General features: G+C 58.3%; 97 protein-coding genes, 3 tRNA genes, 1 other RNA gene and 2 pseudogenes (2 of these 103 running past the window's edge). 64 read left to right on the forward strand and 39 right to left on the reverse strand.

What is annotated here, in order from left to right; genetic code table 11:
- Positions 1-1856 carry the 3' end of a hypothetical protein gene (locus ACP7AJ_RS09465; protein WP_426059955.1) on the forward strand. Its footprint begins 1891 nt before the window's first position, so 1856 of the gene's 3747 nt are visible here — the last part of the coding sequence; its start codon lies beyond the left edge, outside the window; it ends in the stop codon at positions 1854-1856.
- 292 nt (positions 1857-2148) lie between these two features.
- Complete coding sequence (locus ACP7AJ_RS09470) at positions 2149-3144, forward strand: Ppx/GppA phosphatase family protein (protein WP_426059956.1); 996 nt, start codon at positions 2149-2151, stop codon at positions 3142-3144.
- 43 nt (positions 3145-3187) lie between these two features.
- On the opposite strand, the gene ppk1 is transcribed toward ACP7AJ_RS09470, so the two are convergent.
- The 3 genes from ppk1 to ACP7AJ_RS09485 form a co-directional block, all read right to left on the reverse strand.
- On the reverse strand, positions 3188-5542 hold the full coding sequence (gene ppk1 / locus ACP7AJ_RS09475; protein WP_426059957.1) for a polyphosphate kinase 1: 2355 nt from the start codon (positions 5540-5542) through the stop codon (positions 3188-3190).
- Between the two features lie 383 nt (positions 5543-5925).
- The gene (gene gyrB, locus ACP7AJ_RS09480; protein WP_426059958.1) at positions 5926-7920 is read right to left on the reverse strand and encodes a DNA topoisomerase (ATP-hydrolyzing) subunit B; all 1995 of its coding nucleotides are present in this window, start codon (positions 7918-7920) and stop codon (positions 5926-5928) included.
- 237 nt (positions 7921-8157) lie between these two features.
- Positions 8158-9600 (reverse strand): T9SS type A sorting domain-containing protein, encoded by a 1443-nt coding sequence (locus ACP7AJ_RS09485; RefSeq protein WP_426059959.1) that lies wholly within the window; start codon positions 9598-9600, stop codon positions 8158-8160.
- Between the two features lie 472 nt (positions 9601-10072).
- Between ACP7AJ_RS09485 and ACP7AJ_RS09490 the strand changes: the two genes are divergently transcribed.
- The 5 genes from ACP7AJ_RS09490 (at position 10073) to ACP7AJ_RS09510 (ending at position 15501) form a co-directional block, all read left to right on the forward strand.
- Positions 10073-11329: a tyrosine-type recombinase/integrase gene (locus ACP7AJ_RS09490; protein ID WP_426059960.1), complete on the forward strand. Its 1257-nt coding sequence runs from the start codon at positions 10073-10075 to the stop codon at positions 11327-11329.
- Positions 11326-12180 (forward strand): hypothetical protein, encoded by an 855-nt coding sequence (locus ACP7AJ_RS09495; protein WP_426059961.1) that lies wholly within the window; start codon positions 11326-11328, stop codon positions 12178-12180. Before ACP7AJ_RS09490 ends, ACP7AJ_RS09495 begins: the two co-directional genes overlap by 4 nt.
- Positions 12181-12317: 137 nt before the next feature.
- Positions 12318-12614, forward strand: a complete 297-nt coding sequence (locus tag ACP7AJ_RS09500; protein ID WP_426059962.1) for a helix-turn-helix domain-containing protein — start codon at positions 12318-12320, stop codon at positions 12612-12614.
- A gap of 155 nt (positions 12615-12769) precedes the next feature.
- Positions 12770-13666, forward strand: coding sequence for a BT4734/BF3469 family protein (locus ACP7AJ_RS09505; RefSeq protein WP_426059963.1), 897 nt, complete (start codon positions 12770-12772; stop codon positions 13664-13666).
- On the forward strand, positions 13663-15501 hold the full coding sequence (locus ACP7AJ_RS09510) for a VapE domain-containing protein (RefSeq protein ID WP_426059964.1): 1839 nt from the start codon (positions 13663-13665) through the stop codon (positions 15499-15501). Before ACP7AJ_RS09505 ends, ACP7AJ_RS09510 begins: the two co-directional genes overlap by 4 nt.
- Positions 15502-16210: 709 nt before the next feature.
- Here the strand turns inward: ACP7AJ_RS09510 and ACP7AJ_RS09515 are convergent.
- From ACP7AJ_RS09515 to ACP7AJ_RS09550, 8 genes are all read right to left on the reverse strand, one after another.
- Positions 16211-19429, reverse strand: a complete 3219-nt coding sequence (locus tag ACP7AJ_RS09515; RefSeq protein ID WP_426059965.1) for a type I restriction endonuclease subunit R — start codon at positions 19427-19429, stop codon at positions 16211-16213.
- 1 nt (position 19430) lies between these two features.
- Positions 19431-20696 (reverse strand): hypothetical protein, encoded by a 1266-nt coding sequence (locus ACP7AJ_RS09520; protein WP_426059966.1) that lies wholly within the window; start codon positions 20694-20696, stop codon positions 19431-19433.
- Positions 20697-20712: 16 nt separating this feature from the next.
- Positions 20713-22281 carry an N-6 DNA methylase gene (locus tag ACP7AJ_RS09525; RefSeq protein ID WP_426059967.1) on the reverse strand — a complete coding sequence of 523 codons (1569 nt, stop codon included), beginning with the start codon at positions 22279-22281 and terminating at the stop codon, positions 20713-20715.
- Between the two features lie 325 nt (positions 22282-22606).
- On the reverse strand, positions 22607-22777 hold the full coding sequence (locus ACP7AJ_RS09530; protein ID WP_426059968.1) for a hypothetical protein: 171 nt from the start codon (positions 22775-22777) through the stop codon (positions 22607-22609).
- A 20-nt stretch (positions 22778-22797) separates the two neighbouring features.
- Positions 22798-23337, reverse strand: a complete 540-nt coding sequence (locus tag ACP7AJ_RS09535; RefSeq protein WP_426059969.1) for a DUF6934 family protein — start codon at positions 23335-23337, stop codon at positions 22798-22800.
- 109 nt (positions 23338-23446) lie between these two features.
- A tRNA-Arg gene (locus ACP7AJ_RS09540) sits at positions 23447-23520 on the reverse strand.
- Positions 23521-23539: 19 nt separating this feature from the next.
- Positions 23540-23613, reverse strand: a tRNA-Pro gene (locus ACP7AJ_RS09545).
- A 78-nt stretch (positions 23614-23691) separates the two neighbouring features.
- Positions 23692-23779: transfer RNA gene (locus ACP7AJ_RS09550), tRNA-Ser, on the reverse strand.
- Positions 23780-23934: 155 nt separating this feature from the next.
- Between ACP7AJ_RS09550 and ACP7AJ_RS09555 the strand changes: the two genes are divergently transcribed.
- From ACP7AJ_RS09555 to ACP7AJ_RS09615, 13 genes are all read left to right on the forward strand, one after another.
- On the forward strand, positions 23935-24933 hold the full coding sequence (locus ACP7AJ_RS09555) for a VWA domain-containing protein (RefSeq protein ID WP_426059970.1): 999 nt from the start codon (positions 23935-23937) through the stop codon (positions 24931-24933).
- A 26-nt stretch (positions 24934-24959) separates the two neighbouring features.
- Positions 24960-25946: a tetratricopeptide repeat protein gene (locus tag ACP7AJ_RS09560; RefSeq protein WP_426059971.1), complete on the forward strand. Its 987-nt coding sequence runs from the start codon at positions 24960-24962 to the stop codon at positions 25944-25946.
- A gap of 141 nt (positions 25947-26087) precedes the next feature.
- Positions 26088-27272: an acetyl-CoA C-acyltransferase gene (locus tag ACP7AJ_RS09565; protein WP_426059972.1), complete on the forward strand. Its 1185-nt coding sequence runs from the start codon at positions 26088-26090 to the stop codon at positions 27270-27272.
- Positions 27273-27397: 125 nt separating this feature from the next.
- The gene (locus tag ACP7AJ_RS09570; RefSeq protein WP_426059973.1) at positions 27398-28846 is read left to right on the forward strand and encodes a toxin-antitoxin system YwqK family antitoxin; all 1449 of its coding nucleotides are present in this window, start codon (positions 27398-27400) and stop codon (positions 28844-28846) included.
- A 493-nt stretch (positions 28847-29339) separates the two neighbouring features.
- Complete coding sequence (locus ACP7AJ_RS09575) at positions 29340-31886, forward strand: TonB-dependent receptor domain-containing protein (RefSeq protein ID WP_426059974.1); 2547 nt, start codon at positions 29340-29342, stop codon at positions 31884-31886.
- A 390-nt stretch (positions 31887-32276) separates the two neighbouring features.
- Positions 32277-33578, forward strand: coding sequence for a M28 family peptidase (locus ACP7AJ_RS09580; RefSeq protein ID WP_426059975.1), 1302 nt, complete (start codon positions 32277-32279; stop codon positions 33576-33578).
- A gap of 1 nt (position 33579) precedes the next feature.
- On the forward strand, positions 33580-34227 hold the full coding sequence (locus tag ACP7AJ_RS09585; RefSeq protein ID WP_426059976.1) for a M28 family peptidase: 648 nt from the start codon (positions 33580-33582) through the stop codon (positions 34225-34227).
- A gap of 180 nt (positions 34228-34407) precedes the next feature.
- Positions 34408-35832 carry a histidine--tRNA ligase gene (hisS, locus tag ACP7AJ_RS09590; RefSeq protein WP_426059977.1) on the forward strand — a complete coding sequence of 475 codons (1425 nt, stop codon included), beginning with the start codon at positions 34408-34410 and terminating at the stop codon, positions 35830-35832.
- Between the two features lie 84 nt (positions 35833-35916).
- Complete coding sequence (hutH, locus tag ACP7AJ_RS09595; RefSeq protein ID WP_426059978.1) at positions 35917-37410, forward strand: histidine ammonia-lyase; 1494 nt, start codon at positions 35917-35919, stop codon at positions 37408-37410.
- A 184-nt stretch (positions 37411-37594) separates the two neighbouring features.
- On the forward strand, positions 37595-39592 hold the full coding sequence (locus ACP7AJ_RS09600; protein ID WP_426059979.1) for a gliding motility-associated C-terminal domain-containing protein: 1998 nt from the start codon (positions 37595-37597) through the stop codon (positions 39590-39592).
- A 259-nt stretch (positions 39593-39851) separates the two neighbouring features.
- Positions 39852-40190: a YbaB/EbfC family nucleoid-associated protein gene (locus ACP7AJ_RS09605; RefSeq protein ID WP_426059980.1), complete on the forward strand. Its 339-nt coding sequence runs from the start codon at positions 39852-39854 to the stop codon at positions 40188-40190.
- Positions 40180-41229, forward strand: a complete 1050-nt coding sequence (locus ACP7AJ_RS09610) for a glycosyltransferase family 2 protein (protein WP_426059981.1) — start codon at positions 40180-40182, stop codon at positions 41227-41229. The genes ACP7AJ_RS09605 and ACP7AJ_RS09610 overlap by 11 nt, the downstream gene beginning before the upstream one ends.
- A gap of 138 nt (positions 41230-41367) precedes the next feature.
- Positions 41368-41838, forward strand: a complete 471-nt coding sequence (locus tag ACP7AJ_RS09615; RefSeq protein WP_426059982.1) for a DUF1348 family protein — start codon at positions 41368-41370, stop codon at positions 41836-41838.
- A gap of 76 nt (positions 41839-41914) precedes the next feature.
- On the opposite strand, the gene ACP7AJ_RS09620 is transcribed toward ACP7AJ_RS09615, so the two are convergent.
- On the reverse strand, positions 41915-42133 hold the full coding sequence (locus ACP7AJ_RS09620; RefSeq protein ID WP_092668307.1) for a PspC domain-containing protein: 219 nt from the start codon (positions 42131-42133) through the stop codon (positions 41915-41917).
- Between the two features lie 161 nt (positions 42134-42294).
- On the opposite strand from ACP7AJ_RS09620, the gene ACP7AJ_RS09625 reads away from it, so the two are divergent.
- Both ACP7AJ_RS09625 and ACP7AJ_RS09630 read left to right on the forward strand, forming a co-directional pair.
- Positions 42295-44103, forward strand: coding sequence for a tetratricopeptide repeat protein (locus ACP7AJ_RS09625; protein ID WP_426059983.1), 1809 nt, complete (start codon positions 42295-42297; stop codon positions 44101-44103).
- A 54-nt stretch (positions 44104-44157) separates the two neighbouring features.
- Positions 44158-45159: a pyruvate dehydrogenase complex E1 component subunit beta gene (locus ACP7AJ_RS09630; RefSeq protein WP_426060287.1), complete on the forward strand. Its 1002-nt coding sequence runs from the start codon at positions 44158-44160 to the stop codon at positions 45157-45159.
- Between the two features lie 169 nt (positions 45160-45328).
- Here the strand turns inward: ACP7AJ_RS09630 and ACP7AJ_RS09635 are convergent, their stop codons facing one another.
- The gene (locus tag ACP7AJ_RS09635) at positions 45329-46723 is read right to left on the reverse strand and encodes a hypothetical protein (protein WP_426059984.1); all 1395 of its coding nucleotides are present in this window, start codon (positions 46721-46723) and stop codon (positions 45329-45331) included.
- A gap of 154 nt (positions 46724-46877) precedes the next feature.
- Between ACP7AJ_RS09635 and ACP7AJ_RS09640 the strand changes: the two genes are divergently transcribed.
- On the forward strand, positions 46878-47444 hold the full coding sequence (locus tag ACP7AJ_RS09640; RefSeq protein ID WP_426059985.1) for a DinB family protein: 567 nt from the start codon (positions 46878-46880) through the stop codon (positions 47442-47444).
- 1 nt (position 47445) lies between these two features.
- Here ACP7AJ_RS09640 and ACP7AJ_RS09645 read toward each other — a convergent pair whose 3' ends face one another.
- Both ACP7AJ_RS09645 and ACP7AJ_RS09650 read right to left on the reverse strand, forming a co-directional pair.
- On the reverse strand, positions 47446-47874 hold the full coding sequence (locus tag ACP7AJ_RS09645; protein ID WP_426059986.1) for a thioesterase family protein: 429 nt from the start codon (positions 47872-47874) through the stop codon (positions 47446-47448).
- A gap of 78 nt (positions 47875-47952) precedes the next feature.
- Complete coding sequence (locus ACP7AJ_RS09650; protein ID WP_426059987.1) at positions 47953-48687, reverse strand: class I SAM-dependent methyltransferase; 735 nt, start codon at positions 48685-48687, stop codon at positions 47953-47955.
- A gap of 145 nt (positions 48688-48832) precedes the next feature.
- Here ACP7AJ_RS09650 and ACP7AJ_RS09655 point away from each other — a divergent pair, with 145 nt between their 5' ends.
- Positions 48833-49006 (forward strand): DUF2256 domain-containing protein, encoded by a 174-nt coding sequence (locus ACP7AJ_RS09655; RefSeq protein WP_426059988.1) that lies wholly within the window; start codon positions 48833-48835, stop codon positions 49004-49006.
- Between the two features lie 119 nt (positions 49007-49125).
- Entirely contained in the window at positions 49126-49518 is a 393-nt protein-coding gene (locus tag ACP7AJ_RS09660) for a hypothetical protein (protein WP_426059989.1), read from the forward strand.
- A gap of 96 nt (positions 49519-49614) precedes the next feature.
- Here ACP7AJ_RS09660 and ACP7AJ_RS09665 read toward each other — a convergent pair whose 3' ends face one another.
- The 3 genes from ACP7AJ_RS09665 to ffh form a co-directional block, all read right to left on the reverse strand.
- Positions 49615-50427: a molybdopterin-dependent oxidoreductase gene (locus ACP7AJ_RS09665; protein ID WP_426059990.1), complete on the reverse strand. Its 813-nt coding sequence runs from the start codon at positions 50425-50427 to the stop codon at positions 49615-49617.
- Between the two features lie 11 nt (positions 50428-50438).
- Entirely contained in the window at positions 50439-51164 is a 726-nt protein-coding gene (locus ACP7AJ_RS09670; protein ID WP_426059991.1) for a cytochrome b/b6 domain-containing protein, read from the reverse strand.
- 522 nt (positions 51165-51686) lie between these two features.
- Positions 51687-53051: a signal recognition particle protein gene (gene ffh, locus ACP7AJ_RS09675; protein ID WP_426059992.1), complete on the reverse strand. Its 1365-nt coding sequence runs from the start codon at positions 53049-53051 to the stop codon at positions 51687-51689.
- 156 nt (positions 53052-53207) lie between these two features.
- On the opposite strand from ffh, the gene ACP7AJ_RS09680 reads away from it, so the two are divergent.
- Entirely contained in the window at positions 53208-54518 is a 1311-nt protein-coding gene (locus tag ACP7AJ_RS09680) for a glycosyltransferase family 4 protein (RefSeq protein ID WP_426059993.1), read from the forward strand.
- A gap of 158 nt (positions 54519-54676) precedes the next feature.
- On the opposite strand, the gene ACP7AJ_RS09685 is transcribed toward ACP7AJ_RS09680, so the two are convergent.
- On the reverse strand, positions 54677-55603 hold the full coding sequence (locus tag ACP7AJ_RS09685) for a hypothetical protein (protein ID WP_426059994.1): 927 nt from the start codon (positions 55601-55603) through the stop codon (positions 54677-54679).
- Positions 55603-57078 (reverse strand): MBOAT family O-acyltransferase, encoded by a 1476-nt coding sequence (locus ACP7AJ_RS09690; RefSeq protein WP_426059995.1) that lies wholly within the window; start codon positions 57076-57078, stop codon positions 55603-55605. Before ACP7AJ_RS09690 ends, ACP7AJ_RS09685 begins: the two co-directional genes overlap by 1 nt.
- A 180-nt stretch (positions 57079-57258) precedes the next feature.
- On the opposite strand from ACP7AJ_RS09690, the gene pseB reads away from it, so the two are divergent.
- The 9 genes from pseB to ACP7AJ_RS09735 all read left to right on the forward strand — a co-directional run bounded on the left by pseB (position 57259) and on the right by ACP7AJ_RS09735 (position 66324).
- Positions 57259-58278 (forward strand): UDP-N-acetylglucosamine 4,6-dehydratase (inverting), encoded by a 1020-nt coding sequence (gene pseB / locus ACP7AJ_RS09695; protein WP_426059996.1) that lies wholly within the window; start codon positions 57259-57261, stop codon positions 58276-58278.
- A gap of 158 nt (positions 58279-58436) precedes the next feature.
- Positions 58437-59630: a UDP-4-amino-4,6-dideoxy-N-acetyl-beta-L-altrosamine transaminase gene (gene pseC / locus ACP7AJ_RS09700; RefSeq protein ID WP_426059997.1), complete on the forward strand. Its 1194-nt coding sequence runs from the start codon at positions 58437-58439 to the stop codon at positions 59628-59630.
- Positions 59620-60537: an aldo/keto reductase gene (locus ACP7AJ_RS09705; protein WP_426059998.1), complete on the forward strand. Its 918-nt coding sequence runs from the start codon at positions 59620-59622 to the stop codon at positions 60535-60537. Before pseC ends, ACP7AJ_RS09705 begins: the two co-directional genes overlap by 11 nt.
- Positions 60519-61325, forward strand: a complete 807-nt coding sequence (locus tag ACP7AJ_RS09710; RefSeq protein WP_426059999.1) for an SDR family oxidoreductase — start codon at positions 60519-60521, stop codon at positions 61323-61325. The genes ACP7AJ_RS09705 and ACP7AJ_RS09710 overlap by 19 nt, the downstream gene beginning before the upstream one ends.
- A 5-nt stretch (positions 61326-61330) precedes the next feature.
- Positions 61331-62080 (forward strand): cytidylyltransferase domain-containing protein, encoded by a 750-nt coding sequence (locus ACP7AJ_RS09715; protein WP_426060000.1) that lies wholly within the window; start codon positions 61331-61333, stop codon positions 62078-62080.
- Between the two features lie 39 nt (positions 62081-62119).
- Positions 62120-62866: a class I SAM-dependent methyltransferase gene (locus ACP7AJ_RS09720; RefSeq protein ID WP_426060001.1), complete on the forward strand. Its 747-nt coding sequence runs from the start codon at positions 62120-62122 to the stop codon at positions 62864-62866.
- A 180-nt stretch (positions 62867-63046) separates the two neighbouring features.
- Positions 63047-63640: a GNAT family N-acetyltransferase gene (locus ACP7AJ_RS09725; protein ID WP_426060002.1), complete on the forward strand. Its 594-nt coding sequence runs from the start codon at positions 63047-63049 to the stop codon at positions 63638-63640.
- Entirely contained in the window at positions 63624-65588 is a 1965-nt protein-coding gene (locus ACP7AJ_RS09730; protein ID WP_426060003.1) for an NAD-dependent epimerase/dehydratase family protein, read from the forward strand. Before ACP7AJ_RS09725 ends, ACP7AJ_RS09730 begins: the two co-directional genes overlap by 17 nt.
- Before the next feature lie 40 nt (positions 65589-65628).
- Positions 65629-66324, forward strand: coding sequence for an HAD family hydrolase (locus ACP7AJ_RS09735; protein WP_426060004.1), 696 nt, complete (start codon positions 65629-65631; stop codon positions 66322-66324).
- A gap of 320 nt (positions 66325-66644) precedes the next feature.
- On the opposite strand, the gene ACP7AJ_RS09740 is transcribed toward ACP7AJ_RS09735, so the two are convergent.
- Positions 66645-67076: a hypothetical protein gene (locus tag ACP7AJ_RS09740; RefSeq protein WP_426060005.1), complete on the reverse strand. Its 432-nt coding sequence runs from the start codon at positions 67074-67076 to the stop codon at positions 66645-66647.
- 98 nt (positions 67077-67174) lie between these two features.
- Here ACP7AJ_RS09740 and ACP7AJ_RS09745 point away from each other — a divergent pair, with 98 nt between their 5' ends.
- Positions 67175-67393 carry a hypothetical protein gene (locus ACP7AJ_RS09745; protein ID WP_426060006.1) on the forward strand — a complete coding sequence of 73 codons (219 nt, stop codon included), beginning with the start codon at positions 67175-67177 and terminating at the stop codon, positions 67391-67393.
- 87 nt (positions 67394-67480) lie between these two features.
- Here the strand turns inward: ACP7AJ_RS09745 and ACP7AJ_RS09750 are convergent, their stop codons facing one another.
- Positions 67481-68002 carry a hypothetical protein gene (locus tag ACP7AJ_RS09750; RefSeq protein ID WP_426060007.1) on the reverse strand — a complete coding sequence of 174 codons (522 nt, stop codon included), beginning with the start codon at positions 68000-68002 and terminating at the stop codon, positions 67481-67483.
- Between the two features lie 360 nt (positions 68003-68362).
- Here ACP7AJ_RS09750 and pseI point away from each other — a divergent pair, with 360 nt between their 5' ends.
- The 4 genes from pseI (at position 68363) to ACP7AJ_RS09770 (ending at position 73919) form a co-directional block, all read left to right on the forward strand.
- Positions 68363-69406, forward strand: coding sequence for a pseudaminic acid synthase (gene pseI / locus ACP7AJ_RS09755; protein ID WP_426060008.1), 1044 nt, complete (start codon positions 68363-68365; stop codon positions 69404-69406).
- A complete protein-coding gene (locus ACP7AJ_RS09760; RefSeq protein ID WP_426060009.1) occupies positions 69391-70707 on the forward strand; it encodes a hypothetical protein in 1317 nt (438 codons plus the stop codon). The genes pseI and ACP7AJ_RS09760 overlap by 16 nt, the downstream gene beginning before the upstream one ends.
- Positions 70708-71000: 293 nt before the next feature.
- Positions 71001-72383 carry a DUF7033 domain-containing protein gene (locus ACP7AJ_RS09765; protein ID WP_426060010.1) on the forward strand — a complete coding sequence of 461 codons (1383 nt, stop codon included), beginning with the start codon at positions 71001-71003 and terminating at the stop codon, positions 72381-72383.
- A 45-nt stretch (positions 72384-72428) separates the two neighbouring features.
- On the forward strand, positions 72429-73919 hold the full coding sequence (locus ACP7AJ_RS09770) for a lipopolysaccharide biosynthesis protein (RefSeq protein WP_426060011.1): 1491 nt from the start codon (positions 72429-72431) through the stop codon (positions 73917-73919).
- A 42-nt stretch (positions 73920-73961) separates the two neighbouring features.
- On the opposite strand, the gene ACP7AJ_RS09775 is transcribed toward ACP7AJ_RS09770, so the two are convergent.
- The 4 genes and pseudogenes from ACP7AJ_RS09775 to ACP7AJ_RS09790 form a co-directional block, all read right to left on the reverse strand.
- Positions 73962-75014: a methyltransferase domain-containing protein gene (locus tag ACP7AJ_RS09775; protein ID WP_426060012.1), complete on the reverse strand. Its 1053-nt coding sequence runs from the start codon at positions 75012-75014 to the stop codon at positions 73962-73964.
- A gap of 59 nt (positions 75015-75073) precedes the next feature.
- A pseudogene (locus ACP7AJ_RS09780) lies at positions 75074-75532 on the reverse strand (efflux RND transporter permease subunit); the annotation flags it as partial.
- Between the two features lie 218 nt (positions 75533-75750).
- Positions 75751-76434, reverse strand: a pseudogene (locus ACP7AJ_RS09785) (response regulator transcription factor).
- Between the two features lie 25 nt (positions 76435-76459).
- Complete coding sequence (locus tag ACP7AJ_RS09790; protein WP_426060013.1) at positions 76460-76798, reverse strand: tetratricopeptide repeat protein; 339 nt, start codon at positions 76796-76798, stop codon at positions 76460-76462.
- A gap of 154 nt (positions 76799-76952) precedes the next feature.
- Here ACP7AJ_RS09790 and ACP7AJ_RS09795 point away from each other — a divergent pair, with 154 nt between their 5' ends.
- From ACP7AJ_RS09795 to ACP7AJ_RS09810, 4 genes are all read left to right on the forward strand, one after another.
- Positions 76953-77690 carry an electron transfer flavoprotein subunit beta/FixA family protein gene (locus tag ACP7AJ_RS09795; protein WP_426060014.1) on the forward strand — a complete coding sequence of 246 codons (738 nt, stop codon included), beginning with the start codon at positions 76953-76955 and terminating at the stop codon, positions 77688-77690.
- A 145-nt stretch (positions 77691-77835) separates the two neighbouring features.
- Entirely contained in the window at positions 77836-78813 is a 978-nt protein-coding gene (locus ACP7AJ_RS09800; protein WP_426060015.1) for an electron transfer flavoprotein subunit alpha/FixB family protein, read from the forward strand.
- Between the two features lie 209 nt (positions 78814-79022).
- The gene (locus tag ACP7AJ_RS09805; RefSeq protein ID WP_426060016.1) at positions 79023-79652 is read left to right on the forward strand and encodes a bifunctional nuclease domain-containing protein; all 630 of its coding nucleotides are present in this window, start codon (positions 79023-79025) and stop codon (positions 79650-79652) included.
- 126 nt (positions 79653-79778) lie between these two features.
- A complete protein-coding gene (locus ACP7AJ_RS09810) occupies positions 79779-80321 on the forward strand; it encodes a YfiT family bacillithiol transferase (RefSeq protein WP_426060017.1) in 543 nt (180 codons plus the stop codon).
- 158 nt (positions 80322-80479) lie between these two features.
- Here the strand turns inward: ACP7AJ_RS09810 and ACP7AJ_RS09815 are convergent, their stop codons facing one another.
- Positions 80480-81295 (reverse strand): ABC transporter ATP-binding protein, encoded by an 816-nt coding sequence (locus ACP7AJ_RS09815; RefSeq protein ID WP_426060018.1) that lies wholly within the window; start codon positions 81293-81295, stop codon positions 80480-80482.
- 91 nt (positions 81296-81386) lie between these two features.
- Entirely contained in the window at positions 81387-82118 is a 732-nt protein-coding gene (locus tag ACP7AJ_RS09820) for an MlaE family ABC transporter permease (RefSeq protein WP_426060019.1), read from the reverse strand.
- 100 nt (positions 82119-82218) lie between these two features.
- On the opposite strand from ACP7AJ_RS09820, the gene ACP7AJ_RS09825 reads away from it, so the two are divergent.
- Positions 82219-82944 (forward strand): SDR family oxidoreductase, encoded by a 726-nt coding sequence (locus ACP7AJ_RS09825; protein ID WP_426060020.1) that lies wholly within the window; start codon positions 82219-82221, stop codon positions 82942-82944.
- Positions 82945-83010: 66 nt separating this feature from the next.
- Here ACP7AJ_RS09825 and ACP7AJ_RS09830 read toward each other — a convergent pair whose 3' ends face one another.
- Entirely contained in the window at positions 83011-83802 is a 792-nt protein-coding gene (locus ACP7AJ_RS09830) for a GIN domain-containing protein (RefSeq protein ID WP_426060021.1), read from the reverse strand.
- A gap of 27 nt (positions 83803-83829) precedes the next feature.
- On the opposite strand from ACP7AJ_RS09830, the gene ACP7AJ_RS09835 reads away from it, so the two are divergent.
- The 4 genes from ACP7AJ_RS09835 to gldG all read left to right on the forward strand — a co-directional run bounded on the left by ACP7AJ_RS09835 (position 83830) and on the right by gldG (position 88083).
- A complete protein-coding gene (locus tag ACP7AJ_RS09835; protein ID WP_426060022.1) occupies positions 83830-84525 on the forward strand; it encodes an SDR family oxidoreductase in 696 nt (231 codons plus the stop codon).
- Between the two features lie 64 nt (positions 84526-84589).
- Entirely contained in the window at positions 84590-85498 is a 909-nt protein-coding gene (gldA, locus tag ACP7AJ_RS09840) for a gliding motility-associated ABC transporter ATP-binding subunit GldA (protein ID WP_426060023.1), read from the forward strand.
- A gap of 129 nt (positions 85499-85627) precedes the next feature.
- Positions 85628-86353, forward strand: coding sequence for a gliding motility-associated ABC transporter permease subunit GldF (gldF, locus tag ACP7AJ_RS09845; RefSeq protein WP_426060024.1), 726 nt, complete (start codon positions 85628-85630; stop codon positions 86351-86353).
- Entirely contained in the window at positions 86353-88083 is a 1731-nt protein-coding gene (gldG, locus tag ACP7AJ_RS09850) for a gliding motility-associated ABC transporter substrate-binding protein GldG (protein WP_426060025.1), read from the forward strand. Before gldF ends, gldG begins: the two co-directional genes overlap by 1 nt.
- 8 nt (positions 88084-88091) lie before the next feature.
- Here gldG and ACP7AJ_RS09855 read toward each other — a convergent pair whose 3' ends face one another.
- Complete coding sequence (locus tag ACP7AJ_RS09855; RefSeq protein WP_426060026.1) at positions 88092-88958, reverse strand: DUF7003 family protein; 867 nt, start codon at positions 88956-88958, stop codon at positions 88092-88094.
- Positions 88959-89110: 152 nt separating this feature from the next.
- Between ACP7AJ_RS09855 and dnaN the strand changes: the two genes are divergently transcribed.
- Both dnaN and gldC read left to right on the forward strand, forming a co-directional pair.
- Positions 89111-90235 (forward strand): DNA polymerase III subunit beta, encoded by a 1125-nt coding sequence (gene dnaN, locus ACP7AJ_RS09860; protein WP_426060027.1) that lies wholly within the window; start codon positions 89111-89113, stop codon positions 90233-90235.
- 151 nt (positions 90236-90386) lie between these two features.
- Positions 90387-90722: a gliding motility protein GldC gene (gldC, locus tag ACP7AJ_RS09865; protein WP_426060028.1), complete on the forward strand. Its 336-nt coding sequence runs from the start codon at positions 90387-90389 to the stop codon at positions 90720-90722.
- Positions 90723-90799: 77 nt separating this feature from the next.
- Here gldC and ACP7AJ_RS09870 read toward each other — a convergent pair whose 3' ends face one another.
- The 5 genes from ACP7AJ_RS09870 to ACP7AJ_RS09890 form a co-directional block, all read right to left on the reverse strand.
- Positions 90800-91342, reverse strand: a complete 543-nt coding sequence (locus ACP7AJ_RS09870; protein WP_426060029.1) for a hypothetical protein — start codon at positions 91340-91342, stop codon at positions 90800-90802.
- Positions 91343-91479: 137 nt separating this feature from the next.
- Positions 91480-92019, reverse strand: coding sequence for a dCTP deaminase (dcd, locus tag ACP7AJ_RS09875; protein ID WP_426060030.1), 540 nt, complete (start codon positions 92017-92019; stop codon positions 91480-91482).
- A 147-nt stretch (positions 92020-92166) separates the two neighbouring features.
- A complete protein-coding gene (locus tag ACP7AJ_RS09880; RefSeq protein ID WP_426060031.1) occupies positions 92167-93054 on the reverse strand; it encodes a hypothetical protein in 888 nt (295 codons plus the stop codon).
- Between the two features lie 130 nt (positions 93055-93184).
- Positions 93185-94480: a glutamate-1-semialdehyde 2,1-aminomutase gene (gene hemL, locus ACP7AJ_RS09885; RefSeq protein WP_426060032.1), complete on the reverse strand. Its 1296-nt coding sequence runs from the start codon at positions 94478-94480 to the stop codon at positions 93185-93187.
- Between the two features lie 88 nt (positions 94481-94568).
- Complete coding sequence (locus ACP7AJ_RS09890) at positions 94569-96314, reverse strand: tetratricopeptide repeat protein (protein ID WP_426060033.1); 1746 nt, start codon at positions 96312-96314, stop codon at positions 94569-94571.
- 224 nt (positions 96315-96538) lie between these two features.
- On the opposite strand from ACP7AJ_RS09890, the gene ACP7AJ_RS09895 reads away from it, so the two are divergent.
- The 5 genes from ACP7AJ_RS09895 to ACP7AJ_RS09915 all read left to right on the forward strand — a co-directional run bounded on the left by ACP7AJ_RS09895 (position 96539) and on the right by ACP7AJ_RS09915 (position 102788).
- Positions 96539-97207: a TetR/AcrR family transcriptional regulator gene (locus ACP7AJ_RS09895; protein ID WP_426060034.1), complete on the forward strand. Its 669-nt coding sequence runs from the start codon at positions 96539-96541 to the stop codon at positions 97205-97207.
- 48 nt (positions 97208-97255) lie between these two features.
- Positions 97256-98962, forward strand: coding sequence for a peptidase domain-containing ABC transporter (locus ACP7AJ_RS09900; protein ID WP_426060035.1), 1707 nt, complete (start codon positions 97256-97258; stop codon positions 98960-98962).
- 131 nt (positions 98963-99093) lie between these two features.
- Positions 99094-100491 carry an HlyD family secretion protein gene (locus ACP7AJ_RS09905; protein ID WP_426060036.1) on the forward strand — a complete coding sequence of 466 codons (1398 nt, stop codon included), beginning with the start codon at positions 99094-99096 and terminating at the stop codon, positions 100489-100491.
- A 108-nt stretch (positions 100492-100599) separates the two neighbouring features.
- A complete protein-coding gene (locus ACP7AJ_RS09910; protein WP_426060037.1) occupies positions 100600-102069 on the forward strand; it encodes a TolC family protein in 1470 nt (489 codons plus the stop codon).
- A 41-nt stretch (positions 102070-102110) separates the two neighbouring features.
- Positions 102111-102788 (forward strand): DUF1361 domain-containing protein, encoded by a 678-nt coding sequence (locus ACP7AJ_RS09915; protein WP_426060038.1) that lies wholly within the window; start codon positions 102111-102113, stop codon positions 102786-102788.
- Positions 102789-102816: 28 nt separating this feature from the next.
- Here ACP7AJ_RS09915 and ACP7AJ_RS09920 read toward each other — a convergent pair whose 3' ends face one another.
- Positions 102817-103311 carry a GNAT family N-acetyltransferase gene (locus ACP7AJ_RS09920; protein ID WP_426060039.1) on the reverse strand — a complete coding sequence of 165 codons (495 nt, stop codon included), beginning with the start codon at positions 103309-103311 and terminating at the stop codon, positions 102817-102819.
- 153 nt (positions 103312-103464) lie between these two features.
- On the opposite strand from ACP7AJ_RS09920, the gene ACP7AJ_RS09925 reads away from it, so the two are divergent.
- A complete protein-coding gene (locus ACP7AJ_RS09925) occupies positions 103465-106491 on the forward strand; it encodes a M1 family metallopeptidase (protein ID WP_426060040.1) in 3027 nt (1008 codons plus the stop codon).
- Positions 106492-106572: 81 nt separating this feature from the next.
- The gene (dgt, locus tag ACP7AJ_RS09930; protein ID WP_426060041.1) at positions 106573-107955 is read left to right on the forward strand and encodes a dGTP triphosphohydrolase; all 1383 of its coding nucleotides are present in this window, start codon (positions 106573-106575) and stop codon (positions 107953-107955) included.
- A gap of 43 nt (positions 107956-107998) precedes the next feature.
- On the opposite strand, the gene ACP7AJ_RS09935 is transcribed toward dgt, so the two are convergent.
- Positions 107999-108718 (reverse strand): type 1 glutamine amidotransferase, encoded by a 720-nt coding sequence (locus tag ACP7AJ_RS09935; RefSeq protein WP_426060042.1) that lies wholly within the window; start codon positions 108716-108718, stop codon positions 107999-108001.
- A gap of 144 nt (positions 108719-108862) precedes the next feature.
- Entirely contained in the window at positions 108863-110398 is a 1536-nt protein-coding gene (guaA, locus tag ACP7AJ_RS09940) for a glutamine-hydrolyzing GMP synthase (RefSeq protein WP_426060043.1), read from the reverse strand.
- A 266-nt stretch (positions 110399-110664) separates the two neighbouring features.
- Here guaA and ffs point away from each other — a divergent pair.
- The 5 genes from ffs (at position 110665) to ACP7AJ_RS09965 (ending at position 113549) form a co-directional block, all read left to right on the forward strand.
- Positions 110665-110762, forward strand: an RNA gene (ffs, locus tag ACP7AJ_RS09945) — signal recognition particle sRNA small type.
- 183 nt (positions 110763-110945) lie between these two features.
- The gene (gene fsa, locus ACP7AJ_RS09950) at positions 110946-111602 is read left to right on the forward strand and encodes a fructose-6-phosphate aldolase (RefSeq protein WP_426060044.1); all 657 of its coding nucleotides are present in this window, start codon (positions 110946-110948) and stop codon (positions 111600-111602) included.
- A gap of 94 nt (positions 111603-111696) precedes the next feature.
- A complete protein-coding gene (locus tag ACP7AJ_RS09955; RefSeq protein WP_092668187.1) occupies positions 111697-111900 on the forward strand; it encodes a fructose-6-phosphate aldolase in 204 nt (67 codons plus the stop codon).
- 52 nt (positions 111901-111952) lie between these two features.
- Complete coding sequence (locus tag ACP7AJ_RS09960; RefSeq protein ID WP_426060288.1) at positions 111953-112594, forward strand: cell division ATP-binding protein FtsE; 642 nt, start codon at positions 111953-111955, stop codon at positions 112592-112594.
- A gap of 61 nt (positions 112595-112655) precedes the next feature.
- On the forward strand, positions 112656-113549 hold the full coding sequence (locus tag ACP7AJ_RS09965) for a glycosyltransferase family 2 protein (protein WP_426060045.1): 894 nt from the start codon (positions 112656-112658) through the stop codon (positions 113547-113549).
- 116 nt (positions 113550-113665) lie between these two features.
- On the opposite strand, the gene ACP7AJ_RS09970 is transcribed toward ACP7AJ_RS09965, so the two are convergent.
- Positions 113666-114505 carry a hypothetical protein gene (locus ACP7AJ_RS09970; protein WP_426060046.1) on the reverse strand — a complete coding sequence of 280 codons (840 nt, stop codon included), beginning with the start codon at positions 114503-114505 and terminating at the stop codon, positions 113666-113668.
- A gap of 218 nt (positions 114506-114723) precedes the next feature.
- On the opposite strand from ACP7AJ_RS09970, the gene ACP7AJ_RS09975 reads away from it, so the two are divergent.
- On the forward strand, positions 114724-115343 hold the 5' portion of the coding sequence (locus tag ACP7AJ_RS09975; RefSeq protein WP_426060047.1) for a DegT/DnrJ/EryC1/StrS family aminotransferase. It continues 535 nt past the right edge of the window; 620 of the gene's 1155 nt are visible here — the first part of the coding sequence; its start codon is at positions 114724-114726; its stop codon lies beyond the right edge, outside the window.

Raw genomic sequence — 115343 nt, forward strand, 5'->3', positions numbered from 1 at the left:
GCCCCATTCCTCGCGACCGCGACCAAGCCTTTACCCTATGGAATGGCCTGCTAACCTACATCGCTAACCGCGAATGGGCCGTGCCCAGCATTGAAGATTTCCAGGCCGACTTCAAAGACATGAAGAGCCTGAACTGGCCGGCCCGCCACCTCGACCGGCTCCTACTTCAGGGTCTCACCCGCGAGCAATGGCAGGAAGCTGGCCAATACCTGCAAGCCCGCCTAACGCCGACCGTTATCGATGAGGCTACCCGAACACTTCCTGTTGAAGTTCAGGATATTTCTGGCGACGACCTCAATCGCAAGTTGAAGTCTCGTATCAAAGCCCTGCCCAAGGCTTTGGACAAATACTACCTCCTATTGGCCAAGCGAGTCGACGTGGTGGGCAGCAACAAAAGCGAGGTATTTCTGGTGAACCGACTCCCCGATGGCCAGGTACGGGTGCAGATGTTTGACAAGGCCAAAGAAGGCGACCGCCCCAATGGCCCCGCGCTGTTCGACCGAACTTTCAAGCCCAAGGAAACCAGGGAAGTTGTTCTTTATGGCCTCGATGGCAAGGACGTGTTTACCGTAACCGGCGAAGGCGGCCGCCGCAGCATACTAGTGCGCATAGTGGGTGGAGCAGGCAAAGACCGCATTGCCGATGACTCCCGGGTCAGCGGCCTGCGCACCCTCACCAAGGTCTACGACGTGCCGGATACTGACCTGCAGCTGGGCCCCGAATCGGACAACCGCACCAGCACTAGGTTTGGCGTGAATGCCTATGACCGCGAACAATTCGAATACGACTCCTACCGACCCTCCATCGGGCTGGGCTACAACCGCAACGACGGCTTCACGGCCAGTGCGGGCGCCACGTTCCAGACGCAGGGCTTTCGAAAGCCGGGCTTTAAAAACCAGTACTCCGTCCTGGGCGAAGTGAGCACGGGTGGCCAGCGCCAGCTCACGCTCAGCACCCGCCACCGCTATGCCATTGGCAGAGTCGATGCCGGTGGGGCAGTTAGCTACGGCAACTTCTTCCCGTTTTATAACTTCTTCGGCCTGGGCAACAACACCGAGCTGAACCAGGACCAGTACGACAACAATTTCTACCGCGCCCGCTACCGTGGCGTCACCCTCAACGGATTTCTTGAGCGCGTGTTCCTGCAGCGCAGCGTGCTGCGAGTGGGCCCCACTTACGAGTACTACGTTACTGATTTTGCTCCCGACAGCTACATAGGGGTTCTCAACCAAACGCCCGGCACCGACCAGATTCGCCCCAACACCAGCACCCAACGCCTGCTGGGCCTAAACGCTATTTTTGACCTCGACCTGCGCGACCGGCAGGCCTTTGCCCGACGGGGCGTGCGCCTGCGGGCCCAGCACGATACTTATCGTCAACTCTCCGGCTCGGAGAGCACCTTTGGCCTCACTCAGGGCTTTGCTGAGTACTACGGCACGGCCCGGCTGGGCATTCCCATCACGCTAGTGGTGAAGGGGGGCGGCGCCAAAAACTACGGCCCCACCAGTGAAATTCCGTTCTACAAATTCACTTCCCTTGGCTTGCGTGAAGGGCTGCGCGGCTACTACCGCAACCGCTTCAGCGGCGATGCCAGCCTGTACTACAATACTGAGTTGCGCTTGGCGCTGGGCCAGGTTAGAAATGGCTTCCTGCCCTTTTATTACGGCTTATTTGGCTTTTATGACCAAGGCCGAGTCTACTACCAGGGCAGTTCGCCCGGGGGTTGGAACTCAGGTTATGGCGCCGGCTTCTACATTGCGCCGGTGGTCGAAACCCTGGCCCTGTCGCTATCCTATCAAAAATCAGCAGAAAGCACCCTCATTCAGTTTGGGGTTGGTTTCCGAATCGATAAATAAGCAGCAGGCAAAAGCCGGGCTTACTGACAAGGCACTTAGTGTCTTCACCTCACTTACGCACAAGGTCCAACCAAGTCTGCTACCAGCGCCGCATCTAAGCAAACCCTAGCAGCCCGTTGGAGCACTCAACAGCATCGCCTTATAAACGTATTGGTTATGAGCTACGCGCCCTTCACACCGAAAATGGCGTGTTTCAAAATCCCAGTGTTGCGATTAGGCAAATGCGAGGATGCATTACAAGCTTTGATGCTCCATGTGCTGCCCGCAGCTATTGCACCGTAATTTTGTGCCTATGAATTATCCGCTTCGCAAACTTGCCGCCATTGATATTGGGTCTAACGCTGTTCGGTGCCAGATATCGGCGGTTCTTTACTACGAAGGCCGTTACCGACTTAAGCGCGTAGAATACGTTCGATTTCCCATGCGCCTGGGCGAAGACGTGTTTGCTTCGGGGGAAATTTCCCCAGCCAAGGAAGAGAAATTTGTCAAATTTCTGCACTCCCTGAAGCTGCTGATGGAGGTGCATGAGGTATGTCATTACTTGGTTTGTGCTACGTCGGCCATGCGCTCGGCTAGCAATGGAGCCGCCATTGCGGCCCGGGTGCAGGCCGAACTGGGTATGGAAATCAAGGTGATTGACGGCCAGGACGAGGCTTTCTACATCAACCGTGTTATTGAGCACTTGTTGGAAGACAATAAGCACTACCTGCACATCGACGTAGGCGGCGGCAGCACCGAGTTCAACATCTACCACGACCGCCGTAAGGTGGCCGCGCAGTCGTTTGAAATTGGCTCCATCCGCCGCATGCAGCAGGAAGAGAGCGGCGACGCCAACACCGATGCCCAGGCCGAGCTCTGGGCCCGCATGGAAGCCTGGGTGCGTGAGCATGCGCGCAAGCACCACGTCACCCGCGCCATTGGCACGGGCGGCAACATCAACAAAATCTACAGCCTCTCGCCTGCCGCGCCCAACAAGCCCATCACCAAGCGCAGCATCGACAGCATCCTCAAGCGCCTCTCGGGCCTAAGCATGGAAGAGCGTGTGAACGTGGCCATGCTCAACCCCGACCGGGCCGATGTCATCGTGCCTGCTGGCCACATCTATCTCTCGGCCATGGAGTGGGCTGGCGTCAACAACATGCTGGTGCCGGACATTGGCCTGAAAGACGGCATGATGCAATCCTTGTTCGAAGACTTCTTCGACGAGCTGAACTCAAATCCGGCGGCTGGGCACCCCGCGCACTTGCCCGTGCCCGACCTGCAAAACCAGCCGGCGGAAATGGAGTAAATCCCAGGTCATGGCCCGTGCCCCTCTTGGGCACGGGCCAAGGCTACACCCGGGCTGCATCGGCGCTTAAGCTCTCCTCGTCGATGTGGCCCACCGGCGTCGCATCGTCTTCGCAGGTTTCCTCCGGCTCCCCTTCGCCAAAGGCGTCGTCGGCAGCTATCTCGCTGGCCTGGCGTGCGGCTAAGGCAGCCATTTCATCGGCTACCCCCAACGCGGCCGCCACATCTATGCGGCGCTGCGCCTGCACATCGAGCAGGGCCAGTAAGCCTTCAGGCGAAGCCGTAGCCAGCTGCGCTTCGTCGCGTTTGAAGAAGGCTTTGTGGACATTCACCACGGGCTCGCCCGGAGCAGGGTGCTGGCGAATATAGGCGCCGTCTTCCCGCATCACATAGCTATTCTGGTTGTCCATCATATTCATCATCAGAATATTGATGGCCTCTCGCTTAAGCTGCGGATTAACAATCAAAAACAGTGCTTCGATGCGGCGGTCAAACGAACGCACCATTATATCGGCTGAGCCGGCATAGACCTTGGCTTCGCCGCCGTTATGGAAATAGAACAGCCGGGTGTGCTCCAGATACTCGCCCACAATGCTGCGTACTTCGATGTTTTCGCTCAGGCCCGGCCGGCCCGGCCGCAGGCAGCAAATGCCCCGCACAATAAACCGAATGGGCACGCCCGCCTTGGCGGCCTTGTAAAACTCGTCGATAATCTCCTTGTCCTCGAGCGAATTCATCTTCATCACGATGCCGCTCGCTAGGCCTTTTTTGGCGTGCTTCACCTCCTCCCGAATGAGGTGAATGAGCTGCTGGCGCATGTCTTTGGGCGCCGTGATGAGGTACTCGTAGTCGTCGGGCTGCGAGTGCCCGGTGATAACGTTGAAGAATTCCGACACGTCGTGCCCGTACACGTCGTTGGTCGTGAGCAGGCTCACGTCGGTGTAGAGGCGCGAGGTCTGCTCGTTGTAGTTGCCCGAGCCGATGTGCACGTAGCGGGTCACCTTCTCCCCTTCCTTCCGGATAATCATGAGGAGCTTGGTGTGCGTCTTGTACTTGCTCACGCCGTAAATCACGAAGCAGCCCGCCTTCTCCAGCCGGGCACCCTCGCGAATGTTCTTCTCCTCATCAAACCGCGCCTTCACCTCAAACAGCACCGATACGTGCTTGCCATTCTCAGCCGCCTTTAGCAGCGCGGCCGACACGCGGGAGTCGTCGGCCAGCCGGTAGATGGTTTGCTTGATGCCCAGCACGTGCGGGTCCACGGCGGCCTGCTCCAGTAGCCGCACCATGGGCTCGATGCTGTTGTACGGGTGGTGCAGTAGCACGTCGTGGTGCTTGAGGTACTCAAACATGTTTTCCTCGGCCCCTTCGGGCAGGCTGAGGGGTGCCACGGGCGAAGGGAGTTTAGGCGTTTTGCCCCGGAAAGCCGGGTGCTTCACAATCTGCCACAGACCTTTCAGGTCAATCAGCGAATTGATGACGAAGACGTTGCCATTGTCGATATTCCACCTCTCGCGGAGTACGTTCATTAGCACCGGCGAGGCGTTCGGCTCCACTTCCACGCGCACCACGCGGCCCCGCTTACGGGTCTTTAAACCCACTTGAATTTCCTTGATGAAGTCGTTGTCGATGTCATCAGATTCTTCCAGCGTGAAGTCGCCGTTGCGGGTGATGCGGAACAGGTTAGCCGCCACAATCTCCACGTTGCGAAACAGCCGCGGCAAAAACTCGCGCACCACTTCTTCAATGGGCACAAAAATCACCTTGTCTTTGCGCACGAGCTCAAAGAAGCGGGTCAGGTTCTGCGGAATCTGCACGAAGGTGAGCCGCTCCTGTCCTTTTTCAGCTTCGCCATCCAACCCCACCGACAGGCCATTTCCAATACGGGTAACCACGCCAAAAATGAGCATCTGGTTCATCATCAGCGGGAACCCATGGTAGGCGTCGTACACCATGGGCGTGAGCAGCGGAAACACGGTATTCTTGAAGTAGCCGTCGGCCTTTTTCACTTCCAGCTCCGTGAGGTCCGACATCTTCAGGATGTTGAAGCCGTTCTTTTCAAAGTTGGGTTTCAGCTCATTAATGTAGGTCAGGCTCTGGTCGTTGACGAAGCGGTGCGCGAAGTCCAGCAGCTTGCGCCGAAACGGCAGCTCCCGCAGGCCCGAATAGTCAATCCGCTCTTTGCCATAGTCCAGGTAGTTATACAGTGACCCCACACGAATCATGAAAAATTCGTCGAGGTTAGAACTAGTGATGGCCAGGAACTTGAGCTTATCAAATAAGGCCCGGCTGGGGTCCTGCACCTGGTCGAGCACGCGGTAGTTAAAGCGCAGCCAACTTAGGTCGCGGCTGATGTACTTGCTTTTGCGAATAAGGTCGGCAGATTTGAAGAGCTTCATATTGGATAGAAAAGACAGGGCAAAATACGGCCAAAGCCCCCTGATTAGGCTTTTTTACGTGGAAATAATGGCCATGGCTTCAATTTCAACCAGCAACCTTAGGGCTATCAGCACCTTAACTTAAACCATGCAGGCTGCCGGGCGGCTACTCCCGAAGACCCTTCCAGGTGCCCACCCCATGGTTTCTCATTTGAAAATATTCGGTCACGAACATGCGCGTGCGCGCCTCCTTTTCATAATACGTCTCGGCCAGGAATGGAGCCATTCCAACCTTCTCTCAGCATGACAGACAGAGCACGCAACATGTATCGAAACGCTTTGCCTGACACTTACCAGAAAAAGAAAAGGCCCGCTTTGCAGCGGGCCTTTCCAAGTGATGCTGGCTAAACGTCCAGCTTGGCGTATTTCGCGTTCCGCTCGATAAAGTCGCGGCGGGGGGCTACTTCGTCGCCCATTAGCATAGAGAACAGGTGGTCAGCTTCGGCGGCTGACTCTACCGTTACCTGCTTCAGGGTGCGGGTCATGGGCTGCATGGTGGTGGTCCAGAGCTGCTCGGCGTTCATTTCGCCAAGCCCTTTGTAGCGCTGCACGTTCACTGTTTCGGGCTTGCCGCGGCCGAGGTCTTCCTGCGCTTGCATGCGCTCATCCTCGGTCCAGCAGTAGCGCTCCTCCTTACCGCGCTTCACGAGGTAGAGCGGCGGCAGGGCGATGTAGATAAAGCCCCGGTCAACCAGCTCGCGCATGTAGCGGAAGAAGAAGGTCAAAATCAACGTCCGGATGTGCGAGCCGTCAATGTCGGCGTCGGTCATGATGATGACCTTGTGGTAGCGCAGCTTGCTGAAGTTAAGCGGGCCCGACTCGGTACCGTCGTCCTCCGTAGTGAAGGCCAGCGACTTGCGCTCGTTAAAGCTCACGCCCAACGCGGTAATCATGTTCTTGATTTCCTCGTTCTCCAGAATGCGGTGCTCCTGGGCTTTCTCCACGTTCAGGATTTTACCCCGCAGCGGCAGAATGGCCTGGAACGCCCGGTTGCGGCCCTGCTTGGCGGTGCCACCGGCCGAGTCGCCTTCGACGAGGTATAGCTCACAGATTTCAGGGTCCGACTCCGAGCAGTCGGCCAGCTTGCCCGGCAGGCTGTTCGACGACAGCACGCCCTTGCGCTGCACCATGTCTTTGGCCTTGCGGGCGGCGATGCGGGCCTTGGCGGCCAGAATCACCTTCTCCATGATTCTGTTGGCCTGGTTGGGGTTCTCGTCCAGGTACTGCGTCAGAATTTCGCCTACCACCGAGTTCACGGCGCCGCTCACTTCGGAGTTGCCGAGCTTGGTTTTGGTCTGGCCTTCAAACTGGGGCTCCATCACTTTCACCGAGATAACGGCCGTTAGGCCCTCGCGGAAGTCGTCGCCGGTAATCTCAACCTTGGCTTTCTCGAACAGCTTGTTCTTGTCGCCATACGTTTTCAGCACCCGTGTCACCGCTGAGCGGAAACCGGCCACGTGCGTGCCTCCTTCGATGGTGTTGATGTTATTGACGTAGGAGTAGACGTTTTCCTGGTACGAGGTATTGTACTGCAGGGCCACCTCGACCGGCGTGCCGCCTTTCTCGCTTTCTACGTAGATGGGCTCCGACAGCAGCGAAGGGCGCTGCTCGCCGTCGAGGTACTGCACGAAGTCGCGCAGGCCGCCCGTCGAGTAGAACTCCTCGGAACGGAACTCGCCGCTGTCCAGCTTCTCGCGGCGGTCGGTGAGGGTAATGCGGATGCCTTTGTTCAGGTAAGACAAGTCCCGCAGGCGGCCGGCCACCGTGTCGTAGCGGTACTCGGTTTCGGTGAAGATGCTGGCATCGGGCAAGAACTGCACCTCCGTGCCGTGCTCGTCGGTGTCGCCAACCTGCTTGACGTCGTACTGCGGGAAGCCAATTTTGTATTCCTGTTCGTACATATGGCCGTTGCGGCGCACGGTTACTTTCAGGTCGGTGCTGAGCGCATTCACGCAGCTCACGCCCACGCCGTGCAAGCCACCGGATACTTTGTAGGAGCCCTTGTCGAACTTACCACCAGCGTGCAGCACGGTGAGCACCACTTCCAGGGCCGACTTGCCTTCCTTGGCGTGCCAGTCGACGGGAATGCCGCGGCCGTTGTCGCGGACAGTGATGGAGTTGTTTTCGTTGATGGTGACGTTAATCAGGTCGCAATGCCCGGCGAGGGCTTCATCAATCGAGTTATCGACTACTTCCCACACCAGGTGGTGCAGGCCTTTCATGCCGGTGTCGCCGATGTACATGCTGGGCCGCTTGCGCACGGCCTCCAACCCTTCGAGTACTTGAATGCTGTCAGCGGAATAGTCCGACTGGGGAATCTTCTCTTTCGTTTCGCTCATGTGGGCGGGATTAAATCAGGTCGTAAAACAGCCCTTCGGGTTGCTAGGTACTGAACAATCAAAAGTACTTATTTAATCCCATTTTTGTGAATTTCTGCAGTTTTTATCCTGGGATTTTTTCATTCCCTCCCTCCTTTTCAAAGCGTCCAAAGGCCTGGCATCTACGAGCAAAATTGTTCCATAAAAAAAGGCCTCTCCCAGCAGGGAAAGGCCTTAGCGTAAAACTTTGAACAAGGATTAGTTTATCACCAGCTTTTGCGTGGCGATGCCAGCATCCGTCCGGATTTGCAGGGTGTAAACTCCGGTTTTCTGCCCGCTTAGGTCTAGGTGAAGCTCCCGAGAGCCAATGGCAGTGGCGCTCAGAGCCTGCGAACGCACCTGGCGGCCAAGGGCGTCCAGTACTGTGAGTTGCGCGTGGCCCCTGAGGGTAGTACCGAGGGCTACTTTGAACACGCCCGAATGACTGGGGTTTGGGTAGGCGCTCAGTGCCCCCTGTAGCGCGGCGTCGCGGGTGGCTGTAGCCGTCAGATTATTCAGTCTGAAGATGCCGCCCCCGCCGGTTGCATCGGTAAGAGTACCGGCATAGCCCGTAGCAGAACCGGGCGTGGCACCCGGAATCAGGTCAAATGCAAAGAATCCTTGCCCGGTATTCATGTTTGTCCAGTTGATGCCGTCTGTGCTGTAAGAGCTGCCGAAGTCCTCGTCCACGCCAGTGGCCGGGAAACGCTGGCCCACGCTGTAGTAGCGCCCGTCCACGGCATCAATGTCGTACCAGAAAAAGCTGCCGGTGGCCGTATTGACTGGCGTAATGGGCGACCAGGTAGCTCCTCCGTCGCTGGTGCGGATGACATTGACTTCAGTGACGGCGCTGCCGTTGTCTTTCACATTATAGGCGATGCCATTTAAATCGTCTTTGAAAACAACTTTCCTGATAGTTTCGGTGAGCGTGGTAGGTTGGCTAACGGTCCAGGTCTGACCCCGGTCGGTTGTTTTGAATACCCGCTCCCGGTCGCTGGTTCCCAGCGAAGCACCGCCAAACCAGAGGGTGTTGCCGCGGGCAAAAACCGAATGCACCAGCCCGGCTTCGCCAGCAAACGGCGCGGGGATGTTGGCCGCGGGGATGCGGTTCCAGGTGAGGCCACCGTCCGTGGTTCTCAAAATTTCAAAGTAGGCATTCGGGGTGCCGGTGGGGTCGCCCATGGCCATGCCTTCTTGGGCATTGAACATGTGAACCATGTTTAGGAAGCCCCCTTGATTCTGAACAAACTGGGCGGTGGTGCTCACTTTGGTCCAGCTTAGGCCGCCGTTGGTGGTTCGCAGAATTTCGCCTCCACCGTTTGGCCCGTGGGTCGCAGCTAGTGCCACTGTCGAGCTAAGACCGAATACGTTGGCAGTTTGAAAGTTCTGCGAGCCGGCACTCACAGCTTCCAGGCCGAACTGAGTGCCGGTCGCGTTGTTGGTCACAAAAACGTACTGCGGCACGCTGCCGGCATTGTTTTCCTGGGCTACCAGCCACGCAACAGTGGGCGACACTGTGTGCACGTAGCTAATCCGGTAGCTGAGGGCCGTTCCTATCGAAGGACGATTGACCTCAACCCAGGGGCCGAGGTTGGGGCCAGTTTGCGCATACGCGCTGCTGCCAAACGCAAGCAGACCCAGAAAGAGTAATATTTTTTTCATAGCTACAAAGAGACGTTGAGCGGATGAAGCAGATAACTGGCGGATAGAGACAATGTCCCACATGAGGCCTACTACCATGCACAAATCACCTGCTTTTCAAACCTAAGATAAGAGGGGCAAATGATTATAGCCAAAATCATTCGCTTTTACTTACTAAAAATTCAGCAACGCCGTAATCAGCAAGCTTCGCATAACCGCTACCTTTTCATCATTGCATCATCTGGGCCTGTACGCTCCTCGAGCTTGACCAAAAACAAAAAAAGACCCTTCCCGGACGGGGAAGGGTCTTAGTAGAATGGCCCCGTTTGGATTCGAACCATCTATCCACTCCCATATGCACTCCGATACAAACATACGCCTAATGGCTTAAAAACGGCTATTCATTCGTAGTTAGCCGGCATAGCTACGGAATTAATCGGTATTAATCGGGGTTTTTGTCCTAGATTGCGTCCTACATAGGACACTCCCCGCAATGGCTAAAATCTCGTTTTTGCTATCGGCCCCGGCTGCTGATAAGCCCACCCCCATCTTCGCCTTTCTCAGCTTTGCCGGCAAGCGCGTGAAGGTTTACGCCGGCCGTTCCATTCAACCCCGGCAATGGGACAAGAAAGAACAGCGAGCACTAACGCGGGGCTACCCGCGCAACGGGGCAATAAACGACTGGCTGGACCTGCTGGCGAAGCGGCTGGAAAAATGCTATGACACGCACGCCGCAGCCGGCACCTTGCCCTCGGCCGACGACCTACGGGCACTGGCAGTGCCGGAAACCGTACCCGAGCCGGCCCCCTCATTGGCCCCCACGTTCTGGGACCGCTACGCCGAATGGGTTGCCTACGTCAAGGCTTCGGGAGTTCTCGCCACGGCCCGCGCCCACGCCACGGCTGGCCGGCACCTGCGGGATTTTGCCAACGCCAACGGATACACGATTGACTTCGACACCCTGACGCCCACCGTAGGGGACCGCTGGACCGCTTACCTGCTTGACGTGGTGGGGCTGACCGATAACACCATCAATAAGAACCTGGCCCGGCTCAAATCCTTTATGAAGTGGGCCACCAAGCGCGGCTACACTACCAACACGGCTTTGGGACAGGTATCGTGGAAACAACGCCCGCCCGACGTACTGACCCTGAGCGAGGCCGAATTGCTTGCCTTGGAATCGTTACCCCTACCGGTGGGCTCCCGTCTGGAAAAGGCCCGCGCCTGGTTCCTGCTGGCGTGCTACACAGGGCTGCGGTACTCCGACTTGACCAGCATCAACCCCCAGCATTTGCGCCCCGCTACGGCCAAGATTCCGGCCCACCTGCGCCTGACTGCTAAGAAAACCCGCGACGTAGTGAACGTCCCCCTGAACGCCGCCGCCCTGGACTTAGTAAAACGGGTGCTGGCCGGGGAGCTGTCCAGCATTAAGGGGCAGCCGATTACCAATCCGGTCCTGAACCGCTTCCTGAAAGAGTTGGGGCAACTGGCCGGGATTGATAGCCCCGTCGAAGTGATACGCTACCGGGGCGGCATTGCCGACGTAACCACGGCCCCCAAATACGAGCGCCTGAGCGTGCATACCGCCCGCCGCACGTTCGTTACCCTGAGTTTGAGCCGGGGAATGAGCGAACGCTTTGTGATGATGATTACCGGCCACCGCACGGCCCAATCCTTTCAGCGGTACGTGAACCTGTCTGCCGAGCGGGTAGCGGAAGAGTTTGCCAAGTTTAACACCATGCCTGTATGAACAACCAGAACGACCAGTACCGGGAATTGGCAGGTTTGGATATCTACGTAACCCCCCTAAAAGAGAAGCTTGATGCCCAAAAATGGGACCGCCTTATGCAACAGGTTGCTGATAAGGCCGGGCAATCGTTCCGGCCATCTGTCCCCGTTTATTCGGTTGTTAAACGCCCCAATCGGCTTATAGTGCGACGAGAAACCCCAGCCGAGCAGTCTCTGCGGCAAGTGGCTTATTTTCGGGGATTGGCATACCACTGGTACGCTAAACAGGATTCGCGGGCAGAACCTAAAGCCCTTGACCCAAGGGAGTACGAAGCACAGCGGCTTTGCCGCATTAGCCGGCTACTGGCTACTTCTGAACAAGAAGGCGAGAAAACGAAGTGCGTTCCCATTGGAAAACTGCGGGAGGTACTAAACGACGGGGACCGTACCCCCGCCACCGTGGGCACGGTGCTGGGAATGATTGACTGGTTCCGGCATTGCTTGGCGGCGTTTGAGGGCCGTACAGTGGCCCCGGACGTGAAGCCTATCAAGATAACCCCCCTGAGCCCATTGGAGCAGATTTTGGGAGATAAGTTTACCGTTGAGCACCTCGAAGCCTGTGCTCACGCGGCGGGTTTGGTGGACAAGAACGGCAAGTTCTGCGCAGGAGACAAGGGTGCGTTTGCGGGCTTCTGCCGAGCGTTACAGGACAAAAAGGCAGGCAAATTGAAGGGAGCGTTGGGGACTGTTGTGCCCATAGTCGCCCGCCATTTCGGAGTAGACACGAAGGTTCGCAAAACGAGTACAGAAATAGCCGAGCGGTTCTACATGCTCACCAACCGCGCCCTGAAAAACGGTATCCCGACTGATTAGGGCATCAGTTACGGCCCAATAGCATCAGTTACAGCCCCGCGCCATCAATGGGCTGTACCCTCGCGTTCGTTGGCCAAGATGCTGAACATGAGACCGGAACGCACCGAGCCTCTTAGGTTTGGCACCTTACGCAAACGATGGATAGCACCATAATTTCGGTTGGGGTCGCGTACGCCCAACTGTTGGAAGATGTACGGGCCGTAATCCGGCACGAGCTGTTAAACGCCCCCACCCCCGCCGCCGCGCCCCCGGCCAATGATCCCCTAAGCATTCAGGAAGCTGCCTCCATGTTGGGGGTAACCGTGCAGACGGTACACGAATGGAAGCGTCTGGGGCTGCTCAAATACCACAAGCTGGGGGGCCGCTCCTACGTAAAGCGGTCCGACGTGATGACCGCCTTACAGGGGTTTCAGCGCACAAAAAAAAGCCGCTAGCCTGATGCGAACAGACCAACGGCCCCACGCTTTGCGTGTAGCTGGACGCTACGCCAAAGATAGCTACCGCCGCCTGTGTGCTTGGTGGAAAGGCCCCACGCAGGAAGAAAAAGACGCCTGGCTGCGGGAACACCATCCCTGGGTCTTTCCCATGGTTGAACAAGTTATTGCGGAGCTACGTGCCCGACAAGGAAAGGGAAACGGCCGTGAATAGCCCCTTTGGACCCCGCGACGTGAGCCGGCTGGTGATGCTGCTAGGGGAAGCTGCCCCGCCGCGCACAGCCTTTGCCAAGGCGTTAAAGCACTACTATCCCAGCGCCCCCCCAGTGGAAGTTATCATCGTGGCCGGCTGGCTGGTACCGGCTGATGGAGACCGGCTGCGCGAACCCGTGCTGACCAATGACGAGCTAGCGGCCCGGTGCTACTCGATGGAAGACCCATTCGAGGGGATAACGATGCTGCCGCTTCCGCAAGCCGGCCCCCGCTTCAGCTACTTCGACGGGCCTATTAAGAACATCACGCCCCGCCCGGCCCCGATAACTTTAGCCAACCTGCACCGCATCATTACGGACCCGCCGCCGCGCCTGAAAGCCCTGTCCGCCCTCGTGCGAACGGAATACGAAACGCACGGCAAGAGCCGCCGCTACAGCGAGCAAAAGAAACGCCTGGACTACTTCTCCGTTGGCGGCATCTTCGCCACCCGCGCCGATGATAAAGTGCTGCTGAAATCCGGCCTACTGGTAGTGGACCTGGACGAAATGAAAGGCGGGGCTGCACAAGCGAAAGACCAGCTCTTAACCGATGTGGCCCTGAGCCCCGCCCTTGGCCTGCTATTCGTGAGCCCTTCCGGCGACGGGCTGAAAGGGGTGCTGGCGGCTGACCCACGAATCGACCGCGCCACCAACTACCAACGCATTGCCCGGCACTTGCGCCGCCGCTACGCCTGGGGGTACACCCTGGACGAGAGAACGGCCGACCTGAGCCGCGCCTGCTTTGTGTGCCACGACCCCGACGCCTACTTAAATCCGGCCTTCGCCGCTAAACCGATATGATAACGCTAGATTCAACACAACTGGATGCCGGCCCCGATGTGCCCGCGCCGGCCCCTACGCCGCGCCCTGCCGCAACCCCCTACAATGGTCCCGCTACCGACGACCGCGCCGACCCGACCGGAGCCGCGGCCTGGTGCTACGCCCAACACACCGGCAAGCACGGCCCGCCCCCCGCCCCCGGCGAAGGGCACAATAGTTGGCTGGCCGCCTACACCAAGTTTTGCAACGAGAGCGGGGCGCCCTTTGATGATGCGCTGGCCCTGGCCCTCGCCACGGCCCCGGCCGGGCACGACACGGCAAAAATAACGGCCACCGTTACCGGCATTTACCACCGGGACGCGGCTGACTACGGGCGCAAGCCCTACACCAAGAGAAAGCCCGGCCGACCACCCGGCAGGAAGGCAGTAAACGATGGATTAAAAGCCATACAGGCGAAGCTAGCGGCCAAGGGGCATAACCTGTCGCCCGAGATGCTGGCCGAGGCTGTCAAGGCCGCAATGCATGCCAAGAAGGACGGAAGGACCGACGGTGGACTAAGCGTTTTAGCCGGCACCAACGGCGGGCTGGGAATGGACCAAGACGCGGCAAAGACGGTTATAGGCGGGGTTCAGTCCAATGACGCCCTGTCGATACAGCCCCAGCGGGCGGTTACCTACGCGGATATTCGCGACGCCGTGACAGCGGAATGGGGTATCTTCTACGACCCCGGCACCCACATCTATTATTACCGGAAGGCCGGTAGCGATAACCCGAACGACCTTATCCCCTTTGACGACCGCAGCCCGTTTCTGAACGACCTGCTGAACGACCTGGAAGAGAACGGCACCAAGACAAGTAAACGCACCCTGCAAGAAACCCTTTTCAGTTCGCGCACCTACCGGGAAATCAACTACCTGGCCGCCCACCTGGACTACCTGGCAGCCCACTACGACGGGGAAGACCACTATGCCCGCCTGCTCGCACTCCTGAAAACGGACGATGACCCCCTCCTTGCCACCGTACTCAAAAAGTACCTGCTCAATACCGTAGCACAAGGCTATTGCAGTTCTTCAACCTGTCGCAATGAACAAGTGTTGGTGCTGGTGTCGACCGGGCAGGGGTTTGGTAAGTCGATTTTCTTCCAAAACCTGCTGTGGGACGACCAGTTCTTTGCCTCACCTTCGGCCTTTGACGCCAAAAACAAAGAACACCTGCTGCTGATGACAAACCACCTGCTGATATGCTGGGATGAAATGGGGCAGCAGCGGAAAGCGGAAGCCGACGAATTAAAGAACGTCCTGAGCCAGCATGTGATTACGGCCGATAAAAAATTTCAGTACACGGCCAAATACCCCCGCACGGCGTCTTTTTGTGGCACCACGAACAATGATGCCTTCTTGAAGGACGCCACCGGAAGCCGCCGCTTTTTGCCGTTCACCGTGCTGGGAAAGCTAGACATTCCGGCATACCTGGCCTTGGACAAAGCCCAGCTCTGGGGCCAAATCGTTGCCGAGTACAAAGCCGGCACCCCCTACCGGCTCACCGACGAAGAGAACGCCGCCATAAGCGCCCGCAACGAAGGGCGGTTCACGGCCGACACCCCCGAAGATGCGTTCATAGCAGAGTGCGTGAACGTAACAGGCAATCCAGCCGACTTTGTGCCCTCTTCCATAATATCCGCACGGCTGGACGAATACAAAGACCACCGCAAGGGGCAGGGACTTTATCGCGCAGATGAGGTCCGAAAAAAGCTCCTGCAAATGCCAGGGGTTGACAAGAGACGGGACCGTTACGATAATAGCAAAAACCCGCTAAACGGGCTAACGGGTATAAAACTGATTTTTAATGGGAGGTAGCCCGACACGGGGAGGGGGGTAGCTTGGCACGCTGCCCCCCTCGCTTTGTGCCGCATTGCGTCGGACCTGAAACAGATTTTGGGGGGCTGACACAGCAAAAAGTCCGATTCCAGCACCTGGGTTGGGTTTTACCCACTTTTGTGTCAGTGTGTCGTGTGTCGGGCCCTTCCCCAGCATTATAGGATAAATAAATAAAATACCCCCCTTATTTAATTTATTTCTTCTCTATACATATTAACTCTATTCTCTTTAACACAGTAACACAAATGGATAAAAAAGGGCTTCAATGATAAAAGAAGGCCATTTTTTGCTGTGTCAACAGTGTGTCAACGCCCCCACATGCTGACACACACCCAGTGCCGGCCGGGGCTCCCGCCCACACCCCACCTGCCGGCTTATGCCAGCCAATCCCGTAGGATAACGGCAAAAAATGCCAGCTACGACCCAGGTAGCACCCCGCTGGCATTGCACCTGCCCGCATCCTCTAGCGTCGCGCCTACATCCTTAAAATGCTTCATCCCCCCGGCCACGCCTGATAACTGTTGCGCTCTAATAGGTCAAGATAAACCCAAAAAATGCTGTGTTTAGCCATCACGTAAAATACAGTGAAGCGCAAAAAATGCCACGCCGGGGCCAGCGGCAGAAGTGCCGGTCCCCTTGTTTTGTCCAAAAACCGTCCCACACAAACCAAAAATCCGTTGGGATATATCTATACTAAGACGGTCCGGTTCTTCTTAAAATTCTCGGCTTGACCGAAGATTTCGCCATACACCTCGTCGCGCTCCACGGGCGGGTAACCGAACTCATCCAACAGCAGAATCAGGCCCACTTTCAACGCCGATTTAATGTCTTCGCGCTTATTCCAGTCGGGGAAGCGGGCCTGCTCATCTACTAAGGCTTTAATGGCTTTGGCCAGCGCGACCAGTTGCTCGGCTGGGTAGCGGAAATCGTACTTCGCACACAGGGCCATCAGGATGTCGTAGAAGGCTTTTTCTTCGAAGTCGATGCCTAGGATGTCGCCGGCCGAAAATTCGTTTTGAACCTCCCAAATCAGGTTGGTGAGCTGCTCAGCTATTTCCTCGTAGACTTCGCTACGCAGGATGTCGTTTTCGTCGCGCTCGTTGTAGCGGGCTACCAGCGCCTGCATCTTCTTGGTGAAGTCAATGCCTTTTACCTGGTTCACCTTGCGCATCTGGTCGATGACGCGAGCTAGGAGCTGCTGAAGCAGTTTTATCTTGGTATTGGGCAGCTTGATTTTGTCGATTTTAGCCAAGTAGTCAGCGTCGAAGATGTCCTGCTCGGTGTCGCCATCGGTGCCGAGCTTAATGATTTCCTCCACGCCGTCGCTGGCCAGGGCGTCCTGTATCATCTTGCGCACTTGGGCGCTCATCTGGGCCGTGTCGGGAGCATCCCCTTTAGTGAGCTTGAACACAATGGAGCGGACGGCCAGGTAGAAGTGCGTCTGGTCGCGCTGGGGCTGGGTAAGTTTCTCGCTGCCGGCGCAAATGTCGTAGGCGGCTTTCAGACGCTTCACCAAGCCCATGAAGCGGGTTTCCTGCTCCTTGGTCAGCTGCACGAATTCGGCGGCCATGTTCAGCGTGTGCAGCTGTTGCAGAGCGGTGCCGGTGAAATACTTGCTGCTATCGAAGGTGTGGAATAAGCGGGCCAATAGGTCCAGATGGTCTCGAACCACCACCAGCGACTGGTCAATTTCTTCAAAATTCCGCTCGTCTCCCTTGCTGTACTTAGCCAGCGCCAGACCCATCTGGTTTTTGAAGCCGATATAATCGACCACCAAGCCCTTGCTCTTGCCCTCGTAGGTACGGTTCACCCGCGAAATGGCTTGAATCAGGCTGTGCTGCTGAATGGGCTTGTCGATGTAGAGGGTATCGAGGAAAGGCACGTCGAAGCCGGTAAGCCACATGTCCACGATGATGGCAATCTTGAAGTTGGACTTCGCGTTTTTGAACTGCCGGTCCAGCTCCTTGCGGTACTCTTTGGTGCCCAGCAGGTCGTACATGTCCTTCGGGTCATCCTTGCCGCGAGTCATTATCATCTTCACCCGCGCCATAGGTTTCAGTTCGCGCTTTTCCTTTTCGGTCAGCTCGGCCCCTTCTTCGGCCGCCAGCACGTCGGCCCAGGCTGGGCGTAGCTCGATGATGTTCTGGTATAGGGCGTAGGCGATTTCGCGGGAGCTGCACACAAACATGGCTTTGCCTTTCACGGTCGCGCCTTCGCTCACACGCTTTTCGTAGTGTTGCACAAAGTCGGCAGCCAGCACGCGCAGACGCTTGGGGTCGCCGAGGATGGCCCGCATTTGAGCGGTTTCTTCCTTGCTTTGCTCGATTTGGTAGGCGTTAGCTCCGTCCTCAGCAGCCTGCGCATAGTAGCGCTCTATCTTTTCCAGTTCGCCGTTGTGTAGCACTACTTTGGCGGCGCGACCTTCGTACACGATGCGAACGGTTATCTCATCCTTCACCGATTCGGTCATGGTATACTCGTCCACCACCGGGCCGAACACGTCCAGTGTGGCATCTATCGGGGTACCGGTGAAGCCGACGTAGGTGGCCTGGGGCAACGAATCGTGCAGGTATTTGGCGAAGCCATAGGTTTTGGTGACGCCGCTGGCCGTCACGCGCACTTTCTGCTCCAGGTTTACCTGGCTACGGTGGGCTTCGTCGGAGATGCACACGATGTTGGCGCGGCAGCTCAGCAGCTCGGTGCCCTCGGTAAATTTGTGGATGGTGGTGAGGAACACGCCGCCGCTCTGGCGGCCGGCCAGCAGCTCGCGCAGGTGCTCGCGGCTTTCCACGCTCACCACGTTCTGGTCGCCGATGTAGTGCTTGGCGTTGGTGAACTGCCCGGCCAGTTGGTCGTCGAGGTCGGTGCGGTCGGTGATGAGCACCACGGTGGGGCTGGCAAAGTCCTCGCTGCGCATGAGCAGCCGCGTGAGGAAGAGCATAGTGTAGCTCTTGCCGCAGCCAGTGGCCCCGAAGTAGGTGCCGCCTTTGCCGTCGCCGGTGGGCTTACGGGCCGACCAAATCTGGTTGTAAAGCTTGTGGGCCGCGTAGTACTGCGGGTAGCGGCACACCACTTTCTCGTCTTTCTTCGAGCTGTCGGGTAGGTAAATGAAGTTGCGGATGATGTCGCGTAGGCGGGTGCGGTCGAGCATCCCCTCCACCAGGGTGTAAAGGGTATTGATGCCATCCACGTCCTGGGCTAACCCGGCTACGCGCCGCCAAGCATAGTAAAACTCGTAGGGAGCGAAGAAGGAGCCGGCCTTGTTATTCACGCCGTCGCTGATGACGCAAAAGGCGTTGTACTTAAACAGCTCCGGGATGTCGCGCTCGTAGCGCACAGTGAGCTGCACGTACGCGTCGTGAATGGTGCAGTCGGGCTGAATGGCCGTTTTGAACTCGAACACCACCAGCGGCAGACCATTGATATACAGGATGCCGTCGGGGATGCGCTTCTCGCTGCCCACGATTTCGAGCTGCGTCACAAAGCGGTAAATGTTGTGGTCGGCAGCAGCAGCGTAGGCTGGGGCAGCTTCGGCGGCCAGGTTCTCGGCGGCGGGCTGCTGGCGGGTCAGGCTGGTATAGTCGAGCAGTTGCACCCAGATGTCTTTCTGGCTGGGGTCTTCGCGCTTGAGAATGAAGCCATCGGCCAGCAGCCGCATCACGGCCTTGTTGCTTTCGTAAAGGTCGGACGCGGGCAGGGCGTGCAACCGCCGCACCACGGCATCGGCTTCGGCCGGGGTAAGACCATCTTCCTCGTAGTGCTTCAACAAAAAGGCCCGTAGGTCGGCTTCGAGCAGCACTTCCTCAGGGGCGCGGGCCAGGGTGTTGCCCAGCTGGTGCGGGTAGCCCTGCTCATGCAGCAACTCACAAAAAACCTCCTCCAACTTGGCTTCAGTGAACTTCTGCATATCAGGTGAAGGAGAGGGTTAACTGTGCCGGTTTGGTTACGGCGAGCTTGGGCGCGGCAGGCACCGATTCGATGGTGGCGAGCTTGGAGAGGAGAAGACTTTTAATCTTTTGCAAGGCAATTATTTCCCTCTTTAGAATATCAGCCTGTGCCGAAGTTTTGTCTAGCACAGTAGCAAGCATTTTCTGCTCGCGAGCTGCGGCAATCAGAAAAGGCTTCTTTACAATATCTTCTCTTTTAGCTATATTGACTTGTGCGCTTCCTCCTGATTCTGCAATCAGTAAATTGTTGCCATTTTTAGACCTGAGAAAAAGCTCGAAGATGGACAAAGCGCATTTAGTAGGGTCAACACGTAATATCAATAGAGCTTGGTTGATAATGCCGACTTTATCAGTCTCACTGATTCGTGTTATTCTGCCAAGAGTCCCAGAGCAGCTAATAACTAAGTCATTAGGCTTGACAGCAAATCGTTTAAGCTGAGCAAATTTGTCTGAGTCCACATAATATCTGAAGTTTCTATGCCCGTCAATAGCATGCTGTTGTTCATAAACAGGAGTACCTGAGGACCTCATATCCTCAACCTTCAACGCAGAGCCAAAGGGGCCTCGGATGTATCCCTTTGTGTCTAAAACTGTCCCAATATTGCCAAGCTTCCATCCCTTGGGGATTTCCCCAAGCTCACTCTCCACCATTTCGCCGCCGCTGCTTTTATAGGGCTGGCCAGCTTCATTGGGAAACTCAAACTCCACAAACCACTGCTTGTAAATGGCCTGAGATGTGGTTTCGAGGTTTTGGATGAGCTGGTTGTTGAGGGCAATGCGGTTTTGAATGGTGTGGTATTCGGCCACGATTTCCCGCTGCTTTTCGATGGACGGTACTGGAATCAGCGTTTCGCATAGCGCCTGCCAGTCGTATCCGCCCCGAATAGCCGCGTCACATTTAAACGTGGCGTATCTGTCAAACTCCGACCGCCGAAACCACATCATCAGATACTCTGGGTCAAGCTTGTTCGAGTCTTTCACCTTAAACACCGGGTAAGCCGGCGAAACCAGGTTCGGCTCGTCGTCCAGCTTCAAAACCACCGGCAGCTTATTCACCCGAATCGGCGACATGAAATCGCACGCAAACTCATGTTTGTGCATCACGCGGTAAACCGACATATCGGTTCCCACGATGTTAGAAGTTGTGGCCCGAAACTCTTTGGTCAAACTCAGGCCCAACAGTCTAGTGACTTTCAAGTCGGTGTTGCGTCTTTCGACACGCTGCACGTAGTCGCCGATTGGCCTATAATTCGATTGCATAGCCCAGTTCCTTAAACACGTTCAGCAATTCCTTTTTCGACTGGTCTTCGGCCCGCAACAGCTCTGCGAATTCTAGTTGCAGACCGGCCATTTTCTGGTCGAAGTCAATGTTTTCGTCGCGATTCACGAACTCAATGTATTTGCTTGGCACCAGCGAAAAGTCTTTGTCTTTGGATGAGACTTCCTCCAGGTGCGCGGTGTAACAGAACTCTGGTATGTTGGCTGCGCCGGTGGTTTGCCAGTCGTGATAGGTGCGCGCCACCAGCTTGATGTCAGCTTCCGAGAACTGCGTAAACTTCTTCTCGAACGGCTCACCCAACTGCCGCAGGTCCATGAACAGGATTTCGCCGGTGCGGGTACGGTAGTGGCGGGTCTCGTCGCCCACGCTCTTGCTGTGCGCCTGCTTGTTCTTGTTCAGAATCCAGAGCGTCACGCTGATGTCGGTGGTGTAAAACAGATTGCGCGGCAGCACCACAATAGCTTCCACCAAGTCGTTTTCAATCAGCTTACGGCGGATTTTGTATTCCTCGCTGCCACCGCTCAGTGCGCCGTTAGCCAGGATGAAGCCGGCCACGCCGTTGTCGGAGAGCTTGGCGGCGATGTTCAGAATCCAGCCATAGTTGGCGTTGGAGCGGGGCGGTACGTCGTAGCCGAGCCAGCGGGCATCGTCGGTCAGCTCCTTTTCGCCGCGCCAGTCCTTCTGGTTGAAGGGCGGGTTGGCCATGATGTAGTCGGCCTTGAGGTCGGGGTGTTGGTCTTGGCCGAAGGTATCTGCCGCCTTCTCGCCCAAGTTGGCCGAAATGCCGCGGATGGCCAGGTTCATCTTGGCCAACTTGTAGGTGGTGTTGGTGTACTCCTGCCCGTAGATGGACACCTTCTTCTTGCTGCCGTGGTGACTCTCGATGAACTTGATGCTCTGCACAAACATGCCGCCCGAGCCGCACGCCGGGTCGTAGATGATGCCCTCGTAGGGCTCAATCATCTCGGCAATCAGGTTCACGATGCTAGCCGGGGTGTAGAACTCGCCTTTACCCTTGCCCTCAGCCAGCGCAAACTTGCTCAGGAAGTACTGGTACACCTTGCCCACCACGTCCTGCTTCTTGTCCTTGAGCGTATCGATGTTGCTGATTTCATCAACCAGCGCCGCCAGCTTGGTGGGGTCGAGCCCGAGGCGCGAAAAGTAGTTGTCGGGCAGCGCACCCTTCAGCGCCTTGTTATCCTTCTCGATGGTATGCAGCGCCGTGTCAATGATAAGCGCCAAATCGGGCTGTTTGGCTCTATCTTGAATGTAGTTCCAGCGCGACTTCTCTTCTAGGAAAAACACGTTTTTCATGTTGTAGAAGTCGGGCATCTCCAGGTACTTATCCTTGCCCTCTGCCACCAGTTCTTGCCGCCGCTCGGCAAACTTGTCGCTGGCAAACTTGAGGAATACCAGTCCGAGCACGACGTGCTTGTACTCGGCCGGCTCCACGCTGCCGCGCAGCTTGTTGGCCGATTCCCAGAGGGATACCTCGATTGCTTTTTCTTTAACCGGTTTTTTCTGCTTAGCCATTATAACGGGCCTAAAATATAATTCCTGTAATCAGGTGAGAACAGGGGTAATGTGTCAAAGGTAGAATGATAAATGACCGTGCCTCAAACACCATAGAAAAAGGTTTCTCAGTTGAGGGGCTTTTTTGATAGATTCTACTCGATGGGCTTAATTATCAGCACCGACGCCCCGAAGCATAATTGGTTTCGCAAACCTCTCCGGTACAGGCATCGACCAACCAATTCGGCTTAGTGATAGCACATAAAACGAAGGCTGCATACAGAATCTCACGCACGAAAAAAGCCCCACCGTTGCGGGTGGGGCTTTTAATATAAATGGGTTGGCTTTATGCAGGAAATGCCTGTAAGCCTTTAAACATCTGCTTGGCGCGCTCTAATTTCCCAGGGAACATTTCCTTCCCTTTAAAGAATTCAGCAACTGAGTCCAATTCCTTTTTTGTTGCATTGGACATTGCATTAGGCTCCTTTGTCTGGTTCAGGGATTTGCTAGTCTTCATGGTGATGCAAATGTATGTTGTTACTTCTTAGAAACAAACACAGCGTCATACTTGACATCTGGGCGATAAGGAAATTTCTGACTTAGGGCTCGAATGTACCCAGAAAACACATACGTCTCCTTTAGTTCGTCGTAATTTTTGTTAAGAAAGTAGCGGTATGAGTTGATTCGGCGGTCTGCGTTTCTACAAGTAGCGTCACACCGTTTGTTTAAGCAGGTGATTCGGCATTGTATTTCAAATTCCGCGCCACTGTCGCTCCCTTGTACGGCAATAGTGGCATACGGGTATTCATCAAAGAACAGCGGGATTGTGCTAAGCACCGTGTTCATTACTGGCCGAATGTCGTCGTTGTTGCTATTGGTATCGTCAATGATGCTACGAGTGGCCTTATCGTAATCCCCGAATGCGAGGTTGTAGAGCCCACCAAGACCATACGGTTGAACGTACATGTATTCAACCACCTTCACAATGGTCAGTTTGCCAATGCTTTTAAAGAAAAACTTTCGATTTTTTGGCTCATCATCTGCTTCTCTTAGAGGGTAAGTAGAAATGTTCTTCATTAGTTGCTAGTGGAGCACTTGTTTTAGGGCTGACAAGGTAGAATTGTCCCAAAAACTGTCCTACAGTAAAAATAAAAAGCCGTTTCCAGTGGGGAAACGGCTTTTTAAGTGGCCCCGTTTGGATTCGAACCAAAGACCGACTACTTAGAAGGTAGTTGCTCTATCCAGCTGAGCTACGGGGTCGAAACGGGGTAAACAAATGTCGGGGTGGCAGGATTCGAACCTACGACCTCCTGCTCCCAAAGCAGGCGCGATACCGGGCTACGCTACACCCCGAAAAAAATAATGTTGAGTTTAGAAAACTACCTAGTGGGTGGAGCCCCAACGGGAAGCTTTCGCAACCCAACATTATAGTGGAGAGGGGGGGATTCGAACCCCCGGTAACCTTTAGAGCTACGGCAGTTTAGCAAACTACTGGTTTCAGCCACTCACCCACCTCTCCAGGTCGGTTCCGCTTCCGTCCGAAGCGGGTGCAAATATACGGGCGGAACTCAGAAACCCACCCTTTGGCCAAAAAAATTATCTTTGAGAGTCCGGAATTGATGAAACCAACGGCCGGGTGAGTTCTTTGTGCTTTGCTATTTACTTGTTCTTCTATTGTTAACCTGGGCATATCCTAATTTCATAGCCGTCGGGCTGGCCCTACTAATTGGCCTGTTGTTGCTGGCGAGCTACTGGCGGCGCATGACGCGCCTGGGCCGGGCCTTGGGTAGCCGGCCCCGCCACCGTGGCTGGAAGCTGGTGCTACGGGTACTGGCAGCGGCTTTGCTGCTAGCAGCCGCGCTGGGGCCTGCGTTGGGCGTGAGCCAGCAACCCGTGCGCACCGCCGGCAAAGATGTGTGGCTGTTGGTAGACGTATCGCGCTCCATGGATGCAGCCGACGTAGCTCCTAGCCGCTTGCTGCGCGCCCAGGCCGAGCTACAGCAGCTGGTGGCTCAGTTCCCGGCCGACCGGCTGGGGCTGGTGGTGTTTGGAGCGGAAGCGGTGGTGCAATGCCCTCTCACCTATGACCAAGAAGCAGTGCAGGTGTTTATCAGTACGCTGCGAACCAGTCTGCTGCCAAGTGGTCCCACTACCCTGCGAGCCCCGCTTGAGCTGGTACTAAGCCGCCTAGCGCCAGCTCCTCCCCCTCCAACTCCAAATGGAGCGGCAATCGGGCCGGTACCGCGCGCCACGGCCCTGGTGGTGGTGAGCGATGGCGAAGATTTTGGTGAAAACCTGGACCCGGTGCTGCAGGGGCTGGCACGCCTGGGAGCGCGGGTCTACACCGTGGGGGTGGGTACTGCCGAGGGCGCTGCCATTCCAAAAGCAGGGGGCGGCTTTGTGAAAGATGGCCAAGGGCAAGTGGTGCAAAGTCAATTGCAGGAAGCGCTTTTGCTGCAGCTTTCGGCCCAAACCGGTGGGCAATACGTGGAGCTGAACAACATACAAAACGGGTTTGGGCTCCTGCTGCAATCGTTGCAAACCATGCAGGGCGCGGCCGGGCAGGTGCGCACCGTGGCCGTGGCCGACAACCGCTACCGCTACCCTTTGGCGGCGGCACTGCTGTTGCTGGCGCTCGACATTGCCCTCACTGTCACCATTATTCGGCCATGAAGTACCTCGTGCTTTTATTAGTAGCTATGAGTGCGCCTTCGTGGCAGCTGCTCACTTGGGTGCACGACCGTAATTCGGCCGTGGCAAGTGGCACAACTGCTTATCAGCAGGGCGATGCTACCCGTGCTGCTGCTGCTTTTGATGCAGCTTTGCGGGCGAAGGCGCGCCCCACCGCCGACCCACGCCTGGTGTTGAATCTGGCGCATTCCCAAACCCGGGCGGGGCAGCTTGCACCAGCTCAGGCCACTTACGGGCGGCTGCTGACCGAGGTCCCCGCGCCGCTGAGCAGTATAGCACACCAGCAGTTGGCCGTGCTGGCTGCCCAGCAGGGTGAAATAGCGGAGGCGCTTACGCTGCTGCGGCGGGCCTTGCTGCTCGACCCCAAAAACAGCGGAGCCCGCTACGACTATGAAGTGCTGAGTGACTATCTGGCCCGAAAACCCAACAGCCCCAAGATTCCGGCCCCCGCTCCCCCACCCACAGCTGCGCCCGACGTCTCTAAACCGGCGGAACCCGAAAAAAATGGAACCGCGCAGAACCAGCCCGCTGAACAACCTGGCACCAACCGTCAGGGTGAAATCAACGACCTCAAATCGACCCCGCCCGCACCTACCACGCCGCCCGAGCGCCGACCCGATGCGGGTGGCCAACCCGACAACCGGCAGGCCACTGGAGCGCCTGGTACGGCCGCGCGGGGTGGCCGGGCACCGGGCGCCGGCACGCCGCAGCCCATGGCCAGCGGTGAAGCGCCCGGCAATCAGCAGGGCCTCGACCGCAGCAGTGCTGCTGCTGGAGCGGGGGCCAATGGCCGAAGCAACCGCGCTGGCACCGAAACCGCCACCCCGGACGACGCCAGCCTGCAGACCCAGCGCGAGCGACTGGAGGCCATGAACCTTACCCAAGCCCAGGCCCGCCAATTGCTGGAAACGCTGCGGGCGCAGGAGCAACAATACCTGCAACAGCTAACGCGCCCCGCCGTGCAAAAACCCGACCCCAGCAAACCAACTTGGTAGCTTGACTCTGGTAATAAGGAAGTTGCGCAGTCAACTAAACTTCCCGAACGACTGTTAGGCAAAGAACCGTTTTGGAGGTTGTAAATCCGTACTTTTGCGGCCTAGTTCAACCTCCCACTCAACACCCTTACCATACCTCGTATGCAAATCAAAGAAGTTGTCATTATATCTGCCGTCCGCACGCCGATTGGCTCATTTGGCGGGGCGCTGTCTTCACTGTCGGCCACGGAGCTGGGCGCCATTGCCTTGAAAGGAGCCCTCGAAAGGGGCGGTGTGGACCCCTCGGAAGTAGAGCAGGTGATTATGGGCAACGTTATTTCGGCCAACCTGGGCCAGGCTCCGGCCCGCCAGGCCGCCAAGAAAGCCGGCCTGCCCGATACTGTGGAGTGCACCACCGTGAATAAAGTTTGTGCTTCGGGCACCAAGGCCATCATGTTTGCTGCTCAGGCCATTATGCTGGGGCAGTCGGACGTGGTGCTGGCCGGCGGCATGGAGAGCATGAGCAACGTGCCCTATTACCTCGATAAAGCCCGTTTTGGCGCGAAGTACGGCCACGGCCAAATGATAGATGGCCTCGTGCGCGACGGCCTCTGGGACCCGTACCATGACTACGCCATGGGCAACGCCGCCGAGAACACAGCCAAAGAAATGGGCTTCACCCGCGAGCAGCAGGACGCTTTCGCCATCGAGAGCTATACCCGCAGCGCAGCGGCCGCCAAGGCTGGCAAGAAGAAAGATGAAATCATTCCCGTAACCATCGAAAGCCGCGGCAAAACCACGGTGATTGACGACGACGAGGAATACCTGAAAGTTGACTTCACCAAAGTGCCCGGCCTGAAGCCGGCCTTCATCAAAGAAGGTGGCACGGTAACCGCTGCTAACGCTTCGACCCTGAACGATGGCGCTGCCGCTATTCTGCTCATGAGCCGCGAGAAAGCCGACGCACTGGGCCTTACGCCCATTGGCCGTATCCTAGGCTTCGCCGATGCTGAGCAGGCACCGGAGTGGTTTACCACTTCGCCCGCCCTAGCCATTCCAAAGGCATTGAAAAATGCCGGCAAAACGGCCGCCGACGTGGATTTCTACGAAATCAACGAGGCTTTCTCAGTGGTGAGCTTGGCCAATAACCAGCTGCTGAAGCTGGAAGGCACTAAGGTGAACCTGTACGGCGGTGCCGTGAGCTTGGGCCACCCGCTGGGCGCTTCCGGCGCGCGCATTGTGACCACCCTGATGAACGTGCTGAAGAACGAAGGCGGCAAAATCGGTGTGAGCGGCATTTGCAACGGCGGCGGCGGTGCCAGCGCCATTGTAGTAGAGCGCCTGTAAACGACCTCTTGACCGACCATTAGCTAAGGAAGCCCCATCGATAAACGGTGGGGCTTTTTTTTGGCTTGAATTTTCGCACCTCCTTCCCATCGCACGGAAAACCCATTTTCTGCGTTCTTGCGCCTATGAAATACCTAGTGCCTTTCTTTCTGTTGATGGTCGCTTTGCCTTCGCATGGCCAAAAGCTGCGTCGGCTTGTGACGTTTTACGATTCTACTAAAGTGAACAAGCGCGAGGTATACACCGCGCTGGTGGCGGCCGATACGGTGCCGCAGGGCACCTATCGCCGGTTCTACCGCTCGGGTAAGCTGGAGCAGCAAACCAGCTTCCGGCAAGGCAAGCGCGATTCGGCTTACGTTGAGTTTCATCCTACTGGCACCCGGCGGCTGGAAACGACTTACCGCGATGGCATTCGTCAGGGCCCGTTCAAAACCTATTATGCAGATGGCAAGGTGGCCCAGGAAGGCATGTTCGAAGACGACGAGCCCAATGGCGAGCTGACGTTTTACCATCCCAGCGGTGAAGTGAAGCTGCGCACCACCCTGGCAAAGGGCCAGCCCAACGGCGCGCTCAAAGCCCTGTACCCCGACGGCAAGACCCAAGCCGAGGTGAACTACGTGGACGGGCAGCCCAATGGTGCCGTGAAGTTCTACTACCCCAATGGCGTGGTGCAAAGCGAAGGCAGCTTCACCCGCGGGCTGCTGTCGGGGCCATACAAAACGTATTATCCCAACAGCCAGATAGAAGTGGAAGTGCTGGCCGATAAAAATGGCCGCGGGCGCTACCGCAGCTACTACCAAAGCGGCAAGCTGCAAACCGAGAGCACCTACGTGCCCGCCCCGCTGGTGCAGCGCCCAGTGAAAAACACCCTCGGCGATGACCTTACCAAGCGTGTGGCTCCGCCCACTGGCACCAACAACCTCGACGGCCCCGCCACCAGCTACTACGAAAGTGGCCAGATTAAAACCAAGATGACCTACCGCAACGGCGTGCCCACCGGCCATGCGCTCGAATACTTCGAGAACGGCAACCTGCACGAGGACATTGAGTACAGCAACAGCGGCCGCGACCGCAAAATCACGCGTTACTTCGACACCCCCGGGCAGTTGGCCCAGGCCGAAGAAATGTATAAGAACAACCGGCCGGCCGGCACTTGGCGCGAGTTTTATCCCGACGGCAAGACTCCGCGCAAGACCGAGGTGTATGGCCCCAGTGGCCGCCTGTTGGGCGACCGGATTACTTACTATGAAAATGGCCAGGTTCACAGCCGGCAGCCTTACCTAAACGGATTTGCGGCGGGCATTGCGCAGGAATACTTTCCGTCGGGCAAGCTTCAGAAGGAAACGACCTACGTGCGAAACGTACTATTGGGCCCTTTCCGCGAGTTTCGCGAAGATGGCACTGTGGCCGTGAGCGGGCAGTATCGCAACGGCAAGCAAAGCGGTGTCTGGACTTACTTTAAGGAAGATGGCAAAACCGAGGCCCGGTCTGTGACCTACCGCAACGGTCTGGCAGTAGAAGCTGGCGGTGATAAGCCCAAAGCAAAGCCCCGCCCGCCCCTCAAACGCAAGTAGCAACAGGCCAAAGGTGGTGGCTGCGTGGCCATTTGTCTGTTTAAGAATGTAACCAAGCCCCAGCCTACACGCTGGGGCTTTTTCTTTTCCTGGATAAAATCTTGGTGGCCTCAGGCAACTGGCTTGTTAGTCGGTGCATCTGAATATCCGAACTCCAACGCTAAAAAAGACTAGCTCAGACTGACGCAACAATAGTCAAAATATTTTTTTAGCTGCTTTGTTTTTCACAATCAGGGCTTTGTAGAAAGCATTGTTTAGGCAAGCAAGAAAATTTTGTAACAGTACCTTGCTTTACAAAGTACCTGCTTTACTTTTGTTCTGTACTTCACCCAGTAGCTGAGCTTAGCGTGTACCAGAGATGGCCCGCTACCCAGCCACTTAAAAACTTCACTCACCGGAGTTAGAGCGATGGCAAGCTTACCACCCCAGCGGAACCGCGGCCACTGGACTACTTAAGCCACCCTTCGCCCACCCCACACCTTACCTCTGCACCATGAAAACCTTGTTCATCTCATCAATCCTCAACCGCTTTGGTCGCGCCCTGCGTGGATGGGCCATTGCCTCGCTGCTTCTACCCCTGGGCGCCGCAGCCCAGACCACAGGCCCCGGCAGCGTGCGTGGTAGCCTGGTAGAAGAAGGCACGGGCCAGCCTGTTCCCTTCTCCGATGTGCTGCTGCTCCGCGCGGCCGATTCGAGCTTTGTGGCCGTGGCCCAGACCACCGAGCAGGGCACTTTCAAAGCTGTTTCGCTCCCAGTGGGCACCTACCTGATGCGGGTGCAGGATTTGAACTACAAGCCCTTGCGCCGCCGCTTCACCCTAACCGAGGCCGCGCCCTCGGCGGAGCTCATTGGGCTGAAGATGACGGCGGCCTCGGCTACTAAGCTCAGCGAAGTGGTGGTGACGGGCGAGAAAGCCACGGTAGTGGAAGAGCTCGGCAAGCGGGTCATCAACGTGGAGAAAGACTTGGGCAGCGTGGGTGGCACAGCCGCCAACGTGCTGCAAAACGTGCCCTCGGTGAGCGTAGACGTGAACGGCGCCGTGAGCATGCGCGGCTCGTCGAACATCACCATCCTGATAGATGGGAAGCCCGCCGGCGTAGGCAACGGCGGGGCGGGCGGCCCCCGGCTCGACCAGATTCCGGCTTCGCGCATTGCCCAGATTGAGGTTATCACCAATCCCTCGGCCAAGTACGATGCTTCCGGCGGCGGCGGGGTTATCAACCTCATCACCAAGAAGGAAACCAAAAACGGCACCAACGGCACCGCCGCCCTCAGCATTGGCACCCGCGGCAAGTACAGCGGCAACCTGAACGTGAGCCGCAAGCAGGGCAAGGCTACCTGGACAGCGGGCTATAACGGCCGCGACGTAACGTTCTGGAGCAACAGCCGCTCGGAGCAAACGGCCCTGCTGGACGTCGGTGCAAACCGCGAAACCGTGCGCACCACCCAAGCCGGCACTGGCAGCGAGGTGCACCGCAACCACTCGCTGCGGGTGGGTGTGGCCCTGGACTTGCCCAAGGAGCAGAGCCTCAACTTCAACGTATCGCCTGGCATAGAGCAGCACCTGGAAAGCGAAGGCCAACTCCTGACCCAGCAGACGGGAAACGACGCAGTGCAGCGGGCCCGGGGCCGCCAGGACCTCGACGTGAACGTGAGAATCCTTAACTACGATGGCAACTACCGCCGCACGTTTGCTGAGCACAAGGGCCGCGAGCTGACCGCCAACTTTGGCGGGGTGGTGATTGATGCTACCGTGCCAGTGGTGCAGCGGCAATTTGCGGAAGCAGGCTCGGCTCAGCCCGCTCAGCCCAGCACCCGGCAGCAGCTCAATGTGCTAGGCAACATTCAATTTGGCCAGGTAGATTACACCCACCCCTTCGCCGCCGGCAAAGGCCGCATGGAAATGGGCATAAAAGTGGAGCGGCAGGACAACCGGGGCTCTAATAAATTTAGTTACGCCACCAGCGAAGCCCGCCCCGACGACTTCCATGACAGCCCCGACCGCTCGCTCGACTACACCTTCGAGCAGGTAGTACCCGCCGCTTACGTGACCGTGCAACGCCCGCTCACTGAAAAATGGAGTGTGCAAGCTGGCCTCCGCACCGAGTACACCATTGTGAATGGCACCATACAGGGTGGGGCAGGCATTAAGCAGAGCGGCAGCCTGGCCCAAGACTATCTCAACTTCTTCCCCTCGGCTACCGTGAACCGGGAGTTTGGCAAGGAGCCCGGCCAGAACCGCCTGCAACTGAGCTACGCCCGGCGCCTGAATCGGCCCAACTTCATGCAGCAGATGCCCTTGCCCATTTACCAGGACCCCCGCAGCTACCGTCTCGGCAACTCCCGTCTGCGGGCCGAGTTCAGCCACAACATGGAGCTGGGCCACCAGCTAAACCTGGGGCAGGGTACCCTGACCAGCACGGTGTTTGCCCGCATCACCACCGACGCCATTCAGCGCCTGCGCAACGTTGACACCCTGGCTACCCGCCTGGCTGGCCCCAACGCCGGCCTGGTTACGGCCGAGACCTACGAAAACCTGGGCCGCACCACCAACTTGGGCGTCGAGTTCAGCCTCAACCAACCCATTGCCAAATGGTGGCGCCTGAACGCGAGCACCTCGCTCTACCGCGCTGAAATCGCGAACAACAGCTTTGGTAACAACCGCCAAGCATTGGTTGGCAACGTGCGCCTGACAAACAACTTCACTATCCGCCCCACGCTGGATGTGCAGGTGAGCGGCAACCTCCGCTCGGCCCAGCTCACGGTGCAGGGCCGGCAGCTAGCCCAGGGGCAGATGGACATCGCCCTGCGTCAGCGCCTGTTCTCTGACCGGGCTGCCCTCACTCTGCGCGTGTCTGACCTACTTAACACCCAACGCTACGCCGGCGAAGTCGAAACCGACGTGCTGCGCAGCTACCGCTACAACAAAGACGAGACCCGCGTGGGTTGGTTGGGCTTCACCTGGTACATCGGCGCCAGCAAGGCCAAGCCGGGCCGCATTGAGGCCGCTCCCCAGGGCGGGGGCGGATTTGGCGGCTGATTCTGAACTAGTTATTAATAAAACAACGCTTCGCTTTTCTCATCTCCTTTCTGCAAACTACAAAGCCCCTCTTCTCTCTCCTTTTTTCTGCGAAAAGCCCTGCCACCTACTTACAGGTGGCAGGGTTTATTTTTGCCATTACTATTTGACTATTAGCATACTTACGAATGAAGCCGCCTCTACTATTTCCCTTAGCATACCTGCCTCTTAGTTGATAGGAGCAGTCTAGCATTTAGTATACATTGTATAATTTTAATTTATTGAATAAAAATACCTTTAATCTATAGCTTAAATCTCTGCTATTAGAGCTTAATAACTATTGAGCTTCTGTGGTGCAGAAGATTTCCAAAACGATTTTTTCTCACTCACTATCATTAAAACGCCTTTTGAATGAATAAACTCTCCTCCTTTACTGCTGTGCTTTTGCTGGCGGCGGGGACAGTGGCCGCCCAAGCGCCCACTCCCAGTAAAGTAAAAATTAAAACGAAGAAAGGCCGGCAGACGGAAGCTGCGCCGGTTCTAGTTCCTGCCGTAGCCACCGATTGGTCGTTGCCCTACGCGGCTACCATCACGGTCGAGGGGTTGAAAAAAGACCTCGACATCCTTGCTTCGGATGAGTACGAGGGCCGCGAGACTGGCAAGAAAGGCCAAAAGATGGCAGCCGATTATCTTGCTAAAGCCTTTGCAGAATACGGCCTGACCGGGCCGGTACCCAGTTCCGACAATGCTTACCTGCAGCATTTCGACATGAACCGGAGTTTGCTGGATGCGGGGGCCTCCACGGTTAAAGTGGGCGGCAAAACCTACCAGGCCAACAAAGATTTTTACCCCTTTCTCGCCGACGACACCTTTGCCGCGCCCACTGCGGTGAAGCCCGTTTTCATTGGCTACGGCATCAAGGATGACAAGTATTCGGACTTTACCAGCGCTGCTGACTACAGAGGTAAGGACGTGGTGCTGCTGCTGGGCGAGCCGCTGGATGCTAAAGGGAAAGCGATGCTCGGCGCCGATGGCAAGCCCAGCCGCTACGCCAGCATGGATATAGGAGCCCTGACAGCGCGCCAAGCCTCTATTATCCCAATGGGGGCTCGTTCGGTGACCATGATATTGCCCACGGCCGAGGCGTTTGCCAAAGTGCCGACCGGCTTTGCAGCCGTCCTTAACGGAGAACAATTGACTTTTGTAGGCAAGAAAAAACGGCCAGGTCTCAACTTCGTGCTGGCCTCGCCGGAATACGGCGCTAAGCTCTTGGGCACCACTCCGGCCGGGCTGGAGCAGTACCGGAAAGCCGTGGCCAAAGCTGGCAAAGCCATTCCTTTTACTTTCAAGCCCGCTGCGGCCACGGTGCAGATGGTGATGAAAGACGAAGTATTCACCACCGAAAACGTGCTGGGCTACCTCGAAGGGACCGACAAGAAGGACGAGGTGCTGGTGGTATCGGCCCACTACGACCACCTGGGCGTGAAAAACGGTGTGGTGTTCAACGGCGCCGACGACGACGGCTCGGGCACGGTGAGCGTGCTGGCCATGGCCCGTGCTTTCGCCCAGGCCAAGAAAGACGGCCACGGCCCACGCCGCAGCATTCTGTTTCTGGCCAACACCGGGGAGGAGGAAGGCTTGCTGGGCTCGCAGTACTACACCGAAAACCCCATTTTCCCGATTGCCAACACCGTGACCAATATCAAAATTTGACATGGTGGGCCGCGTGGACAGCCTGCACATGGGCAAGGGCGACTACGTGTACGTAGTGGGCGACGACAGACTCTCGCAGGAACTGCACACCCTGAGCGAAGCCACCAACCAGCAGTACAATCCCATTGCGCTGGACTATAAATACAACGACCCCAAAGACCCCGAGCGCATCTACTACCGCTCCGACCACTACAACTTCGCCCGGCGCAACGTGCCCATCATTTTCTACACGAGCGGCCAACACCCAGAATACCACAAAGAGACGGACGATGTCGGGAAAATTGATTTTCCGGCCATGGTGCGCCGCGACCAGCTTATTTTTCACACGGCTTGGGCCCTGGCCAACCGCGACACTCGCGTGGCCCTGAAACCCGCAACCCAGTCCACCGGCTACACACCCGCCGCCGCCGACCTGGACCGCTACGTAGGCAACTACTCTAGCCCCCAAATCTCACTCAAAATTGCCCTAACTAAAGAGGGCACGACTCTAGTGAGCCAGGGCAGCGGCCAGTCGGCCTTCCCGCTGGAAGCGGTAAGCAAAGACGTATTTAGGCACATCCAGTACGATATCCGCATGGAGTTTGACCCAGCCAAGCCCATTTTCACGATGAAGCAGCGTGGCACCACCTTCACGTTTACCAAGGAGTAAGCGCTGGCCCTCCGACCGGGGTTGCCAGTTAAAATGGGACCGAACAATTGAAAAAGGCCAAGCAGCAGTACGCTGCCTGGCCTTTTTTCGGTTTCATCCCGGAATCACTTGTTTGGAATGCAATTCCGCTCGTGTAGAGCGCAAGGTTCCTGTCGAATGCAAAACTACCTTTGCCCCGTCATGCAAAAACCTAGTATTCCGAAAGGCACCCGCGACTTTGGGCCGGCCCAGGTGGCGCGCCGCCAGCACATTTTCAACGTTATCCGCCGCACGTTTGAGTCGTTTGGCTTTGCCCCGCTCGAAACGCCGACGCTCGAGAACCTATCGGTGCTCACTGGCAAGTACGGCGACGAAGGCGACCAGCTGCTGTTCAAAGTTCTGAACTCGGGCGACTTCGCCAAGGACGTTACCGCCGCCGACCTCGAAGTTGGCAGCAAGGCCCTGCTGCCCAAAGTAGCCGAAAAAGGCCTGCGCTACGACCTCACCGTGCCCTTTGCCCGCTACGTGGCCATGAACCGCGGCACGCTCACCTTCCCCTTCAAGCGCTACCAGATGCAGCCCGTGTGGCGCGCCGACCGCCCCCAGCGCGGCCGCTACCGCGAGTTTTACCAGTGCGACGCCGACGTGGTAGGCACCGACTCACTGCTCTGCGAAGCCGAGATTGTGCTGATGATGGCGCAGGTGCTCAACGGCCTGGGGCTGGATGATTTTACCATCAAAATCAACCACCGTGGGGTGCTGCGCAACATTTACCAGGCGCTGGGCGGCGATGGCCGCGAATCGGACCTGTTCGTGGCCATCGACAAGCTAGATAAAATCGGGCGCGAGGGCGTGACCAATGAGCTGTTGGGCCGGGGCTTTTCCCAGCCCACCATCGACACCCTGTTTGAGCTGCTGACCGTGGACGGCGACTACGAGGAGAAGCTGGTGCGCCTGTTGGCGGGCTTCGTCACGGCGGGCGTGGAGCCCGACGGCCCCCGCCCCAGCGGTGCCGACGATGGCAATGAGCCTGTAAGCACCTACCGCGGCCTAACGGAGCTGGCCACGGTGCGCGACCTGCTCACGGCCTCTGGCTTCAAGCAGTTCGACCGCCTGGAGTTCGACCCAACTCTGGCGCGGGGCCTCTCCTATTACACGGGCTGCATTTTCGAAGTAAAAATCAACAACGTGCTGATGGGCAGCGTGAGCGGCGGCGGGCGCTACGACAACCTCACCGGTAGCTTCGGCCTGCCGGGGGTATCGGGCGTGGGATTCTCCTTTGGAGTCGACCGGCTTTATGATTGCCTGGAAACGCTTGACCTGTTTACCGACACGGCCGAAACGCCTACCCGCTGCCTCCTCACGCATTTCGACCTGGCCAGCGGCCGGGCGGCGCTGCCGCTACTCGCCCAGCTGCGAGCCGCTGGCATTCCCAGCGAGCTGTATCCGGATGTGTGCAAGCTGCAAAAGCAATTTAAGTACGCCGATGCCAAGGGCATTCCGCTGGTTATTGTGTTGGGCCCCGAAGAGCTGGCTGCGGGCGTGGCTAAAATTAAAATCATGAAAACCGGCGAGGAAAAGACCATGCGTCTCGGCGATGTAGTGGCCGCCCTGACCTTGGAGTAGTTCAGCAACGAGAACGACCAACTCCCTTCCTTGGTAAGGAGGGGAGTTTTTTTCGTTCTTTGTAGCCCCCCACCCGCCCCCTCAATGCCAACCCATACTATTTCGCCCACTCAGCCCCTCACCCTGGCCGAGCTGGCAACCTTGCTCGCCGATGGCCGGCCTGTCAGCCTCAGCCACGATGCCAAAGCCCGCATCGCTGCCTGCCACGATTATCTGCACCAGCGCCTGGCCCACGACAATTCGCCAGTGTATGGCATTAACACTGGTTTTGGTTCGCTTTATAATATGAGCATAGCTCCCGAAGCCCGTGCCCAGCTGCAGGTGAACCTGATGATGTCGCACGCCTGCGGCACCGGTGCCGAGGTGCCCGGCAACCTGGTGCGACTCATGCTATTTCTAAAGGCCCAAAGCCTAAGCTACGGGCACAGCGGTGTGCAGGTGGCTACGGCCCAGCGCCTGCTCGATATGTATAACCGCGAGATGCTGCCCGTGGTGTACGAGCAAGGCTCCTTGGGCGCCAGCGGCGACCTTGCGCCCCTGGCGCACTTGTGCTTGCCGCTGTTGGGCCTGGGCGAAGTAAACTACCAGGGCTATCGCCTCAGCGCAGCCGATGCCATGAGTTTGTTTAGCTGGGCGCCGCTCACGCTGCAGGCTAAAGAGGGCCTGGCCCTGCTAAACGGCACTCAGTTTATGCTAGCCTACGCCGTAGATGGCGTGCTGCGGGCCCAGCGCCTGGCGGCCGCGGCCGATGTAATTGGTGCCTTATCAACCGAAGCCTTTGGCGGTGGCACCGACCCGTTTCATGAAAACCTGCACCGCATTCGGCCGCACGCCGGGCAGGTGCTGGTGGCCCGGCGGCTGCGCGAGCTGCTGGCCGGCTCGGAGCTGCAAGCCAAGCCCCGCCAGGCCGTGCAGGACCCGTACTCGTTCCGTTGCCAGCCCCAAGTGCACGGCGCCAGCCGCGATGCCCTGGCCTATGTGGCCCAGGTGGTGGAAACCGAGTGCAACTCAGTGACTGATAACCCCAACATCTTCCCCGACGACGACCAGATTCTCAGCGGCGGCAACTTCCACGGCCAGCCCCTGGCCCTGGCCCTCGACCACCTAGCCGTGGCCGTGGCCGAGCTGGGCAGCATTTCGGAGCGCCGTACCTACCAACTGATTTCGGGCCAGCGCGGCCTACCCACCTACCTGGTGGCCGAGCCGGGTCTCAACTCCGGCCTGATGATTCCGCAGTACACCGCGGCCGGCATTGTGAGCCAGAACAAGCAGCTGTGCACGCCCGCTTCGGTCGACAGCATCGTGAGCAGCAACGGCCAGGAAGACCATGTCAGCATGGGCGCCAACGCCGCCACCAAGGCCCGCCGCGTCATCGAAAACGTGGAGCAGGTGCTAGCCATTGAGCTGGTTACGGCCGTGCAGGCGCTGGCCTTCCGCCGGCCGGCCCGTTCCTCCGAAGCATTGGAGCGGGTGGTAGCTGCCTTCCGCGAAGAGGTGAAATTTGTGGGCCAGGACCGGGTGCTGTACCCTGACTTGCACCGGGCTGCGGCTTTCGTCCGTAAGTTTGACTGGCAATAAAAACGTTTTGGTGGACAGGGGCATGTTGCCTTTTCTCGGCAACCACGCTATTGGCAAGGTGGCGCAAGCTGGTATTAGGTGGGTTCACGGCCGAAAATAAAAAGCCGGCTCGCCAGAAAACCTTCCCTGAATTTTGCGCTTGGTAGATGCGATGGTGTCCTTGCCTGCGTTAGGAGCGTTGCTTATGAAGTTAGTTAACTACTGCTTTTTATTGTTGGCCTTTTGGCTGGTCCTTGGCACCGCACAGGCGCAGACTACGTGCGCCTCCCCCAACCCACCCGCCTGCACGTTTACTGCCATCGACGTGGCTACCGGCCAAGCCGTTGACGCCTTCTGCGTAGGCCGGCGCGTACGCTTTGAGCAGTGCGCGGGGCGCAACATTCCAACCTCTCTCTTATTTTACGGAGTGCTGCCGGGTACCGGCGCCACTTTCCTTCCTTCCTGCAGCCCACCCAATCCCTTTAACTATGAGTACACGCCCACTGCTGCGGATGTGGGCATGGTCACAGTATCGGAGCTGGCCAACGCGCAGGGGGCCGGTGGCCCTCCTTCTACGTACTACATCCGCATCTTTCGGGTGTTTAACCCCGCCCCACCGGCTTTCACGGTGGCAACCTGTCCCAGTGCCTCGGCGCTCGTTACGGTTACGGATGCGGCCTACGACACCTACACGGTGCAGGTGGGTGCCGGCCCGGCCCAAAGCATCGTTCGCAACCAGCCTACTGTGGTGAATGTGCCCGCTGGTGCCACGGCCGTCACGGTTACGGGGCGCTATGCCGCTACCAATGTGTGCAGCGGTTCGGCCACGCAACCCATTGCCCCGCTGGCGCCAGCTCAGGTCCCCGCTCTCACCCGCCTCACGCTGCAAGCGCCCCTGCCCGGCGGTGCCGCCACCTTTGACATCGGCCAGCTTCCCGCAGGCTACATCTATGCCCTGCAGCGGGCCGATGCCAGCCTGCCCGGTGGCTACCGCACCGTGGCCAGCATTCCCGCCGCCAGCACCAGCTTCAGCCTGCCCAACGCGGTGGCGGGCTGCTACCGCCTGCGCCGCACCGACCCTTGCCGCCTCGACTCGGCCTTCTCGCCGCTCGCCTGCACCCTGAGCCTGACGGGTGCCTCTGCTCAAAATCGCAACCAGCTTTTGCTGAGTGATGCAGGTAGTGGCAGCACTTACACCCTAACCCGCAACGGGGCTCCGCTTACAGGTTTCACTACCATTAATGGCGGCCTGGAGGACTCCAACGTGGAGTGCGGCACTACCTACACTTACCGCGTAACCGCCTCCCGGCCCGGAGGAGCCGTGTCGGTTTCAAACCCGGTTTCCATCACCACGCAATCGGCTTTACCGCCCGCGCAGCCGCGCTTGATAGCCAGCTTTAATTTACGCAATGTGGTAGAGCTGACCCCCCTCTTAGCCAATGGCCCGGACCTGACCACGGGCAGCACCCTACGCTACCGTCGCACGGTCGGCAGTGGCACTCCAGAAGATTTCCGGACCGCAACCAGCTCCCGCTCGCAGCGGGATTCCACCAATATTGCCGAGCTTCTGGCGCAGCGCCCTTGCTACTCGGTGCGCCTGGCCGACGTGTGCGGCAATGTGTCGTCCGAGAGTTCAGCGGCCTGCCCGGCCCTGCTCACCGCCAGCGCCGCCGACCCCAGCGGTACCACTGCAGCCCTCGCCTGGACGCCCTTTACCGGCCCCGCCCCCAGCGCGCCAGCCACATATGCCCTACAGCGCCTCGGCCCCGATGGCGCCGTGCTGAGCACCGTTTCCGTTAGCGGCAGCAGTTATACCGATATCACACCACCCGCTGATTTCCAAACCCTTCGCTATCGCCTCCAGATTAGTGGCGCCGGCCTGCCCGCCGGAAGCTTCAGCTACTCCAACGTGGCTACCGTAACGCGGCAGCTGTTTGTCAACATCCCTACCGCTTTTACTCCCAACGGCGACGGACTCAACGACGTACTGGAAGTGAAGGGTCGCTACCTGCAGAAATACACCTTTGTAGTAATCGACCGCAATGGACAGGAAGTGTTTCGTGGCACAGAGCTCAGCCAAGGCTGGGACGGCACTATCAAAGGACGTCCTCCGGTGCTAGGGGCATACGTGTGGCGGTTTCAGCAAGCTAGTGAAGATGGCAAGCCCTTTGTTGCTACCGGTTCGGTTACTATTTTAAAATGAAGGAGCAACATCGCTGGGAGCTTAAAGAAGGAGTTTGGCGAAATACAAGCGTCTTCAGGTTCGCTTTAATTATTGTCATGCTAAGCAGTGCGGACCAATGTTTGGTGTAGCTCAGCATCACCAATGGCCTGTAAAGACCTTTCACCCAACTAGAGGGTCTCACCATCCCTCGTTTATTAGCGTAAATGAGCACTTTCCGCCTATTCCCTTGTTCATAGCACACTGAACATCTAAAATTGATAACCGACAATTAACTATTATGGCATTCGACCTAACTGGTATGATGGGCAAAGTGAAAGAGCTGCAAGACAAAATGCAGCAAGCCCAGCAAGAGATTCAACACATTACCGCTACTGGCGAAGCAGGTGGCGGCCTTGTGCGTGCCACGGCCAACGGCCACCGCAAAATCCTTAAGCTTGAAATAGACGAAACCCTGCTCACGCCCCAGGACCGCGACATGCTGGCCGACTTGGTAGTAGCCGCCGTGAACAAAGCCCTGGACGAAGCCGCCGAGTTGGCCCGCTTGGAGCTGCAGCGTAAAACCAGTGGCCTGATGCCCAACGTGCCGGGCCTCGACCTGAGTGGTTTTGGAGCCTAGCGCCGCCAAGGTCGGTGCTTGCGCCGATGTCGCCATCGTCATTCTAAACTGGAACGGGGCCGGCTTCCTGCGCCGTTTTCTGCCCGGGGTGCTCGCCCACGCCGACGGCGCCCGCGTAATCGTGGCCGACAACGCCTCTACCGATGACTCCGTGGAGTTGATGGCCCGCGATTTCCCGCTGGTAGAGCTGCTGTTGCTCGACCGCAACCTTGGGTTTTGCGAAGGCTACAACCAAGCGCTGGCGCAGGTCGACAGCGATTTTTTCGTGCTGCTCAACTCCGATGTGGAGGTGACTCTCGGCTGGCTCCGCCCCTTGCGCGGCCTGCTGGAAGCCAGCCCCCGTATCGCCGCCGTGCAGCCCAAAATCCTCGCCCATGCCGACCCTTCCTACTTCGAGTACGCCGGAGCCGGTGGCGGCTACCTCGACCGGCTGGCTTATCCGTTTTGCCGCGGGCGCCTTTTCGATACCTTGGAAAAAGACCAGGGCCAGTACAACGACCCCCGCCCCGTGGCTTGGGCCAGCGGCGCCTGCCTGCTTGTGCGCCGGTCCGCCTGGCAAGCCCTCGGCGGACTTGAACCAGCCTTCTTTGCCCACATGGAGGAAATTGACCTTTGCTGGCGCTTCTGGAATGCCGGCCACGAGGTGTGGTACCACGGCGGCAGCGCGGTCAACCACGTGGGCGGTGGCACCCTGCCGAAATCCAGCCCACGCAAAACCTACCTTAACTTCCGAAATGGCTTGGCTTTACTCTACAAAAACGCAGCTCCCAGCGAATTATTCAGCACCATGCTGCAGCGCCTGCTTCTCGACGGCGTGGCTGGGCTCAAATTTCTGGTGGCTGGTCAGTTCCGCAATTTCCAGGCGGTTATTCGCGCCCACTTTAATTTCTACGGGAAGCTAAGCTACTGGCGCAAGCAGCGCCAGGCGGCGCGCCCCCATCTACGGTTGGGTGAGCGGCCGGGTGTCTACAATGGCAGCGTGGTGTGGGCCTACTTTGCGAAAGGCAAGCGCAGGTTCAGCGAGCTGGGCATGAAATAAAATGGCCAAACAACCGATTGCGGCAGCAAGACAGGCTCAGGGTTGTGCTGCGGTTCTATTTACTTTAGCGGCTTACTTTAGCGGCGGCCCAGGCTTCGCTTTGCCCCGGCCTGCTCCTCTTTCTTAATGCCGCCAGCCATGAGTGAATCGCGCCCCCCACTACCTCCCTACACCCTCGAAACGGCCATCCAGAAAGCGCGCATGGCCGAAGATGCCTGGAACTCCCGCGACCCCGAGCGGGTGGCCCTGGCTTATACTTCTGAGAGCAAATGGCGCAACCGCAGCGAGATCTTTGCGGGCCGGGAGACCATTCAGGCTTTCCTCGCCCGCAAATGGCAGCAGGAACACGAGTATCGCCTGATTAAGGAAGTTTGGGGCTTTCATGAAAACCGCATAGCCGTGCGCTTTCAATACGAATACCACAACGAGACCGGGCAATGGTACCGTGCCTACGGCAACGAGCAGTGGGAATTCAACGACCAAGGGCTGATGCAACGCCGCGAGGCCAGCATCAACGATGTAGCAATCGACGAAACCGACCGCAAATTTCGTTGGCCCCTGGGCCCTCGGCCTGCCGACCACCCCGGGCTGACGGAGTTAGGCTTGTAAACAGTTCGGCTGGGAAACCTGCATTTTGCTAGCAACCTGTTAGCTATCGGCTGAATGCTAGCCCCTGTTGTATTTCCTACAAATCCCAGACAGTGCTACGCTGCTGGCGCATGGCTCGGCGCACGTTCATCCAGAAGGCCCCGGCGAAGTACAGCACTACGGGCGAGCCAAACGTGAAGAAAGACGCGTACACGAACGAAAGGCGGACGCTACGCGTGCTAAAGCCCCACTTCTGCGCCAGCGCCGAGCACAAACCAAAAGACTGCGTTTCCAGGTAGTCGGTGAAGCGTTTCATGGGCGTTAGCGGCTGGGAAAAACAGATTGTCTGGTCTAAGATAAGACTTTGAAAAAGTTGCGGCAAGCGCGGCAACGTAATTTTGCTGCTCCAGGCCCGACTAATTTAGGGACTTTTACGTTTGTAAGGATGGTTTTCGTTTTCCTGCGTTACGCTTTTTGATGATTAATTTTTTGCGGCCATTGGCCCACGGGCTCCTGGCAGCCACCTTGTCTCTAACGGCCTGTACCCTGCCGCGCGTCCTGAAACAGGCCGAAACCGGGCGCACGGTAGTAGCGCGGCCTACTCCACTTATGGCCTCGGGCGAGTCCGTCCCGTTTGAGGTAATTGCCAAGGTCCCTGCCAAACACCTGCGCAAGGGAGTCGCTTATGAGGTGCTGCTGAGCTACCGTTACGAGCACGGCCTGCGCGAAGACACCGTCGGACGGCTCACCTTCCTGTCGGGCAACTATGTCTACGACGACGAGCAAAAGGGCTTCTTGGTTGCTACGCAGAAGTTCAGCCTGCCCAACACCCCCGGCCGCAACCCCGGCGAACTGCTGGCCCACCCCCAGGTGCGCGAGGTAAAAAAGAACGGCCGCATCCTGCGCGGCCCCGCCGATGTATACGTCGCCCGCGGCATCGCCGACCCGGCCCGCCTCGTCACCCGCGAAGACACCGTGCTGAACTTGCTGCCCGAACGCGCCAGCAACAATATGAGCGGCACCCGCGTGCTGCCCTTTTATTTCGATGAGGGGCAGTGGTTTATCCGGGGCTACCTGGGCACCAACGTGGCTGCCCTCGAAGACCTGATTGATGCCAACCAACAAACCAAGCAGGTGCTCATCGTTGCCGGCCACTCACCCGACTCCGTCGATGCCCACAATCGGGCGCTGGCCAGCAAGCGCGTGCGCATGCTGCTCTACCACTACAAGCAACGCGTCAAAAATTTTTCCTACCTGAACAAGGTCCAGAACATTCGTTTTGATACCCTGGCCTACACCCGCCGCTGGGATACCTTCCTGAGCAAAGTCACTTCGTCGGCCCTTAAGGCCGAGCAGATAGACTCCATTGTGTCCATCATCAACGACTCCAAAGGCTCATTTGAGCAAAAAGAGAAGGCGTTGCACGGCCTGTCGTCTTACGACTACATCGAGCAGTACATCTACCCCGTGCTGCGTTTCGGCACGGTGGCCGTGACCTATACTGCCCCCAAGCGCTACGACTCGGAAGTATATCTGCTGTCCAAAAAAATAGTCGAGAAACAGATTGAGACCGATGCCCTCACGCCCGAAGAGTTGCGCTACTCGGCCACCCTGACCCCGCTGCTGGCCGAAAAACAGCGCATTTATGAGGTAGCCGCGGCCAATACCAACAGTTGGGAAGCCTTCCACAACCTGGGCGTGGTGCTGTTGCAGCGCGCCGAAAAAGAACCTACCGATAAAATTCGCAGGGCTTACTACCACCGCGCTGCCGTCAATTTCACCCTGGCCGCCCACCGCAACCCCACTGCAGAGTTCTTCTACCACGCTGGTACGGCCTACCACCGCGCCGGCGACCGCCTTGAAGCCTTGCAGAACTATGACTACGCCATCAAACTAGGTGGCCCTCGCCCGCTGTTGCGCAAGGTGTTTTCGGACCGTGCCGCGCTGGAAATTGAAATCGGCCAGCCCGATGAGGCACTGCGCAGCCTCGAATACGCCGGCCCCTCTTACCAGAACGCCTTGAACAAAGGTCTGATTTTGATAGGCCGCGAAGGTTACGAATCGGCGCTGGCGCAGTATCGCCTGGCTCAGGAACTACGCCCTACGGCCGCTGCTCCTCTTTACGGCATGGCCGTGGTAGCAGCCCGCCAGAAGGACGAAGCCACGGCCGGGACCTTCCTCAAGCAAGCCGTGGCCCTCGACCGCAGCTACGCGCAACGCGCCGTAGAAGACCTCGAATTTCAAGATTACGCCCAAGGCAAGGTATTTCGGGAGGCGCTGCGGTAATCGTTGCCCATCCGCCCGGCTCATCGTAGCTTTGCCCAACGGCTTAAAACCGCTATTTACCTAAAGAATATCATGCGTCAAATTCAATTTCGTGAGGCCTTGCGCGAGGCCCTGTCCGAGGAAATGCGCCGCGACCCGCGGGTGTTCCTGATGGGCGAAGAGGTAGCCCAGTACAACGGCGCCTATAAAGTGAGCCAAGGCATGCTCGACGAATTCGGTCCGGAGCGAGTGATTGACACTCCTATTGCTGAGCTCGGCTTCGCCGGCATCGGCGTAGGGGCGGCGGCCAACGGGCTGATTCCGATAATCGAATTCATGACCTTCAACTTCTCGTTGGTGGCTATCGACCAGGTGATTAACTCGGCTGCTAAGATATACTCCATGTCGGGCGGTCAGTATTCCTGCCCCATCGTGTTCCGCGGCCCTACCGGCAACGCCGGCATGCTTTCGAGCCAGCACTCCCAGAACTTTGAGAACTGGTTCGCTAACTGCCCCGGCCTGAAAGTAGTGGTGCCCAGCAACCCGTACGACGCCAAAGGCTTGCTAAAAGCCGCCATCCGCGACCCAGACCCTGTTATTTTCATGGAGTCAGAGTTGATGTACGGCGACAAGGGCGAAGTGCCTGAAGAAGAATACTTGCTCGAAATCGGCAAGGCCAACGTGGTACGCCAAGGCAAGCACGTGACCCTGGTGAGCTTCGGCAAAATGATGAAAATTGCCTACACTGCCGCCGATGAGCTGGCCAAGGAAGGCATCGAAGCCGAAGTAATTGACCTGCGCTCGGTGCGCCCCATCGATTACGACACGCTGGTGGAGTCGGTGAAGAAAACTAACCGCATGGTGGTTATCGAAGAAGCCTGGCCCTTGGCCAGCATTTCGAGCGAGCTGGCCTACATCGTGCAGCGCCGCGCCTTCGATTTCCTCGATGCGCCCGTTATCCGCATCACGTGCGCCGACGTGCCTCTGCCCTACGCCCCCACGCTCATCGAAGCCTCGCTGCCCAACGTAGCGCGCGTGGTGAAAGCCGTGAAGGAAGTGACTTACGCCAAAGCGTAAGCATACTTCTTTGTCAACACAAAAATCCCCATCAGCAGCTGCTGATGGGGATTTTTGTGTTTGAAGAACATCGCCTTTGATTAGGCATTATTTCCTCAGATATAGATAAGACCACCACTAGGGTCAGAAACCCAACTAGATTCCCTACCTGCTATCCTCTAATCAAGCCCTAATGACTGTTCCTCGCTAGCGAAAACAGTTTCCGTGGTCCATTTTCTAAATTACCCTGGGCACTTGCTGAAACCATAAAGCAGGCCGACACAAAGGCGATATAAACACACGCCCAGCCCAACCGGCGCAAACCTCCAGCCGCCTGCCACGCCCGTATGGGATGAGCACCAAAAGCTACGGCGGCGCACAGAAGCATATGCAGCGGCAGAAAGAAACGACACTCAACGGCAACCGGCAAGGCCGCTAGGCACGGCATTATTAGCGCGGTTAGCGCCAGCCAAACGCTTATGTGTGGCCAACTGCGCTTTGCGTGTATGATAAGCACAACAATACCGCTTATCCAAACGGTATAATTGAGCCAGGCTAAGGGCCAAGTAGGCAGGTAAACTTGCTTTATATAAGGAGTGGGGTACTGTAAATCCAATCCATTAAACAGGTGCCGGAGCAAAACCCCCAGGATAGCAACAGGGTGATGAAAAGCTAAATTCAGGTACTCCCCCATGCTGTTAAGTTGCATTTTGCCAGTGGACTGTAGCAGAGCAGTCCCTACTGGGTCAACAAAAAACATTTCGACAGTTGGGTAGTCTGCCCCAATATTCGTCTCATACTTCTGGTATTGCAACCCCCATCCTAACTGCTGCAAATACAACCCCTCATCAACAGTTGAACGACGGGCTAACACCAGTGGTGTGCTTGAGCCAAAATGACTTTTATTGATGTATGACTGAGGCACGAGAATAAAGGCCAGGCCAACAGCCAAAGCTCCCCACTGCGGCCATGCGCTGCGGTTACCAGCCAGCGGGTCGGTGCTTGATACAGGAGGTCGTGACACAAAAACCAACAAAGCGGCAAAGGGCAGAGCAGCAATAAAAACGGGCCTCATGTTCATTGCTGCCCCTAGGGCAATACCCGCTAGCAAGGAGTAGCGAATATTTTTTGAATTAAGTAATGCCCAGAGGGCCAGACATAAAGCAAATAAGGCAGGGAAGTCACTTAGCGAAAAGTTGAAATAGTCGCGCCAAAACGCAAACCCGAGCACCCCAAACACCAGTCTCCTGGCCAAGGGTATCACCGGTGCTTTTGGCCCGCTAATTGCGCCTGCCAGGGCTGGTGCTAACGCGCCAAAAAATAGAGCCGCTGTCAAAATCCCCAAAGGCCGCATCAGTTCGATTGGGGAAAGACCAATATGAGGCCCTAGAATTGCGAATGGAGCAAGCAAGAGAGGGAAAAAGTACCCGCGCATGCTGTTTGAAAACGATGAAAACTGGAATGCACCAGTTTTCCCATATTGTCTTCCCAACTCCCAGTAGGTATTGGCATCATAATGCAGACTTCTGTAGCCCGAATGGGGCAAGTAGCAAGCATATAGTATTGCTAGTAAAATCACTGCCATTACGGCTGGGCTTGCTTGTGCTAAAGCCCGAGCCTTTGCTACTGAAGGCCCTGTAAGAAAAGGGATAACTCCCATAAATGCATTTTGAATCGAGCGGCTGGAATATCGCCGTATCTTTTAACCAAAGCTACTCAGCCTTTCTACTCCCACCCGAATGAATCACCGCCTCCATCTCAAATTTGAACAACTCGAACGTGCCACTGAACGCCTTCTGGCCTCGGCGGAAGCACTTGGGCCGAACAGTGCGAAGGCGCCTGCCCCGGGCCACTGGTCGGCGGCACAAGTAGTTCATCATTTGCTCTTTATCGAGGGCAACATCATTCAGTACGTTAATAAGAAGCTGCAGGCTGAGGAGTTGCTGCCCAAAGTCGGGCTGTTTACCCGCTTGCGAGCCCGCTTTGTTCGTTTGATGCTGCGCCTGCCCGGCCTGCGGTACAAAGCCCCGCGTGGCGTGGCCACTCTCACCGATACCGGAGAGGTTGGCAACTTGCCAGAGCTACGCCAAACCTGGGAGGCTTCGCGCCGTCAGTTGGAGCGCCTGCTCAACGAATTTCCGGGCCGGCAGCTCAATCGGGCAATCTTTCCGCACCCACGCTCGGGGCGGATTACCATTTGCCAGGTAATGGATTTTCTGCTCGACCACCTGCTGCACCATCAGCAGCAGATGAACCGCATTACCAAGGCATTACGGGCCCCAACTCCGGGGCTGGTGAAAAGCTGAGTTAGCGAGTGGCGGGCTCGTAAGCGGGCATGTTGCTGAACCCGGCAGCCAACTCGGCGGGCGGGGTGGTTAGCTTGCGGCGGTTGAGGTCAATCCAGGCACCGTCGACCGTGACGGTAGCCGCGACCCGGCCATCGGCTTTGTAGATGGTGTGCACAATGGTCCAGCGCGCGCCATCGGCAGTAGCTGATACCAGCCGCCCGTCGACGCGGATTTCCTCGCCGATGCTTATCTCTTTCAGATACTTGGTTTCTTCCCGGAATAGAATCGGGCCCAGGCGAAGCTCCGCAAAGCGGGCCACACCGTAGCCCCACTGGGCCAGCATCACCACCCGGTGGTCGGCGGCGTAGTCAGCGTAGGCAGAATGACGCATGTGGCCGTTGGGGTCCATGTCGGCCCAGCGGGTGCGGTAGGTAATGGATTCGTTCATTGTAAGTAGGCAGAACAAATAGTTTGAGGGAATTAACGATGGGGCAAATCGCTTCAAACCCTACTGCTTCTATCTCTATTAATTATTGAGGGGGGTGAGGCGCACCAAGTACTGTTCGTCATCGTCTTCGCCCAGAAAGTCCGCCGTGTAGCCAGCGGTTTCGGCGGCGTCGTTGAGCAGAGCCGCGTCCACGAACAGCCACGGGAACGAAGCCCCCGTGTTGTCAGCATAGCTAAGGGAGTACTCTACTTCGCCGTAGTAAGGGCCGTTAAGGTTGAGCATCAGCGCGCCGTCCTCATCCTCGTAGAGGTAGCGGACGTCGGAAGACGTAGCCAGAATCTGGCCGCCTGGGGCCAGCAGCGTGCGGGCATGAACCAGAAATTTGTCGAGTCCGGCGAGGGAGCCCGTTAGGCCCAGGCCATTCATGAGCAGCACAATGGTATCGTAGGGCCGCTCGGTATCAGGCAGTGGGGCAAATAAGTCGTGGCGCGCCACAGTGCGGACTCCGCGCTCGGTCATGACCTGCACGGCACCCGCCGATACGTCGACGGCTTTCACATCGAAGCCCCGGCTTTGCAGCTCCAGGCTGTGGCACCCAGCGCCGGCGCCCAAGTCGAGTACGCGGCCCCGGCATTCGTCAAGGGCCAGCCGCTCCAACTCGGGCATTTGCAGCAGGGTGCGAAAGAAGTAAGCGGCTGGCAAGGGCTCGTCGTCAGCCACATTACAATGCACAGTGAGGGTGGCTTCGGCTTGGCCGTGATGATAAGCCAGCAAGGCCTGGCCCAAAATGTCAGGGGCAGTAGTGGTCGTCATGAAAAAAGAGAATCAAAATGGCCCGGGCCGTTGAGGAAATAAGCGCGTGCTTGCCGCCCCTAACCCGTTTCGGACCCGAAAAGTACCCAAAACTTCGTGGCGATACGTCGGGTTAGCATAACCGGGCCTTCTTTCTGTTTCCCCTATGCTACCAGGTAAATTGCGCAAAGGCCAGTTACCCACCAAAATCTGTGTCACTTGCGGCCGCCCCTTTGAGTACCGCAAAAAATGGCGGGCCAATTGGAATGAGGTTAAATACTGCGGCGAGCGTTGCCAGCGCAACCGCCCCGCCACAGACTTACCCGCCCAGCGTCCATAAGAGTTGGCGTAGGGAGGCGGTATATTTTTTTCAGCAAGTATCTTTTCCTATGCCGAACCCGTTCTGAGGGCAGGAGGGCAATTCCACTCTTCTATTCACGTTTGCACTCCCAAGTTCCCATGGCTTCTAATCTCGACTACCTGGACCCCGCCCTTCTTCCGTTGGAAGAAAAAGTGAATGCTTATCTGGAATCGGAAAAAGCACTTCAGCGGGCCATAGCAGCGCTTAAGAGCACGCCTTTGCAAGAGCAGGAAAAGGCAGCGGCATCTACCGAATTTGTGCAGCGTCCGCCCACCGGCAGCTACGACCATAAAACCGACGAACTCCGGCAAAAAATCGAAAACCTACGCAGCGAGCAAAGCCAGCTCGAGCAGGAAATCATTGCCATGCTGCCTACTCGCGACGAATGGCTCAAAGTAAACCTTGGCTATGGCCCTAGCCGCGTGGGGGCCTGGCACGTGCCGGCGGCCCAAGGTCAGCCCGAGCGCTACGAGCTCCGGATAGTACACTAAACCGAGCAAGCTCTTTTCAGCTCCTATGCTAATAGGGCGACCTTGGTTTTGGTGCGCTCTGCGTATCCGTTGTTTTTTGCCTGGTAAGATGGACAGCTAATGTCCCGAGTCCCAATCGTATCCCTGCTCGGCCCAGTAGTCCTGGGGGCGCGTGTCGGCGAAGGAAATTGTGCCAATGCGCTTGAGGTGCTTGGTGCCGTATTTAAGCGGGGTAACGAGGCGAAGCGGCGCGCCATGAGCAGCGGTGAGGGGCTGGCCGTTCATTTCGTAGCAAAGCAGCGTTTGCGGGTGCAGGGCGCTGGCCATGTCGAGGCCCACGTAATAGGCATCGTCAGGGGTTCGCATGCCAACGTAAGCAGCAAGGTCTGCTGCAGTGCCAGAACGCGAGGCAAGCGGATAGCGTGCCATAAAATCAGACAGGCGCGCCCCCGACCAGTTTACCACTGTGCTCCAGCCTTCGATGCATTTTAGCTCGGTGGTCATCACCACTTTGGGCAAAGCCTTGATATCGGCAAGCGTGAACTCCCGGGCGGTGCCTGTACGAAAGTCTCGCACCCGCAGCCGCCAAGCTTCAGGGTCAAGCTCTTGCTTCATCCCTATTTTCCCATTGACCCGGGGGGTGCGGGCGCGGCTCCGGGCAAACTCAGGCGCCAGCCGGGTTTCCTTAAAATAGGCGCCCGACAGACGGCCGTTGGCATCGAGCACCTTGCGCAGTGGCTGGGCAATGCCGGAATCCTTGGGTTGCGAAATCAGCCAGTTCCAGCCGCCTAATCCCGCCAGCCCCGCCAGGCCCAAGCCAATAAACGCCCTTCGGGAACGGCGCCGGGCCTCGACCAGCACTTCTGCATCGGCTTGTAGCGGCTGGCGGGGGCTTTCGGGCACTGGTGAAAGGGGAGACTCGTCGTTCATAGCCATATAAATTACTTGGACGAAAGAGGGGCATCGGCCGCTGGAAGCGGTGCCGGTCCGGCCGTTACTTTTTGGCTGACAGGGTCTACTTCCTGGACTTCGAAACCGGCTACCATCGACCGGAAGTTGTTCCACCCAGCCCGTACAACCTGGGCGATGTGCACAATAAAAAACACCACATAGCCAATGGTAAGAACAAAGTGAATAAGGCGGGCAGCTTCATAGCCGCCATGCAAGGCCACCAGCCAACTAAACTGCACGGGTTTATAAATAGCCAGGCCCGACAGCAAGGAGCCCGCCCCCATCAGAATAACGCTGGTGTAGGCAATCTGCTGCGCGCCGTTGTACTTACGCACTGGCAGGGCTCCTTTGCGCAAGCCCAAATCGTGCAGCACAACCTGCACTGCTTCTTTAAAGGAGTTGTGGTTGGGTAGCAGGTAGCGCCATTCGCCCGAAAAAAGGGTATAGAGCACGTACAGCAGACCGTTCAGGAAAAACACCCACATCAGCACAAAGTGCCAGGCCATGCCCTGCGCCAGTTTGTGGTTGACGTGAAACGCCTGATAAAACGACTTCGGGAAAAATTTAAAAATGGTGGTATCGCCCCAACCCAGCCGGTACACGTCGTTGGCCCAATAAATCCAGATTCCGCTCCAAATCATCAGGCCGAGGACTGGGAAGTTGACCCAGTGAAACCAGCGGATAGCCAGGGAATGCTTTTCAACGATTTGCTTCATATACAGCAGAGCGGCAGATAATACCCAGGCAAGGTGGCGTGCACCTGTTCCGACAGAGCCTGCCTGATGGTAATGCTTAACCTAAGCAGCAGGGTGACAGTTGTTGAATAAATACCAAAACAAAAAAAGAGGCAACCCAAAGGGATGCCTCTTTCCATACCAAAACACCTTAAAAAACTATTCTTTCACGATAAGACCAACAACAATTGCACCAAAAGATTCCATGAGATTGAATAATTTTCAATGCATTAGGCAGCATTTGCTTCCAAAATGATGTTGATGCTCAAGCCAAGCACTATGCCCGCATGCGCTACTCCTCTAGCTATGCGCGCAAGCACGGGGGCAATTGGCCTATTCTATCTCCGCAGGCTTGGATGAGGAATGCGTTCGAGTTGCAGTCCTTGCATGTTGCCTTGCTTAAGATGAATAATCGAATGTTGAACTGGCAGTAAAAAAGCCCAGACATTGCTGTCTGGGCTTTTTCAAATGTTGGTAGAGCAATTGTCTGCTCTCCATACGTCTTTAGCGCATCATGCCGCCGGGGCCGCCTTTCATGCCGCCCATCATCTTCTGCATTTGAGCCATGCCACCTTTAGTCTGGCTCATTTTGTTCATGGTGCGCATCATTTTGCGCATGTCGTCGAACTGCTTCATCAGGGCGTTTACCTGCTGAATGTCGGTGCCGGAGCCTTTGGCCAGGCGGCGCTTGCGGGAGCTGTTGAGGATGTCGGGGTTGGCCCGCTCCTGCTTGGTCATGCTCTTGATGATGGCTTCCACCGGCTTGAAGGCGTCGTCGTCGATTTCGACATCTTTCATGGCCTTGCTCATGCCCGGAATCATGCCCATCAGGTCCTTGATGTTGCCCATCTTCTTGATTTGCTCCAGCTGCGAGAGGAAGTCATCGAAGTTGAACTGGTTTTTTCGGATTTTGGCGTTGATGCGCTTGGCTTCGTCCTCGTCGAACTGCATTTGGGCGCGTTCAACCAGCGAAATAACGTCGCCCATGCCCAGGATACGCTGGGCCATGCGGTCGGGGTAGAACAGGTCCAGTGCGTCCATCTTCTCGCCCGTCGAGATGAACTTGATGGGCTTCTCTACCACGGCCCGGATGCTAAGGGCCGCACCACCGCGCGAGTCACCGTCGAGCTTGGTGAGCACGACGCCATCAAAATTCAGGCGCTGGTTGAAGGTTTTGGCGGTGTTCACGGCATCCTGGCCGGTCATGGAGTCTACCACAAACAGCGTCTCGCTGGGGTTGATGGCCAACTTCACAGCCTCAATCTCGCGCATCATCTGCTCGTCCACGGCCAAGCGACCAGCGGTGTCGATGATGACTACCTTTTTATTGTTCTTTTTGGCGTACTCAATGGCATTGCGCGAGATTTCAACGGGGTTTTTGTTCTCGACTTCCGAGTACACTTCCACGCCGATTTGCTCGCCCAGCACCTTGAGCTGGTCGATGGCGGCCGGGCGGTACACGTCGCAGGCCACCAGCAGCACGGTGCGGTTTTGCTTCTTAACGTAGCTGGCCAGCTTGCCGGCAAAGGTGGTTTTGCCTGAGCCCTGCAGGCCCGAAAGCAGTATCACCGCAGGGTCGCCTTTGATAACGATGTCCTTCTTTTCGCCGCCCATCAACTCGGTCAGCTCGTCGTAGACGATTTTGACCATCAATTGGCCCGGCGAGACGGCCGTGAGCACGTCGCGGCCCATGGCGGCGTCCTTAATCTTGTCGGTTACTTCTTTGGCAACCTTATAGTTAACGTCGGCATCAACCAGCGCACGGCGGATTTCCTTGATGGTAGCCGCAACGTTAATTTCGGAGATGCTGCCCTGGCCTTTGAGGGTCTTAATGGCCCGGTCGAGCTTGGTGGAGAGACTATCAAACATGTATCACGGATTTAGACGGATTTGGCGGATTCCATGGATTCCGCTGCGGTTGAGCTGCGTCAAATCAGGAAGTTCCGGAACCCCAAAAGTAACCATAAAAGGGTGAAAACCGGCAAACGATGTACCTTCGCGCGCCGCTTGTTGTCACTTGCCTACGTGCCCCCTCCTCGCCCCTTGCGCCTGCTCGTCATTACTTACTATTGGCCGCCGTCGGGCGGGGCCGGGGTGCAACGCTGCCTCAAGTTTGTGAAGCACCTTGGCCACTTCGGTGTGGAGCCAACCGTGATAACCGTGGACCCCACTCAGGCCACCTACCCGGTGCGTGACCAGAGCCTGGAAGCCGAAGTACCCGCCGGCGTCCGCGTGATTCGCACGGCTACGTCCGAGCCCTTCGAGTCTTATAAAAAGCTAACCGGCCGGGCAGTGCCCTACGGAGGGTTTGCCAACGAAGGCAAGCCCGGCACCGTGCAAAAGGCCCTGCGCTTCGTGCGCGGCAACCTGTTTATTCCAGACCCCCGCCGCGGGTGGAACCGCCACGCTCTTGCCGCCGTGGAAAAACTGCTGGCCGCGGGCGAAAAATTCGATGCGGTGCTCACCTCTTCGCCGCCGCATTCCACCCAGCTCATTGGCTTGGAGCTGAAGAAGCGCCACGGCCTGCGCTGGCTCGCCGACATGCGCGACCCTTGGACGGATATCTATTACTACAAAGACCTGCACCATACACCGCTGGCCGCCTGGCTCGATGCGCGATACGAACGGCAGGTGTTAACCCAGGCCGACGCCGTGCTGGTAACTTCGCCCGAAACCAAGCGCCTGTTTCTGGCTAAGCTTCCGGACTTGCCTTCGGCAAAATTACACGTGCTGCCCAATGGCTACGACGAGTCGGACTTTCAGCTGCCGTCGCGGCCACCTACCGACTGTCTGCGCATCACCCACACCGGCACCATCACGGAGCTCTACCACATCAACCGGCTGCTGGAAGCTTTGGCTACCTGCGCCACCCGCCACCCCGATGTGCCCTTGCGGCTACGCTTTGTGGGCCAGGTCTCGGCCGAGCTGCGCAATCAGATTGAGCGTGCCGGCTTGCTGCCAGCTACTGAGTTCCTGGCCTTCGTGCCGCACGATGAGTCGGTCGAGCACCTTTTGCAGGCAACAGCGCTGCTGATGGCCATTCCCGATGTGCCCCGCAACTTCGGCATCCTGCCGGGCAAAGTCTTTGAATACCTGGCCGCAAACAAGCCGATTTTGTGCGTTGGCCCAACGGGTTCGGATGCAGACAATCTGCTGCAGGAATGCGCGGCTGGCCACGCCCTCCCCTACGAGGACTACGCACTGATGCTGGAAACGCTGGAAACCATGGTGGCGCAGTGGCGCCAAAGTCCCAACCTAGACCTACCAGCGATAAGCCACAAGCGGTATTCACGGCAGGCACTGACGGGCCGGCTGGTTGAGGTTATTAAGTCTTAGTCGCTGAAATTCCTGAGACGTCCCATTTCTGCTTTTTAGCTCTGTGAGGACACTTGGTGTCTCGTCGTCTTTGTCGTTGAGCTGTCGTGTGGACAACATTAGTTAACGGCGAAATGCAAAATTTTTTATCTCTACTCCCAGCTTATACTTCATATAAGTTACTTCGAATCAGCGCATAAGTCACTCGCCAATTCTCTACTAAATACCTCGCTCGCCTCCCGCTGCAGGTGGTTGCCATCGGTGGTAGGGTAAGGCCGGGTGCTGTAATCGAAATAAGGAACGGTTTGATTTGCGGCCGTCTGGCGCATGAGCTGGTCGAAACCCGGTTGGTAAGCTTGCTCCAATTGCAATAGCCCTGGCCCTACCGGCAGGCGCACCATGCAAACATGGCCGTGCTGTTTTAGCAGCGCGATGGTCTCGACAAGCGCCTGCATCCGTCCGGCGGAAAAATGCTGCCGGGTGGCTAGTAGGCGATAATCCTGCAATTTGCGGGCAGTACGGGCTCGCACCTGTGCGCTATCGATGCCAATGTTTACTTCTAACCAGCCATCGGGGTGCAGGCGCTCGGTAGCGGTGGCGTAGTCGAGTAGGAGGCGGTAAAGCGGCTTGGTTTGGTAGCGCGTGAGGTACGGCAGGTTGGGATTTTGGCTAACTTGGTCGAGCTGGCCAATGAATGAGTTATCCTCTGGGAAGCTGCCCTCCGGGCCGGTGAGTGACAGTGACCATGGGTCGACGGCCACAATAAAAAGGCCATTTTTGACCTCGGGGCGCAGCTTGCGTTTGATGCTGCGCAAGTAGGCCGGGCCGTAGGGCGAATGCGTCAGCGTGAAGGAATAATTCAGCAGCGGCCCATCGAACCGTTCGCCCAGCGCCTCCACCAAAATCGAAGGCCGAATTCCCTGTGCCGCCCGCGAAGTACCTACTACCAACGAGCCAGCGGAAGGGCTGGTGAAGCGCCCGTATAACGCATCTACATGTCCGCCCAGCACTACCGGGCCCAGGGCCACCAGACCCAGCACCGCCGCGCCAGCCAGCAAGCCCAGGCGCAATACCAACCGAAAAGCCGCTGCTCTTTGGGAACGCATCAAAATTGAAAATAGATAAAGCTGGTGCTATTGAAAATGCCCAGGTAAAGAATTAGCAGCACCAAGCCTACATAGCCCGACCAGCGGAGAATGACTGGCCGCGTAGCCAGCCAGCCCTGCGGACTGGGCTGCCGGCCCAGCACATATTCTACCAGCAGCATGAAGCCCGTCGCGAAAGCGGCCATGAGAAGCTCGGGGCGGTAGTGCTGAGAGAACTCCAGCAACAGCGTCGATAGCCGACGGCCAGTCAGATGGTCCCAGCCACTGAAAAGGTGCTGGCTGATGTACACGGCATCGCCCAGGGAGTTGGCTCGGAAGAAAATCCAGGCATAAGCCACCAGCGCAAAGGTGATGAGCACGCCCAATATGCGGCGCAGCCTTGGGAGGGCGGCAAGTCCTGTGCGCTGGGCCAGGGTATCGCGCCAGGGCCGTGCCCAGGTACTGGCTATTATATAGAGGCCGTGCAGGGCGCCCCAGACCACAAACGTCCAGTTGGCGCCGTGCCAGAGACCACTGATAAGAAACACTACCAGCAGGTTGGCATAGGCCCGGGTGGACCCTACGCGGCTGCCGCCTAGGGGAATGTATAAGTAGTCGCGAAACCAGCTCGACAACGAAATGTGCCAGCGCCGCCAGAACTCGGGCACCGAGGCCGACAGGTACGGCTGCCGGAAGTTGAGGTTGAAATCGAAGCCCAGCACCCGGGCCGCACCCCGCGCCATGTCGGTATAGCCCGAAAAATCACCGTAAATCTGAAAAGTAAACGCCAGGGTGGCCAGCACCAATAGCGGACCTTCGGGGTGCTCCCGGGGGTTGTTGAATATGGGATTCACAAACAGGGCCAGGCGGTCGGCCACCACAACTTTCTTAAACAAGCCCCAGGCCATGAGGCGCAGGCCGCTCACGATGCGGGCATAATCGAACGGATGCGTGCGCCGGAACTGCGGCAGCATGTGCCCGCCGCGCTCGATAGGCCCGGCCACCAGCTGCGGAAAAAAAGCCACGAACAAAGCAAATCGCCCAAGATTTCGCTCGGCCTCCAGCTTCCCCTGGTACACGTCGATGATGTAGCCCACCGACTGAAACGTGTAGAACGACACCCCCACCGGCAGCAGCAGCTCCAGGGTGGGGCCGGCATAGTGGGGCAAGGCCAAGGCGCTGGCCAGCTGCCCGGCGGCATCGCGGAAGAAGTTGAAGTACTTGAAGATAAAGAGCGTACCCAGATTGCTAATCAGGCTGAGGTACAGGTAGGGCTTGCGGGCCTGCTTGTTGGGCAGCTGGCTCATGCGGTAGCCGCTGTAGTAGTCGACGAGCGTGGTGCCCAGCAGCAGCAGCGCATAAGCGGCCCGCCAGCTCATGTAGAAGTAGTAGCTGGCCAGTAGCAGCAAGGGCCCACGCCAGCGCGGCGGCAGGCTGTAATACAGCCCAACAACCACCGGAAAAAAGACCAGAAAATGAATAGAATTAAATAGCATTCGCAACGCGGAAGCAGCTCCAGTGGCCAAAGGTCGGGAATAGTAGTGGCACGCCGCCAGGGCTGCGGTGGCGGCTGCGAATATTGCGGGGTAGGCAGCGCTCCGCAGCCAAGGCCGAGTGCCCCTGCCCTAAGCCTCCCTGAACTACTTTTGTGGTCCTATTTCGGCTTTCCTTTTTTCATGGCTCTCGACCTTAACCACAAATCCATCCTCGTCACGGGCGGCACCGGCTCGTTCGGCAAGCAGTTCGTTCGCACCGTTTTTGAAAAGTTTCCGCAGGTAAAACGCTTGGTGGTGTTCTCGCGAGACGAGCTGAAGCAGTACGAAATGAGTCAGGAATTTAGCCCGGCCAAGTACCCCGCCATCCGTTATTTCATTGGCGATGTGCGCGATGGCGAACGCCTGCATCGTGCCTGCGAAGGCATCGACATTGTGATTCACGCGGCTGCCCTCAAGCAGGTGCCCGCCGCCGAGTACAACCCCATGGAGTGCATCAAGACCAACATCTTTGGTGCGGAGAACGTCATCAACGCCGCCCTCGACTGCGGCGTGAAGGAGGTGGTAGCGCTGAGCACCGACAAGGCCGCGGCCCCCATCAACCTCTACGGCGCCACTAAGCTGTGCTCTGATAAGCTTTTTGTGGCCGCCAACAACATGAAAGGCGCGCGCGACCTGCGCTTCTCGGTGGTGCGCTATGGCAACGTAATTGGCTCGCGTGGTTCGGTGGTGCCTTTTTTTCTGCAGCAGCGCAGCACCGGCATCCTGCCCATCACCCACCCCGACATGACGCGCTTCAACATATCACTGGAGGAAGGCGTGGATTTGGTGCTGTACGCGCTGGAAAACTCCTGGGGCGGCGAAATTTTCGTACCCAAGATTCCGAGCTACAAAATCACGGAGGTGGCCCGCGCCATCGGCCCGGAATGCGAACAGCAAATTGTGGGCATCCGCCCCGGCGAGAAGCTGCACGAAGCCATGATAACGGAAACCGACGCCCTAAGCACCGTGGAGCTGGACCGGTATTACGTCATCCTGCCCTCCATGCCTATCTGGGACGTGGAGAAATTTGTGCAGCACTTCAATGGCAAGCGGGTGCCGCTGGGCTTTCAGTACGACTCGGCCAATAACGAGGTGTGGTTGAATGCGGAGCAGATTCGGGAGGAAATCCGGCTGCATGTGGATGCGGACTTTACGGTTTAGCAACAAGCCATTTACTCTCCCAGAGTCTGGATTGCACTTGATAGCTGAGGCGTTGGCTTGGTACCCAAGAGGGTAGTTCCCAAACCCTGTGCACTCCGCAGGTTGGCCTCTGGACTTCCGATTTTGGCCTTGGCGTTTGAATTTATCTTTGTCTGACAATGCCCGACTCCACATTCCGCCCTGCCCGCCCCCTACCGTACGGTCGCCAACACATCACTGAGGCTGATGTAGCCGCCGTTACCGCCGCCCTACAGGGCGACTTCCTCACCCAGGGGCCCACGGTGGGCGAGTTCGAAAAGCAATTTGCCGCTTACGTAGGCGCCAGTTATGGCGTGGCCGTGAGCAACGGCACAGCCGCTCTGCATCTGTGTGCCTTGGCCCTGGACGTGCAGCCGGGCCAGCGCGTCATCACCACGCCGCTCACGTTCGCGGCCTCGGCCAATTGCGTGCGCTACTGCGGCGGCGAGGTACACTTCGCAGATATTGACCCGGCCACCGGGCTCATTGATTTGCAGCAAGTGCGTCAGCTGCTGGCCGCGCACCCCAAAGGCCACTTTTCGGGATTAATTCCAGTGGATTTTGCGGGCTTGGCCGTGAATCTGGAAGAAGCCCGCGCCCTGGCCGACGAGCACGGCCTTTGGATAATCGAAGATTCCTGCCACGCGCCGGGCGGCTTTTTCCTCGACGCCCAAGGCCGGGAGCAACGCTGCGGCAATGGCAACTTCGCCGACCTGGCCATTTTCAGCTTTCACCCCGTCAAGCACATTGCCACCGGCGAAGGCGGCATGATTACAACCAACAGCGAGCAGCTTTTCCACCGCTTACTGCGCCTGCGCACACACGGCATCACCCGCGACCCGGCCGACTTGGTGCGCGAGTCCGACGGTGGCTGGTACATGGAAATGCAGGAGCTTGGCTACAATTACCGCCTGTCCGACCTGAACTGCGCCCTCGGCCTCAGCCAGCTTACCCGCGCCGACGAAGGTCTGGCCCGCCGCCGCCAGCTGGCCGCCCGCTACGATGCAGCCTTTGCCCAGGTGCCCGGCGTGGCGGTGCTGGCCCCGGGCCGCACCGGCCATGCCTTCCACCTTTACGTTATCGAAGTAACTGACCGCAAAGGCCTCTACGACTACCTCAGAACCCGGCAGATTTTCACGCAGGTGCATTACATCCCGGTGCATCGCATGCCCTACTACGAGGACCTGGGCTGGCGAGCCGGCGACTTCCCGCTAGTCGAAAACTATTACGCCCACTGCCTCAGCATTCCACTATTCCCAACCCTCACCGATGAGGAGCAGGACTACGTGGTGGCTTGCATTGTTGAGTTTGTAAACCTGTCTCATGCCGACTGACTCTGCCCGGCCGAGCGCGGCCGACTTCATTGGCCGCCTGGCCTTGGGCACCGCCCAGTTTGGCTTGGCTTACGGCATCAACAACACGGCGGGCCGGCCCGATGATGCGACGGTTGAGGCAATTCTGCAACTGGCCCAGGCGGCGGGGGTCGACTTACTGGACACCGCCGCCGCCTACGGCGACAGCGAAAGCCGACTAGGCGCCTGGCTGGGTGCGCCCAGCCGCGAGCCAGCCGCGTTTCGGGTAGTAACCAAGTTGGCGGCTGGTCCGGCCGCCCAAGTTCGGCAGCAGCTACAGGAATCCCAGGCGCGTCTTGGCCAGTCTCACCTGTACGGCGTACTTTTTCATCAATTTGCAGCGTTCCGCCAGCATCCTGATTCCTGGCTGGCCTTGCAGGAAGCCCGTGCGACGGGCTCGGTGCAGCGCATCGGCTTGTCGCTCTACCACCCGCAGGAAGCCGAATGGCTGCTGGCCGAGCTGCCCGATGTAGACCTGGTGCAAGTGCCCTTCAACGTGCTCGACCAACGCTTTGGAGCACTGCTGCCCGAGTTGCAGCAGCGCGGTGTGGAGGTGCACGTGCGTTCAGCATTCCTGCAGGGGCTGCTGCTGCGGGAGCCGGCCACGCTGCCCCCGTTTTTTGTGCCGCTAGCTGATAGAATAACCAGGCTACACGTACTTGCTGCCGAAGCTGGCATGCCCTTGACGAGCCTACTGCTGCTCTTTGCCGCTCTGGCGCCGGGAGTCAGCCGGGTAGTAATAGGGGTCGACACTCCCGCCAACCTGCGCGATAATCTGGCCGCCGCTTCGCACGTAGCGCAGGCCGAAGCGCTGCGCTCGGAGTTACTATTGCTGGCCGAAAAGACCACCGACTACATCCTTCCCTACGCATGGCCGCCCCGTTCCTAGCCCCTTATTCCAGCTTATTTGACCTGAGTAATCGGCTGGTACTGATTACGGGTGGCTACGGACATTTGGGCCGCGCTATTGTGGCTGGCTTGCTGAGCCATGGCGCGACGGTGGTGGTGCTGGGGCGCGACGAAAACCAATTCAGGAAAACCTTCGCAGCCCTTTTAGACACTGCACCTGTGCATTTTCAGGTGTGCGACGTGGCCTCTACGCCATCAGTGCGCGAGGCGCTGGCAGCCTGCCGGCAGCAACACGGTTTGCCGCAGGTGCTCATCAACAACGCCGTGTACAGCGAAGGCCAGCAGCCCGACGCCCTGACCGACGAGCAATTTGCCCGCGGCCTCGACGGCTCCACGGGCAGCGCCTACCGCTGCCTGCGCGAAGTGCTGCCCTACCTGCGCGAAAACGGAGGCGGCAAAATCATCAACGTGGCCTCCATGTACGGGATGGTGGCGCCTGACTTTGCCGCCTACGACCAGCACCCGCAGTTCCTGAACCCGCCGCACTACGGAGCGGCCAAAGCGGCCGTTATCCAGCTCACTAAGTACTTTGCTTCGTACCTGGGCCCCGAAAATATTCAGGTTAACTGCGTGTCGCCGGGCGCCTTCCCCAGCGAGCGGGTGCAGGAGCAAGGCGGTTTTATAGTCGAGCTGGAACGCCGCAACCCACTGGGCCGTATCGGTCGGCCCGAGGACCTGGCCGGGGCCTTCGTGTACCTGAGCGCTGCCGCATCCGATTTTGTAACGGGCCACAACCTGGTGGTAGACGGCGGCTGGACTATCCGCTAAGCACTATGACGTCTCCCTGGCCCGCTCGCGTCATCGTTATCATCCAGGCCCGGATGAGCTCTTCCCGGCTGCCTGGCAAAGTCCTGCTGCCCCTGCCCCTGTCGGGCACTACTACGGTGCTGGGGCACGTGGTGGCCCGCGCCCGGCAGCTGGCCCCGGGCCAGCGTGTTATCGTGGCCACCTCCACCCTGCCCGCCGACGACCCACTGGCGGCGGCCGCTCAGGAGCTGGAGGCCGAAGTGTTTCGGGGCGATGAGCAGGACGTATTGGGCCGCTTCGCAGGTGCATTGGCCGTTTATGAAGCGGAGGTCGTAGTTCGAATTACGGCTGATAACCCGGCCATAGACCCGGCCTTTTTGAGGGCCGCGGTTGCTCATCATCTGGCCACTCAGGCCGACTACACCCTGACCACGGGCCTACCCCTGGGCACCAACGTGGAAGTGATGACGGCTGCCGCCTTACGTCGGGCCGACGCCGCGGCCACCAGCCCCGAGGAGCGTGAGCACGTAACGCCCTATCTGCGTCGCCACCCTGAGCTTTTCCGGCTTGAAACCCTGCCGTTGCCAGTTGCGCCGGCCGTGGCGGCTCTGCGCCTCACAGTGGACTACGCCAGTGACTACTCTTTTCTGCACCTGCTCTACTCGCACTTGCCGGCTGATTTTTCCCTCACCGACCCCGCTGGTTTACCAGCTCTGCTAGCCCACTATCCATGGCTAGCCAGCATCAACAACCAAAATACTCAGGTGCAGCCCTGAGCCGTATTTTTGCAGCTCGAATAGCCCCGACTCCGCCCCATGTCCTCTCCGATTAACGTCCTCAGCGGCGCGCCTGTTCAAGAGCAAACGCGCCGCGAAAGCTTCGCCCAAACCCTGCGCGAGTCGCCCATTCCCAACACCGAGTTGCCCAACAACCTGGGCCTGTACCTGAACCGCCAGACGCTTTCGCGTCTGCTGTTTTTCACCGAGCTCTACCAGCAAATCATTCCGGTGCACGGCGTGGCCATGGAATTTGGCGTGCGCTGGGGCCAAAACCTGGCGCTGATGCACGCCCTGCGCGGCATTTACGAGCCTTATAATTACAACCGCAAAATCATTGGCTTCGACACGTTCGGCGGCTTTCCGTCCGTCGATGAAAAAGATGGCGACCGGGTAAAAGCCGGCGACTACGGCGTAACGCCCAATTACCAGGAATACCTGAGCGAAATTCTGGCCCTGCATGAAGCCGATAGCCCCATCCCGCACAAGCGCAAGTTTGAGCTTGTGGCCGGCGACGCTTCCGAAACCGTGCCCCGCTACCTGAAAGAGCACCCCGAAACGGTTATCGCCTTCGCTTACTTCGACTTTGATATTTACGCCCCCACCAAGGCCTGCCTCGAAGCCATTCGCCCGCGCCTAACCAAGGGTGCCATTGTAGCTTTTGATGAGCTGAACTGCCCGGAATTCCCCGGCGAGACGCTGGCGTTTGATGAAGTGTTTGGGGTGGCTAATTACGCCCTGCGCCGCAGCCCTTTAAATCCGCTGATTTCTTATTTGGTGGTTTAAATAAGAGTTTATTTAAAAAAAGAACGTCATGCTGAAAAAGAACGTCATGCTGAAAAAGAACGTCATGCTGAGCCTGCCGAAGCATCTTTACTGCTTCGTTGCATCTTGATTACTCTCGTGTTAGAGATGCTTCGGCTGCGCTCAGCATGACATTCTTAAATAAGTTGAATCCCCTCTACTTTGACTAATTACCTTGTCCTTCCGCAAGCTGCTTTCACGTGGGAGAACTACGAGCTAGTCCCCATTCGCTACGAGGACCGGGAGCCAATCCGGGCCTGGCGCAACGCGCAGCTCGAAGTACTACGCCAGCCCCAACCCCTCACTGCCGAGCAACAGGAGGCCTATTTCCAGCGGGTGGTAATGCCTTTGTTTAACCAGGAACGGCCGACGCAGCTGCTGTTTTCACTGCTGCACAACAACGAGCTAGTGGCCTACGGCGGCCTCGTGCATATTTCCTGGCCCGATGGCCGGGCCGAGGTTTCTTTCCTGGTCGATCCGATTCGGGCGGCCAATCCGACTGTTTACCGGCAGGATTTTCTGGCTCACCTGCGCCTGCTGGGCCAAGCTGCCTTTGAACACCTGGGAGTCAACCGCTTGTTCACCGAAACCTACGACATCCGCCCGGCCCACGTCGCCATTCTGGAAGAGGCGGGATTTCGGCTGGAAGGACGCTTACGCCAGCACGTGCGCCTGGCTCCGGATACCTTTGCTGACTCACTGATGCACGGCCAGCTGGCCGCCGACTATGCCACAGCCTTTGGTTCTGCCTTTTAAACGACTTTTTATCAGCGGCGGTGCCGGCGTAATCGGCCAGGAAATGGTACGCTGCCTGGCCGCGCTCCCCGACGACGTTCAGGTGCTGGTGGGCGACACGAAGCCCCGGCCCGCCGACTTTCCGGCCCGCTTCCAATACCGCCAGGGCGATTTGAACTTCCTCACGGAGCAGGAAATCGGCGCGTTTGCGCCCGACCTGTTCATTCACTTGGCGGCCACCTTCGAGCGCTCGACTGAAACTTACGGGTTTTGGGAGGAGAACTTTCAGCACAACGTGCGCCTCAGCCACCACCTGATGACGGTGCAAAAGGACCTGCCGTCGTTGCGCCGCGTGGTGTTTGCCTCCAGCTACCTCATCTATGACCCGGCGCTCTACAACTTTGCCGAAGTGCCGGCTCAGCCCCGCAGCCTGCGCGAAGACGACCCCATTCTGCCCCGCAACCTGACGGGCATGGCCAAGCTGGCCCATGAAATCGAGCTGCGCTTCCTGCAAACCTTCCGGGCCGAGCAGTTTAGCACCGTGTGCCCGCGCATCTACCGAGGCTACGGCCGCAACGGGCGCGATATCACCTCGCGCTGGGTGCGCATGCTGCTGGCCGGCGAGGAAATTACGGTGTATGGCGCCGAGTCTTACTTCGACTACCTCTACGCCGCCGATACGGCCGAAGGCCTGCTCCGCTTGGCCGCGGCCGAAACCGTCACGGGCATCATCAACCTGGGCACCGGCCGGGCGCGGCGAGTGTCGGAGGTGGTGGACGTGCTGCGGCAAAACTTTCCCAACCTGCGCGCCCAATACGTAGACTCCGACATTCCATTTGAAGCGTCGCAGGCCGATATGACGCGATGGAGCAGCCAAATAGACTGGCTTCCGCCGACCACGCTGGAAGCCGCCATTCCCGAAATCATTGCCTACGAGCGCACCCGCACCGCCACCCCAGCGGCCAAAGTGCCGGGCCACGTGCTCATTAGTAGCGTAGCAGCCAAGGTGCCGTTGGTGCAGGCGGTTCGGGCGGCAGCCAAGCGCGTGCATCCCGAGATTAAAGTCATTGGCGGCGACATGAACCAAGGCTGCCTGGCCCGCCATTTCACGGATGGTTTTTGGCAAATGCCCGCTACCTCCGATGAAAACCTCTCGGACATTGTGCGCTACTGCCTTGAGCATGGCATCGGGCACATTATCCCGACCCGTGACGGCGAGCTGGCTTTCTGGAGCCGCCACCGGGCCGCGCTGGCCGAAGCCGGCATTGCCGTGCTGGTGAGCGAGCCCGACGCCGTACGCCGTTGCCTCGACAAGCTCGAATTCTTCGCTTTTGGCCAGAATAATGGGCTGCCGATAATTTCGACCGCCCTCAGTCTGGATGCTCACTACCTTTTCGGAAACGAGGAGGCCAACCCGGGAACCAGCTTTGTGGTGAAAGAGCGGTACGGAGCGGGCTCACTCAGCCTGGGCCTCAACCTGCCAGAAGCAACCGCCCTGGCTCACTCCCAAACCTTGGAAGTACCTGTTTTTCAGCCTTTTATCAAAGGACAGGAAATTAGCATCGACGTTTATGTGACCCGCCAGGGCAAGGTGCACGGCCTGATGCCCCGCACCCGCGACGTGGTTTTACGGGGCGAATCGCAGATTACCACCACCGTCGACGACCCGGCCCTGGTGGCCCGCCTCACACCTATTATCGAGCAACTCGGTCTTTATGGCCCGTTGGTGCTTCAAGCCCTGCTCACCGACGATGGCGGCCTGCACATCATCGAGTGCAATTGCCGCTTTGGGGGAGCCAGCACCCTGGGCATTGCCGCTGGCGTCGACTCTTTTTTCTGGTTCCTGCAGGAAGCTGCGGGCGCCGACCTCGAGCAATTTCCTTTTCAGGCCGCTAGTGGTCCGCTCCGCCAGGTGCGAGCCGCAGTGGACGCCGTATTTTCAGTTAGCAGCGAGCAAGACGCCTCCTAAATTCAAAAGCCACTTTCTGCTTTACTGTTAACTACACAACATGCCCGTTCTTGTTTTCGACCTCGACGACACGCTGTATCCGGAGTTGAGCTACGTGCATAGCGGGTTTCGTGCGGTGGCGGCGTTTTTGAGTCCCTTGCTGGGAGTGCCAGCCGACACGTTAACCGCGGGCATGATTGCCGAAGAAGCGCTTCAGGGCCGCGGGCAGGTTTTTGATAACGTATTGCGGCAGAATGGCCGCTGGAGCAAACAGCTGGTGGCCGCCTGCTTGCGCGCGTACCGGCAGCACCAGCCAGCGCTGGCTCTTTACCCCGACTCCGAGCGCTGCCTCGTCCGCTTTGCCAGCTGGCCGCTCTACCTCGTCACGGACGGGCACAAGGAAGTGCAGGCCCGCAAAGTGGCGGCCCTGCATTTTCCCGCCCCGATGCGCCACTCCTACCTTACCAACCGCTACGGCCGCCACCGGGCCAAACCCGACCCGCACGTGTTTGGGCTGATTTGCCGGCGCGAGCGAGTGGAACCCCGCGAGGTTATTTATGTGGGCGACAACCCCCGGAAGGATTTTGTGGGCATCAAGCCGCTGGGCTTTAAGACCGTGCGCATTCTGCGGGGCAATTATGCCCACCTGGAAGCCGATGCGGCCCACGAGGCTCACTGCCGCATTCATTCACTTGATGAATTAACAGAAGAGTTTTTGGCTGGGCTACTAAGCCAGCCGTCCGGCCCGAGTAGTTAAGAACCCTACTCGGCAGGTACTTACTTGGCGCCCCTTAGGAATGCTGGACGCGAAGCAGAGCGTGCTGCAAAAGCCACCACCGTGGCTGTTGCAGAACTCCTCTCAGAACGCGTAAAGGGTGAAGTGCGTTGGGTCAACATGCTAGAAAGCCCCTGGGACGGCCTTTATTTTCGCTCCCTCGCGCGTCGAACTGGTGCTGAACACGAAGCCGGGAGTTCTGCAACAGCCACCACCGTTTTGCTGAACACGTTTATTGAATTGAGTTGAAGGCCGTCTTTCGTTGTCAAACCCGCGTGGAAAGGCCACTTTTATCAGGAGCGTTAATAGGTCACGTCGGTGGCCTTTCCGTCGCTAAAATTGCGGACGCCCCTTAAACACAACCGGCCGGTGCGGTCCGGCGAAAACGTGGTGACGCTGGAATCGGGAAACACCCACTGCCGAATCCGGCGGGGCGTCAAGTACCGTTGTTTGAACAACAAGCGGTCGCCATCAGTGGCGTATTCGCCTGTTGTCTGCACGGCGCCCTGGCGCGTCACGCTGCGCCGCAGAGCGCTGCACTGCGGGGTACGGGCATTGGGACGCGTGACGACAAAGTAGGTATTGTCGGTGTCCTCGTCGTGGGCATACGCCGTTTTCAGGGCAATGTCGTAGCGGTAATGCCCCACGGCGAGGCGGCGTGCAGGACCGGTTTGCCAGTGCAAGTCCCTACCACCGAGCAGCGCCACCAAAACCAGCGGGAAGAGAAGGGTCATGAAGCACAAAGTAACGCCCGTTTACCTTTCGACCGTTTAAGTAAACGTGAGGTACCACCTATCTTGGTGCTTTATTCCTTTCTCTTAACGAACTCGTGATGACGTGGCTGCCCTCTTTCGTTAAGCTCTTCCTGCTGTTTGTTGCCGGCCTGGTGTTGTCCCTTGGCGGCGGCATTGCGCAACTACAATTTATGGGGAATTACACCATGGGCACCCTCTTGATGACCCTAAGCCTGATGGGGTGGGTGATAGTGGTCGTCAGTCCTCTGCTAATGGCGCTCAAGTTCTTTGCGCAATTAGATCGAAAAGTTGAGTGAGATCTAGCAGCAAAAAAACTGCTTGAGCGGAACGGACTGCGTTTACGGGACCACCGTTTTCTTGAACGGCGGCGTAAGGGAGCGGTCTTAGTACTTGACATCAAACCGGCCCTGGGAAAGGCGCAGCGAATCCGGGCCGCCGTCTTGCTTTACCGTGGCCTCGAACGTGCCGGCCACGACGCGCGCAACCGTGTCGAGGCGAGTGATGACCACCTGCCCGCGCGCCGTCGGCCCAGTGTAGTACTTACCGTCCACTCCCGGCCGGCTTACTTGGTAGAGGGCGTGCGAGGGCCGGACCCGGGTAATCACCCCCGGGTCAATCTCCTGCTCGAGCGCGTACGTGCCTGCCCGGCGGGCCCCGGCCAAGTGCAGCGTCAGGTATTGTTCATGGTCGCGGTCCTGGTACCGGGACATGTTCACGACCAACTCGTATGGCCCGCGATAGGACGGGCCATAACGCGCCTGAACAGCGGGGCCGCTGCCCAGCAGGGTGCTCTGCTTGGGCAGCCAGGGTTGCCCGTTCTCCAGGAAGCCGGCGGTGTTCTGACCGGATTGGGTCGCGCGGGGCAGACCGTGGGGGTCCACGTCGTCTTTTTGACAACCGGCCAAGGTCAGCAATACGGCGAAGGGCAACCGGCGTGAAAGGACCATGAGCTGGGGGCAAGAGGGAAGGAGCAAGGTACTCCGCAAGGGCCTAATCATGAGCTTGTTTTGCTGAACAAAATTAGATAGCTCGATACTTAACGACAGCAGCCCCTGTCATTAAGTATCGAGTTTAAGAAACTAGTTTACCATTCAAAGTTCAGAAAACTGCTTTACCGGATGAGTTTCGTAAACTCGAAACGATGACCCTGACTATGGCCGCCTTAGAAAATGACACCCCAGAGGCCGCTTGCCAAGCAGGCCCTCAGAAACAGGCCTTGCCTGCGCGAGTCCCTACCTTTGCGGCCTGACTTGATTAGTTTTAAAATGACCGAAATATCAATTGGCGGCCGGCCCGTGGGGCCAGCGCACAAGCCTTTTATCATTGCCGAAATGTCGGGCAACCACAACCAGAGCCTGGAGCGCGCCCTGGCCCTGGTGGATGCTGCTGCCGCAGCCGGCGTCGATGCCCTCAAGCTTCAGACCTACACAGCCGATACCATCACCATGGACACCGGCTTTGCTATCGATGAGGAAGGCCAGTCGCTGTGGGAAGGCAAGAACTTGTACAAGCTTTACGAGGAAGCCCACACGCCCTGGGCGTGGCACGCCGAGTTGTTTGCCCGCGCCCGGCAGCACGGCATGCTGGCGTTTAGCTCGCCTTTTGATGAAACGGCAGTTGACTTTCTGGAGCAGCTGGACGTTCCGGCTTACAAAATTGCCTCCTTCGAAAACGCTCACTGGCCCCTGCTGCGCAAAGTAGCCGCCACCGGGAAGCCCGTGATAGTGAGCACTGGCGCGGCCACCTTGGCCGAAATCGATGATGCTGTGCGCGTGCTGCGCGAGGCCGGCTGCCGCGAGTTGGTGCTGCTTAAGTGCACCAGCACCTACCCGGCCTCGCCGGCCAACACCAACCTGCGCACCATCCCGGTGCTGGCCGAAACCTTTGGCTGCCCCATTGGCCTGAGCGACCACACCATGGGCGTGGGCGCCAGCGTCGCAGCCGTGGCCCTCGGCGCCTGCGTTATCGAGAAGCATTTCACCCTGAGTCGTGCCGAAGGCGGTGTAGATTCGGCTTTTTCGCTGGAGCCCCACGAGCTAAAAAGCTTAGTGGAAGAAACCGAGCGCGCCCATCAGGCCCTGGGCACCGTGCAGCTCTGCATCCAAACCGGCGAGGAAAAAAGCCGGCTCTACAAGCGCAGCATCTACGTAGCCAAGCCCATTGCGGCGGGCGAGGAGCTGACCGCCGACAACCTGAAAATCATTCGCCCCGGCGACGGCCTCTGGCCCCGGCACTGGGATGTGGTGCTGGGCCGCACAGCTACCCGCGACCTGAAATCCGGCACTCCTCTGACGTGGGAGGCGCTGTAGTGGCCGACCAGAAGATGCCTCTTTTGGCACGGCTGCGCGATATTTTGCAGCTGCGCTTTACGGACATGTTTGCGGCGGTGCCAGCGGCGGCCATGGCCAGTATCTCGCCGGCCAACCCATTCAAGCGCCTGGCGCGGGTGGCGGGCTACGCGGGCCTGCGGCTGCTGGGCAATGTGTTTCAGCCCGTCCGCAACCCCGACCAGCTGCAGGGTGCGGTGTGGCTTTACGTGGTGAGTGCCAATAATTACGATGCGCTGGACTTTATCAAGCAAGCCCGTCACGATGCGGTGCTAGTGGCGGGCCAGGGCAAGAACATCGGCCGCTACAAGTCCGCGGTGAACCGCCTTTCGCTGCGGCGCAAGCTGCTTTATTACTGGCAGTTCCCCTACGTGTTTTTTGGGCTGCTGCGCACAGAGGGGCGCAAAGCCTGGCGCTTCTTCGACTTTATTTTTTACGCCATAGGGTACTACGAAGTATACCGCCGGGCCCTGCGCACGTACCGGCCGCGGGCAGTAATATTTTCCAACGACCACAACGACGATTCCCGCTCCCTGCTCCTGGCCTGCCGCGCCGAGGGCGTGCCCACGGCCTACATTCAGCATGCCAGCGTGAGTGTGCATTTCCCACCGCTGAGCTTCGACCTTAGTCTGTTGGAGGGCCAGGATGCACTCGATAAATACCATCAGTGCGGCCCCGTGCGCGGCCGCGTCGAGTTGGTGGGGATGCCCAAAGCCGATGCCTTCCTCAAGGAGAAAAACCTGCGCCCCCAGGTATCCCGCGTAGGCATTGCCTGCAATGTGCACGACCCGCTGCCAGCCATCGCCGAAGCCCTGGCTTTCCTGATGCAGGAGCTGCCAGAGCTTGTCTTCACTCTGCGCCCTCACCCCAGCGACCCGCGGGATTTTGGCACTCTCCGCCGCACATTGCCCCAGCTGCAGTGGTCGGATGCGCGGCAGGAAAACGTGTTTGCTTTTTTACAAAAACACGACGCACTAATTGCCGCCGATACCTCTACACACCTGGAAGCCACGCTACTGAATCTGGTCAGCATCTATTACCAATTCAGCTCCAACCCGCTAATCAATGACTACTATGGGTATGTGGCGCAGGGGTTGGTCGACCAAGCGCAAAGCCTACCCGAGCTGCGCGATTTGCTGCAACGATACCAGCACGAAAAACCACTGACGCACTTCCGACGGGCAGCTTACTACAACGCGACCATTGGCACCGAATACGAAAGCCAGAGCCAGGCGCTGGCCATCAAAATAATAGCCGATTGGCTAGGAGCCTATCCAAATTAGGTAAAAGGACGGCCATGCTAATAGGGCGTCATGTTGATAAGACGGTCATGCGGATAGGGCGTCATGCTGAGCTTGTCGAAGCATCTTTACCGCAGTACTAATCCATTACTTACGCGGTAGAGATGCTTCGACAAGCTCAGCATGACGCCCTGTTCCATTAACTTCTTAGCAAAGTCTGGTTGTGGCGGAGAGGGACATCAGTTGCGGTCCATGTTGCCTTTTCAAGGAGTTGGTTTCCCTGAGAACTGCGCTATTATGAGTAGCGCACCGGGCCAGGGCCTAACTTCGTGGCCATGCCCTCCCCTATTTCCAGCCCTGTTGCGCCGCTGCCCAGCCCTGCTGCAGTAGCTGTGTTGCCGGCTGCCCGGCTGGCTTATGTAATCAGGCATTTCCGGCTTTCTTATGCCGAAGTACCCAATGTGCGGATTGGCTATGCGGCCGCACAGCCAGAAATATCGATTAAAGACGGCGCAGGTGTATTTTTCACCCAAACCCTGCCCTACCCACCCGCACCAAACCAGCGCGAGTGGCTCGGAAAGCAGGTACCGTTCTTTTTTGATTCCAGCCCTGATGCGCCGCTGCTGGAGCTTGAGCCGGGCCATGCGATTATCAACGCCGATATCATTTCGGCGGCCTTTTACCTGCTCAGCGGTTGGCAGGAATATTACTCCGACACCCGCGACCGGCACGGACGCTTTCCCTACGCCGCCAGCGTTCAGGCGCAGTATGGGTTCGTAGCGCTGCCGGTAGTAAACTACTATTTCGATGTACTGAAAACCGCCGTTGAGCACGTCACGGGGCAACGGCTCCGAGCCCGGGCCTGGCCAGCGGGTGCTCGCTTCGCCGCCTTTATCAGCCACGACATCGACAACCTGCACAGTGCCTGGAAAGGCCCCGTCAAAGCCGCCCTGAAGCGGGGCCAGCTGCTGCAATTCGGAACAATGATGTGCCGGCACCTAACCCAGCCCGACGCGTGGGATAACCTGGAAGCAGTAGCTGCTGCCACCGCTGCCTACGGGGCCCAGTCGACGTTCTTCATCCTGCCAGAGCACCGCCCTGGGGCCAATGGCACCCCTAATGCCGACTACGGACTATCGCCGCAACTGAAAAATCGACTTCTGGCCCTGCGCCAGCAAGGCGGCGAGCTGGGCCTACATGGCAGCATTGGCACCGCCACCGAGGCCCGGCGCCTGACGCAGGAGCTGCAAAAACTGCGCATGGAGCCACAAGGGCTGCGCTTTCACTACCTGCGCTGGGAGCCCCGGCACACTCCCGCCTTGGTCGATGCCATTGGCTTTGCTTACGACTCAACCCTGGCATTTGCCGAGCATTTTGGCTTTCGTCATTCCTACTGTTTGCCCTTTTTTCCGTTCGACTTTGCTAGCGGGGCAGCGCACCACTTCCTGGAAATCCCCTTGAATGTGATGGATGCGACCCTGCACCATCCCAGCTATCTGCAGCTGCGCCCCGAGGAAATATTGCCGGCCCTGCAGCCCATGCTAGCCGAGATAGAACGGTTCGGCGGAGTGGCCACTGTGCTCTGGCACAACGAAAACTTTGACCCTGCCAATAATAAAAATGGCCCTCAGCAGTTCGCCCAACTCATGAGTTATTTGCAACAGCATGGAACGGCTTTTCTCACCGGCACCGAAATTTGCCAAGCGTTTCGCAACTAGGGCGGCACGGCTCACCCATTCACTTCATTCCTTCCCCACCACCTTTTGGGCATTGTTCAGCGCCAGGGCATCCGCAACACCCTGATTTCCTACGTCGGCCTGGCCATTGGCTTTGCCAATACCATTCTCATCCTTCCCCGGCTGCTGACGTCCAGCCAGATTGGTCTGATGTCGGGGGTGCTGGTGCCGCTGGCTACCATTGGGGCGCAGGTGGCCGCCTTTGGCTTTGCCAGCGCAGGCATGCGCTACTTCCCCTTCTTCCGGAACCAGGGGCGCAACCATGCCGGCTTTTTCCCGCTGCTGCTGGGGCCACCGCTGGTGGGGTTTGTGGTGGTAGCCCTGCTGATGTGGGTGGGCAAGCCACTGGTGGTGCAGTGGTACGCCAAGGGCGAAGATGCGGCCCTAATGGCCCAGCATTACACGGTGGCCATTGGCTTGGTGGCTTGCATCATGCTGGGCGCCTTGCAGGATGCTTACCTTAAATCCCTCTTCCACACGTCGTTTTCCTCGTTTGCCCAGGAAATTTTGCTGCGGCTGATGCTGGTGGGCGCGGCAGTGGCTTACAGCCAGAACTATATCAGCTTCCACGGCTTTGTGCTGGCCTACACGGGAGCCTACGCGGTGGTGGCAGTATTGCTTGCCATTTACCTGGCCGCCATTGGTGAGCTCCACCTGCGGCCCACGCGGGCTGCTCTGCGAATCAAGCCGCTGCGCGAAATGTTGGGATTTGGGGGGTTTATGCTGCTGAGCAACATCTCGGGCACGGTGCTGCTCAATGTCGACACCCTACTGGTAGGCACCACGCTGAGCCTTTCGGCGGCAGGTATCTACATCATCGCCACCAACATCAGCACGGCTCTGGTCCTACCATTTCGGGCACTCTACAAAACGGCGTTCACGCTCATTGCCGAATACTGGAAGGAGGGTGACATGGCAAAAATGGCCGATTTCTACCGACGCAGTACCCGCATCAACACGCTATTGGGCTGCTACCTGGCCCTGGGAATTGGCCTGAACCTGGACTTCATCTACGGCCTGATTCACCGGCCCGAATATGCCGTGGGCACCACCGCCGTGCTCCTGCTACTGACCGGCCGGCTGGTCGACGGCATCACGGGCGTCAATGGCATCATTGTGGCCACCTCGCCGCGCTACCGCTTCGATTTAGTTTTTAACGTTTCTCTTGCCGCCGCCGTGGTGGGGCTCAACTGGGTTTTAATCCCACGCTTTGGGCTAGCCGGCGCCGCCCTCGCCTATTGCGCGGCCCTGGTTAGCATCAACGCAACGCGCACCTGGTTTGTGTGGCGCAGCTACGGGCTGCAACCGTTCGATGGCAGCATTGTGCGCATTCTCGCAGTGGCGGCTGTTGCCGGCCTGTCCGCGTGGGCTATGCCTGAGCTAGGAAATGCCTGGCTCACGCTTTTGCTACGTGGCGGCGTGCTTACGGTATTGTACATAGGTGGAGTATTGTCAACTAACACTGCCCCGGAGCTTGCGGGGATTCTGACGGGTGTTAAGGCCCGACTGGGGCAGTAGAACCTTACCCTCTGCCGGGGGTGAGGTTCCGGCGCAGGAGCTTTAGCAGCAGCTGCCGCCCACCGTTTCGCCCGATGCCTTGGCACCAGCTGGCGCGGGGCTGCAATCAAACAAGCCAAAGTGCTTGCTCTTGTCTCCTACCACTTGGAAATAAGGCGCGTAGCGGGTTTCGCTCAGCATGTCGGCGGTGTTGCCGCACACCAGCATGGGCCGTCCGGCTTCGAAGGTGTGGTGGTCGTCGAGCACAAACTGGGTAGGCTGGCCGGGCACCGTGCCCAAATAGGTAGCCACCTGGCCGTGGTCTTCGCAGCGGTCTTCGAGGTCGAGCTTGAAGGCGCGCACCGTGAAGGAATAGAACCCGATGTTGCCAACTTTGACCTCAATCTCGGGGTTGTTGATGGTGAGGCGGCGACTGGAAAACAAGCGGTAGTCGTGCACGCCCAAGCTCAGCAGCAGGCGGCGAAAGTCTTCGGTATACATGGCGCCGCTCAGGCACTCGCCGTAGAGAATGGGGTCCTGACGCAGGGTTTCGGGCACGCGGCGGTCGGCAAATACGTCGGCAATGAACAGCTCGCCGCCGGGCTTCAGCACCCGAAAAATCTCGCGGTAGGTGGCTTCTTTGTCGGTGCTCAGGTTGAGCACGCAGTTGCTCACCACAATGTCGACGCTGTTGTCGGGAAGGCCGGCAGCCTGCAAATCTTCAATGTAGCCGTGGCGAAACTCCACGTTGGGCCGGCTGTACCCGAACTTTTCAGTGTGAAAATCGACGTTGCGGCGCGCAACATCGAGTTGCTCTTCCGTCATGTCAACCCCAATCACGTGGCCGCTTTCGCCCACCAGCTTGGATAGCAAATAGGCATCGCGGCCCGAGCCGCTGCCCAAATCCAGCACGGTGCAGCCCTCAATGGCTTCGGGGATGCAGACGCCGCAGCCGTAGTATTTGTCCAGCACCTCGGGGGCAAGCTGGGATAGTATGCGGCGATGCGCCAGCGGAATATCATCGGTGCAGCAGGCGTTAGTGAGCAGGTCCTGGCTGGTTTGGAGTTGGGAGCCGTAGTAATCTTGTACCTGGGCGTGCGTTTCGGTGGTGGGCATAGTTGGAGTTAAGAGTAGCCGAAAGTAACAAAACTTGCCAGCTGATGTTTGGTCCCTCGCTACGCACCCACCAGCACTGGCTGTGCCTCCTGCCTTGCGGGCGTGGGGCCGTCTTGGTGCATTTCGCGATATAAAAACGCGAAAATGAGCGAAAAGATGAGTAGCGTGAGCACCGTGGCTGATACCAGCCCGCCGATAACTACGATAGCCAGCGGTTTCTGGGTTTCGGAGCCGATGCCCGTGCTGAGCGCGGCCAGAAATAACCCAATCATGGCCATGAGGGCCGTCATCACCACGGGGCGCACGCGGGACGCCACGCCCTCGTGCAGGACCTAGTTTAGCAGCATCTTGCGCCGCAGATTTTGCTTGAAAACGGTGATGAGAATCACGCCGTTCTGAATGCAGATGCCGAACAAGGCAATGAAGCCGATGCCAGCCAAAATGCTGAAATTGACGCCCGTCAGGTACAGCGCCACAATGCCGCCGATGAGGGCAACAAATAGCAGCACCGCCACAATGGCCATAAAGAGCAATGTAATTCGATTGCGGAACGTCATTTACAGAGAGTAGCTATAGCCAGGGTTGGTCAGTGCAAGGGCGCCGTATTAAGGAAAGGTGGCTTTGTCGTAAACATGGCGCAGCGTCTTCACCCCGCCATAAGTTCAGTCTATTTCGAGCTTGAGCTGCCTGGCCTGCAGCACCCCACCGTCGTTTCGCATACTTCTCAGCTGCTGGCCTACTCCTCCCGCAGCACATACCCCATGCCCACCACGGTATGAATGAGCTCCTTGCCAAACCCTTTGTCGACCTTGTTCCGCAAGTAATTCACGAACACGTCGATGACCTTAGAGCCCATATCGAACGATTCTTCCCAAATGTGCTCAGCAATCTCACTGCGGCTGAACACCCGGCCCTGGTGGCGCATGAGCAACTCCAGCAAATTGAATTCGCAGGCCGTGAGGCGCACCGGCTGGCCGGCGCGCCTCACCGTTTAAGCAGCCATGGCGAGGGTCAGGTCCGCCAGGGTCAGTTGGCTGCCCTTGTTGCCGCCACGGCTGCGGCGGCGCGTGAGGGCACGCACCCGGGCCAGAAGCTCCACAAAGTCGAAGGGCTTGACCAGGTAGTCGTCGGCCCCGCCATCGAAGCCCGCTAGCTTGTCTTGGGTTGTGCCCAGGGCGGTAAGCATCAGAATGGACAGGCTCTGGTCCTGGGCTCGCACGGCCTATAGGACGTCCAGCGCGCTTTGTTCGGGCAGAATGACGTCCAGAATCAGCAAGTCGCAGTCGGTACTCAGCGCCAGCCGCTGCCCAAAGTGGCCATCATACGCGACCTCCACCTCGAAGCCTTCCTCCTCAAGTCCGCGCCGGATGAAGGCCGACACCTTGGGCTTGTCCTCGACCAGCAGAATTTTCGTTGCCATACCTGCAAAGGAAGCGTAGCCTGCTTTAGTCGTCCTCGTAGTCCATCCCCAGGCATTGGTTCAGGGCCTGCAGCAGCTCGCTGGCGGCGTGCTGCTGGCCCGCCTGCCGGGCCACTTTCAGGCCGGTGCGGTAAACCTTTTCGGCCTCTTCTTTCTTATTAAACTGCTCAAGCAGCTTGCCCGCATGGTAGTATGTGCCCACGTAGTCAGGATGTTCGGCCAAAAGTTTCTGATAAAATTCCCAGGCTCGCTCGGGCTCATTGGCCCGGTATTCCGTGGCCAGCGCATATATGGTGAAGGCATCAGTTGGGTCGTCTTCGTAGAAAGCCAATAACTGCTGCAAGCGGGTGGGCGGAGTGTTCATGTGGGCGAGAGTTTTGTTTACCTTTGGGGCAAAATTGCGGTTTTTCCAGCGCATTTCACCCACTGTTACTTGTTACCGGAAACCGTTTTAGCCCCGTAGGTTGTTATGCATGCAGCCTTTTTTCCTGTATTCCGCTCACCCTAACCCCGTTTAGATGAAGTTTCTGGTTTGTATTTCCAACGTGCCCGACACGACCACCAAAATTACCTTTACGCCCGATAACAAGGAGTTCAACAAGGCAGGGGTGCAGTTCGTGATTAACCCTTGGGATGAATATGCCCTCACCCGTGCCATTGAGCTGAAAGAAGCTGCCGGCGGCACCGTGACGGTTCTTAACGTGGGCGAAGCCGACACCGAGCCCAACATCCGCAAGGCCTTGGCCATTGGGGCCGACGACGCCATCCGCGTCAACGCCGCACCTACCGATGCATTTTTTGTAGCCGAGCAAATTGCTGCTGTAGCCAAAGAAGGTGCTTACGATGTGATTTTGATGGGCAAGGAAAGCATCGACTACAACGGCTTTCAGGTGCATGGCATGGTGGGCGAAATGCTGGGCATCCCTACGGTGGCCCCGGCCATGAAGCTTGACCTGAACGGCAACACTGGCACACTGGAGCGCGAAATCGAAGGAGGCAAAGAGATTGTGACCGTAAACACGCCGTTTGTGGCCTCCTGCCAGCAGCCCATGTGCGAGCCCCGCATCCCCAACATGCGTGGCATTATGACGGCCCGCACCAAGCCCCTGAAGGTTATTGCGCCCGTTGGTGAGCCCCCCCGCACCCAGGTTGCAGAGTTTGCCTTGCCGCCCAAAAAGCAGGGCGTAAAGCTTATTCCTGCCGAAACTGCTGGCGACCTGATTAAAATGCTGCGCAACGAAGCCAAGGTAATTTAATCATCTGTCATGCTGACGAACCGAAGGTCGGCGTCAGCCAAGGAAGCATCTTATCACGGTTGCTTTTGTTAGCTGTTAATAAACCCATGCGGTGCGGACGTGATAAGGTCCTTCGCTCCGCTCAGGATGACAAACTCTAAATATCATGTCAGTATTAGTTGTAGTTGAATGCGCCGATGGCGAAGTAAAAAAGTCTTCGCTTGAAGTAGCCTCTTACGGGGCCGAAGTAGCGGCCATGCTGGGCACTACGGCCACGGCCATTGCCGTGGGCGAAGCCACCGAAGCCAACCTGGCCACCCTGGGCGAGCAGGGCATCACGAAAGTGCTCTACGATGCCGAGCCCCGCCTGAAAGAATTTGTAAACAATGCCTACACCAAGCTCATCGCCACCGCGGCCGAGCAGGAGCAGGCCAAAATCATTGTGCTGGCCAATTCCAACATTGGCGCGGCCGTGGGTTCGCGCCTGTCGGTGCGGCTGAAGGCCAGCCTGGCCACCAACGTGGTGGAGTTGCCCAAGGTGAGCGGTGACCAGTTTGTTGTGCGCCGCGGCGCTTTCTCGGGCAAGGCGTTTTCGGACGTGCTGCTGAGCGGCGACCGTAAAATCATAGCTGTTAAAAAGAACTCAACCGAAGCCAAGCACGAAGCTGGCAAAACGGCTGAGGTGGTTAGCTTTTCGGCCCAGCTTGCCGACGCTGACTTCGCCGATGCTCCTACGCAAGTAGTGATGCAGGAGCAGACTGGTGGCGTGCTGCTGCCCGAAGCCGAACTCGTGGTATCCGGCGGCCGCGGCATGAAGGGCCCCGAAAACTGGAACCTGATTGAGGACTTGGCCAAAGCCTTAGGCGCGGCTACGGCTTGCTCCAAGCCGGTGTCGGACGTCGACTGGCGCCCTCACCACGAGCACGTGGGCCAAACCGGCATCACGGTTTCGCCGAACCTGTACATCGCCTGTGGTATTTCGGGCGCTATTCAGCACCTAGCCGGCGTAAACAGCAGCAAGGTGATTGTGGTCATCAATAAAGACCCGGAAGCACCTTTCTTCAAGGCAGCTGACTATGGCATTGTAGGCGACGTTTTCGACGTGCTGCCCAAGCTGACCGCTGCGGTTAAAGAACTGGGCTAAGTTTTTTTAGTTATTTGGGGACTTAGGCGCCTGTTTTCCGTAAGGAAATCGGATGCCTAAGTCCCCAAACCTTTTTAAGGCAGCCGGGTCAAGCACATTTCTGCGGTAGATGGCCGGACTTTCCTTTATTTGCACGTCCATCCACCACTTGTCGCTTCGGTACGCCGCACCTACATTCCAAGTCCCAAGACACCCACTTCCCCTGTCCCTTGAAAAAAATCCAGCTTGAAATCCTGGGCCTTTCGTCCAGCCAGTCGCAGTCTGGCTCCTTTGCGCTGATTTTGGGCGAAAAGGGTGGCAACCGCCGCCTGCCCATCATCATCGGCATGTTTGAGGCGCAAAGCATCGCCATTCAAATCGAGAAAATCAGCCCCAATCGTCCGCTTACCCACGACCTGTTCAAATCATTTGCCGAGCACGTGCACGTGGTGATTCTGGAAGTGGTGATTTCTGATTTGAAGGAGGGCGTGTTTTATTCGCGCATTGTGTGCTCCGATGGCGCCACCACGTTCGATATCGACGCACGGCCCTCCGACGCCATTGCCATTGGCCTGCGCTTCGGCGTGCCCATTTTCACCGTTGAAAGCGTGCTCAGCGAAGCCGGTATCATCCTTTCCGACCTCGACGAAGCCGAAGGCGACACCGATGACGACGAGGACGAAGAAGACGATGAGGACACCGATTCGCCCCGCCCCAGCCGGGCCCAGCCCGAGCCGCGCGACCCCAGCGGCCAAGTGTCGTTGGACGAGCTGACCAAAATGCTGGCTCAGGCCCTCGAAAAAGAAGATTACGAGAAAGCGGCGAAAATCCGCGACGAGTTGAACAAGCGCAACGGCTAATCACGGATTCAGCCGGTTTAGGCGAATTCACGGATTATTGGTTTGTTGCTGTCAGCAGTATTCGTTCAGACTTTTCAATGGAAAAGCGCCCCGGCTTAATTGGCCGGGGCGCTTTTCTTTGTGCTTATGAACCCAAGCAACGAACACCTTAGCTATCCCATTGGGCATGCCCAACTGCCGGATGGCCCCCTCGCTCCTGCTGCCCGCAAGGCGCTTATTCAACAAATTGTGGAGTTGCCAGCCCACGTGGCGGCAACCTCCACAATCGTGGGTGGCGAAGGCCTGGAGCGCCCCTACCGCCCCGGTGGCTGGAACGGCCGGCAGGTGATTCACCACCTCGCCGACTCGCACATGAACTGCTACTTCCGCTTCCGGCTGGCCCTGACGGAAGAGAACCCCACCGTGCGCCCCTACGACGAGCAAGCCTGGGCCGAGTTGCCCGACGTGGCTGCCACGCCCATCACCGTTTCGCTGACGCTCCTGGAGGCTCTGCACACGCGTTGGGTCATTTTGCTACAGCACCTTAGTGAGGAACAGTGGCAGCGCACCTTCTACCACCCAGGCACCAAGCGCGACTTTACGCTGGACCAGGCGCTGGCCATGTACGCTTGGCACGGAAATCACCACCTGGCGCACTTAAAGCTGTTGCTGCCCCAAGAGTCGGCGTAGCACGGCGCAGCAGCTTCTTGCCGCGGTCTGGGAGTAAACGTCCTTAAAAGCGAACCGGCCCCGCTTTTGATAAAAGCGGGGCCGGCTGCATGTTACAGGAAGCACCAATATAAACTCCTGCTCAACAAATAATCCGGCAAATCCGGCTAAATCCGTGGTTATATGCCCCCGCCGTTGGTGGCGCCATCGGTAACGGCAGCCAAGCCGCCCACCGATTCGTCGTCTACTTTCTTGGCGGCACGCACCAAGCTGCTGCTGAAAATAAATTCCTTCAGCTCGGGGACTTCGGCGTTTAGAATTTCTTCCTTGGTGCCGTCCCACAGCTTGTGGCCTTTGTGCAGGAAGATGATATGCTCTCCAATCTCTACGACGGAGTTCATGTCGTGCGTCACGATGACGGTGGTGATGCCGTATTCGTGGGTTATTTCCCGAATCAGCTCGTCAATCTTGATGCTGGTGGCGGGGTCGAGGCCGGAGTTGGGCTCGTCGCAAAAAAGGTAAGTGCATTGCGGGGCGATGGCGCGGGCAATGCCCACGCGCTTCTTCATGCCGCCCGAGATTTCGGCAGGCATCTTGTCGCCTGCGTTTTCCAAACCCACGCGCTTCAGGCAGAACTCGACCCGGTCGCGCCGCTCGGCTGGCGTCATTTCGGGCGTTAGCATCTGCAGAGGAAATTCTACGTTCTGGGCCACTGTCATCGAGTCGAACAAAGCCGAACCCTGGAACAGCATTCCAATTTTTCGACGGATTTCCTGGCGAATATCAACCTTGCTGTTGGTATACACCGTGCCATCGAAGGTAATGGAGCCAATATCGGGCTTCATCAATCCCACGATGCACTGCAGCAGCACGCTTTTGCCGGTACCCGAGCCGCCCAGCAGCAGGTTGCACTTACCGGTTTCGAACACGCACGATATGCCCTTCAGCACTGGGGTACCATCGAAGGACTTCTCGATGTTGGATACTTCAATCATTTTACTTAAGATGTTAGCTAATAGCTGATAACTGTTAGCTTTTTAAACCATATAAACAACTGCCTAATAGCTACCAGCTACAGCTAGCGACCTAGAGCAGCAAGGCCGCCAGGGCGAAGTCTGCAATCAGGATGGCAATGATGGAATTGGTAACGGCTCCTGTGCTGGCCGCCCCTACTTCCAGCGCACCACCGGTGGTGAAGTATCCCTTGAAAGCCGATATGCCTGATACGAGAAAGGCAAACACTACGGCTTTGATGAGCGCAAATACAATATTGTAGGGAATGAAATCAGTGCGAATGCCTTCAATATAGTCCTGTGCCGTCATCACACCGGTGAGCGTGCCGGCGAGGTAGCCGCCCAGAATCGACAGCGTCATAGCCAGTATCACGAGCAGAGGAAACATTACCAAGGCGGCAATAATGCGCGGCAGCACCAGATAAGAGGTGGAGTTGATGCCCATAACCTCCAGCGCCGATACCTGCTCGGTGATGCGCATGGTGCCCAGCCCACCGGCAATGCTGCTGCCCACCTTGCCCGCAAGCACAATGCTGGTGATAGTGGGAGCCAGCTCCAGTATGGTCATCTCGCGTACCATGTAGCCGATGGTCGACTGCGGAATGAGCGGATTGGTAAGGTTATAGGCAATCTGCACGCAGGTTACCGCGCCAATGAAGGCCGACACGATGGAAACAATCACCACGGAGTCGACCCCAATCAGGGTGGCCTCGTCAATGGTTCGGGTCCAGAGCACACTGAACCGCTCGGTTCGCGTGACCATGCCGCGCAGAAAAAGGAGGAACGTGCCGAGTGTTTTGAGCATGGGGTAATAGTTGGAAATAAAAACCGAAGTTTGGGCAGCCGTGTTGCTACCGTTGAGTAGACGTTTTACCCGGCACCTTACGTAAAATCACACAGAAATAGTGCAAACGTGCGAAAAATTAATTGTAGTGACCGGCGGCAGCAAAGGTATCGGACGCGCCGTAGTGTTGTGCTTTTTGCGAGCGGGCTATCCTGTAGCCACTTGCGCCCGCTCAGCGGCCGATTTAGCTACTCTTTTAACCGACCTGACGGCCGAAGTTCCCGGTGCGACCCTCCACACCCTGCCCGCCGACCTAAGCGTTCCTGAAGACTGTGCTCGCTTCGCGGCGTTTGTGCTAGCCCTTGGCATTCCCGTAGAGGTGCTGGTAAACAACGCTGGCGCCTTCATTCCCGGCCGCCTGCAGGACGAACCAGCCGACGGCTCGCAGCTGCGCCAGATGCTGGCCGTGAACCTGCTCAGCGCCTATGACGTCACCCTGCCCTTGCTGCCCGGCTTCCTTGCCCAGCGGCGTGGCCACATCTTCACCATCTGCTCCACGGCCAGCATCACGGCCTATCCCAACGGTGGCTCCTACGGCATTGCGAAGCATGCGCTGCTGGGCTTCACCAAAAACCTGCGCGAAGAGCTAAAGCCCAGCGGCGTGCGGGTGACCGCCGTGTTGCCCGGCCCTACGCTCACGGCTAGCTGGGCGGGCGTCGATTTGCCTGCCGAACGCTTCGTGCAGGCCGAAGATGTTGCAGCGGCCGTATTCTCGGCCTATGCCATGTCGCCTCACGCCGTGGTGGAGGAGCTATTGATTCGGCCGCAGTTGGGGGACTTGGGCTAAGAGCTGCCCGCCCTACTGAAATCATAGCTAAGCATTTGAATGACACTGCCCGGGCCGCCTTCGCTGTTACTCGGCTTTCGCTTTTCCCTTGCCCGTTATGGTGATATCCGTAGAAGCAGGCGGCCCTCCGTAATACAAGGTGCCAGTACCTGCCAAAAGGCCGCCTACTATATCGGAAGCGCGCACGTAGGCATTGCCATCGCTGTGGCGGGTCATGGTGAAATAGCAGCGTTGGGCGGCAATGCCCTGCGCAAACAGCCGGCCGCCCCCGCCCACCAGGAAATTCAATTCGATAGCTTGCCCCCGCACGGTAACGTCTCCCACCTCGTATTGGTCGATGTATAGCTGCCGGGCCTTCACGTGGAGGTCATAATTGCCCGCTCCTATCAGGTGGAAGAAAATAGTGTCCTGCGCAAACTGCCCAACAGTGCTGATGTTGCCATGGCCGCGGAGAAAGATGTCGGTAATATTTGGCAGGTGCAAGGTCACCTCCCGGGGCGTATCGTAGCTCCGCAGCCAGTTGCAGCTGCTGGAGTTGGAAATTTCCAGACTGTTGCCCTTGCGGGTAAGTTCGATGTCTGCAATCAGGTTTTTGCCCGCTCGCACTTCGGCGTAGGTTTGCGGGTCCTGCACCAGGCGCACGTCCACATTATCGAAAGTGTAAATGGTGGTGAGGCCAGGGGCAACTTCGCGCCGCTCGGTGATGATAGTACCGGTGCTTTTCAGGCAGCTGGCGTCGGGGCCGCAGGTACTGAGGCCGGTGGCCAGCGCTACACCAGCCGCCGCCCGGCTTAGGCCACGCAGCACCCCAAACCATCCTGCGCCGCTAACTTGCGGCGGCAAACTCGTATAGCCCATTTGCATCCCTAATTTTTCCAAAGATAAATGGACCTCACTGGCAAACTCGCCATCGTTACTGGCGCAAGCAAAGGAATAGGACGTGCCACCGTAGAAGCTTTGCTGGCCCGGGGTGCCGCCGTGGCGGGCTGGGGCCGCACTGCCCCCGAGGGCTTGGTGCACGACCGGTTTCAGTTTTTTGAGTGCGATGTGCGCGATGAGCACGCGGTGGCCGAGGCCCTCACTAACACGCTGCGCGAGCTGGGCCCCGAAGTGCACGTACTTGTAAATAATGCAGGCTTAGGCATTGCCGGCTCCGTCGACGGTTTTCAGTCCGACGACTGGAAGCTGATGTTCGACACCAACGTGCACGGCACCTTCTACTGCTCGCGGGCCGTCTTGCCGCAGATGAAGCGCCAGCAGCTGGGCCACATCATCAACATCGCCAGCATTGCGGGCACTACTGGTATCGAGAACATGGCCGGGTACTGCGCCAGCAAGTTTGCAGTGCGGGGCTTTTCGCAGTCCTTATTTAAAGAAGTCCGCAACGATGGCATCAAAGTAACGTCGGTTAGCCCCGGTTCTACGCAAACCAATTTCTTCGACGACATACCGGGCACGGCGGCCAACGACTCGATGATGAGCCCTGCCGATATTGCTGGCTTTATCATCTATACCTTGGAAACGCCTTTCAATTTCCACGTGGTGGAAGTGGAGATGCGACCGTTGCAACCCAAGAAGTAAATACCTAGGAGAACATCATGCTTCGCTGCGCCCTGCATCACGTTCTTGCGGACAAGAAACACTAATGGTAGAAATAGAAAACCTGACCAAAACCTACGGCACCCAAAATGCCGTGGACAACATCAGCTTCACGGCGGGCAAGGGCGAAATCGTGGGTTTTCTGGGCCCCAACGGCGCAGGCAAAAGCACCACGATGAAGATTGCCACCGGCTACCTCCCCCCCACTGCCGGCACGGTGCGCGTAGTTGGCCACGACGTGCTGACCGATAGCCTGGCCGTGCGCCGCCACGTGGGCTACCTGCCCGAGCACAACCCACTCTACCTTGACATGTACGTGCACGAGTACCTCGAATTCATAGGTTCGGTACACGGGCTTCGGGGTGCCGGCCTGCGCACCCGCGTGGGCGAGCTGGTGCGCCGGGTGGGCCTGGCCCGCGAGCAGAACAAGCAAATTGGGGCCCTCAGCAAAGGCTACCGCCAGCGCGTGGGTCTTGCCCAAGCCCTCATTCACGACCCGGACGTGCTGATTCTGGACGAACCCACCACCGGCCTCGACCCCAACCAAATTCTGGAAATCCGGCAGCTTATCCGGGAAGTAGGGGAAGACAAAACCGTCATTTTTAGTACCCACATCCTACCCGAGGTCACGGCCTTGTGCTCGCGGGTACTTATCATCAGCCGGGGCAAGCTGGTGGCCGATAGCCCCGTGGCCGAACTAGCGGCCCGCGCAGCCGGCGAGACCGTCGTACGCGCCGAATTCGAAGGCGCCGTAGATACTGTCAAGCTAGCCAAGCTACCGGGCGTGCGGCACGTGGAGGCCACCACCGATGGAGCTGTGCTGCTGCGGACCGCTCCGGGCACCGACCCGCGCGCGGCCGTGTCGCGGCTGGCCGCGCAGGAAGGCTGGATACTGCTTGGGCTGCGCCAGGAGCAACAGTCGCTGGAAGAGGTTTTTGGCGAACTGACGAAATAGAGCTCTTAACCATAATACCGAGAACGTCATGCTGAGCAGAGCCGAAGCATCTCGCTTACATCGCTAAACGATTGAGATACTACCACGCGCGAGATGCTTCGGCTCCGCTCAGCATGACGTTCAACCACTATGCTCACTATCCTTCAAAAAGAATTTAACGCCTTTCTCAACTCCCCCGTCGCCTACGTGGTGCTGGGGGTGTTTTTGATTGCGACGGGCTTGTTCGTGTGGGTTTTCCCGGACAGCAGCGTGCTGGACTACGGCTACGCCGACCTGCAAACGCTGTTTTCGCTGGCTCCCTGGATATTCCTGTTCCTAATTCCGGCCATCACCATGCGCACGTTTGCGGAGGAGAAAAAGGCCGGCACCATTGAACTGCTCTTGACCCGGCCGCTTACTGACGGACAGATTATCGGCGGCAAGTACCTGGCCTGCCTTCTCCTGGCGCTGCTGGCACTTATTCCAACGCTACTCTACTATTACTCGGTGTCTAAACTCGGCAGCCCGGAAGGCAACATCGACTCGGCCGCTACGGTAGGTTCGTACGTGGGGCTGGCCCTGCTGGCAGCGGTATTTGCAGCCATCGGCATACTGGCTTCGGCGCTCACCCGCGACCAGATTATTGCCTTCCTCGTGGCTGTGGTGGGGTGCTTTCTGGTGTATTCTGGATTCGACTCGCTGGCGTCGGTGCTGGAAGGCAGCGCGGCCTATTACGTCAGCCAGCTGGGCATTGCCGCGCACTACCGCGACCTGAGCAAGGGGCTCATTGACTCGCGCGACTTGATTTATTTCTTCAGCGTGGTGGCAGTTGCGCTGCAAGCCACCCGCTTGGTACTACGGAGCCGCAATTGGTAATGGAAAATACGTTAACTGATTCGCCGGTGATGGCCCCTGCTCCCCCCACGCGCAAGCGGCAGGATTTATTGCGCTTTGCAGCGGTTTTGGGCGGGCTCCTGCTCTTCAATTTCGTAGCGCAGCGGTTTTTCTTCCGCCTCGATTTGACAGAGGAAAAGCGCTACACGATGTCGCCAGCCACCAAAACGCTGCTGCGCGACCTCAAATCGCCGGTTACCGTCACGGTGTACCTCACGGGCGATTTTCCGCCGGCTTTCCGCCGCCTCGAGCAAGGCGTACGCGAAACCCTGAACGAGTTTCAGGTGCACGGCGGCGCCAACCTAAACTACATCTTCATCGACCCCAGCGCGGCCAGCACTGAAGCGGCGCGCAACCAGTTCTATACCTCCCTTTTCAAAAAAGGCCTGAAGCCCACCAACCTGGGCGCCACCGAAAACGGCAAGCGCGTCGAGAAAATCATTTTCCCCTACGCAGTCGTGAGCGTGGGAGGCCAAGAGAAAAACGTGCTGTTGCTGCGCGGCAACCAAGCCGCCCCGGCCGATGTGCGCCTCAACCAAAGCATTGAAGGCTTGGAGTACGAGCTGGCCAGCACCATTCGGGCGCTGGTGCCCACGCTGCGCAAGCGCATTGGCGTGGTAGAAGGCCACGGCGAGCTAACCAATGCCCAGGCCGGCGACATGCTCGGCACCTGGCAGCAGCAATACGACGTGTTTCGCGTGACCCTGAGCAAGGTAAAAGACCTGAGCTCTCTCGACGCCGTGGTGGTGGCCCAGCCCAAAACGCCCTATTCGGAAGATGAGAAATTCAAACTCGACCAGTTCATTACCCAAGGCGGGCGGGCGCTGTTTTTCGTGGATGCCCTGCGCGTTGACCTCGACAGCGTGAGCCGCAACGGCGTGGCCCTGGCAACGCCCTACAACCTCAACCTCGACGACCTGTTCTTTAAGTACGGCCTGCGCCTCAACCAGAACCTGCTGCTGGACCTGAACAGCGGCCAAATTCCGCTCGTGACCGGCATGGACGGCAACAAGCCCAAAATTGAGCCCATGCCATGGCAGCTTTACCCGCTCATCAATCGGTTCAGCCCCCACCCCATCACCCGCAACCTCGACGCGGTGTACCTGAAATTCACCGGCAACATGGACACGGTGAAGGCCACGGGCATCCGCAAAACGGCACTGCTCACCACCTCGCGCTACACCCGCGTGCTGCCCGCCCCCATTCCGATTAATTTCAACGACGCCCGCCTCGAGCCCAACCCCAAGCTCTACCAAAGCAGCTTCCAGCCAGTGGGCTATCTGCTCGAAGGACAGTTTACTTCATTGTTCGCCAACCGGGCGCGGCCCGGCACGCTGCAGTTTCAGCCCGAAAAATCGCCCAATGCCAAGCCCAGCAAAATTCTGGTAGTGTCCGATGGCGACTTCATCCGCTCCGAAATCGACCCCAAAACCGGCAACCCCTTCCGCCTAGGCTTCGACCGCCTAGCCAACACCGAGTTCGCCAACCTCGAGCTGGTGCTTAACGCAACTGACTACCTGCTCGATGAGACCGGCCTGATTTCCGTGCGCGGGAAGCAAATCACCCTCCGCCCCCTTGACAAGGTGAAACTGGCAGAGCAACGACGTTTCTGGCAACTGCTGAACCTAGCGGCGCCGCTGGTGCTGCTAGGGGTATTTGGGGCCGTGCGGGCCTGGCGGCGCAAGCGGAGGTATGCGAGGTTTGGGGTATAGAAATCGGGTTACAAAAAACCAGATTCTGGCCAGTTTGACCAGTGTGTATTTGGTGCAAGCGTAGGGTGATAGTGGCTGGTGTCGCCTGTTGCCAGCACTTTCGCAAGCTGCTGCCAAGTTTCATAGCTGCTGGGACGCGTCGTTTCCCACTGCTCGCGTTCAAGCTGTCCCATCCTTTCTTCTTGGGCACGTATGGCATCCGTGAGCGCAGCCAAGTCCATTCCGTTTAAGCTGCCGTGCTTCTGATTTAATTCGAATGCAGCGGCAATCTGCTCTGTTGAGAGGACGTTTGTAGGTCTGGCCGTGAAGTCTTTATGATACCATTCATCAACTACCACTAGCTTCTTTAGATGCTTAGGAATTGACTTGTATAACTCGGCATCCGTAGCTCGGAACACGTCTTGGTTTCGTGTAATAAGTAGCCGACCAACTTCTTGCATGTCGATTCTACCCGGTTCATATTCTACCAAATCAATTCCAGCGCGCTCATAATCTACCTTATTATGGCTCAATTTCAAATGGGTGTTGTGCACCAATAAGCTGGATGCTTCAGGATTCAACAAATCATCAGCTGTAGCTGCATTGAAAGAATCCTCGTCAATTGGTGCAGCATCATAGTAGTGAATTTCTCGATTGTTATAACTCTCTAGATTAATCAGACAGTTACCGTAGTAAAAAATATTTAGTTCGATGCGGCCGCCTCTTGGATTGTAGCCAAGGACTTCGGCAGCTATTGCCCATTCATTTTCGCTGCGGAAGAGATTTAAGCGCGTATCAATCAGATAAGAGTACGGGTGATTTAAGGGAATAAAATCGCTGTAATACCCGTCATTTGAATGGTCGAGGGCATCAAGAATTTGTTGTTCTGAAATCATATTGATTCGCTTTCAGCACTGCTAGTAAACTTTTTTTCGCCGAATGTAAGTGGGCTTTTTGAATGAACCCTTACAGTGTCACCGACTCCCTTCCAAAGCCGAACCCCGCCGCGTATCTTTGCCCTCCCTCACCCAAAGCCTAGGCCTGCACCATGAAATTCATCGTCTCATCTTCCGCGCTGCTCAAGCAGCTGCAAAGTATTAATGGCGTGGTTACCAATAACCCCGTGGTGCCCATTTTGGAGAACTTTCTCTTTGAGATTGAGGCCGGTAAGCTTACCATCACGGCGTCGGACCTAGAGACCAGTATGATTACCGAGCTGCCTGTGGAAGCCCGCGAAACCGGTCGCATTGCCGCCCCCGCCCGCATCTTGCTCGACACGCTGAAGAACCTACCCGACCAGCCCGTAACCTTCACGCTGGATGAGGAAACTTACACCATCGAAATCAGCTCGGCCAACGGCCGCTACAAGCTAGCTGGCGAAAATGCCGCCGACTTCCCCCGCGTGCCGGTAGTGAAAGGCTCAGCCCCTATTGAGATGCCGTCGTCGTCGCTGGCCCGTGCCATCAACAAGACCATTTTCGCGGTGAGCACCGACGAGTTGCGCCCCGCTATGACCGGCATCCTGGTGCAGCTAGCGGATTCGCAAGTGACCTTCGTGGCCACCGATGGCCACCGCTTGCTCCGCTACCGCCGCCAGGACGTAGGCGCCGGCCAAACCGCCAACCTCATCATTCCTCGCAAGGCCTTCAACTTGCTGAAAGGTACGCTACCCTCTGAGGCCACGCCGGTGAAGATGGAGTTCAACCAGAGCAACGCCTTCTTCAGCTTCAACCAGATGCGCCTCGTGTGCCGCCTGATTGACGAGCGCTACCCGGACTACGAAAACGTAATTCCGGTGAGCAACCCCAACAAGCTCATCATCAACCGCGCCGAGCTGCTGAATTCGGTGCGCCGCATCAGCATCTACTCCAACAAGACTACCCACCAAGTGCGCCTGCGCCTGGCTGGTTCTGAGCTGGTGGTGTCGGCCGAAGACCTAGATTTCAGCAACGAAGCTAAGGAAACCCTTACCTGCCAGTACGACGGCGAAGACATGGAAATTGGCTTTAATGCCCGCTTTCTGCTTGAGATGCTCTCGAACATCGACTCAGAGGAAATCACGCTGGAGTTGAGCACCCCCAACCGTGCCGGCTTGCTCATGCCGACGACGGCCGACGACAACGAGAACATCCTAATGCTGGTGATGCCAGTGATGTTGAACAACTACGTTTAGATTCTTTTTGCGCTTACTCAGAACGTCATGCTGAGCTTGCCGAAGCATCTTGCTCGGGGCAGTAATCAATTTCGTTCCACGATTGAATTACCACCGCACGCGAGATGCTTCGGCAAGCTCAGCATGACGTTCTTTTTAACCCTTACTACTCATGAAAAAATCAGAAATCCGCTTCAGCATTGCTCTCGACGAGAACAAAATCCCCGAGGCCATCAGCTGGTCGGCCACCGATGCGGGGCCGGATATTCACTTCGCCAAGGCCATCAACATCGCGCTGTGGGACCGTGAGCAGGTGGGCACCATGAAGATTGACCTCTGGACCAAAGACATGCCAGTGGATGAAATGAAGCGCTTCTGCGTGGACAACATCGGTTCTATGGCAGAGAACATTGTGACCGCCACCGATGACAAAGAAATGGCCGCTAAAATGCGTGCCCTTTGCAAAGAGTTGTCGGACTACCTAGACAAGCAGGAGCAGACCCGGTAATTATTCGTTGGTGACCACAAGCAAAAAGCCCCGCCAGACTAAGTCTGGCGGGGCTTTTTGCTTGTGGTCTACTTTTCTTAACGCGCGTTACGACCCAGGTAGCCTGCGGGGCGGTTAGCCGGCGCAGATTTAGCGGGGGCTATAACGGCGTCATTGGCGCGGGCTGGAGCCGGGTTTTGCACAGATTCCGTTAGCATAATGCTGGCCGACTGCGCCGCGAAATCTTTGTCGAATTTATAGTAGTTGCCGCGGGCGCTATAGTAGCTACTGTACTGGTCATTGCTGAGGACGGCCTGCAACTCCTGGTCACGCTCCCTGCACACACCATTGCACTCCTCATCGATGAGCTTCGGGTTGCCGGCATTCTTGCGTTCGATGGCAGCCATCTTGGCTACTTTGTCGGCGTTGATGGCGCGGAGCTTGGCGGCCTGATACCCGTTGAGGCGCAGGTCGCGCACCATCTGATTACTCAGGCGGTCGGCTCGGGCCTGCACGGGGTTGAGGCGGGGGCTAGACTGGGTTTTATCACGGGGCTCTACGGTCGAGGCCCGCGGGGCTTGCTGAGCGGAGGCAGCACCGGCCAACAAAGTAAAGATTAAGGCTGCAAATGCGGTTTTCATAGTCATCGTCGTAGGGGTTCTGGTAACACGCTTACGCAAGGACCGAGCCACTTGGAAGAGGCTCAGTTGCTTTTAAAACGAAGAAAACACGCTACTGGTTCGGAATAATTCGGAGCATATAGCTGCGGGCCAATATGCTACCATTTGTTTTTCCACATCATTGACTCGACTGGCTTGTCGGTTCGGTCGTTGTATTTAGCGCTCTGCTTGTGGTTATATAACGTGGCGACGTCGCCCTGCACCGCGAAGTAGATAAGCTGGCCAATGGGCATGTGGCGGTATACCCGCACCGGCATAGAAACGCTGATTTCCAGCGTCCAATGATTGCAGAAGCCAACGTCGCCCTTGCCCGCGGTGGCGTGAATATCTATACCCAATCGGCCCACGCTGCTCTTGCCTTCGAGGAAGGGTACGGTGGCGTGGGTTTCGGTATACTCCTGAGTAACTCCGAGATACAAGGTGCCCGGCTGCAACACAAAGCCTTCGGTTTCGTGGATTTCAAAAACATCGATTTCGTTGTGCTTGCGCGCATCCAGCACGCCGTCGCGGTAGGTGGCGAGGTACGGGCCAAGGTGCACGTCGTAGGAATTAGTGCCCAGACAGCTGCGGTCGTAAGGCTCGATGATGATGGTGCCTTTTTCGATTTCCGCGAGGATTTGCTGGTCGGTCAGAATCATTAGAACTTGGTGGGGCTAAAAGTTTAAAGGCCGTTCTATCCCAATGAACGGTTTTATGGGGAGAGCTACAGAAGTTGGGGCATGGCATTGCCAGGTGGCCCGCTCACTTTGAACTGGGTACGACTTGGCTGAAGCAAGCTCAGGGGGCTAATCGTCGTCGTGCCGGGAAGGGCCGGTGGGCTCGTAGTCGTCTTCCTCGTCTTCTTCGTACCGGTCTTCGTGCAGGCCTCCCTGAGAGCGGGTAGGCCTCAGGCGGCTCATCATGCTGCGGGGCTCGGGTTCCGGCTCGGGGTCAGCCGAAAGGTTATTGATGCGGCGGCTCATGGCCGGGAGCACACTGCTGAAGAGGTAAAACAGCATGACGGCGCTGATCAGACTCAGCAGCAGCGTGACATAGTCGACCCAGTCGTGCTGCGGGGCTGTGCCCGCAACGGAAGCGGCGGCTTGGCTGGTGAGCGGCCGCTCGTCGTCGGCAGTGGCCCCAGAGCCCTCGTCGTGGGTGGTGAGGGGCGCGGCCATGGGTGCCTCGGGCTGGGCATCAACATCGGCCGGAGGCACAGCGGCTAAATCCTCGGGGGCGCCGGAGGCATTGAACTGGGCCGTAGCCTGTTGAATCAGGCGCTGCTCGGCTCGAATGAGGGCCACCCGTTCGTCGCGTGGCAGGTTGTGAATAAAGAACTCAAAGTTCTTATCGAGCAGCACCGAATTCAGCTGTTTCTCAAACTCAGCCAAGGTGTTAGGGCCGTTACCGTAGCGATTCTTGTAGCGCTCGGCCACGCCGTTGTAGTTCATGAACAACTGCTTCAGCCCGGTGTTGGTACCGAAGCCATCGAAGTTGCGGCGGGCTGCGGCCGTGCGCAGGGTGATGGGAAATTTGCCGCGGGTGAACGACTTGTCGTACACCGTTTCCATGGTGCGGAAATTCAATTCGTCGATGGTTCTATCGAAGAGCCGCTTGTTGGCTTGTGCAGGGGTTTCGGCGTGGGCCAGCTGCCCCAGCAGTAGCAGCAGAACAAAGAAAAACTGTTTTACCATGAGACAAAGGTAAAGCGCGAGGTGCCGCGAGGTTAAAAAAGGTTTCGCTAAGGTCGGGTTTAAACCAACCCTAGCGAAACCTTTTTTTAACCTCGCGGCACCTCGCACTATAATCCGGCGACGCTTGGGGCTAGCCGTGCGCCTCAATTAAGGATTCGCGGCAGGCCGTCAGGTACATTTCCACCAAGTCGTCGGTGATGGCCGTGGATACGAACAGGGCCTCAAATTGCGAAGGGGCCAGGTAGATGCCGCGGTTGAGCATGGCGTGGAAGTAGCGGCCAAAGGCAGCGGTATCGCAGTGCTTGGCATCCTCCAGGTTATTAACCGGCTGGCTGGTGAAGAACAGGCTGAACATGGAACCTACCCGGTTTACGGTGTAGTTCAGGCCGAGCTCGGCGGCAATTTGGCGGGTACCATCGGCAAGGCGGGCGGTGCTGGCGTCGAGGTTGCGGTACAGTTCGGGGTGCTCGTGCAGGTAGCGCAGCTGGGCCATGCCAGCGGCAGTGGCCATAGGGTTGCCCGACAGCGTGCCGGCCTGGTATACTTTGCCAGCGGGGGCTACGCAGTTCATGATATCTTCGCGCCCGCCGTAAGCGCCCACCGGCAGGCCGCCGCCGATGATTTTGCCCAGCGTAGTAAGGTCTGGCTTGATGCCGTAGAGTTCCTGGGCACCACCCTGCGCAAGACGGAAGCCGGTCATCACCTCATCGAAAATGAAAACGATGCCGTGCTCGGTGCACAAGGCACGGAGTGCGTGCAGGAAGCCTTCGGCGGGCGCTACCAAGCCCATGTTGCCCACCACGGGCTCCAGGATGAGGGCGGCTACCTGGCCGGGGTTGGCGGCAATAAGGGCCTCAACGGCGGGCAGGTCGTTGTAGGGAGCGGTGAGCGTATCCTGGGCAACGCCGCGGGTGACTCCGGCCGAATCGGGTTCGCCGGCGGTGAGGGCCCCGCTGCCGGCGGCTATCAGGAAAGCATCGCCGTGGCCGTGGTAGCAGCCTTCAAACTTGATGATTTTGGAGCGGCCAGTGTAGCCCCGGGCTGCCCGAATGGCCGACATGCAAGCCTCGGTGCCGGAGTTTACCAAGCGCACTTTTTCGATGCTGGGCACCATTTCCCGAATCAGCTCGGCCATGTCGACCTCGCGGCGGGTGGGCGTACCGAAACTGAGGGAGTTGGTAAGGGCCTGCGATACAGCATCAAGTACTACTTGTGGCGCGTGCCCCAAAATCATAGGACCCCAAGAGTTTATAAAGTCAACATACCGGTTGCCGTCAACATCAGTCAGCCAGGCACCTTGGGCACTTTGCATGAATACCGGCGAGCCGCCAACGGAGCGGAAGGCGCGCACGGGCGAATTGACTCCGCCCGGAATCAGCGTTTTGGCGCGTTCAAAAAGAGCGGAGGAAGTCGTGAGATTGAGCATGTAAGAAATCAATGGAAATTATAGTAGAGAATGGCGTCGGCAGAGTACTCCCCCACCGGCGGGGCGCCCAGCTCGAACCTGCCTAGACTTAGCGCAGCAGCTGCAGTTCGAGGTTATTGAGCTTGACGATGGGCACCACTTGGTTGTCGTGGGCGCCCCCCTGGTAGCTCTGCCCCTCGAACACTGCGCCTGCCACCGGGGGCGCCGTAACTAAGTTGGGCTGAAAAGCCGGCCCATACTGGAACAAGGCCGACCCAAAGTATAACAACATTTCGAACCCTTGGTTGGCGTAAACCGATGGCGGCAGGCGCTGGCGCTGCAGGTACAGCTGCCGGAGGCGGCGGAAGCCTGGGCGCTGCTCGTCGTAATATTTTGGATGCACGAAGTAGACACTCGGAGCGTTAAGCTGGCTGATTTCCAGCCGCGGGTTATCGAGCCAGGAACCAGGGCAGAGCAAGCCCGGACGGGTGGCAGCGGGCTGTTGCTGCAGCACTCGCAGGACGGAGGGCCCTACCCGGCGATTATCAGACGCAACCACCACGTGGCCGGTAGTGGGCAGGTCGAGGCCGGCAAATGCAGCGTTGAGGCTTTCATCAGCCTCCCCATTGAAACGACGAACGGCCGCAATCTTGCCTCCCTGTGCTTCAAAGGTGGTTCGGTAGGCTGTGGCAAAGTCGGTGTCGTCCTTCCCCTCTTCGTGCAGCAGCACGCCGGGGCGGGCCGTGCCAAACGCGCTTATTGCAAACTGCGCCGCCACGCGCCCCTGCGTGGCCGCACTGGAGCTATAGAGGTAATGCCAGGGATTATCCATCACCAAGTCGCCGTCTTCCGACAATGGATTAATGCACACAATCTGATGCTCGCGGGCGTAGCGGGCCAGCAGGCGTGCACCGGACTTATACACTGGGCCTATGAGCAAATCCATACCCGCAAGCTCGGGCTGGGCCAGCACCTGCTTGAGGGTTAGGGTATCGGCACCGGTGTCGTAGGCAAAGAGCTGGAGGGGGCGGCCCGCGCGCTGCAGGCTGTCCTGGGCCAGGCGCAGGCCGGCGTAGAGGTCGGTTACAAACTGATTTTTGCGCTGGGTTTGCCAGCTTGGGTCGTTCAGCTCAAACGGGAGCAGCACGCCCACGTTGTAGCTGCTTTTTTTGGTGGCGCGGGGCGGTGGCGTGTAGCGGGCGCGTTCCAGGTTGAACTTGGCAATCAGCTCATCGAGCTGGGGCCGGTCGGCCTCGGTGAAGGCGCCACCGGCTACGAGGCGGTCGGCGTAGGCGCGGGCCAGGGTGGCATCGTTGGGGTAGCGGCGCAGCAGGCGCTGCCAGGTGCTGCGGTCGGTGATGCGCGGCAGATAGGCGGCTTTCATCAACTCGCGCTCCGGGGTGAGGCGGGCGTCGGGCAGCTGGGCCAGGGTTTTGAGGGCCGTATCATGGTCTCCTTGCTCGAACGAAACCTGTCCTTGCAAAAACAAAGCGTCGGGCATGTTGGGATACGTGGGATACTCGGTCCGCAACAGGTTGAGCAGCTGCTCGGCTTCGGCCCAATCTTTGAGGCGGGTCGCGGCCACTGCGGCCAGGTAGGCTGCATCGGCGGCCCGCACAAAGCGAGCGCTGCGCTGGGCCAGCGGCTCCAGGTCTTTGAAGGCTGCCTGGTAATTGCCCTGGTCGAGGTGGGTTTTGCCACTACGGTAGCGCGCGTCCAGCGTAGCGGCGCTGGGCGGCGCAGCAGAGGCTGCTGCAGCAGGCGCCTTGGGCTTGCCCGGCGCCTGAGCCCGGGAAGGGCCTGCCAGGATGAGTAATGCTGCCAAGCCGGCCAACACAGAGGAATGATAATTCATGCAGGAAAAGAAAGGGAATAACCGTGCGGGGCTATGCGCAGACAAATGTACGAGCGACACGAGGCAGGTGGCCCTTAAGAAACTAAAGCTATTTTTTATGATAGTAAAACTACCAAACTAAAAAGTGGTAGCTACCTTTGCACCATCAGATACTAAAACAAACAGCTGTTGTGCTGCTTTGAGGTACGCTCACCCCATCATCATTATCAGTGGCACATCTACTCATGCCGCCCACCATTCGCCCCACCCTCAACGCACAGCTATATCTGCGCGACCCGCAGGGCACGGAGTTGGGCCGTCGTATTCTCGCCGAAAGCGTACGGCTCATTGATGACATCGGCTTCGAGCACTTTACTTTCAAAAAGCTAGCGGCCGTTATTGGTTCTACCGAAGCCAGCGTGTACCGGTATTTTGAGAACAAGCACCGGCTGCTGCTCTACCTCGTGTCGTGGCACTGGACGTGGCTGCGGTTTCACATCCGTTTTCACACCCACAACGTGGCCGATGCAGCCCAACGGCTGCGCCTGGCGCTGGGCGTGCTGTGCCATGCCCACTTCGACGACCAGGGCACGGCCGGCCTCGATGAAGCTGCCCTCTACCGCATAGTGGTGGCGGAGGCTAGCAAATCTTACCTCACCAAAGAAGTAGACGCCGATAATCGCGAGGGTTTGTTTCAGGAGTACAAACAACTGGCAGCCGACCTTGTAGTCATGGTGGAGGAAATCAACCCCTCCTACCCGTTCCCGCACGCCTTGGTGAGCACCCTGCTCGAAACCGCTCGCAAGCAGCTATTCTTCGCCCAGCACCTCCCCTCCATGGCCGATGCGCCCGGGTCGGCGGAACTCCAAATTCTCCGGTTTATCGAACACCTGGCATTTTCTGCGCTGGCCTAGCTGCGCCCGACTGCCTAGCTTTTTTCTTTCGCCCCTCCTTTTTACTTCATGGCAACTACCTCCGATACCAACGTCCCTCACCTGACGCCCGTCCGACGGCTACTCCGGCTGTTGGGCGCTGAGCGGCGCGATATTACCTACCTCTATGTATACGCCGCGCTGGCCGGCGTCATCAACCTGTCGCTGCCGTTGGGCGTGCAGTCGGTGATTGGCTTTGTGACCAGCGGCGCGCTCAGCACCTCCCTCATCGTCCTGATTGGCTTCATTGTGGTGGGCACGCTGCTGGTGGGTGGCTTGCAGATTATGCAGCTCTACCTGGTCGAATTCATCCAGCAGCGGCTGTTCGCGCGCGTGTCCCTGGAGCTGGCCCTGCGTCTGCCGCGGGTGCGCACCGAGGCCATGGACGGAACTTACCTGCCCGAGCAGGTGAACCGAATGCTCGACCTGCCAACCCTGCAAAAAGGCCTTGTCATTCTGCTGGTCGATTTTTCGGCGGCTGGCCTTCAGATTTTGCTGGGCCTGATTCTGCTGTCCTTCTACCATCCTATTTTCATCGCCTTCGGCCTGGCCCTGATTTTTATCCTGGTCCTCTTGTTGCGCCTTACCGGCCCCAATGGCCTGGACACCAGCCTTACTGAATCAAAGTACAAATACAAAGTAGTGGCCTGGCTTGAAGACGTAGCGCGCTCGCAGGGCACGTTTCGGCTGGCGCCGCGCCGGGGCTTGGTGCACAACCGCACCGACGATCTGGTGACCGGCTACCTCACCGCCCGCAAGGCTCATTTCCAAGTGCTGCTGACGCAGTACTTTGGCTTCGTCGCCTTTAAGGTGCTGGTAACGGCTTCGCTCCTGATTGTGGGCGCTGTGTTGCTTATCAACAAGCAGATTAACATTGGCCAGTTTGTGGCAGCTGAGATTGTAATCATCCTGGTGCTGAATGCCGTGGAGAAGCTGCTGGTAAAGCTGGACGTGGTGTACGACGCCCTCACCTCGGTCGACAAAATTGGTCACCTACTCGATTTGCCGCTCAACGCCGAATCGGAAGCGGAAGAGCGTGCTGATACTTCCGACAGCAAAGAACCCAAGAAGGCTGCCTCTGTGGAGTTGCGGCAGCTGAACTACCACTACCCCAACGGCGGCCGGGCCGCGCTCAATGGCCTCAACCTGCGTTTGGAGCCGGGCCAGCACTTGGGCCTGGCGGGTCCCGATGGTTCGGGAAAAACCAGCCTGCTGCGCTTGCTAGCCGCCCAGCTCGACGGCTACACCGGCGTGATTGCCTACAACGGCACGGCCTTGCGCGACATCGCGCCCGAGCGCCTGGCTCGGCTGATAGCCGACACGCTGCCTGGCCAGGAGCTGTTCAGCGGCTCGGTGCTCGATAACCTTACGCTGGACCAGGAGCGCCTGCATGCTGAAGACGTGGCCCCGGCCCTGGCCTTGGTGAACCTGCGCGACGAACTTTATGCCCTGCCGCAGGGCCTAGCGACCGAGGTGGGCCCTGCCTCGCCCCTGCCCGACAGCACCCGCCAGAAGCTGATACTGGCCCGTGCCCTTATCTACAACCCGCAACTGTTGCTGCTCGATGGCTTGTTGCCCGCCATTTCGCCCGCCGAGCGCTACCAGATACTGGACCGCCTCCTCGACCCGGTGCACAACTGGACCATTATTCTGGCCACCGGCGACGAAGCCGTGCTCAAGCGCCTGCCCAACACCCTGCGCCTCGAGAGTGGCCGCGTCATTTCCAATTCAGTTTAGGGGCAGAGAGTCGGCGCAGAACGAAAACAAGGCAAGTATTGGCTGATTTTCGCAACCAATCCCTTTCCTTAACCCGTTCAACCTCAGCACGAACCAGCCACCCTTCCACAGTCAAAATTTAATCCTTTCGAATGCCTTTCGTCGAAAACCATCATACTGACACCCACCCGCAGAGCCGGCGCTTTCGCTCCCTGCGGATGGTGCAAACGCCCAAAGCCGGACGCACCTTGGCGCGCTGGGGCGCCACGCTCGGGCTGCTGGTGTTTGTGGCGGGCTTCTTGCCCTGGACGCAGAACATCCGCTCGCAGGGCCGCCTCACCACCCTGCGCCCGCAAGACCGGCCCCAGACCGTGCCTAGCACCATTGGCGGCCGCATTCAAAAATGGTACGTACGCGAGGGCCAGTTGGTGAAACAGGGCGACACGCTGGTGCAAATCACTGAAATCAAGGAGAAATACTTCGACCCTGAATTGCTGCAGCGTACCCGCGAGCAGCTCGAAGCCAAGATTGCTTCGCTGCGCGAAAACGCAGCCAAAACCGAGGCCCTGGGTGGGCAGCAAACCGCCTTGCGCCAGGGACTGCAGTTCAGCTTGAGCAAGGCCCGCAACAAGGTGTCGCAAGCCCGCCTGAAGGTGCGCTCCGACTCGGCCCAAGTGCTGGCCCAACGCGCCGACTTTGCCATTGCCACCCGCCAGCAGGAAGCCCAGGAAAACCTCTACCGTCAGGGCCTGAAATCGCTCACCGAGTTGGAGGCGCGCCGCCTGAAATTCCAGGAAAGCCAGGCCAAGGTGCAGGACGTGCAAAACAAGCTCAGCATCTCGCGGCAGGAGCTGACCAATGCCATCATCGAGCTGCAGTCGCTGCAGGCCGAATACACTGATAAAATTTCGAAGAGCGAGTCGGACCGCCGCTCGGCTACGTCCTATCAGTTCGACACCGAAGGTCAGATTGCCAAGATGCGCAACGAGCTGGCCAACCTCAGCATTCGGGCGGGCTACTACTTCATTCAGGCGCCGCAGGACGGCTACGTGGTGCGCGCTCTGAAGGAAGGTCAGGGCGAGATTGTAAAAGAAGGCGAAGACATCGTGACCATGATGCCCTCTTCCCCCCAGCTGGCGGCAGAGCTCTACGTGAAGCCCATGGACATTCCCTTGCTGCGCGTGGGCCGGCACGTGCGACTGCAGTTCGACGGCTGGCCGGCGCTGGTGTTCACGGGCTGGCCCGGCACCAGCTTCGGTACCTTTGGCGGCACGGTGGCCGTCATCGACAACATAGACTCGCAGGGGCAATACCGCATCCTGGTAATCCCCGACAGCACCCAGGAAGCCTGGCCCAAGCCCCTGCGCGTGGGCTCGGGCGTGTACGGCTGGGCCCTGCTTGATGACGTGCCTATTTGGTACGAGCTGTGGCGGCAACTCAACGGCTTCCCGCCCGACTTCGTTGGCGAACCCGAGCCCGAAAACAAAGGCGGTGGCAAGGCCGGCGGCAAAGAAAAGAAAGCCGACAAAGGCGGCGGCAGCGAAGAGTAGAACATCTGTTTCCGCATGGATAAAAAGGGCTGAAAAACAGCTTTAAACCCCGACGGCTTTCCCTGCCCGCCATGCGGAACACCTTTTAAATACTGAATTAAACCACCCGTGAGTAAGCTGAATCAGGTCCTCAAAAGCGTGCTTCGACCCGCAGCCATTGTGTTGGCGCTGGCCGGGCCCTTGTGCGCACAAACCAGCCCAGCAGCGGGAGAATCGGCTGTTTTTAGCCTGGACGATTTTTACCGCTATGTAACCGAACGCCACCCCGTGGCGCGGCAGGCAGGCATCCTTCCCGAGCGGGCGCAACAGGAAGTGCGCCAGGCCCGGGGCGCTTTTGACCCCCGAGCGGAGAGCAAGTTTTACGGCAAGGAATTTGGCGGCAAGTCGTATTTCTACGACTGGGACAATTCCTTACGCGTGCCGATATGGCTGGGCGGCATCGACTTGCGCGCCGGCTACGAGCGGGGCGTGGGCACCTACGTCAACCCCCAGGAATTTACGTCGCCGGCCGGCCTGAGCTACGTGGGGGTATCTGTGCCGCTGGGCCAGGGCCTGCTCATAGACGAGCGCCGCGCTGCCCTGCGCCAGGCCCAGGCCATGGTGGGCCTGGCCGAAGCCGAGCGCCGCGCCGCCCTCAACAAGCTTATACTGACAGCTACCAAAGACTACTGGGAATGGAGCCTGAGCTACCAGCGCTACGAGCTGCTGCGCAACAACCGTGACCTAGGTCTGGTACGTTTCCGGGCCACCCGGGAGCGGGTGCGCCTGGGCGACCTCGCAGCCATCGATTCGGTAGAAGCCCTCACCGAGCTTCAGAACCGCGAAGCCCAGCTGATACAGGCCTTGGGCCAGTGGCAAAACGCCACCCTGATGGTATCCAACTACTTGTGGGACCAGAACAGCCAGCCCCGCGAGCTGCCCGCTACGGCTCGGCCGCAGTTGCTGCCCCCGCCCCTTACCTGGCGCGACTACCCCCGCGACTCCCTCCAGCAGAACCTAGGGCAGGCCCAGCAGTTTCACCCCGACCTGCTAAAAACCCGCGCCAAGCTCCAGGGCCTGGGCATTGAGCGGCGGTTGGCGCGCAACAAGCTGTTGCCTAAGCTCTCGCTCGACGCCAACTTGCTGCACGGCGGCCAGCCCTTCTCACTCGAGAGCCGCCCGCCCTCGAACTACGACGGCGGCTACCTCGCCAACAACTACAAGGTGGGCTTCAGCTTTGCCCAGCCATTGTTTCTGCGCCAGGAGCGCGGCAAGCTCCAAGTCAACGCCCTGAAAATACGCGAAGCCGAACTTGGCCTCGAGCAGGATGCCCGCACCATCCAAACCGCCGTGCAGATGAACGCCAACGAATGGCAGGCCCTGGTGGAGCAGCTGCGTATGCAAGCGCAGGCCGTGGAGAACTATCAACGCCTGCGCGACGGCGAGCAAATCCGCTTCGAAAATGGCGAGAGCACCGTGTTTTTGCTCAACTCCCGCGAAGCTTCATTGGTGAATGCCCGCCTGAAACTGGCTGAGCTGCAAGCCAAATACGGGCAGGTGCAGGCCGGCCGGGTGTTCAGCCTGGGCGGTACGCTGTAGAGATAGCGGCGCGCTTTCGCATTCCCGTTATCTTAGCGCTCATGCCCATCTCCTCTGAAGCCCTGCGCCGCCGCTTGCCGCTCTATTTTGTGCTGGCGCTTTCGCTGGGCCTGAGCTTTGTGCTGATTGGGGGCCGGGTGCTGCTTACGGGGCGGCTGCAATTCATCTTCCTGCTCTGGAATCTGTTTCTGGCGGCAATCCCCTTTTGCCTGAGCGCGGCCCTGACCCTGGCGGCCAAGCCGCCCCGCGCCTTTTTGCTGTTGCTGGTGGGTGCAGCATGGCTGTTGTTTTTCCCCAACGCGCCCTACATAGTCACCGACCTGTTTCACCTTGAGCCCCGGCAGGGCGTGCCTTACTGGTACGACTTGGCCCTGATTCTGAGCTGCTCCTGGAATGGGCTGATGCTGGCCTATGCTTCCTTGCTCGACATGCACGCGCTGGTGCAACGGCGGCTTAGCACCTGGGTGGGCTGGGTGTTTGTGACCGTAGCGCTGCTGCTCAGTAGCTTCGGCATCTACCTGGGCCGCTACCTGCGTTTCAATTCCTGGGACGTACTGGCCAATCCGCTCACGCTATTCTACGACATCCTCAACCGGCTGGTGAACCCGCTTAACCACCCGCGCACTTGGGGCGTAACCATGGTGTTTGGCGTGTTTCTATTGATTGGGTACGGGACGGTGCGGCTACTGGGGCGCACGTATGAGGAAGAGTCCCGCTAGGCACGCACCAGTCACGTTATTTTTCATTCTAAAATGGGTAGGCGTATTCCACGTATCCGTCTGGCAGCTCTGCTACTTCACGAAAAGCAAGGCCTTCCAGAAGTCGCACTGCCGGGCGGTTCTGCCTGGTAGTTATGGCTACAATCGCCAATAATTCCATTTCATTCCTGCCGAAGTCAACTGCCAGTTTGAGGGCTTTTGCCATATAACCGTAGCCGCGAAACTGCTCCAGCAGCACGCAGCCCAATTCGCCCCGACCCGTCTCAAACCCGCGGTAGTAACCGCACGTGCCGACGAGTTGATGGGTGAGTCTGTCCTCAATTCCCCAATGAAGGGTGTTTCCGGCGCGGTAATCTTCGTTTATCCGCGCCAACATGGCCGCTGCCTGGTCCATAGTTGTGGCCTGCTGGGCATCGTAAAAGGAGATGTCGATAAGCTGCGAAACCTCGTGCGGCGCGATTGGGCGCAGCAAAATGGTATTGTCTGACAACATCGGGTAAATTTCGAAAGGGGGACGTTTCATGGTTTGCGGCTGATGCATTGCAATAAGCTAATTGGGGCAAGACCAAAGTAGGTCAAAGCCAGAGCCCGGATTTGGTATGGCGAGTTGGTTCGTAGGCATGCCGTAGCTTCGTCCTTTGGGCGCGGGCTCTACTACCGGCTCACCAGTTTCCTCATGAACAAACGTACTCTCCTGGGCCTGCTGGCTCTGCTGCCGGGCTTGGCCCTGGCCCAGCCCACCAAAAAGGCCAAACCAGCGCGCGCGACCAAAACGGCCCGCCCCGCCCGCCCGCCTCGTCCATCTGCCGCCCCCTACTTTCAGCAGGAAGTTAATTATTCCATCGACGTCACGCTCGATGACAAAGCCCATGAGCTCACGGGGCGCGAGGAGCTGACCTACGTCAACAACTCCCCGGCCGCACTTTCCTTCATCTGGTTTCACCTCTGGCCCAACGCCTACAAGGACAACACCACCGCTTTCGCAAAGCAGCAGCTGCGCAACGGAGACCGCAAGTTTCAATTTGCCAAAGCCGCCGACCGGGGCTTTATTGACGGCCTCGACTTCAAGGTAAACGGCCAGGTGGCCAAGCTTGAATTCGACCCGCTAAATCCGGACATTGCCAAGCTGGTGCTGCCGCAAAAGCTGGCGCCGGGGGCCAGCGCCACCATCAGCACGCCGTTTCGGGTGAAGCTGCCGGCTTCGTTTTCTCGACTTGGGCACGTGGGGCAGAGCTACCAGATTACGCAGTGGTACCCCAAGCCGGCGGTGTATGACCGGCGTGGCTGGCACCCCATGCCCTACCTCAACCAGGGCGAGTTTTACTCGGAGTTCGGCTCGTTCGACGTGAGCATCACGCTGCCTACCAACTACACCGTGGGGGCCACCGGCGAGCTGCAGAACCCCGACGAGCGTGCCCGCATGGACGGCCTAGCTGCTGCCGCGGCGCTCAAAACCACAGGCAAGGATTTCGGCAACGACCTGGCCTTCCCAGCTTCCGACGCCACCACCAAAACCCTGCGCTACAAGCAGGACCGGATACACGATTTTGCGTGGTTTGCTGACAAGCGCTACAATGTTCTGAAAAGTGGCGTGACGCTGCCGTCGGGCCGCACGGTGACCTCTTGGGTGCTGTTTACCAACAACGCAGCCGAGAAGTGGGTTAAAGGCTTGCAGGACGTCAACGATGCCCTTACTTACTACTCGCAGTGGGTGGGCGAGTACCCCTATTCCTCGGCCACCGCCGTCGACGGCGCTCTGAGTGCCGGCTCCGGCATGGAGTACCCCATGGTGACCGTGACCCAGCCCGAGGCCATCATCCACGAAGTGGGCCACAACTGGTTTTACGGCATTCTGGGCAGCAACGAGCGGGATTTTCCCTGGATGGATGAGGGCCTGAACAGCTACCTGCAGCTGCGAGTGGAAGGACGCGACGACCCCCAGGGTGGCTTGCTGAAAGACATCTACAAGAGCCCGGCCGCAGCCAAGGCCCTGGGCGTGGAAAACCTACCCGGCAATGCCCTCAACCAGGTACCCTACCAGGTGATGGCCAGCCGCGGGCTGGACCAGCCGGTGCAGGGCCCTACCTCGGCCGAGTACGGCCAGCTGAACTACGGCGTAATTGTGTATTTCAAAACCGCCGCGCTGTTCAAATACTTGGCGGGCTACCTGGGCCAGGAGAAGTTCGACAACGCCATGCGGGCCTACTACACCAAGTGGCAATTCAAGCACCCCTACCCGGAGGATATAGAAACCACTTTTGAGGAAAGCACGGGGCAGAAGCTTGACTGGTTTTTTGGGGAGATGCTCACCAACACCCGCGAATACAACGCCGATATTTTCGCCCTCCAGCAGATTGGCGACCAGGTGAAGGTGCTGGTGCGCACCGAGTCACCGGTGCTCTGGGCCGTGCCCGTGTCGACGGTTGATGCCCAGGGCAAGGTGCTGGAAACGCTGTGGACTCCGCCCATAGGCAACCCCGAGGACGATGCCGAAAGCCAGCTCAATTTTCGCCTCGAAAACGTGGCCGCCGTGGTTGTCGACGCCGAGTACCTGACGCCTCAGCTCAACCGCCGCGACGACCGGCTGGCGCTCGGGGGCGGCAACTTCCACCGCTGGGAGCCAGTGCGGCTGCAGCCCGTAGCCAGCGTCGAGCGCTGGGACCGGTCGGCCATTAGCTGGCTGCCCGTCATCGGGGCCAATACGTCGGATAAATTCATGCTTGGCGCAGCCTTTTACAACAATCCGCTTACGCCCAAAAAAGTGCAGTACTTGGCCATGCCCATGTACAGCTTCAACCGCAACGAACTGAACGGCATTGCCTCCCTTAAACTGAGCGTGCTGCCTGCCCGCTACACGCGCCAGGTGGTCACGGGCCTGCTGCTGCAGCGCTTTGAGCGCTACCTGAAACTGGAGCCCAGCGTGACGTTGGTGCTGCCGCACTCGGCCTACGACCAGCCCCAGCACGAAGTAAAATTCGCCCTCACCTCCGTCGACGACCAGGACGAGGGCCTGACCAACGCACTCACCGCCGAATACGGGGTACGCGGCGGCAACGCCCTGCACAACTGGACGGCCCACGTCGAGGCAAACAACTTCGATAAGCAGCCCAGCGGCGAGTTGAAGAATAGCTCGGCCCTGCTGCTTCGCGCTCAGGCTACTTACGAACAGTTTTACGCCCCAAAAAAGCGAGTAAACGTGCGCCTGTTTGGTGGCCGTTTTTTGACCCAAACCAGCAATAGCCAGTTCGTACTCGGCCTCAGCGGCAGCCCCGATTACCGCCGCCAGACGGCCTTCCTCGACCGCCAGCAGATTTCCCGCTCCCTCGCTGCCCAGGAGCACCAGACCGACAACCGTGATGGCGCCTTCAAAGCTTTTGTGCCGGCCTTCAGCACCGAATGGCTCAGCACCCTAAACCTGCAGGCCGATTTGCCCATCACGGGCCTCGCCGTATTCGCCGATTTCGGTGCCACTGCCGAACGCCAGGCTGTCAATAGCACGTCCTCGCAGCGCCTTTTTTACGACGCAGGCTTGGTAGTGCCGGTTCTGCGCAAATTCTTTGAGCTCTACCTCCCCGTGGCCGGCTCGCAGTACAACAACGGCTTCCCCAATAGCCGCAAAGACTTCACCGACCGCATCCGCTTTGTCTTCAACCTTAACCACGCCAACCCCTTCCGGTTACTGGATAAAAAGCTAGCCGAGTAAGAACAAGTGGGCAAGGCGGCCCAGCAATTCGCCCTCACCCACTTGCTTCTTTTCGTCTCCACCCGTTCAATCACCTTCTCTGTGGAAAAGTCCATGCACTGGCCGCGCCTGCTTTCGCAACGCCGCTTTCCCAACCAGCTTCTGCCCCCGCCCAGTGCTACGCCCGTTCGCGGGGCCTTCGTGCAGGACTACGACCGGGTGGTGTTCAGCTCCGCCTTCCGACGCCTGCAGCGCAAAACCCAGGTGATGCCCCTGCCCGAAACCGATTTTGTGCATACCCGCCTCACTCACTCACTCGAAACCGCCGTAGTGGGCCGCTCCCTGGGCCGCCTCGCCGCCCGGCACTTGCTGGAAGACGACGAGGCCCTGGCCCACCTCCTTCCCAACCTCGACCAGGACTGCGGCGACATTGTAGCCGCTGCCTGCCTGGCCCACGACATCGGGAACCCGCCCTTTGGCCACTCCGGCGAGGATGCCATCAGCAGCTACTTTGCCAGTGCGGCCGCCGCGCCGTACCTGGAGAAACTTAGCGCAGCCCAAGCTGCCGACCTGCAGCATTTTGAAGGCAATGCGGCGGGGTTTCGCATCCTCACGCACACCTACGCGGCCCATAGCACCGGCACCGCCGGCCTGGGCCTCACTTACGCCACGCTGGGCGCCTTCACCAAATATCCTAAGCCCAGCATTGTGCCCAATGAGGCCAAGCTTGGCGGCGCCTCCGAGAAAAAGTACGGCCATTTCCAAACCGAGAGCCCCCGCTTTCAGCACTTGGCAGCCGAGCTGGGCCTGCTCCCCAAAGGCGACCCCGCGCTGGGCTTCACGCACCGCCATCCGCTGGCCTTTTTGGTAGAAGCTGCCGACGACCTGTGCTACCGCATCATCGACTTTGAAGACGGCCTGAAGCTGGGCCTGATAGAACCACAGGCCGGGTTGGGCCTGCTCAAAAAGATGCTCAACGACCCTGCCGGCCGTGTGGGCAGTGTGCAGTGGCACGACTGGCGCGAGGAGCTCGGCTACATTCGCGCCCGTCTTATTGGCAACCTTGTAGCCGAAATCGCGACGCTCTTTGCGCAGCATGCTCCCGCCATCCTGCGCGGCGAATACGATTCACCCCTAATCAAGGAGCTTTCCTGCTGGACCGACCTACAGGAGGTGCAGCGCCTCAGCATCGAAAAGCTGTACCGCAGCCGCCCCGTGCTCGAAATCGAAGCCGCGGGCTTCGAAGTGTTGGGCGGGCTGCTCGATGCCTTCCTCTGTGCCATTTTCGACCAAAGCCAAGGCCACCGCAGCCGCAAACTGCTGCTCCTGCTGCCCGACCAATTTCGCGCCGAAGGGCATCAGGCCGGCGTATCAGTCTACGAGAAAATTCTTCTCCTTACTGACTTCGTGGCGGGCATGACCGACCAGAATGCCCTGAGTTTATACAAGACAATCAAGGGGATTGAGTTGCCGAAAGGGTTTTAGTGCGTGCTGAATTCGCAGGGGTGAGATTCCGGCAAGCCTGGGCTCACACAAGTAACTCTCCTTCGTGCAGCGCCACCATGTTCGCCAGCAACGATTCGAGCAGCTTGCGGCCCTTCCACACCGATTTTACCTTGCTTCGAATCTGCTCGGCGGTTTGCACGAACTCCTGTTCTTCGGCAGTTTCGTGGTTTTCAAAATGCATGAGTTTCTCCACCATTTCCACCGTGAATTCGGGATGAAACTGCAAGCCAATGATACCGTCGCCCCACACAAACCCCTGCGTGGCGCAACCAGCCGACATGCCCACCCGCATGGCTCCCGGTGGCACCGTAAATGTATCGCGGTGCCAGTCTAGCACGGCCGCTTTTTCGGGCCACCCCCGCAGCAGTGGGTGCTCCAGCGACTTGCCTGAAAATCGCACCGTCCAGAAGCCAATCTCCGGCTCGTGGTTCGGCCGCACCTCGGCGCCCAGGGCCAGCGCAACCAGCTGCGCGCCCAGGCAAATTGCAAGCGTGATTTTACCGGCCCGCAGTACCTCGTTTATGAAAGCTTTTTCGGGCACTAGCCAAGTACATCCTTCCTCATCGTGCACACTCATGGCCCCGCCCAGAATCAGCAAACCGTCGAACTCGCCAAGCTCAGGAAAAACTGGGCTAGGCTCGAAAAGACGGGTAAACGTGAGGGAGTGCGCATGCGCCGCCAGCCAATCGGCGATGTGACCGGGCCCTTCATCGGGCATGTGCTGCAGGCAGTGAAAGCGCATTTGAGACCTAAAAGCTATGATTGAAAACGCCTGTCATGCTGAGCCTGCGAAGCATCTTATCCTTGCTGAACGAATCGTTAAGGCGTGAGAAGATGCTTCGCAGGCTCAGCATGACAGGCGGTTAGCCATTTGAAAAACAAAAAGCTACTCCCATTCAATGGTAGCCGGTGGTTTCGAAGAAATATCGTACACCACGCGGTTGATGCCCCGCACTTGGTTGATGATTTTATTCGAAACCTCGGCCAAGAACTCATAAGGCAAGTGAGCCCAGTCGGCCGTCATGCCATCCACGCTGGTTACGGCGCGCAGGGCAACGACCCGCTCATAGGTGCGCTCGTCGCCCATCACGCCCACACTTTGCACGGGCAGCAGCATGGCGCCTGCCTGCCATACCTGGGAATACAGGCCGTGCTCTTTCAGCAGATTGATGAACACGCCGTCGGCGCGCTGCAGCAGGTCCACTTTCTCGGGTGTGATGTCGCCGAGAATGCGAATGCCGAGGCCGGGACCAGGGAATGGGTGGCGGTTCAAAATCTCACCCGGAAGGCCCAGGGCGGCACCCACTTCGCGCACTTCGTCTTTGAAGAGCATACGCAACGGCTCCACCACTTTGAGCTTCATCAACTCTGGCAAGCCACCCACGTTGTGGTGGCTTTTAATGGTGACCGACGAGCCGTGCACCGAAACCGACTCAATCACATCGGGGTATATGGTACCCTGGGCCAGCCACGCGGCGCCTTCCACTTTGTGCGCTTCGCGGTCGAATACTTCAATAAATGTGCGACCGATGGCCTTGCGCTTGGCTTCGGGGTCGCTGAGGCCTTTGAGGGCAGCGTAGAACTCGGGCGCGGCATTTACGCCGGTCACGTTCAGGCCCAGGCCTTCGTAGGCCTTGAGCACGGTGGCAAACTCGTCCTGCCGCAGCAGGCCATTGTCCACGAAGATGCCGTGCAGGCGCGGGCCAATGGCGCGGTGCAGCAGCAGGGCCGCCACACTGGAGTCGACGCCGCCTGAGAGACCGAGAATCACTTGGTCGTCGGGGCCAATGGTGTGCTGCAGGGCCAGCACGGCCGAATCCACGAAGTGGTCGGGCGTCCAGCTTTGGGCGCATTGGCAGATGTTGACCACGAAATTGGCGAGCAGCTGCTTGCCTTCGGAGGAGTGCGTCACCTCGGGGTGGAACTGAATGCCGTAGGTGTCCTGGCTTTCAATTTTGAAGGCTGCCACTGCCACTTCGGGCGTGCTGGCAATAATGTTGTAGCCCGCAGGCAGGGTCAGGATGGTGTCGCCGTGCGACATCCAGACCTGCGAGCCGGCGTGCATGCCGTGCAGCAGCGGCGACTCCACGTTCAGCTCAGCCAGGCGGGCGCGGCCGTATTCGCGGATGGTGGCGGGGGTCACTACGCCCCCGCCCTGGTGGGCCAGCAGCTGCGCGCCGTAGCACACGCCCAGCACGGGCACGTGGCCCAGCAGGTGGCTCAGGTCGGGGTTGGGTGCTCCTTCTTCGCGCACCGAGCAGGGCGAGCCGGAAAGAATAACACCCCGAATATCCTCAGTCAAAACGAGGTTCGGGGCGTGGGTATAGGGGTGAATTTCGCAAAACACGTGCAACTCGCGGATGCGCCGGGCTATCAATTGCGTGTATTGCGAGCCGAAATCCAGAATGATAAGTCGTTCCATGCCGCAAAGGTAAGCGCGATAGCAGAACGGTTAGCGCCCCTTCTTATATAAAGAAGGGACATATTAGCTAACCTTCGAATTGGGGTGTGGGCATTTATTAATGATGGGAATACAGTTATATCATGAGGTGTTCAACCATTGTTTGGCTGCGCCGGCCCTAGGTTCAACGAGCGTCACCACCTTCGTACGAACCTTTGACTCGTATATCCCATCCTTAAAAAAAGCAGGAAGTTTGCCGTTTCGCATGTTTTCTGCGTACATTTGCAGCGGCAAGTCAGAACGACCAGCTCCTGCTGAACTCCCCCAGGACCGGAAGGTAGCAAGGGTAAGTGGTTGTAGCGGTGCGATTTTGGCTTGCTTTTTTTTGCCCTTTCCTGTCGGCCCCAGCGCTGCTCATTTCCGCATTTTGGCGGCACGTTGAGTAGCTTTGGGGCCGATTCTTTTTCATTAGCTGTTAGCTGACAGCTGTTAGCCAAGGGCTTTTTGGCTGGCGGTTTTAACCACAGAAGCAGCTATCAGCTAATAGCCATCAGCTAATAGCTACAATATGAAGTTCTTCATTGACACTGCCAACCTCAACGACATCCGCGAAGCCGTAGAACTGGGCGTACTCGACGGCGTAACCACCAACCCCTCGCTAATGGCCAAAGAAGGCATTCGCGGCGTTGATAATGTAATGGCGCACTACCGCCAAATCTGCGAGATGGTCGACGGCGACGTGTCGGCCGAAGTTATTGCCACCGATTACGAAGGCATTGTGCGCGAGGGCGACGAGCTAGCCGAACTCCACCCCAACATCGTGGTGAAAGTGCCGATGATTAAGGACGGCATCAAGGCCATTAAGTACTTCGCCGACAAAGGCATCAAAACCAACTGCACCCTGATTTTCACCGCGGGCCAAGCGCTGCTGGCTGCCAAAGCCGGCGCCACCTACGTGTCTCCTTTCGTAGGCCGCCTCGACGACATCGGCCACGACGGCTTGCAGCTGATTGAGCAAATCGTGCAGATTTTCAGCAACTACGGCTACCCCACCGAAGTCTTGGCTGCCTCCGTGCGCCACGTACCGCACCTGATTCAATGTGCCGAGATTGGTGCCGATGTCGTGACTTGCCCGCTCAACGTTATCACGGGCCTGCTCAACCACCCGCTCACCGACAAAGGCCTGGCCACGTTCCTGGCCGACCATAAGAAAGTCAATTCGTAACGATGAATGTTGAGGGTTGGATGCCCGATTTAACTGGGCGCTTATTCCGACCGGTTACTTCTGCATTCAACCCTCACCCTTAACCCCTGCTGCCGTGTACATCATTAAAGTAAAGGGCAAGGCCAAAATTCCCGACTACATCCAGCTCCGGGACGAGGCCTTCGTGCTTATTGCCTACTTCCGGGCCGACCGCCCCCTTAAGGATTTGCATCGCTATGGGCTTGAGGGCAAAGAAACCGAGCTGGCTGCCGTGATTGCGGGGCTCGAATTTGGCAAGCTCCGGCCCCTGGCTATCTAAACCCGAGAAATCCGTGATTGAAAACGTTATCGAGTTACACGACGCCACCATCATGCAGGAGCAGCAGGCAGTGCTGCAGGGCGTGACATTCACGCTGGAGAAAAGTGCTTTTGCCTACCTGGTGGGCCGCACGGGCTCCGGCAAGTCGTCGCTGCTCAAAACCCTGTATGCGGACCTGCCCCTGCAAAGCGGCACCGGTTCGGTGGCCGGCTTTCCGTTGTCGCGGCTCTCGGCCAGCAAGGTGCCGTATCTGCGCCGCCGCCTGGGCATCGTGTTTCAGGACTTCCAGCTCCTCTCCGACCGCTCGGTGGCCGAAAACCTGATGTTTGTATTGAACGCAACGGGCTGGAAGGGCAAGGCCAAGAAGCAGCAGCGCATCAGCGACGTGCTCACCCAAGTTGGCCTCAACGGCACCGCCAACCGCATGCCGCACCGACTTTCGGGCGGCGAGCAGCAGCGGGTAGTCATTGCCCGCGCCATGCTTAATGAGCCTGTGCTCCTGCTGGCCGACGAACCCACCGGCAACCTCGACCCCGACGTCTCGGACAGCATCATGCAGCTGTTTGGGGAAATCAACAACGCGGGCACCGCCATTCTCATGGCCACGCACAATTTTCAGCTGATTGATAAGTATCCCCACCGCGTGCTCACCTGCAAGGACGGCGAGTTGCTGGACTCGTCCAAGCGGCATTAGATTCTTACGGCTTTTTTGCCGGGACTTTTGTCGCATTGCTCATCGCTAACGGTCACCTTCTATGACGCCTGGGCTTTCGGTCCTCATTCCGGTTTTCAATTGGGACGTTAACAAATTGGTTGATGCGCTGCTTGCGCAGCGGGCCGATTGGCCGGGCCCAATGGAAATCATCTTATTTGATGACGGCTCGCGCGAGGAAATTCGAGTGGCAAACCGGTCGCTGTCGTGCCGGCCTGGGGTACGCTACCACGAGTTGCCGCACAATGTGGGCCGCGCAGCTATTCGCAACCAGCTCGCGGCAGCTTCTGAACGCCAGGAATGGCTGCTGCTGCTCGACAACGACAGCCTCCTGCCGGATGCACAGTTTTTGGCGCGTTACGCCGCCGCTCGCCACTACGCACCGCTGGTCATCGGGGGCACGTGCTATGCCCAGGCACCTCCGGTCCACGCCGCTTCGTACTTGCGGTGGTACTACGGCCACCACCGGGAAGCCCGCCCGGCTGCCGTGCGCCAGCAGGCGCCGCATGCGCAGCTTACCATCAACAACGTGTTGCTGCACGCGGCAATCCTCACGCAATTCCCCTTCGACGAAGACTTGACGGGCTACGGCCACGAAGACACGAAGTTGGGCATGGAACTAGCGCGGGCACAGGTGCCCATCATGCACCTCGACAACCCGGTGCTGCACATCGGCCTGGAATCCGCAAACCAATTTCTTGATAAGAGCAGGCAGGCTGTGCGCAACCTGGCCCACCTGTACCACACCAAGGGGCTGGGCGCTGAAACACGGTTGCTGCAAACGGCCCTGCGCCTGCGGCGTTTTGGGCTGGCCCGGGCCGCGCATGGGGCCCTTCAGGTGCTGGCGCCTGGCCTGCGGCGGAGCTTGCTTTCGGCCCGGCCCAGTTTACGCAATTTCGATTTGCTGAAGCTGTACTGGGTTTTAGAGGAGCTATAGGACTTGGCAGCCTGTCCGAATTTAATTTGCAGGCCTGATACTAACGCAAAAAAGCCGGCCTTCACCATTAGGTGAAGGCCGGCTTTTTTGCAGTTCTTAAAACTCAGAGAAGGGGCTTATTTATTGTCCTTGCCGTCGAACACATCCTTAACGGCGCTGCCAACCTTCTTACCCGCTTGCTTCACGTCGGAGGCGGTGTTTCGGGCTGCTTGGCCTACTTTACTGCGTTCGTCGGCCGTTTCGGCTTTCGCCTCCCGGGTCTCTTCGCTTATTTCGTTGCCGGCCTGCGCGCCCCGAATTTTGGTTTTATCCCAGGATTTGAAAGCCGCGTATTTCAGCTTTTCCTTTTGGATTTCGGCCAGGTCATTAGCCGAAATATCGCCTTTCACTCGGTCGTAGGCTTCGTCCAGCGCCCGCCACTCGGCATTGATGTTGCGCCAGTCGTTGATGTCGTAGCGCTCCTGGTTTTGCTTCACAGTTTGCACAAAGCCTTCGTAGGTAGCCCGCGCATTGGCCGCGGTGAGTCGAGCGGCTGGTTGGCTGGGCTTATAGTACTGGCCCATGGTCATGGCACCAGTGGCACTATTCGCCCGGTTGCTCCAAGCGGCTTCGCGCTTGTCGTAAGCCGCCGTGTAGCGGGTGCGGAGCGCCTGGATTTCCTGGCGGCGGTTGTCGTCGTACTGGTCGTTGTAGCGGTCTACGGCAGCTACTCGGGCGTCGTAATCGGACTTTAGCTGGGCGGTTTCGCGGTCGTAGTCAGCTTCAGCCTCGTTGCCCACCGCATCGGCTTTGGCTTCGGTTTCCGACACAAAGGTGTTCAGCTCATTGTAGGCTTGGTCCACGTCGGCCGAAGCCTCTTGTTTTTCGGCCTGCGAGCAGCCGGTTTGAGTAAATGCCACGCCGCCCAGCAGCAACATGGCGGCCAGCGAATGAAGGGTGAGGTTTTTTCTGAACATGATGCGAGAGCTTAATGTAAATGAATGAACGCGAAGTATTACAAAATATAAATACCCCTCGAATAAATCTCTAAACGCAACCCTCGGACGATGGGTTGTCGAGCTCTCGCTTGCCTGATAGGCTCCTCGGTTGGGCCGGGCACCTCCTTAAACGGCTGCATCTGGCCCGTGGCGGGCTGCGCTCTATCTTTGGGGCCGCTCCGATTTACTTTTCATCCGTGTCCATTCTGCCTGCCCCTCCCACCCCCATTCACCTTTTGGACCTGCGCGCCGAGCATGCACTTATTCAGAAGGAGTTGGACAGGGCCGTGTGCGACACATTTGACGAAGCTGCGTTTATTCAGGGCCCGGCCGTGAGTCAGTTTGCGGCTGAGCTGGGCTCGTACTTGGGCGGTGCCCACGTCATTCCCTGTGCCAATGGCACCGATGCCCTGACGCTGGCCTTAATGAGCCTGCAGCTGCCTGCCGGGGCTGAGGTCATCCTGCCCGCCTTCACTTATGTGGCCACCCTCGAAGCCGCCGCCCTACTGGGCCTGCGGCCCGTGTTGGTGGATGTGCGGTCCGACACTTTCAATATCGACACAGCGGCAGTTGAAGCCGCCATCACTCCCCGCACGGGCGCCATCATGGCGGTGCACTTGTTTGGGCAATGCGCAGATTTAGAAGCTCTGCGGGAGCTGACCACCCGGCACAGCGTGGCCCTTATTGAGGACAATGCCCAGGCCATCGGGGCAACGTTCCGGTTTCGAAGCGGGGAAACAACTTATGCCGGCACGGTGGGCGAGGTAGGCACCACGTCCTTCTTCCCCTCTAAAAACCTCGGCGCCATGGGCGACGG

This window comes from Hymenobacter sp. B1770, from assembly GCF_049896385.1.
Taxonomy (GTDB): domain Bacteria; phylum Bacteroidota; class Bacteroidia; order Cytophagales; family Hymenobacteraceae; genus Hymenobacter.

Coding starts and splice junctions, on each gene's coding strand:
- ACP7AJ_RS09855 (WP_426060026.1), bottom strand. CDS start 88,958: ATGATTTCAGAACAACAAATTCTTGATGCCCTCGACCATTCAAATGAC.
- ACP7AJ_RS09915 (WP_426060038.1), top strand. CDS start 102,111: ATGCCCATCTCCTCTGAAGCCCTGCGCCGCCGCTTGCCGCTCTATTTT.
- ACP7AJ_RS09905 (WP_426060036.1), top strand. CDS start 99,094: ATGCCTTTCGTCGAAAACCATCATACTGACACCCACCCGCAGAGCCGG.
- ACP7AJ_RS09670 (WP_426059991.1), bottom strand. CDS start 51,164: ATGAAGCAAATCGTTGAAAAGCATTCCCTGGCTATCCGCTGGTTTCAC.
- ACP7AJ_RS09830 (WP_426060021.1), bottom strand. CDS start 83,802: ATGGGCTATACGAGTTTGCCGCCGCAAGTTAGCGGCGCAGGATGGTTT.
- ACP7AJ_RS09970 (WP_426060046.1), bottom strand. CDS start 114,505: ATGTTCAGAAAAAACCTCACCCTTCATTCGCTGGCCGCCATGTTGCTG.
- ACP7AJ_RS09880 (WP_426060031.1), bottom strand. CDS start 93,054: ATGGTAAAACAGTTTTTCTTTGTTCTGCTGCTACTGCTGGGGCAGCTG.
- ACP7AJ_RS09890 (WP_426060033.1), bottom strand. CDS start 96,314: ATGAATTATCATTCCTCTGTGTTGGCCGGCTTGGCAGCATTACTCATC.
- ACP7AJ_RS09625 (WP_426059983.1), top strand. CDS start 42,295: ATGATTAATTTTTTGCGGCCATTGGCCCACGGGCTCCTGGCAGCCACC.
- ACP7AJ_RS09640 (WP_426059985.1), top strand. CDS start 46,878: ATGAATCACCGCCTCCATCTCAAATTTGAACAACTCGAACGTGCCACT.
- hutH (WP_426059978.1), top strand. CDS start 35,917: ATGCCAACCCATACTATTTCGCCCACTCAGCCCCTCACCCTGGCCGAG.
- ACP7AJ_RS09530 (WP_426059968.1), bottom strand. CDS start 22,777: ATGAAGACTAGCAAATCCCTGAACCAGACAAAGGAGCCTAATGCAATG.
- fsa (WP_426060044.1), top strand. CDS start 110,946: ATGAAGTTCTTCATTGACACTGCCAACCTCAACGACATCCGCGAAGCC.
- guaA (WP_426060043.1), bottom strand. CDS start 110,398: ATGGAACGACTTATCATTCTGGATTTCGGCTCGCAATACACGCAATTG.
- gyrB (WP_426059958.1), bottom strand. CDS start 7,920: ATGAGCGAAACGAAAGAGAAGATTCCCCAGTCGGACTATTCCGCTGAC.
- ACP7AJ_RS09515 (WP_426059965.1), bottom strand. CDS start 19,429: ATGCAGAAGTTCACTGAAGCCAAGTTGGAGGAGGTTTTTTGTGAGTTG.
- ACP7AJ_RS09715 (WP_426060000.1), top strand. CDS start 61,331: ATGACGTCTCCCTGGCCCGCTCGCGTCATCGTTATCATCCAGGCCCGG.
- ACP7AJ_RS09790 (WP_426060013.1), bottom strand. CDS start 76,798: ATGAACACTCCGCCCACCCGCTTGCAGCAGTTATTGGCTTTCTACGAA.
- gldG (WP_426060025.1), top strand. CDS start 86,353: ATGGAAAATACGTTAACTGATTCGCCGGTGATGGCCCCTGCTCCCCCC.
- ppk1 (WP_426059957.1), bottom strand. CDS start 5,542: ATGAAGCTCTTCAAATCTGCCGACCTTATTCGCAAAAGCAAGTACATC.
- ACP7AJ_RS09960 (WP_426060288.1), top strand. CDS start 111,953: ATGCAGGAGCAGCAGGCAGTGCTGCAGGGCGTGACATTCACGCTGGAG.
- ACP7AJ_RS09835 (WP_426060022.1), top strand. CDS start 83,830: ATGGACCTCACTGGCAAACTCGCCATCGTTACTGGCGCAAGCAAAGGA.
- ACP7AJ_RS09645 (WP_426059986.1), bottom strand. CDS start 47,874: ATGAACGAATCCATTACCTACCGCACCCGCTGGGCCGACATGGACCCC.
- hemL (WP_426060032.1), bottom strand. CDS start 94,480: ATGCTCAATCTCACGACTTCCTCCGCTCTTTTTGAACGCGCCAAAACG.
- ACP7AJ_RS09925 (WP_426060040.1), top strand. CDS start 103,465: ATGAACAAACGTACTCTCCTGGGCCTGCTGGCTCTGCTGCCGGGCTTG.
- ACP7AJ_RS09765 (WP_426060010.1), top strand. CDS start 71,001: ATGCCCTCCCCTATTTCCAGCCCTGTTGCGCCGCTGCCCAGCCCTGCT.
- ACP7AJ_RS09660 (WP_426059989.1), top strand. CDS start 49,126: ATGGCTTCTAATCTCGACTACCTGGACCCCGCCCTTCTTCCGTTGGAA.
- ACP7AJ_RS09705 (WP_426059998.1), top strand. CDS start 59,620: ATGCCGACTGACTCTGCCCGGCCGAGCGCGGCCGACTTCATTGGCCGC.
- ACP7AJ_RS09585 (WP_426059976.1), top strand. CDS start 33,580: ATGGTGGGCCGCGTGGACAGCCTGCACATGGGCAAGGGCGACTACGTG.
- ACP7AJ_RS09935 (WP_426060042.1), bottom strand. CDS start 108,718: ATGCGCTTTCACTGCCTGCAGCACATGCCCGATGAAGGGCCCGGTCAC.
- pseI (WP_426060008.1), top strand. CDS start 68,363: ATGACCGAAATATCAATTGGCGGCCGGCCCGTGGGGCCAGCGCACAAG.
- gldC (WP_426060028.1), top strand. CDS start 90,387: ATGAAAAAATCAGAAATCCGCTTCAGCATTGCTCTCGACGAGAACAAA.
- ACP7AJ_RS09740 (WP_426060005.1), bottom strand. CDS start 67,076: ATGACCCTTCTCTTCCCGCTGGTTTTGGTGGCGCTGCTCGGTGGTAGG.
- ACP7AJ_RS09665 (WP_426059990.1), bottom strand. CDS start 50,427: ATGAACGACGAGTCTCCCCTTTCACCAGTGCCCGAAAGCCCCCGCCAG.
- ACP7AJ_RS09635 (WP_426059984.1), bottom strand. CDS start 46,723: ATGGCAGTGATTTTACTAGCAATACTATATGCTTGCTACTTGCCCCAT.
- ACP7AJ_RS09920 (WP_426060039.1), bottom strand. CDS start 103,311: ATGAAACGTCCCCCTTTCGAAATTTACCCGATGTTGTCAGACAATACC.
- ACP7AJ_RS09510 (WP_426059964.1), top strand. CDS start 13,663: ATGATAACGCTAGATTCAACACAACTGGATGCCGGCCCCGATGTGCCC.
- ACP7AJ_RS09965 (WP_426060045.1), top strand. CDS start 112,656: ATGACGCCTGGGCTTTCGGTCCTCATTCCGGTTTTCAATTGGGACGTT.
- ACP7AJ_RS09575 (WP_426059974.1), top strand. CDS start 29,340: ATGAAAACCTTGTTCATCTCATCAATCCTCAACCGCTTTGGTCGCGCC.
- ACP7AJ_RS09560 (WP_426059971.1), top strand. CDS start 24,960: ATGAGTGCGCCTTCGTGGCAGCTGCTCACTTGGGTGCACGACCGTAAT.
- ACP7AJ_RS09525 (WP_426059967.1), bottom strand. CDS start 22,281: ATGGCTAAGCAGAAAAAACCGGTTAAAGAAAAAGCAATCGAGGTATCC.
- ACP7AJ_RS09570 (WP_426059973.1), top strand. CDS start 27,398: ATGAAATACCTAGTGCCTTTCTTTCTGTTGATGGTCGCTTTGCCTTCG.
- ACP7AJ_RS09900 (WP_426060035.1), top strand. CDS start 97,256: ATGGCAACTACCTCCGATACCAACGTCCCTCACCTGACGCCCGTCCGA.
- ACP7AJ_RS09495 (WP_426059961.1), top strand. CDS start 11,326: ATGAACAACCAGAACGACCAGTACCGGGAATTGGCAGGTTTGGATATC.
- ACP7AJ_RS09655 (WP_426059988.1), top strand. CDS start 48,833: ATGCTACCAGGTAAATTGCGCAAAGGCCAGTTACCCACCAAAATCTGT.
- dcd (WP_426060030.1), bottom strand. CDS start 92,019: ATGATTCTGACCGACCAGCAAATCCTCGCGGAAATCGAAAAAGGCACC.
- ACP7AJ_RS09895 (WP_426060034.1), top strand. CDS start 96,539: ATGCCGCCCACCATTCGCCCCACCCTCAACGCACAGCTATATCTGCGC.
- ACP7AJ_RS09800 (WP_426060015.1), top strand. CDS start 77,836: ATGTCAGTATTAGTTGTAGTTGAATGCGCCGATGGCGAAGTAAAAAAG.
- ACP7AJ_RS09685 (WP_426059994.1), bottom strand. CDS start 55,603: ATGCGTTCCCAAAGAGCAGCGGCTTTTCGGTTGGTATTGCGCCTGGGC.
- ACP7AJ_RS09720 (WP_426060001.1), top strand. CDS start 62,120: ATGTCCTCTCCGATTAACGTCCTCAGCGGCGCGCCTGTTCAAGAGCAA.
- ACP7AJ_RS09470 (WP_426059956.1), top strand. CDS start 2,149: ATGAATTATCCGCTTCGCAAACTTGCCGCCATTGATATTGGGTCTAAC.
- ACP7AJ_RS09600 (WP_426059979.1), top strand. CDS start 37,595: ATGAAGTTAGTTAACTACTGCTTTTTATTGTTGGCCTTTTGGCTGGTC.
- gldF (WP_426060024.1), top strand. CDS start 85,628: ATGCTCACTATCCTTCAAAAAGAATTTAACGCCTTTCTCAACTCCCCC.
- hisS (WP_426059977.1), top strand. CDS start 34,408: ATGCAAAAACCTAGTATTCCGAAAGGCACCCGCGACTTTGGGCCGGCC.
- ACP7AJ_RS09485 (WP_426059959.1), bottom strand. CDS start 9,600: ATGAAAAAAATATTACTCTTTCTGGGTCTGCTTGCGTTTGGCAGCAGC.
- ACP7AJ_RS09535 (WP_426059969.1), bottom strand. CDS start 23,337: ATGAAGAACATTTCTACTTACCCTCTAAGAGAAGCAGATGATGAGCCA.
- pseB (WP_426059996.1), top strand. CDS start 57,259: ATGGCTCTCGACCTTAACCACAAATCCATCCTCGTCACGGGCGGCACC.
- gldA (WP_426060023.1), top strand. CDS start 84,590: ATGGTAGAAATAGAAAACCTGACCAAAACCTACGGCACCCAAAATGCC.
- ACP7AJ_RS09795 (WP_426060014.1), top strand. CDS start 76,953: ATGAAGTTTCTGGTTTGTATTTCCAACGTGCCCGACACGACCACCAAA.
- ACP7AJ_RS09810 (WP_426060017.1), top strand. CDS start 79,779: ATGAACCCAAGCAACGAACACCTTAGCTATCCCATTGGGCATGCCCAA.
- ACP7AJ_RS09500 (WP_426059962.1), top strand. CDS start 12,318: ATGGATAGCACCATAATTTCGGTTGGGGTCGCGTACGCCCAACTGTTG.
- ACP7AJ_RS09710 (WP_426059999.1), top strand. CDS start 60,519: ATGGCCGCCCCGTTCCTAGCCCCTTATTCCAGCTTATTTGACCTGAGT.
- ACP7AJ_RS09745 (WP_426060006.1), top strand. CDS start 67,175: ATGACGTGGCTGCCCTCTTTCGTTAAGCTCTTCCTGCTGTTTGTTGCC.
- ACP7AJ_RS09605 (WP_426059980.1), top strand. CDS start 39,852: ATGGCATTCGACCTAACTGGTATGATGGGCAAAGTGAAAGAGCTGCAA.
- ACP7AJ_RS09775 (WP_426060012.1), bottom strand. CDS start 75,014: ATGCCCACCACCGAAACGCACGCCCAGGTACAAGATTACTACGGCTCC.
- ACP7AJ_RS09870 (WP_426060029.1), bottom strand. CDS start 91,342: ATGAAAACCGCATTTGCAGCCTTAATCTTTACTTTGTTGGCCGGTGCT.
- ACP7AJ_RS09650 (WP_426059987.1), bottom strand. CDS start 48,687: ATGACGACCACTACTGCCCCTGACATTTTGGGCCAGGCCTTGCTGGCT.
- ffh (WP_426059992.1), bottom strand. CDS start 53,051: ATGTTTGATAGTCTCTCCACCAAGCTCGACCGGGCCATTAAGACCCTC.
- ACP7AJ_RS09615 (WP_426059982.1), top strand. CDS start 41,368: ATGAGTGAATCGCGCCCCCCACTACCTCCCTACACCCTCGAAACGGCC.
- ACP7AJ_RS09565 (WP_426059972.1), top strand. CDS start 26,088: ATGCAAATCAAAGAAGTTGTCATTATATCTGCCGTCCGCACGCCGATT.
- ACP7AJ_RS09490 (WP_426059960.1), top strand. CDS start 10,073: ATGGCTAAAATCTCGTTTTTGCTATCGGCCCCGGCTGCTGATAAGCCC.
- ACP7AJ_RS09815 (WP_426060018.1), bottom strand. CDS start 81,295: ATGATTGAAGTATCCAACATCGAGAAGTCCTTCGATGGTACCCCAGTG.
- dnaN (WP_426060027.1), top strand. CDS start 89,111: ATGAAATTCATCGTCTCATCTTCCGCGCTGCTCAAGCAGCTGCAAAGT.
- ACP7AJ_RS09820 (WP_426060019.1), bottom strand. CDS start 82,118: ATGCTCAAAACACTCGGCACGTTCCTCCTTTTTCTGCGCGGCATGGTC.
- ACP7AJ_RS09580 (WP_426059975.1), top strand. CDS start 32,277: ATGAATAAACTCTCCTCCTTTACTGCTGTGCTTTTGCTGGCGGCGGGG.
- ACP7AJ_RS09735 (WP_426060004.1), top strand. CDS start 65,629: ATGCCCGTTCTTGTTTTCGACCTCGACGACACGCTGTATCCGGAGTTG.
- pseC (WP_426059997.1), top strand. CDS start 58,437: ATGCCCGACTCCACATTCCGCCCTGCCCGCCCCCTACCGTACGGTCGC.
- ACP7AJ_RS09690 (WP_426059995.1), bottom strand. CDS start 57,078: ATGCTATTTAATTCTATTCATTTTCTGGTCTTTTTTCCGGTGGTTGTT.
- ACP7AJ_RS09620 (WP_092668307.1), bottom strand. CDS start 42,133: ATGAAACGCTTCACCGACTACCTGGAAACGCAGTCTTTTGGTTTGTGC.